This window comes from Paucilactobacillus oligofermentans DSM 15707 = LMG 22743 (genome assembly GCF_001434315.1).
Taxonomy (GTDB): domain Bacteria; phylum Bacillota; class Bacilli; order Lactobacillales; family Lactobacillaceae; genus Paucilactobacillus; species Paucilactobacillus oligofermentans.
The window spans coordinates 370,450-485,792 of sequence record NZ_AZFE01000031.1; the positions used below are offsets into that span (position 1 = coordinate 370,450).

The following is a 115,343-nucleotide window of genomic DNA, read 5'->3' on the forward strand; positions in this document are numbered from 1 at the left end:
TCCTGATCCAAAGAATGCAACTAATGGTAATACCAAGAGGTTAACCATAAAACTACCTAAATTAGAACCAACTAATCTCCATGAATTAAGTGTAATTCGTTCATCTGGATTAGAAGTTAATAAAGGCAACATCGTTGTAATTGGTGCGTTTATGCCTAAATAAAGTATTCCATAAATAATATATACAATGCCACAATACCAAATTTTACCAGTCATACTTAATGCTGGTGCCCAGAAGAGTAGCACGCCTGCGGCGGCATATGGGAAAGCCAGCCAAAGAAAATACGGTCTCGCTTTTCCCCACTTAGAATCCGTCATATCAATTAACGTACCCCAAACCGGTGCAGCAACAGCATCAACAACTCGAGCTATTAAAAGAATAGTTCCCGCAATTGCGGTGGGAATTAACGCAACATCTGTAAAAAAATATAATAAATATGCATTAACCACTTGCGCTACCAATTGACCTGCGAAATCAAGTTGCGCATAACTAAACTTTTCAAGAAAACCAACTTTTTGTTTCAAATATGATGTCTTATTCCCTACTTTATTTTCCATGAAATTTTCCACCTCATTATTTTTAAATAAAATAATCTAAAATGTTAAAACGATTGTCATTAGCAGCAATACGTGTCACTCGATTGAAACAATACATGTATTTGATTCAAAATAATTGTAAACGCTTGCAAAAAATAAATAAACCACTAAAATGAGCTAATAGGTATACAAATCAAATATGCTGTAGTGGGAGAAAATTATGTTTTTTAGACTTAATTTAGATAAACCTCTAGAATTCAGTACTTTTCATCGGTACACAAATGATGAATTTAGATTATGGATTCAGCAAACAACAGAACCCTTATCTATATTATTTATCGATCAAGGTAACTTATCTTTATTAATTAACGAAACCACTGAACACTTAAATAATATGAATTGGTTACTACTTCCAAAAGATTATGAAATTAAGATATCTAATATTGATAAAGATTTTACTTGCCAAATTATTTCTTTTAATAGTGAAAATAATATTATTACATCATTTTCTCCATTTTTAAACGAAAAAAGTAGGTATGGAATGACTATTCCACAAATAGGAAAAATAACTAACAAAGATAGTATTAATGGAATTTTAAAAAATATTTTTTCAACTAAGAATCAAAAAAATCAGCTTGAATTGAATATCAATTATTTAATTTCAAATTTACTTGTGACAGTTAGTACACAATTCATTCAAGTTATAAGTGATAATCAACAAAAACCGGTCCCTGCAAAATTTGATTGGATTCTAAATTGGATTACCACTCATATTGAAGATTCATTAAATGTTACAGATATTGCAGATAAATTCGATATTACTCCAGAATACTTAACCCACTTATTTAATAAATATCAAAATGTTTCCACTATAAAATTCATTAATCAGATGAAAATATCCAAAGCAAAAGACTTATTGATAACAACAAACCTATCAATTAAGCAAATTGCTCTTTATCTAAACTTTCAAAACATTAAATATTTTATGCGACTATTTAAACAAGAAACTAGCCTAACACCAACAAAATTTAGGAATATGTATTCAACACCTTTTATTAATTCACTTGACAACCAGAACCAAGAACTTTAATATTGTGCATATTAAAACGGTTACAATTATAATACGAATGCAGCGTCGTATTATGCAGTTATAGTGTGTTAATTTCAAATTAAATTTGGAGGATCTAACATGCTTATTGGAAGTATTGAAGCAGGTGGCACAAAATTTGTTTGTGCTATTGGTAACGATAATTATCAGATTCAAGATGTTACTTACATCCCAACAGGAAAACCTGAAGAAACTTTAGATAAGGTAATTGAATATTTTAAAAGATTCGATATTAAAGCACTTGGAATTGCATCTTTTGGACCATTAGAACTACGACATAATTCTAATAAATATGGGTTTATTACTACATCACCCAAGTTAGATTGGCGAAACATTGATTTTTTAGGATACTTAAAAAAAGAAATTGACGTTCCAACTTTTTGGACGACTGATGTTAACGGCTCCGCTTACGGAGAATTTGTAATGTCTCGGTTGTCTAATGCCAATATTAATTCGCTTGTTTATTACACTGTTGGTACCGGTGTAGGTGCCGGTATCATTTCTGATGGTAAATTCATTGGCGATATTGGGCATCCAGAAATGGGGCATGTATCTGTAAAACGGCACCCAGATGATCTTGATTTTGAAGGAGTTTGTCCCTATCATTCTGATTGTCTTGAAGGATTAGTATCTGGTCCTACATTTGAAGCTAGACTAGGAAAAAAAGGAAAAGATATTCCCCATAACCACCCAGTATGGAACATTATGGCCTATTACGTTGCTCAAGCATTAGTTCAAACAACCTTAATGTGTCGACCAGGAAAAATTGTAATTGGTGGTGGAGTTACTAATGAAGATTTTCTAATTAAAATAAGAAACCAATTTATTGATATTTTAAATGGCTATATTCCAGTCCCAAATATCAACGAATATATTACTTCTCCATCAATAAATGATAACGGATCAGCAACTATTGGAAATTTTGCACTTGCATTAAAAAAGTTAAATGAATAGCAACTTAAAAAGGATGACATAAATATGTCATCCTTTTTAGTGCTTAATTACTTATATTTTGCCAAACCTGCATTTGACCATTCTCCCGATTGGCCCACGCATAATATGGAATAAATTTTAGCTCTGTTTCCACACCTTTAATTTTATTATATTCACGATACAACGTTGTATCACTAATTGGATTTTTAATTGCAGTTGCAGTAATAGTTTCTACACCACCAAGTAATTTACGTTCAAATTGAGACGTTATACTTCCACTAGTATTTAGCTGATATGTCCAAATAGGTGACTCATTATCAGTTTCTTCTGTACAAAATACTACTGGTCCTTTTTGAACACTTACTTTTCCAAAATCGTATTTAACTAATGGATTAGCTTGCATTAACTTAACGTCCATGTTCAATTTTAATTCAATCTTAGTATTTATATCTGTTATGTCAACATATACAATTCCATCAACCAAATTTTTATTTTCAACACCATTTACATTAAGCGTAAATTTATCTTGCGACCAACCTGGAATTCTGATTCCAAATTTAAAATCAATATTTTTCTCATTTTCAACTTTATAGTTAATATCACCTGTCCAAGGAAAGTTATTTGACTGTTCTATCTTAATACCTTGGTTAAAAATAGTTTTATTAGCAATAAACTGATCCGATAAAATCGTATTATCCTTTACGTTATAGATATATTTATCTACAGACGCAATTAATCTTGCAACATTGCTTGGACAACACGCACAACCAAACCAATCCGCTCTTTGCGTAATTGCATGACTACGAGAAGGATTGTTCTTTGTAATATCTGGATCTGCCTCCAATGGATTAACATAAAAGAAGTGTTTTCCATCTAATGACATACCACTTAATGTTCCATTAAATAATTCCTTTTCCAGAACATCCCCATACTCGCCCTTAAACTCAATATCCTTCATATTCTGTGCAAAAAATGCCATTCCAACTGAAGCGCAAGTTTCACCATACATAGTATCGTTAGGTAAATCATAGTCATAGGTAAATGCTTCTCCAATATTAGTTGAACCGATTCCACCTGTAATATACATTCTTTTTTGAACAATATCATTCCAAAATCGATGACATGCTTCTAGAAGTTCCATATCATTCAACATTCTAGCAACGTTAGCCATTCCTGCACATAGGTAAACTACGCGGACTGCATGCCCATCTGCTGTTTTTTGATCAATAATCGGTTCAGCAGATTGATAATATTTAGGCTCAAAATATTTCATACCATCAATCAAATCATTTTCAATACCATCTACTATATTTTGTTGTTCAAAAAATTCTGGATTCTTTCCACGCTGATTTAAAAAATAGTGTGCTAACTTTAAATATTTTTCATTTTCAGTTTGTTCATATAATCTTGTTAAAGCTAATTCAATTTCAGGATGCCCATCATATCCATTAATTTGACCTTCATCAATTCCAAAGTTATGATCAATACAATCTGCCATTTTGATGGCAATATCTATCGATTTTTGATTACCTGTTGCTTGGTAATACGCAACACCCGCTTCTATATAATGTCCCATTGTATAGAGCTCATGTGACTGTTGTAATCGTTTAAATTTACGCTCTGGCGCATCAATCTGGAAAAATGTTGATAAATAACCATCATTATCTTGCGCATCTGCAATTAAATCAATTAAATTGTCTGTTATCTTTTTTAAATCATCATTAGGGTGGTATGAAAAACTATATGCAGCTGCCTCTAACCACTTATATACATCAGTATCTTGAAATGGATAGCCAAAGTGGTTTCCTTTTTTTATTCCAGCAGCTATTTTTAAATTTTCAATAGCATGACTATTTTTTGAATCTTGTGCATTACCACCTGGTTCATGTGCTATTTTAATGTCTGCTTCATCATTCATTACTGACCACTGATATGGTAACACTTCATTTACAACTAGTTCTCGATATCTTTTCCAAAAATCTGAAGTGATTTGTACTTTCATATTCTTTTTTAATTGATAGCTCATATCGCTAATCACCTACTTAATTTTTTATTATCTTGATTCTGCTGCAGCGTGACGTTCCGCTAGTTCTTCGTTCACGATAGGTTCATGTTTTTCCCATTTTCGATAAATAATCATCAAAATTAAGCTAAATGTATAAATGATAACGGGTAACCAAATGAACGTAAAACTGATTGCATTTAAGCTACCTGTACTTTGCACAGCTTTTGCCGCTGAGAATCCAAACGCTGCCATTATTTTAGCCGCAAAGAACGAACCGATTCCTGAACCCATTTGGATGCAGAACGATGCCCCCATAGCAGTTAAAAATCCATTAGCACGAATTCCATTTTTCCATTCACCAAAATCCACTGTGTCACCAACCATACCAAAGAACATCGTCATAGCTGATCCTGAACCGATACATGCTAAAATCCAACCAGCAAGTGCCAAAGTAATATTATCTCCAGCAATACCGATAATCACTTGTCCAACCATAGTTATGGCCAATGTCAAAACAGTTGTGCCCCATTTGTGTAAAAACTTTGCAAAAAATGGAACACTTGCCATACCAACAATTTGGATAATTGAGAATCCATTAAAAAATGAAATTAAACCTTTATCATCCAAATTATATTGGAAATAATATGGTAGTGCGGCATTACGAGCAGAATATGCAGTCCACAAAATTAAATTAGCACCTACAATTATTAACCAAGGCCAATTTCCTTTAGCTGCCTTAAAACTTTCTTTAATGGTGATAATTTCTTCTTGTTCAATATTCTTTTCTCGCATATCCAAAAAACCAATAATCAACAAGATAAAGCCAACAATACTATAAATTCCAACTGCCAAAGACCATCCCTTTTGATCATTACCGCCACCAAGTACTCCGGCTAAAGGAATAACAAACGTTACGGCAAGAAAATTTCCAACGTTTCCTAAAACCAAACGAATCGAGTTAGCTGACATTCGATCGTCAGAATCTGAAGTTAAATTGGGAAGCACTGAAGTGATAGGCGTGGACATCGCAGTATAGGTTAATTCGGCAAAGATATACATTGCTCCGGCCCAAATAATTTTACCTGTCATCCCAAATGAAGGTGTTGTAAATAGTAACCAAATAAAAATTGCGAATGGAAGTGACATCCAAAGGAACCATGGGCGACTCTTTCCATATTTACTGTGTGTATGATCGACTAAAACTCCCATGATTGGAGCACCAAATGCATCAATTACACGTCCTAACAACAGTAGTGAACCAGCAGTTCCAACACTCAATCCGAATACATTAGTAAAAAAGTAAAGCATATAAGAACCAACGATACAGTACAATAAATTTCCTGCCATATCTGTAAAGCCATATGTTATTTTTCTGTGAAAAGGAAGATGATCTTCTGCTAATAATGCCTGTGCTGTTTTTACATTATGATCAGTACTATCAAAATTTGAAGCCATAATAAAATCCTCCAATTAATATATTATTTATTTTTACTATCTCTAGACAAACTCAAATAGATAAGTAGCATTAACACTGCTGCTCCAACAATGGTTGACGTGTCATTTGGAATTCGATGATCAACAACCCTCCACGCTAAATAAATGAAGACTAATTGTAGACACCATGAAATGATTGACTGTCCAGCAAATCTTGTTGATAAAATTTTCATATCAAAATCTCCTCTAGTTACAATTATCTGTTACAATTTTTTTACTTTAATACATCAAATGCTTGTTTTAAACTAACTTTTGCGTCTTTTCGAATGTATAGTGGAATTTGTTCCAGAGGTGTTTCTACGTTAATTGTTTGTCCGCCATTAAATTCAGTTTCCCTATTAACATCAATCCAAGACGATCCTGATGGTAAGTAAACTGAACGACTAGATTCTGCTTCATGTAAAACCGGAGCAACTAAAATTGAATCACCAAACATAAATTGATCTTCAACATTCCATGCATTTTTATCTTGATTGAAATCATAAAACATTGGTCTGATAACAGGCGTTCCTTTTTCGTGGGCATTTCCCATTTGAACTTTAATGTAATCTTGAAGATTTTCACGTAATTGCATATACTTTTTCATTATTTGATAAACTTGTTCACCATATGCCCAAGGCTCTGTTTCGCCACCTGATGGCATCTTTCCTCCACCAACGTTGCTTAATGGCTGTGTGTGCGGTTCACGGTCACCATGCATTCTCATAACCGGACAAAAAGTAGCAAACTCAAACCAGCGTGTTACTAGTTCTCTGAAGCTTTCATCATCATCTACACCGCCATGAAAGCCTCCGATATCAGTGGTCCACCATGGTATACCTGCAATCCCCATGTTCAACCCAATAGCCAATTGATTACGTAACGATTGAAAACTCGAGTCTATATCGCCTGACCAAACTAGAGCACCATACTTCTGGCTTCCTGCCCAAGCACAACGAACAAGATTGATAATTTGAGTCTTTCCCTCACTTTTTTGACCATCATAAATCGATTTAGAATAGCCAACTGGATAAGTATTTCCAATTTGTAAATTACTTCCTTCATAATATCTATAATTATCAAAATCATAGACAGTATATTCAGGTTCTGCTTCATCAAGCCAAAATAGATCCACACCTTGATCCGAATAATTCTTCTTTAGTAATTTCCACAAATAGTTCTGTGCATTTGGATTGGTAAAATCTACGAATCCATTATTGCCTAAAAAGTTCATGGTAATAGGAGCTCCACGCTCTGTTTGTACCAAGTATCCCTTTTCTTGCATCTCTTTATAATGCGAACTATCTTCATCAACTGTTGGCCAAACCGAAACCATGAGTCTGATTCCCATATCGTGAAGTTCATCAATCATTTCTTGGGGATTTGGCCAATATTCTTTGTCAAATGTATATTCACCTGACTTTGGCCAATGAAAATAATCAATAACAATCACACTAATAGGAAGATCACGAGCTTTAAATTCTCGCGCTACTTTCAATAACTCATCTTGTGTTCGATACCGTAATTTGCACTGCCAATATCCCATTGCATAATCTGGCATCATCGGAACTTTTCCGGCAACATTTGCATATTGCTCTTCAATATCACTTGGCTTATCACCACATGTTATCCAATAGTCCATTTCCTTAGTCGATAATGCATGCCATTCGGTAACATTCTTTGCAAAGTCAACATCCCCAATCGCTGGATTGTTCCACAACATACCATATCCCTTGTTAGATATTAAAAATGGTACACTTGCTTGTGAATTACGATGCGCCAATTCTAATCTAGAATTTTTTAAATCAAGAAAGTCCTGTTGATATTGTCCCATTCCGAATAATTTTTCATCTTGTTGAGCTTCAAATCGAACTTTAAGTTCAAAATCACCACCCGGAATTGGTTTAAATTCTCTTGAATCAATGTTTAAAGCACTATTGAAGTGATTAACCTTTTCTGTATCAACGCCAGCTGACATATCGTCAATTCGATTACGCTGAAATCCTTGTAGCAATAAATCACCATTTGACTTATAAAAACTTAAATTCTTATAGACATCAATTTTTGCTATTAAATTACCATTCGTAATTTCACCAGTATGGTTTTGTTCATTAACAACAACCTGTGCTGTTGTATCGGATACATTCTCAGTCAATGCATTATCACGTCCAGTAAATTTGGGATACTTTGTACTCCGAACTCGAAAACTATTATCTCCCCAAGGTCTAACCTCTAGTAATTCATTTCCATTTCTTAAATAAAGACAATTATTATTTTCATAAATCATAATTTAGGTCTCCTTAACTTTGAAATTTATTAGGTATACAAAATCAACATAAAAAAATAATTAACCAAAAAATATTTACATTATATTTTTCGATAAATTAATAACTCGTTCAGTAGTAACAGTACAGTTATTGAAGTTAAATTTCCGACAAAGTAAACGTTTACATATATTATGATAGCGCTTTACTTTTCACCTTAAAACTAATAAAATTTAGACAATGGTACACAAATCAAAACAGGAGGTGCACTTTTATATGAATAAAGTATACAAATTTTTATTAACTCAACCACTGCAGTTTTATAAAGTAGGACAGTTTATTGCTCAACCTGGTTGGAAGCATAAAGATATAATTTTTGATGAGGGTGACTACGAAATTATAATAGTAGTTGAGGGCGACATATATATTCAGGTTGGTAGCGAACAAATTACACTAAATAAAAATGACTGTTTACTTATACCTCCACATGTTCGCCACTTTGGGTTCAAAGAATCTACAAATGGCAGTATTTATTATTGGATGCACTTTTTTCCAAACGGAGAAGTAACTAGTTCATACGCTTCCACTCTCGATACCAACCACTATGAAGTCAAAATTCCATTTTTATTTAATATTATAAATTTTGAACGTATTGCAATCTTAGTACGTGAATTACTTGATAGCGCCAATGAAGAACAACCGGTTCTATTAGCATCTAACTACTATATGTCTAGTATTTTAATTGAAATTTCCAATCAATATTGCAAATCGGTTACCAACCATTCCAAAAATTCCATGCGTTTTGAAATGATTAAAAATTGGATTCGAATTCATAGTCATGAAAAAATAAATGTAAAAAAAATTGCTAAAGAATTTCATATGACCCCAGTCTATTTAACTAAATTATTTCAGGAAAATGAGCAAATGACTACCGTACACTTTATTAATTTAGTAAAAGCAAAACAAGCTGAAGAACTATTACTAACAACAGATTTATCAATTAAAGAGATTGCTTACGAACTAAGTTTTAATAATGAAAAATACTTTCTTAGAGTTTTTAAACAAATTACATTCATCACGCCAACGCATTATCGAAATTCATATGCCAAAACTTATCTTAATAACGTTGAAGTTGACCCAACAATTCCAATCCCTGACAATTCTTAATCACTAACAAATTGGTACTCAAGTCTTGTTGGTAATGTATCTGATACCTATGGTAAATTAACTTCAACTTGAATTTCCGATAATATTAATCAAGACAGATACACGTTTTTAGTAAATGATTGTTATATTTTGTGCAAAATGTTTTATAGTTAACACAATTAATTAGGAGGATATCAAATGAAATATAGAAATTTAGGTAATTCAGGATTAAAAGTTAGTGCAATTGCTATTGGTAGCTGGATGACACAGCTAGATGATTCTGCAAAAATGGCAAAGGCAGAGGAAACAATCAAGCTTGCATATAATAACGGCATAAACTTTTTTGATTGTGCTGATGTATACAGTAATGGTGCAGCAGAAAAATTTCTAGGCAATGTACTCAAGCAGTTTCCTCGTGAAGAGTTAGTAATGTCTAGTAAAGTTTACTTTCCTGTTGGCAAAGGTCCGAATGATAAAGGACTATCTCGAAAGCATATTTTTGAACAAATTAATAAAAGTCTAACTAATCTTAAAACTAACTATCTTGATATGTATTTTTGCCACCGTTTCGATTTTGACACACCTCTAGAAGAAACATTGCAGGCGATGAGTGATTTAGTTGATACCGGAAAAATATTATATTACGGTGTTAGTGAATGGACTCCAGTTCAGATATTGGAAGCTGAGATGATTATTCAAAAAAATCATTTACATCGAATTTCTGTTGTCCAACCCCAATACAACATGTTTGACCGTTATATTGAGCATGAACTTATGGATGTTTGTTCAAAGTTTGGCATTGGAATTGTTCCTTTCTCGCCACTATCTCAAGGACTATTGACAGGTAAGTACCGTCTTAATCAAGAAATTCCAGCTGGATCACGAGCAACCTATCAAGACCAAATCCAAGCTTTATTAACGCAAAGCAATTTAGAAAAGGTTGAACAACTCATTAAGATGGCATCCAGATTGAATACTACTCTATCTGTCTTTGCACTTGCTTGGGCGCTTAGAAGACCAGAAATTTCTAGTTTAATCACAGGTGCCTCAAAAAAATCTCAACTAGAAACTAACTTAGCTGCGATTAACTTGAATATTCCTCAAGAAATGTTTACGGAAATTGACTCATTATTCCAATTTGAAAAATTCAATCGACAAATTGGTTAATTAACCAAAATATTTAATTTAATATTAAAGCAAAAACACGATTACCTATAACTGGTAATCGTGTTTTTATATTTATCGAATAATTTTAGTGTTTTGCATGATCCTTAGATTTTGCATTATTTTGACCATAATAAGCATTGGCACCATGTTTACGATAATAGTGCTTATCTAATAGATATTGTGGTACGTGGTTATCTGTATGTGGATTCAGCATTGAAGTGTGATAATTCATTTCAGCAACAACTTCCAAAACTTTTGCATTATGAACTGCATCATGCGCATCTTTTCCCCATGTAAATGGTCCATGTTGACTAACTAAAACAGCTGGTACTGCATCAGGATCAATGCCACGTTCCATAAAGGTACGAACAATAACTTCACCCGTATTTAATTCATATTCGCCTTCGATTTCACCTTGTGTTAAGGCATCAGCGGCTGGAACATCCCCGTAGAATGTATCTGCATGTGTTGTGCCAAATGCTTGAACATCTTTTTTAGCTTGAGCAAATGAAACTGCCCATGGTGAATGCGTATGAACAACCCCACCGATATTTGGAAAATGGTTATATAAATACATATGTGTTGGTGTGTCACTTGATGGATTCATATCTCCCTCAACAACTTCACCCTTTAAATTAACAACTACCATATCTTCTGGACGTAACTTATCGTAATCGACACCTGATGGTTTAATTACAAACAAACCTAATTCACGGTCAATTTGCGAGACATTTCCCCAGGTAAATGTTACTAAATCTAGCTTAGGTAATAGCATATTAGCATCATAAACTTTTTGTTTTAAATCTTCGAGCATTATAAAATCTCCTTTGTCACTAATTTTCATTGTTAGTATAGTTCAAATAAAAATTATTTGCTAATTTTCATTGTTTCAACGGCTTTTCCTTCAACTGGAAGAGTAGCTTTATAGTTATCAATGAACTTTTCATAACCACGAACACTGATAGGTTCTGGTTCAAGCGTTGAGCTTTCTTGTGAACTAAATACTTCTTCATCAAGATAATCTGCAAGTGATTGACCATCTTTATGACTATTAGCGTACAATGCTAACACGGCCATACCCCATGGTCCACCTTCGCCAGCATTACTCATAACGGTAATTGGTGTATCTAATGCATCTGCAAGTACTTGTTGAGCGACAACTGGCGTCTTAAATATTCCACCTTGAGCAATCAAAACGTCAGTCTTAATATGTTCTTCGCGAAGTAAAATATCCATCCCAATCTTTAATGGTGCAAACGCTGAATACAATTGAACTTTAAAGAAGTTGGCTAAATTAAAGTTTGAATCTGGTTTACGAACAAATAGTGGACGCCCTTCTGGCATCTTAGTAACGTTTTCACCTGAAAGATAGGCAAAGTTAACTAAACCACCACCATCTTGATCACCCTTTAATGAGTTATCAAATAATGCTTCATACAAATCATTTGGTTTTTGTGGAGCACCAATGATTTTAGCAAACTCTGAAAATAAACTTGTCCAGGCATTAATGTCTGATGAACTATTATTAGTATGAACCATGGCAACTGGTGCACCATCTGGTGTGGTAACCATATCAATATCACGATGAACTTTCTTCAATGGTTCATCTAAAACAACCATTGAAAAGGCTGATGTTCCAGCAGAGATGTTACCGGTACGCTTACGGACAGCATTAGTGGCAACCATACCAGTTCCAGCATCACCTTCTGAAGGTGCCATTGCAGCGCCACCTTGAAGTTGTCCACTAGGATCAAGTAATGCGGCCCCTGCATCAGTTAAAGTTCCGGCATTTTCACCAGCAACTTTAACTGTTGGTAAGATTTCTTTAATATCCCATGTATATTGTTTAACATTTTGCAATGAACGGAATTTTTCAATCATACCTGCGTCATAGTCATCTGTTGCTTCATCAACTGGGAAGATTCCTGAAGCATCCCCAATTCCAACCGTTTTTTCACCAGATAATTTATAGTGGACATAACCATCAAGCGTTGTAAGGAAATCAATATTCTTTACGTGTTCTTCTTTATTCAAAACAGCTTGATATAAATGAGCAACACTCCAACGTTCTGGAATATTAAAGTTAAATAATTCTGTTAATTCACTCGCTGCTTGGCCAGTGATGTTATTACGCCATGTACGGAAAGGTACAAGAATTTCGCCTTGTGCATCAAACGCCATGTAACCATGCATCATGGCACTAATTCCGATGGAACCAATTTTTTCAATATTAATGCCATACTTGTCCTTAGCTTCAGTAGCTAAATTAGCATAACTAGTTTGAATTCCAGCCCATACCTTTTCAATTGAGTATGTCCAAATTCCTTGATCCAATTCGTTTTCCCAAACAAAATCGCCAGATGCAACTGTTTGAAAGTTATCGGCAACAAGTACTGCTTTAATCCGTGTTGACCCTAGTTCAATTCCTAGTGACGTCTTACCATTTTCAATAGCACTTTTAATTTGATCTGTATTCATGGAAGTAACCTCCGATTTAATTATGTTATTTACTATGAAACATAAAATGTTATCCGCTTACATTGTATGATATTTGTCCGTATAAATCAATACACTTTCTAATTTATACGCAATATTACCGTATAAATCGGATTTTATCGTTACTCAGCTACAAACTTAGTCCATCAAAAAACAGATGATTCAAAATACGAATCATCTGTTTTTAGACAATGCTTAATCGCATGTCTTACTAAATATTATTTTTCGACGTTTTTACCATCAAATTCATCAATCATGATTTGTTTCAAATCAGCAATTAATGGTTCAACTGGATTAGCGGTGGTTGTTTGATCTTCATAAGCTAATTCAGCCATTTCATCAACACACTTGTCAAAGTCAGCTTTCTTAACGCCATTTGCTTTTAAGCTTAGTGGCATATCAACTGCATGAGCTAACTTGATAAATTTAGCAATAAATCCTTCAATTAATTCTTCATTCGTGCTTCCTTGAATTCCACAATAACGTGCTAAAGCAGCATAATCATCATTGGCACGATAGTATTCATACTTAGGCCATGGGTTAATTTTCTTAGGTTCTGATGCATTATAACGAACTACATGTGGGAACGTAATTGCAATACAACGACCATGAGCTAATCCAAATTCTCCACCCAACTTATGAGCAATCGCATGGTTAATACCTAGATAAGCATTACCAAAGGCCATTCCGGCAAGAGTTGAAGCATTATGCATATTAGCTTTAGCTTCTTTGTCGCCATTGTATGAAGCTTCAAGGTTGTCAAAGACCAACTTGGCAGCTTGTAATGACCATGGACGAGTATAGTCTGATGCTAATGCTGAAACAAATGATTCAGTAGCATGAGCTAAAACGTCCAATCCAGATTCGGCAATTGTTTTCTTTGGTACCGTTTCAACAAATTGAGGATCAACAATTGCAACATCAGGTGTCAAAGCATAATCAGCTAATGGGTACTTAACATGGGTTTTGCTATCAGTAATAACGGCAAATGGTGTAACTTCTGAACCAGTACCTGAAGTACTTGGAATAGCGACAAATTGAGCCTTCTTAGGTGTTCCCAATTTGTAAGTACGCTTACGAATATCCAAGAATTTTTGCTTAGCACCAAAGAAATCAGCTTCTGGATGCTCATAGAATAACCACATTCCTTTAGCAGCATCAAGTGGTGATCCACCACCAAGGGCAATAATGGTATCAGGTTCAAATTCACGAATTTGGTTCAATCCACGTTGAACTGTATCTGTCGATGGATCTGGTTCGATATCTGAGAAGATTTCATATTGAATCTTGTCACCATTAGGACGGCGCTTCAATTCGTTCACAACGATATCAGCATAACCATATTTAACCATGCTTGGTCCAGTAACTAACATTACCTTTTGTACGCCCGGCATATCTTCTAAATAACGGACTGATGTCTTTTCAAAATAAACCTTTGGAAGTTTAACCCATTGCATATTATTACGCCTCTTTGCGATAGTCTTAACGTTAATAAGGTCAAATGCTGAAACGTTATGAGAAATTGAGTTTTTACCCCATGAACCAGTTCCTAAGGTAAATGAAGGTACCATTTCATTGTATAAGTTACCAATTCCACCAAGAGCTGAAGGTGTATTAACAATCACACGACTAGCCTTAACCTTAACCCCAAACTTAGTAATCAATTCATCGTCTTCTGATTGAATGGCTGCCGTATGACCTAAGCCACCAAAATCAAGTAATGCTTCACAAGTTTCAATTGCTTCTTTTTGTGTTTTAGCATGATAAACCGACAGTACTGGACATAATTTTTCACGTGAAAGTGGTTCTTGTGGACCAACTTCAGTGACTTCTGTTAATAATACTTTAGTATCATCTGGAACTTTAATTCCAGCTAACTTAGCAATTGCGACTGCTGACATACCAGCGATTGGTCCTTTAATACCACCGCGTTTTTCATCAAACATTGCATCAGATAATTTTTTATGATCTTTTTTATCAATAATAACTGCTTTATGATCAGTCATTTCTTTCATAAATTTGTCATAAATCACATCATCAATTACAGCACTATTTTCAGTTGCACAAATCATTCCATTATCAAAAGTCTTTGAAAGTAAAATATCATTAACTGCACGTTTAATATGTGCTGTCTTTTCAACATAAACAGGTCCATTACCAGGTCCAACCCCTAAGGCTGGTTTACCAGATGAATAAGCAGCTTTAACCATGCCTGGGCCACCAGTAGCCAAAATACTAGCAATTCCATCATGATTAATAATGGCAGTAGTAGCTTCTAAGCTTGGTGTTTCAATCCATTGAATAATATCTTTTGGAGCTCCTGCATCAACGGCTGCGTCGCGTAAAATACGAGCTGCTTCAGCACTTGAATTTTGTGCTTGTGGATGGAAAGCAAAAATAATTGGATTCCGCGTTTTAACTGCGATCAATGATTTGAAGATGGTTGTTGATGTTGGATTAGTAACTGGTGTAATCCCAGCAATTACTCCCAAAGGTTCAGCAACTGTAATTAATTGACGTTCCCGATCGTCTTTGATAATTCCAACCGTACGTAAGTCTTTAATTGAATGCCAGATTTCTTCTGAAGCATACATATTTTTGATGGCTTTATCTTCCATCACACCACGACCTGTTTCTTGCCAAGCCATTTTGGCTAAATGCATATGTTGGTCTAAGGCAGTCATTGCCATATGATGTACAATATGATCAATTTTTTCTTGATCATAATCTTCCATTTTATCTAGGGCAACATGTCCTTTTGCAACGAGTTCATCGATCATTTTTGTTACATCGACTTCTTTGCTATTAGGTTCTTTAATCATTGTATTCCCTCCATGTCATATCTAAAAATCATTGTTACTTAATTCACAAGTATCATTATATTTTAGTTTTTTAAATTTGTAAAGCACTTTGTTCAAAGTTTCTCAATCGTCGCTCATCTCCCTATACAGTGAGTTTTCATCGTTTCACAAACCAAAATGGATTAAATCAATCAATTATCAAAAAGTTTGTGATTTAGTGTACAAATTGTAATCGCTTACATTGATAAAAACAAAATAAAAAGGCCCTAAATTTTTAGGCCTTCAATTTAATTTATTTAGTTTTCTTAATTTCTTGAGGTTGATTATTACGTTCCATCAACTTCAGTAATTCACGAGCTTTTAATGTTGTAATAATACTATCAACGGCAATAATCATTAATTTTTCTTCAATTGTTTTACCACCATCTGCATCCAATTCATGTGTCGACAATCGTTGGTTAAGTAGTTCTACAAAGTGATCATACGCTTGTTTAGGATACTTGTGCGAAGTAACTTGATTCATCCCCGAACGAATAACATCCAACGGATAGGTTGATTTCAGAAGCGTAATAATTAAGATATCAGCAATATGCATCACTTGATATTTTTTCTTAACAGGAGCTAACACAACATTTTTTTTGACATAATTATTAATCATTGAAGATGTAATTAAATCTAATCCTAGAGAACCAATAATTGAATTAACATAAGCAACTACTTGATCCATATATAGTTCTAATTTTGGTAGTTCATCCCAAATTGGAAAATTAATTGTTGCTAGTGACTTTTCCCATTTGTCATATTCTTCGATTTCAGCCATTATCTTCACCATCCCTTACAAGTTATCCTAACTTAATCATCTAGTTTTGTAAACTAGTTAACCTTAAATTTAGGCTTTTTAAGCTAACTTTTATTTCAAAAAAATATCTACCCTATTAATAGTATAAATCACTACTTTACAATGTAAAAATTAACTGACACCTTATAGCGATTGTGCTATAGTTCACATGAGTCAATATATTATCTTTCCTGACTAATAAAATCTGGAGGTTCTAAATTATGAGTAATCGATTAGATGGTAAAGTTGCGATAATTACTGGTGGTACATTAGGAATTGGTTGGGCAATTGCCCACCGGTTCGTCGAAGAGGGTGCTAAAGTTATTATTACAGGTCGTCATGCAGATGTTGGTGAAGATGCCGCAAAAAAGATTGGCAACACTGATGTAATTCGTTTTATTCAACATGATGCCGCAGATGAAGCTGGTTGGGTTGATTTATTTGATACCACAGAAAAAGCATTTGGCCCAGTTAGTACACTAGTTAATAATGCAGGGATTGGCTTAACAGGTTCAATTGAAGAAACTAGTACCGAAACATGGCGAAAAATTATGGATGTTAACTTGGATGGAGTTTTCTTCGGTACTCGTCTAGGTATAAAGCGCATGAAGAATAAAAATTTAGGTGCTTCTATTATTAATATGTCTTCCATCGAAGGATTTATTGGTGATCCTAATTTAGGTGCATATAACGCTACCAAGGGAGCTGTTCGAATTATGTCTAAATCAGCTGCCGTTGATGCTGCATTAAAAGACTATGATGTCCGAGTTAACACGGTACATCCTGGATATATTAAGACTCCGCTTGTAGATGGCATTGAAGGAGCTGAAGAAGGCATGTCTGACCGTTCTAAAACTCCAATGGGTCATATTGGCGAACCAGATGATATCGCTTGGATTTGTGTATATCTTGCATCAAATGAATCTAAATTTGCTACTGGATCCGAGTTTGTAGTTGATGGTGGTTATACTGCCCAATAATAAAATTTTAAACTGAACTATAATAGTCGTTGATTGCATACTTTGTAATCAACGATTATTTTATTTAATTCCAAAATGTTATCTTAATAAAATCTATTAATTGTTAGTAAAATATTTTTATGCTATCCTTACGACATTATCGCTGATAAAGTAATTATCTGTTAGGAGTAATCATGCTATATTCATCCACTTATAAATCACCATTTGGAAAATTATCAATTGTTTGCGACAACAATTCCTTGCATGGCATTTGGTTTGAAAACCAGAAATACTTTCAAGACTCACTAACTGAAATGCCCATCATTGACGAAATTCATCCATACTCACTTGTGGTTAAATCTTGGCTAAGTCATTATTTCAATGGTGAACGACCAGCTATTGATGAACTTATTTTGTCTCCTAATGTCACCAATTTTAGAAAACGAGTTTTAAACGTTTTACAGGAAATTCCTTATGGAGAAACTATTTCATATAAAGAAATCGGACAATCCATGGCTAATTCACCCATGTCTGCACAAGCAATTGGTGGCGCAGTCGGTCACAATCCAATTGCCATTGTAATTCCCTGTCATCGAGTCGTGGGTGCTAATGGTAATCTGACTGGTTATGCTGCTGGAATCAATACTAAAATTAAGTTATTAGCCCATGAACACGTTAATTTAGATAATTTATTTATTCCCAATCAAAAAGGACTATGAATTTACTTCACATAGTCCTTTTTAGTATCCTAAAATACTACTACTGGCGTTCCGACCGAAACTGCAGCATATAATTTTGCAATAAATTCAGGTGGATTGTTAACACACCCATGACTACCATGGCCCATGTACCAATCACCACCATATTTTGGTTGCCAAGATGAATCATGTAATCCGACACCTGTGTCATCAATTGGCATCCAATAATTAACTTTAGTAGCATAGTCGCTACCATTATCATTTTGCCCTCGAAGCGTTGCACCCGGTTGTTTACTCCAAATACTATACGTTCCGGTTGGAGTTTCATGATCAGTCGTTGGATCACCAGTAACAACTGCTGAATCCATTACTAAGACCCCATCTTTATAATAATATTCATGTTGATTTTGAATATCAACTTCAACATAAGTCCCACCAATATCAGAGCCACCGTCTTTACTGTAACCAGATCCCTTGGTAATAATCCAATGGTCAAAATTTTTACCAGCCATAATATCCGTGGTTAATTGCTTAATTTCTTCTGATTGATTAATCGTCCACCCATATAGGCCACCATTAACCGTCACAACACCACTGGCGGTTGATTTAAACTGTCGAGATGATCCATATGTTGCATATTGGTCATCTAATTTATTTAAATAATCAGCCATCTTAGTTTTATCTAACGTAACGTTACCATCAACAACTTTAACCCAGCCAGTAATTTCAGTTGATGAGATATCTACTTTAGTATCATTATAAATTTTTAAATCGCCGTTAACCTTAGCAATTTTATTCATTTTCGTCTTCAACTTGCCAAACTTAGAACTACTTTCAATTAACCCAGGCTTAGTATATGTTGATTTCAAATTAATACTCGTTTGATTGTTATCAACACTCTTTTTAATCGCCGCAACTAATTTATCCTCACTAATCAGGTTACCTTGAGTTTCTTTAGTAGTAACTACCTTACCGTTTTTAAACGCTAAATTAGCATCTGTGGACGCTTTACGATTAACATTTAGCTTAGTTACCGTTGAACTAGCAAACTGCTGTAAAGCCGTCTGATTAATCATTGCTTTACTGTTGGGTATTTTACTCGAAGTAACCCCTATCAAATGTGCAGGCCAAGCCCATGCATTTTGACTACGCATAATTTTCCTAAGTGTCACATTAAATTTATTTTGAATGCCAACTACTTCTTGTTTCTCAATAACAACATTTTTACCATTCTCTTTTAACGTGAATTTAGCAGTTTTGATTTTCTGACTAAGCAATTTATCAGCTTGTTCAACATTTTCACCAGCAATCTTTGAACCTAGTATCGTTGTTCTAGGCAAAAAATGCTGCTGATAATACATCGATCCACCGATATAAATCACCATGCATAAGCCCAAAATTAAACCTATTGTCATCAACGCTCTATTTTTTTTCATTATTACTCCCCACTAAAATTACATGCACTTAATAATAATATAAATGTTAACTAAAAGAAAGAAAAAGGCTACAGATAGATTAACATCTGTAGTCTTAATACTTTGATTACTCATAAACTTATTAACAATTAATGGCTCATAAATCCATGCTGGGCAAGATATCCTTTCCCCGCGGTCAAATCATATTGAACTAATTGATAGTCATGAAGTAATTGTTTTTGTTTTTTGTTAAGTTTTGAAACCAAATGTTGATTATCATCAACCATAATTGAGCTTCCATTAGCAGTGTTATTAGAAGCACCATCAAATGGGTTAAGCGACATTGCTGGCAGATCTTCATATACTTTGGTAAGCAATGCATAATATGGCGATACTTTGACACTCATTTGTTTCAATAACATGGCCGCAAAATCATTTGGGGATACAACTTGATGCTTAGCTAATTTAACATTATGAGCTGAACTAGCTTGATTCCCATAAATTAAATAATCAGTTGCATGTAGTTGCAAACCATATTGGTGCATACTATCACCATTATAAATTCCAGGCAAATGATCACCATACCAAACCACCGTAACGGGCTTTTTAACTTCATCAAGTTGTTGATTAAATTCTTTTAAAGCGTCATCCGTATAATGAATACCTTGAATATAATTTTCGATATTCTTTTTATGTTCAGCATCCAAATATGCGGTCCCAGAAACTGAATAGTCGGTTTTTTCATAATAATTATCAAATGGCATATGATTTTGCATCGTTACCAAGTTGATAAATTGACTACCCGAATGATCCGTAATTTCTTTAAGCGTCTGTGAATAAGCAGATGCATCAGAGATATATGGGCTATTTTGAATTTTAGCCGTATAGCTTAATTTATCACCATCTTGTAAATGATAGAACTTATCAAATCCCAGCTTACTGTAAACTTGTTTACGATTATAAAGATTAGCAGTAAATGGATGAATCGCTACTCGATAATCAAACATATCCGAAATTGCAAACGTTTGATCTTGATATGGTACAAGTTGAGAATATGGAGTTGGTAATGTCGGTGAAAAATTAGTCATCGATAGACTAGTTAAGGCCTGATACTCCATATTAGCAGTTCCACCACCATAGCCAGAACTAATCATTTTTCCTGAAGTTGTAGACTTTTCTAATTCATGAATATATGGAATTGGATCTCCATTGACTTTTAAATTTGGCACGTCAGCTGGATCAGCAAAACTTTCACTCAGTGCAAAGACTACGGTTTGATTTTTCATATCATCGTGCTGACGAGTTTTATTAATTTGCTGAGCTTGTCCTTGATATTTCTTCTGGAGATCAAGCATTGCTTTTTTAGAGTACCCAACCGGCTGCTTCATCACCGTTACATCAATATTATTAGCAAATTGCAACACAGTTCCGTTAAGTTTAGCTGCTCGTAATTGCGAATAAAAATATGGCTTATCTTTGGCTGCACTGAGTCCTTTAGCTACAATTGTATCAGGATGATTAGCAACCGAAAAAGACCCTAACAAGACAACCGATATCAATAACATAATGATCCGTTTAGTACGTCCCCATCTGATTACGTCATCAAAATGTTGCACTAATCCAGCAATCACAATCATGATGATCATAATGGCTACTGCACCACCAATGGCCATTGTCGAAACCAACTTCAACAAATCATTAATTGAAGATAACGAAGTCACCATGGAAGTATCAACGGGTAGCACGGGTTCATTTCGACTAGCAATTTTAACAACATTCACTAATAGCCAGATGGCGTAACTAGTTAAAGTTGCAATTGAAGCCCACCAATACCGATTAAAAATTGACATTAAAATGGCAAACACCAGATAAATCATGAGTACATTAATAAAGATAATTAACTCTCGATGCAGCACAACCCATTGAATCATGTTCAACTTCCAGCCCCACAGCTGCCACATTGAAATTACGGTCATTATCCATGCGATAACGATAAACAACCAGGTTCGCCAAAGTCCAATCGTTACTTTCTTGAACAATGCTAGCCATTGAGTTTTGGCCACTTTTTTAACTTTTACAAATTTAAGTAATAATTGAATTAAAGCAAACATAAGACTATTAAAAATAACCGTTAAAATTAGCAATACTCCAAATGTCACTATGGGGTTCCAATTGACGGCCGGCTTAATTAAAAATGACAATCCGGTCGCAAATACCTGCGGATACATCATCAATAAAAAATTAATCCCCAATAATCCTGTTGAAGCCGGACTAAGATCACGTGATTTTTTCGATAATCGTTGCACTAGTACCATTATCATAATACTAACTGCCACTAATAACGGTTGATTAAAACTAATACCATCAAGATAATGCACAGTTGTCGTCAAACCGTGATGCGGATCATATGCAACTACATTAGTATTCATCCAAGAGGCCACGATTGATATTAGCAACAATACTCCCGTACCCGGTGCTAAAATGGAATAACGTAATCGCTGAATTACCGGATCAACACTAATCCAAATTCCAATCAAAAATAGTCCCATTAATAAAATAATGGTTGGCCCATTGAAAACACCCATCCATTTTGTACCAAATGTTAAATAAGATACAAAATAGATAATTACCATTCCACCCGTAATTTTTCTCAACTTAACCAATCCTAATGAACGAAGGTATTGACTAATTATAGGTCCAAATAACATTAGTGCTAGATAAGATACTAATCCGGAACCAATATTTTTTATTAAGTAAAGGCTGCCTTGGGTCGTAAATATTTGTGTACTAAAGAGATTAACAATCATCATTATGATCCAAACTAGACTCAAAATGATTACTACAATTTTATTTTTACCTTTTAATGACTGACTGTGCATTCCTAACAAAATTGGGATTCCAAGACTTCCAATAACCGCACAATTTTTAATTATCCAAATTATCCAAAAAACAAAGCCTTTCATGTAAGGTTGTTGTTCAAACATTCCAAAAGTGACAATTAAAGTACTAAATACTACCAAAAAATTTATTAAAATGACAATTTTGTTCCACTGATGCATCCCGGTATGACGTTTCATTTTTCACCTTTTACTTTAGGTTAGTTTCAAATCCTACTCATTTGAACTACCTACTCCAATTAAAATAATATGAGTACCAGTATAAACAGATTTAAGAGCCGGGTAAAGATACAAAGTACAATATTTGTTCTTATTTAATAATTCGTTTTACATTATTAAATGATTGGCTTGCTTACTTTAAAAAGCAAAAAAAGCGTGAGCTCATTCGAGTTCACGCTTTAATCTGGATACTAGTATTTTAATTACTCTGGATCAGTAGCAACTAACCCACCAGCTAAATTACTTAAATCCGGATGATTAGCAGTCACAATTAATTGTTCATTAACAAAGGCATTCAAGCCAAGTTCATACATTTCACGACCATAACCTGAATTTTTAACTCCACCAAATGGTAAGTCTGGAAGTGACACCATAAAATTATTAACAAAAACCATTCCCGTTTCAATCTTCGACGCTACTTCTTCACCACGTTTTGGATCACCACTAAAGACAATGCCTCCCAAGCCAAGATCTGAATCATTAGCTAAATCAATGGCTTCTTGATCTGAACTAACCTTGTAAACCTGAGCGACTGGTCCAAACATTTCTTGTGAATAAGCGGGGTTACCCGGTTTAATATCCGTTAAAATAGTTGGCTGGAAAAATTGTCCTGGTAAATCAATGGCTTCATTACCATAAAATAATTTTGCACCACTGGTAATTGCATCATTTACTTGTTGTTGTAATTTATCTTTTGCTTTTTTAGAGTTCATTGGTGCTAATGATGTTTTTGGATCTAACGGATCACCTGGAATTACTTTGGCAAAATTATCACGTAATTTATCCAAAAATTGATCATACAGATTATCCGCTACAATAAATCGTTTTGACGAGGTACATACTTGTCCTGCATTATAAAGGCGTGTTCTCCATGCCACATCAGCCACTGTATCAATGTCAGTATCATCTAACACGATGAATGCATCAGTACCACCAAGTTCCATTGTATTTTTCTTTAAGTTGGCACCAGCTTCACGAGCTACACTTCGTCCACCACGTTCAGAACCAGTTAGCGCTACTCCTTGAACGCGACGATCGGCAACCACATCAGATACTTGATCATAATTCAAAAACAGGTTGGTCAGACTAGCATCTGGCAACGAAGAGTCTTTAATAATTTTTTCAAACGCAGCCGCAGACCCTGGAGTAATCGCTGCATGTTTTAAAATCATTGGGTTTCCGACCATAAAGTTTGGTGCAAAAACACGCATTATTTGATACATTGGAAAGTTCCATGGTTCCACCATTAATAACACACCTAATGGATGCTTTTTAATTTGTGCTTGACCCGTTGCAATTGTTTCAATCATTTTTGGTTGTAATAAGTCTGCACTATGATCCGCAAAGTAATCCGCAATCATTGCACATAATTCAACTTCACCTTGTGACTCACGCAAAAGTTTTCCCATGTCTTGCGTAATTGTTTTAGCTAATTTATCAATATTTTCACGCAGCAACGCCGCAACTTCATGTAATTGTACAGAACGCGTTTCAGGTCCTTCAAGTTCCCACTGTTTATATAGGGCTTGAGCACTATCCAGCGCCTCTTCAATTTCCGTTGGTGTTGCATTTGGATATTCTTTCACTACTTCATTGGTATATGGATTCACTGTTTTATAAGCCATTTTGTTCCTCCTAAATTTAAGTAATAATATTCACAATCCCCACAAACGAAATCATCGTTCACGGTAGCGGTTTCAGAATGACTATAGTTTAGCTTGTGAATTTCATTTGGTCAACTAAAAGTACCTATAAATTTATAGATACCAAAAATTTCACTCTTTGGTATACTTTAATTTGCACGTTAAATACGGGTGTTTCATACCCAAAATTAGTAAATTTAACGATATTTATTGGCGCGTTTTACAGCTGTAATTATGCTAGAATAACTATGATAGCTAAAAAGCGAGGAGTTTTAAAAATGAATAAGATTTTACAAGCACAATTTTTTGTTGATGACCTTTCAGATGATCAAAAAAACATGATTGCCAATATCAATGATTATATTAAACAAGGAATGAACACTGATTCTCATTCGGTAGCCATCATTCAAGGCGCTGCCGGAACCGGAAAATCTGTTGTATTAATGGAATTAGTCCGTCAATACATGACTGATAAGAAGTACAAAACTGCTCTAGTGGTTAACCACCCAGAATTATATAAGGCTTATCAAGACCTTGGTGAATCCATCCCCAATATGAATGTAAATTCAATTCGTCGTCCAACCGCTTTAATTAACGATGCTCAAAAAAACCACAAAAAGTTCGATGTGATTTTCGTTGATGAAGCCCACTTACTTTATTCCAAATCCGAACCATATGCACATTACCGTGGTGAAAACCAATTAACTGATTTAATGAATTTAGCCAAAGTTGTGGTGGTTGTGTATGACTTCGCCCAAGTCTTTCAGTCTAAAATGTACTGGGATAAGGAACTTTTATTTAAAACGATTGGTAATCATCCATACAAAATGTTTGATATGAACTTTCAATATCGAATGGTTGCCAGTGATGAACAAGTCGCTTGGATGGATAATTTAACTTCCCAAAAGCCATTAGCTGCCTTTCCTAAAAATGGACAGTTTGAATTTAAAATGTTTGATACCGCTGGAGACCTTTTTGAAAATATCAAAACAAGGAATAAAGAAGTCGGTATGAGCCGTGTTGTTGCAACCTCAGGCTTTCCACGTATTGACGGTCGACATAACGTGGAAATGGATACTTTTAGTTTGCCTTGGGACGAATGGGATCCTCAACGTACTCATTGGGCTAAACGTGAAGGTTCAATCACTCAAGTTGGAACGATTTATACTTTACAAGGATTTGACCTAAATTATGTAGGGATGATTATTGGGCCATCTTTTGGCTATGATAAAAAAACTGACACAATGACAATTATTCCAGAAAAATATTCACATAAAGAAATTTTCAAGAAAAGAAAAGATATCCAGTTTACTAAAGCCGAATACAAAGAATTTATTGCCAATGTCTTAAACGTTTTAATGAAGCGTGGTAAATATGGCTTGTATTTAACTGCTTATGACGACGCATTAAGAGAACGATTGATGGAATTATCTACTGAATAAAAAATGATTCTTAATTATTATATGTAGATTTAATAATTAGGAATCATTTTTATTTGTTAGCGTACCTTTTTAATCATAAGAATTAAACCAGCACCAACTAGACACATTATGCCTGCAGCTGGAAACATCATTCTATAACCAGAAAACCCAATAATTATTGAAGCTACTATTGGTCCCAGTACTTGTCCAAGTGAATTAGCTAAATTAACAATACCCAAATCTTTTGCAGCATTATTTGGGTTTGGAAGCACTGATACATTCAATGCCTGATCAACAGAATTATACATTCCCATTGCTGCACCACTTAATCCTGCATAAATAAACATTGTCCAAGGGGCCGGATCAATTGCTGGTATAACTACTCCAAGGCCCATAGCTATCGTAGATACAGCCACTAACAATTTTAAACTATGAAATTTATCAGCAAGCGGACCTCCCAAAATTGCAAACGAAACTCCTGTAATTAATAAAATAACAGACATAATCGATAAATTATGAGTAGCATTGGTTGATGACAATTTCATGTAATCAATAAAAATATATAATTGATAACCGGTAATGACAAATTGTGCTGAAACAAATAGCAGTTTACCAAAAACAGCTAGATAGAAGTCTCTAACATCGCCGTGTATTGGAAAGATAAAAGCTTCTAGCAATTCTGAACCACTTAATTTTTTTACTTTTTCACCTTTATTACTGCCATCTCCTATTAACAATAATCCTGTAATTGTAAAAATAACTTCTAGCCCCATAAAAATATAAATACCAATATTAATATTAGTTAGGTATTGTGAAGCAATTATGGTACCTACAGGAGTTCCTATATTCATACCTACACCATAAAAAGCGGAAATTGATCCTCTATATTTCTTTGGTGATTTATCTGCTATAAACGCCACGATGGGAGCGACCATCATGTTAAGAGCAATTTGAAATATTGACCAGTTAATAATAATACCCGTAATTGTTGTCACTTTTGTTAAAAAGAAAAAACAAATTAACGTACTAATCATACCAAATATAATCCACGGGTTCCGTTTGCCTAATCTACTAACAGTTCTATCAGAAAGTGCCCCTTCAACAATATTTGCAATTGTTGCAACTACCATTGCAATTGTTGCTAAAACAGCAATAATTTGAACTTTTTCATTTGGAGCAATCTGCTGAATTTTAGCAGGCAATAATGTTGAATTGACTCCTAAATAGGGGATTAACCATCCTAATAAACCAAATAATAGTCCAAATCCCAAACGATAAGGGAATTTACTTTTTACTATCACTTTACTTTCGTCCATATTTTCATCCTCCTCTAAAGTACTTAAATCTTGATTATAAATTATCTAAATGCTTTCACCATAATTTATTAGTAGTTACTTTGTAGGAGGTAAATGGACCTGGAATTGTGGATACACCTCTAAGATTACCAAAATAATCCTCATTAAAATTGATATCATCACCATTCGGCATCTCAAAACGTTGCTCCGGCTCAAACGCTGTTCCCAAATCATTTGTAGTAATAACATTGTCTCTAAAATCATCAATAAAATCATATAAATTCGTTTTAATTGATAATTGTTTATTAGTATCAATTAGTTCAAATTCTATTTTATCTTTATTATTAATTAAATTATTTGATTCTTTTTCCCAGGCTTTAGCATTATTAAAATATACATTTCCACTTGCCCATATTGGTAGATGAGCAAAGTGATTCTCTTTAAGTGATTCCATATCTTTTTCTTTAGCTATTTCACCTTCTAAATACTTAAATGGTTCATACCACTCTTCATATGTTGGATAATCATTAAATACGGCAGTTCCAACTTCCTCATTATCTTCAGGATTAGGGTTAATAGCCGGCCATTTTTGAATAAAAATATTATTATAAAAACGATCATCTCCATGTAGAATAGTCATAAATCCAGCAACTTCGGTACGATGTGGAATATGATATGGTGTGTAACGAGGCTGTGGTTCCCCACCTCCAGGACAATCGGTGCCAGTTCCAATGAATGTAAATGCTCCTAAAATTAAATTATTAACTACGGCAAGTCCTTGGGTCGGAATTTTTAATGATGATTTAGATAACAACAAATTATTATCAATCGTTGTTGGCCCATGACTAACTTCAACCCAAATATCTTGGCTAGCCATAGCACCATCTAAACGTGGGGCTGTCCCATCGGGAGCATAATTATGGTCGAATATATTTTGTGTAATTCTAGTTCCTTGAGCTTCCCAATCACACCAAAGCCCCATAGTATTATGGTCAAAGCGATTACGCCTGATAATAACATCAATTGCTGCATGTATTTTAATTCCAGCAATCTCGGCACCTGCTAATTCCTGCATATTATTAATATGATGAACATGATTATCTTCAATTAAACTAAATACGCCACCTTGCCTCCCAACGATACCATCTTGTTCACAATTATGAATATCGCAACGTCTAACGATATGATGTCCAATTGTTTCTTTTAACCATCCGTGGTACTGACCGCGGCATACTGCATCACGCTCCATCTGAGTCGGGCTTTTAATATGTTTATAAGTAAAATAGTGATCATTATCCGGATCTTTATATTTTCCAAGTGATATTCCTGCACACCTACTATAACTAATATCACAATCTTCAATTATCCATCCTTTGGACCAATGTGGACCGATTAATCCATCTTGATAAGCAGCTGGTGGTGCCCATGTAGTAGCGGCTTTATTTAAATTAAACCCACTAACAGTAATATAATTTATACCCGTTTCTTTTGGCCAAAATACTTCACGACGAACATTAATATCAATAGATTCTTCATTAGGATTTTTTTCATGAAAGTTAGCATAAATAATAGTTTCGTTTTTTTCTTCATTTTGCTTTGTATACCATTTATATATAGAATTATTACGATCCCAAGATCTTGCATATTCTTTTCCTTCAATGCAATCATCTAACGATGTTGTTTCATAAAATTGAATATCGTTCATGTACACAGCACCTGTATGTTTATTTACCGGTCCAAAATACCAATCACCAGCTACGTACGTTTTATATGGATTATATTTTCCAAAAACACTATTATTAATTTGTGTAACCCATACATCACCTTGATATTTTTCCCAATGATTAATAACTTCAGCTCCTGTGATAGTAGCTTTTAAAGGTTCCACACTTCTATACGATATTTTTTTATCTTCTGTACCAGAATAAACCGGGTTAACATTTTCTCGATACGTACCAGGCAAAACCAAAACTTCATCACCTGGAAGAGCCACTTGAGCAGCTTCATTAATAAATTTATAAGGGAATTTTTCTGTTCCATCCCCACTACGAAATGTATTCGAATTAACATATATTTTCAAAATAATTTCCTCCTTAAAATCAAACTAACTTATAAAAACTAAATAATTAATAGTAGTTACATGTAAGCGTTTACAAAAAGTAGTATAATACTGTTTGTTTATTTGAACTTGAACATATATCCTATTTTTTGAATGTTTTTAAAGGAGTTTAAGAATGATGACACTTGAACAAATGTATATGAGCTCATTAAGTAGCCCTTCAATTGAGCTACAAACTTGTAATAAAAAAATTAATATTAAATTTAAAAAAGGAACTATTCTTACTAATTCTTACATATCTATGTTAAAACTAATTCCGAAACATGATGGCTTTTTCGTTTTATGTCACAGTCAAACTTTATTTACCTTTTGTTTCAAAAAAAAAGACGTTACCTATTTAATTGGGCCTGAAATTATTAATAATAATCAAAAAAGTGAACATATAAATTTAAATTATAAAATAATTTATTTGTCAAAAATACTAAGCACCGTGATCTTAGATAAAATTCAATGTTATCAACAAATACGTTTCTTTGCAAAACTAATTAAATTAAATTTAGACAATGATGATATAGATATATCCTTTAATCATGCAATTACATCAACTCAATTAGACGATACTATAAATACAGTAAACATAAATAAAGATGGCGTCCATATAAGTTATGTTTATGAGCGCGCATTAAAATCCGCAGTTATGTTAGGTGATTCTTCAGCAATTCATTCTACCTTTATGCGATTAATTAATTCAGGAAGGATTGGAATCTTATCAAATAAAGGGGAAATCAGAAGTATTAAAAATTGGGGAATTATATGTGTATCAGTGACCTTACGAGCAGCTATTAATGCAGGTATGGACTACGATCAAGCATACTCACTAAATGATCAATATGTAATTACTATTGAATCACTTTCCGTATTCGATGATGTTATGCACAAAATAGAAGATATATTAAAAGACATGGCATTTCATGTTCAGAATCTTAAAAACTTTCATCTATCAAAAAATATTAGGCATATATATCAGTTAATTATTAACTCACCGGAAACAAATATAACAGTACCGGAATTAAGTAATCAATTAGGACTTTCTGAACATTATATATCTACTATTTTCAAACAAGAAGTTGGTATTTCCATTTCTCGTTTTAAGATAATTATAAAAATTAATCGTGCTGTACAATTAGTATCTACTACAAATTTGTCTGTTTCAGAAATTGCGGCAAAATTAAACTTTTCCGATCAGGCACATTTAAGTCGAACTTTTAAATCATTAGTTGGAACAACACCAAGTGCAGCTAGAAAAAAGCCGCACTTTATAGATGATTGGAATATATATGATTTTTTAAATATCAATGTAGGATAACAAAAAATAGCATTTATAAAAAGCCACCCAATCTATCGATTGGATGGCCTCAAATAATATATTTATGCTCATTACAGGATTTGAACCTGTGACCCCTTCATTACTAGTGAAGTGCTCTGCCAGCTGAGCTAAATGAGCAATAAAACTAACGTACTCTTAATATTCTGCCAGAAAGGCAAAAAAAGTGCAATAGTTTTTTTGAATTTATTATTATTTTTAAATTTACTTTCTAATTTGACCATGACCTCGAATTAAGTATTTCGTTGACGTTAATTCTTCGAGTCCCATTGGGCCTCGTGCATGAAGTTTCTGAGTGCTAATTCCAATTTCAGCACCAAATCCAAATTTGAACCCATCAGTAAACCGGGTTGATGCATTAACATAGACACATGCCGCATCGATTTGCTGTAAGAATTTTTCACTATTAGCATAATTATCCGTGATAATTGCTTCCGAGTGCTTAGTATTATATTTATTAATATGATTAATTGCATCATCAATCGAGTCGACAACTTTAATTGCCATAATATAATCGTTATATTCAGTTTGCCAATCTTCTTCTGTAGCTAGCTTAATATCAGGTAAGATTTTTCTTGCTTGTTCATCCCCGCGTAATTCTACATTAAATGGTTTTAATGCCTTAGCAATCATTGGTAAAATCTTTGTTGCTACCACCGAATGAATCACAATTTTTTCGGCTGCATTACACACAGATGGCCGTTGGGTTTTCGCATTAACAATAATATTAACTGCCATTTTAGCCTGTGCAAATTCGTCAACATAAATATGACAGTTTCCGGCGCCAGTTTGAATTACAGGTACTTTTGCATTTTCAACCACGGTTTTAATTAATCTTGCGCTTCCTCGAGGAATCAAGACATCAATATAATCCGTTAAAGACATCATTTTATTAGCCGTTTCATGTGCTGTATCATGTAAAACTTGTACAGCATGTTCATTAATATCATTATCACGAAGTACTTTTTTGATCACCGCGACCAATTTAATATTTGTCAATAATGATTCTTTCCCACCCCGTAAAATGACTGCATTTCCCGTTTTAAACGTTAATGCAAATGCATCAACCGTCACATTCGGGCGTGCTTCATAAATCATCCCAATCACCCCTAGTGGCACACGTTGCTTGGTAATTGCTAATTCATCTTCCGTTTTCCAACCTTTATTAATCTCACCAATTGGATCAGATAACGTAACTACTTGTTCTACCCCCGTCGCAATTTGTTCGATTCGCTTATCATCTAAGGTAAGACGATCGATAAAGCTATCTGTTAATCCAGTTACATTCACTAGATCTTGATTATTTTCTACAATAATTTCATTTTTAAATTGACGTAATGCCTGTGCCACTAATTTCAAGATTTTATTTTTACGCGCGGTACTTAACTGAGCTAACTGTCGTGACGCTTGTTGCGCTTGTTCGCCCATTCGAATTAAATCATCCATGAAAATTCACCCCTTCGTCTAACAATCAGCTGCAAATAATGTCCCAATTGACTTTCCAGCTAAAATATCAAAAATAATTTTTGGGTCTTCGCCGTTTGCTAAAACCATCTGATGACCAGCATTAATAACTCGTTTAGCTGCTTTCAACTTAGTCACCATTCCGCCAGTCCCGAATCTAGTTCCTGTTCCACCAGCTAAATTAACAACTGCTTCAGTAATTTCATCAATTAATGGAATGGTTTTAGCATTCGTACAAGTATGTGGATCAGCATCAAACAGTCCATCGATATCAGACAAGATGATTAACAAATCAGCATCAATTGCTGTTGCAACTAATGCTGATAATTGATCATTATCACCAAAAGTAGTTAAGTGGTCCATTTCATCAACTGAGACACTGTCATTTTCATTCACAACCGGAATAGCCCCCATTAATAACAGTTGTTCGAACGTATTTAACACATTTTTTTTACTAATTGGATAATCCATCACATCGTGAGTTAACAAAATCTGCCCAATTTGCTGACTATAACTGGCAAATCGTTGATTAAGAATTGCCATTAATTCATTTTGACCGATTGCTGCAATTGCTTGTTGCCTTGCAATCTCTACTGGCCGTTTAGTCAGATGCATTTGATCTAGGCCAACACCAATTGCCCCTGAAGTAACTAAAACTACCTCCAAGCCACGATTTTGTACCGCACTAAGCGTGAACGCCAACTCATCCATTGTTTTTAGATTTAACTGTCCATCAGGATAAATCAAACTGCTCGTCCCGATTTTAACGACTAACCTTTTGGGCATTTTAAATTGTGATCGAATACTCATTTTTTGTACCACCATTTTTATTTATCCTTCTGAAACCCCAATTGATTGATTTAAGTAATGATCTGTCAAACATGCTTCAACTACTACGTCAGCCAACTGGTGAAGACCAATTTGATTACCCTTAAATTGACTACCTTCATTAGAAATTTCTACCGCTGTTTCTTCATTCACCACGATTGGAATTCTCACAATTATATATGGCATTTCCAGTTCGTCAATCATTTTAATGGCATATTGAGAATCTAAAATTAAATTTTCAAAATCAGGTCCCCACAGTTTTTCTTGCTGATCAATCATGATTTCACCATTAACACCCGCAATCACAAGCATCACCATTTTTTTTAATTTCAAGTTTTGATCATCAATTACATCAATTAACTTAAATACTTGCGATTCAACATTTGACGAGTTTGATAACCATAACAAGATATCATCATTTTTTAATTTAGAAAAGACATTATCTAGGTCATAGTCTTCAAATTTATCAACCGTCATAGCAGCTAGATCATTATTCATTTGATTAACAACTAACACATGATTCATCAATTAAAACCTCATTAATTCTTCTTTTACACTAACATCACTAATTCTGATATCCTTAATCGTACTTTTTTCTAATAATGGTAATAGAGCTTGAATATTCCCACTAAAAATAAACTTAATTTCATCATCGGCTTCTTGAATAACAAAGCTTCCTAATTTTTCTGCCAATGAAACTGGAAAGCCACTACCTTTAACAGTTACTAAGCAATCAGTCGTATCGTGCGTTATTAATTTTTGAACATGTCTTGCTTTGCCATTTGCTAGATAAATAATTTCATCAGCAAAATACTGCATTTCAGCAACCGACGTACTACTAAAAATAATCGTTGCCTTGGTTTTTTTTGCAAAATCTCTTAGTAATTGCCAAATTTGCGTTCGTTGTAAGTCATTCATTGCGGTTGTCGGGTTATCCAATAGTAAAACTGCTTTTCCTTTGGCAATTTCAATCACAATTTGTAACTGTTGCAACTTACCAGGTTCCAAACCATCAACTGGTTCAATTAAATGAATATCTAATTGTTTTAAGATTGCGGTTACTTGATCCTTACTAATTCCACCATGGCTTTTTTTCATCACACCGTTAATAATTTCATCTATTGTTCCATGCAAAATATTGCGTTCATCAGCCATTAAATAACCAATTTGATAAGCCAATTTCTTTCGATTTGCATATGCTTTTTGACCATCAATTAAGGCATCACCATCATCTACTTTAGAGTGTCCAGCTAAAATATCAAATAATACCTTAACTGTGTCGTCGCTATCGCTAGCAATTGCTGATACGGTTTCACACTCAAACTGATGAGAAAAATCTTCTAATCCAATATTTTTCTTATCACTTTTTGACAATTTACTAATTTCAATTTTAGCCATTAATTACTCCTCCGAAATGTACTTTCTTTTATCATACAAAAAAATAAGCACAATTGCTATTACAGCATACAAAAAATCAGTATAACTCATTGAGTTATACTGATTTATATTAATTAATTTAATTATGCTTTATCAACTGCATGTCCACCAAAACCAGCACGCATTGCAGCAACAACTTTACCAGTAAAGTTAGTTTCTGGGTTACGCATTGAATCATAACGCATCATCAATGACATAGCAATAACTGGAGTTGGTACTTGCATTTCAAGAGCTTCTTGAAGTGTCCATTGACCTTCACCAGATGAATGCATACGTCCAAGCAATTCATCAAGATGTGGATCATTAGCAAAGGCTGCTTCAGTAAGTTCCATTAACCAGCTACGAACAACTGATCCATGGTTCCATAATTTAGCAACAGCTTCATTATCATAGTCATATTGGCTGTTTTCAAGAACATCAAAACCTTCACCAATAGCTTGCATCATACCATATTCGATACCATTATGAACCATCTTCAAGTAGTGACCTGAACCGGCTTTACCAGTATATAAGTAACCATCTTCTTCAGAGATAGGTTTGAAAATTGGATCAAGATACTTAGCAAAGATATCTGCATCGTCTCCACCAATCATAAAGTTACCACCATTACGTGCACCGCTTTGGCCACCTGATGTACCACAATCAAAGAAATACATACCAGCAGCAGTAACGATTTCATTATGACGCATTGAGTCCTTAAAGTTTGAGTTACCACCATCAACAACTAAATCACCTTTACCAAGTAGTGTTGTTAATTGTTCAATAGTAGCATCAGTTGGCTTACCAGCTGGTAATAATAACCAGGCAATTTTAGTGTCACCTAATTTAGAAACAAGATCTTCAAGACTTGTCGCTGCAATAGCACCTGCTTCTTCAGCAGCCTTTACATTTTCAGTTGTCAAATCAAATCCAACAACCTCAATTCCATTATCAAGCATATTCTTCGTTAAGTTAAGACCCATTTTACCAAGGCCGATCATTCCAACACGCATACTAAAAGTCCTTCTTTCGTTTTGTTTGTTTTTACTTACACGAGTCATTATATGCAAATAACTATCAAATTGCAAGTCAAAACTATGCAAACCATGCAAATGTTTTCACAATCTGGTATAATATATCTATCATCAATCAGGAGGATAAACATGTCACTTCAACTTTTCGATAGAATTTATTCTAAACGGCCTAGCCTCGGAGCTAGTAGTCGAAAAATAGCTGACTTTCTAATCAATAACTTGCAAAAAAGTAATCACAAATCAATCCAGGAATTAGCAGATTCCATTGATACTTCTGTCTCAACCATTTCTCGTTTTGCAAAGCGAATTGGTTACGATAATTATCCTGAATTGCAGCTAGCCATTAAACAACAGCTTGATAATCCAGATATTGCGGCCGTTGACATCGATAATCACGATCCTAATATTTTAGTTGCTGAAAAAGTTTTCCGATCCAATAGTTCATCACTGAACAAAACGTTTGATTTATTAACTGAAACATCTTTAAATAAAGCTGTTGATTTAATAAAAAATTGTCAAAAACTAACTTTTTTTGGATTAGGTGCATCAGAAGTTGTTGCACTAGATGGTTACCATAAATTTTTAAGGACTCAAGTCGAAGCAATTTTCAATTCTGATTATCATATGGCACTAATGCAAGCGGCTAAAATGGATGAAAATGACTGTGCAATTGTCATATCCCATTCAGGTCAAAATTTGGATACATTAAAAATGGCACGGATTCTCAAAGAAAATCGTGTGCCGATCATTGTAATTACCAGTTTTTCAGCGTCAACACTTGCTAAATTAGGAACTACAACCTTTTATTCTGTTTCCGATGATTCAAAATACCGTTCACAAGCATTGTCTTCATTAATTTCACAAATGAGTATTATCGATTGTCTTTATATGTCAGTAATGCGAGATGAATCTAAACATAATAGCCCTAAATTAGCTCGTATTAACTCTGTTATTAAACAAACTCGAGAATAATCATCTCATTATAAATATTTCGATCCTTCACGAACTGCCAATTTTGACAGTTCATTTTTTTCGATAAATTTACGAACCCAATCGGGATTGATTTTACTATAATCTCTCAGCGCCCATCCAATTGCTTTTTGAATAAAGAATTCATCAGTAGCCCTATCTGGTAAAATCATTTCTGTCAAAATTTTAGTATCGGTCTTTTCTTTAAATGAAAGTTGCATTGTAATCGCAACTCGTCGCATCCAAAAATCATCATTACCACTGAAAATATTAAAGATTTTAGCAGTGATTTCTGGATGTAATAACATATATTTGCCAAATGGAACCCTAAGCGTATCAACCGTTTCCCACCATGGCTTTTCTTGGAAATATTGAGCAATTACCACCATATTTTCAAAGGTAAATCGTTGATAATTAGCTTGAATTAAATCAATTGCCAAATATTTATATTCGCGTTCTCTTCTATAATAGAGTTCATTAATTGTTTCAATTAGCTCATCAACCGGAACTATTTTCGACTGCTTAATATAGCTCTTAGTTTGATTTACTCGTTCTGGCTTTGGCACCCCAACAAACGGAAATTGATTTCTCATATATTTTTCCATCCCCGTTTTGGATGCAGCATCCCCAATCAACACAATTTTATCCATCATTAACCACCTTAAATAATAATTTTGCTCCTAGTATACCGTAAAAATACATTCAACAAAAAAATCGCCTACTGAATGTAGACGATTTAGCTAATTTTTCTCATTTTAGTTACTTGTAATGACACAATCCCTAAACTTAAAGTAATCAATATCCCAGCTGACAAGAACAAACTTGAGTAACCTAAATGATCGATTACTAGCCCACCATATAGTGGGCCTAATGCCCGGCCAATTGAAATTGAAATGTTAACCATGCCTTGATATTTACCGGTATTTGATTGTTGTGTAAGCTCATCAACCCAGGCTGGAATACCTGGTAATCCTAACATTTCGCCAATTGTTAACACGACAAAATCTAGAACAAAGCCAATAAAAGAATGAATGAAGATTAACATTATAAATGAGATTGCAAAAATAATAATGCCGATTTCAATTTGTCGTTTCAACTTCATATACGGTGCTAACATGTTAACAAATGGCTGTCCGATTAAAATTAAAACGCCATTAATCGTCCATAAAAGACTATAAGCATAAAACGGAATGTGCATATTAGTTAGGTGAACCGCCATCACACTTTCCCACAACGTATAGCTTAAATACGTCGCAACAACTAATCCACAGATTAACAATACTAATTTTGATATTTGCTTGCTTTGAATACCTACATGTTCATCCAGTGGTTTAATTGAGGATTTCTCGATTGGCACATTAAACGTAAATACTGTCACCAAGAAAAATAATACATAAAACATCGTGGTTACACCAAACACAATTTGAATCCCCATTGGTAACAAGATACCAACTGCCAATGTCCCAATTACCACACCTAGATTCAATGCCATATATAAAATGTTAAAAACAAATCTAGATTGTTGTCGTTTAACTGAAGCAGCATAGGCGTTAACAACCGTGATATTAGCTCCATCTCCAAAACCAACAATCGTTAATAATAATGCAAAAATTGGCCAATCATTGAAAAAATCAATAAAAACACTGCCACCATTGCAATTGTAACTGACACGACCGCCGTTTTATATGGACTCCAATGATCAAATAACCAACCACCTAAATAGTTTCCCGCCACCATTGCTGATGCCATAAATAATAATACAATCCCAGCAGTAGACAAACTTTGATGCAAATAATTATGCATATAAACCGTCGTCAATGGCCACATCAGTGATGCACCAGCATTATTTAAAAAGCTTGCCACCACAATCCATTTTAATTTTAACGTCTTGGTCATTTTTTACCTCAAGTTTATTTTTTTAATATGATCTCAAATAAATTATAAGCACTGAATCTCCCATATACAACCCAAAGAAGACGCAGTGCTTATCGTTATTTATTTGATTCGACTCGGAACATCCAAGTAATTCCATATTTATCCACTAACTGACCTAAGCCACCACCAAAACTTTGTTCACTGATTGGAAAAATAACTCTTCCCGTTTGTGATTGTGCGACATGATCAAATAGTGCTTGGGCTTCATTACTATCATCTTGACTAAAATTCAATAAAATTGAAACGCGTGACGATGTCTGTGGTGCTGCCATAATTGCATCTGCACACATTATTTTAGCGCCAGCAATCGTAAAGCCGCCATGAATCGTGGTATCTTCAAGCTTATCTAGTGGTAATCCAAAGCCTTCAGCTTGGTCTTCTGAGATTTCTTGACGATATTGGTTTGTCGCAAAAAAGACCTCTGTATAGTACGCGATAGCATTTTTTGCACTTTCAAATGATAGATATGGGTATACCTGTGCTGACATTTATTTTCCTCCGACCGATTGGTTAGCTTTTCAATTATAGGGGTAATTACTAGCTACGTCAAACCGAGCAATGTCATTTTAGTGTAAAACTGTGATCAAAAATGATATCATGAAGTCACCTATTACACGATTGGAGGTTATTACATGGCTTTAAATAAACCAGACAAATATATACTATCAATTGACCAAGGGACTTTAACAACTCGGGCAATGTTATTCAACCACAAAGGTTTTAAAATTGCAGAAACTGAACGGCCACTGAAAAGTTTCACTCCTAAACCAGGCTGGATGGAACATGAGGCCAATGAAATTTGGAACGCTGTTCAACAAGTAATTGCCACAATTCTTATTAATACAAGCATTCAGCCACAAAATATTGCTGCCATCGGTATTACCAACCAACGTGAAACTACCGTTGTTTGGGATAAAAACACCGGTGAACCAATCTACCATGCAATTGGATGGCAATCACAACAATCTAGTCAAATTACTAACCACTTAATTGAAACCGGTTACGTCGATAAATTTCGCGATAAAACTGGGTTAAATATTAATACTTATTTTTCAGCAACCAAAATTCGTTGGATCCTCGATCACGTTGATGGCGCCCAAACAGCAGCCGAAAATGGCGATTTATTATTTGGAACCATTGATTCTTGGATTGCTTGGAAATTATCAGATAGCGCCACACATGTCACTGACTACTCTAATGCCAGTCGGACAATGTTATTCAATATTCATACCCTCGAATGGGATCAAGAATTATTAGACTTACTTAATATTCCAATTCAAATGATGCCTAAAGTTCGCTCTAGTTCAGAGATTTATGCAACGACTCAAACCCTACAATTTTACGGTGCTTCAGTTCCTATTTCAGGGATTGCTGGAGATCAACAGGCCGCATTATTTGGTCAAGCAGGCTTTGAAGTTGGCGATGTCAAAAACACCTATGGTCCAGGTTCATTTATTATCATGAACACTGGTGACAAACCACAACTATCAAATAGTAATCTAATTACCACGATTGCCTATGGAATTGATGGTAAAATCACTTATGGCCTTGAAGGTTCAATTTTCGTGGCTGGGCAAGCCGTTGATTGGCTCCAAGATAACCTCGGGATGATTAATAACGCTTTTGAATCACGTGAAGCGGCCTTAGCTTCTACCAACGATGATGAAGTTTATGTGGTTCCTGCCTTTAATGGTCTTGGTTCACCTTATTGGGATCCCGACGCTCGCGGATCAGTTTTTGGCCTCACTCGTGGATCTAATAAAAATGACTTTATTAAAGCAACTTTACAATCAATCGCTTATCAAACCAAAGATGTTATCGACACGATGGTTCAAGATACTAAATTAGACATCACCACCTTAAAAGCCGATGGCGGTGCATCTCGTAACACATATCTGATGCAATTTCAGGCGGATATTTTAAATATTGAAATTGATCGTGCGGCCGAAGAAGAAACTACCGCATTAGGAGCGGCCTTTTTAGCTGGATTAGCCGTCGGATATTGGGATAATACCAATGAACTTAAGCAAATTATTGCGGATGGAAAAATTTTCAAGCCCGTTATGCAATCCGATAAGCGACAGCTGTTATATCATGGCTGGAAAAACGCAGTTGCTGCAACTCAATTATTTAAGCCAGACATTCAACCTTAATATTTAACTTGCAAACGAATAGGAAGTGATTTTTTGTCAAAAACACATCGACAAGGATTTTTCTTTTTACTTGGTATTTTTCTATTAGGCGCTTGTATGCGGATGCCAATTACATCCATTCCATCAATTATTAATGAGATTGCTAAGACCATTGGTACGAACGCCAGCAATCTCGGTATTTTAACAACCCTCCCACTAATCTGCTTTGGTTTAATTTCAATTATCGTCCCCTTAATAAGCCAACGCTTAGGAAATGAAATTACCATTGCGATTGCCTTATTAATTTTATTTATTGGTTCCTACTTACGAATTATTAATATTCCCACACTCTTTATTGGCACAATCATGGTCGGGATGGGCATCACTTTTATTAATGTTTTATTACCCGCGATTGTTACCGAATTAGCTCCCAACAAAATTGGGATGATGACTAGTATCTACACCTTTTCACTCGCATTGTTTAGTTCCATCGGAGCCGGATTCAGCGCACCCTTAGCTAAAGCAACTAATTGGCAATTTGCAATTCAAGTTTTAAGTTTCTTGATATTAACCACTTTTATTTTATGGCTACCAAATTTACGAACTGCCAAAATTAATGCTAAAAAAACAACTAACGTTGAAAAAATAAATCCTTGGTGTAATCAAAGTGCCTGGTTAATCGCAATTTATTTTGGACTTTCTTCATTAGTTTTCTACACCTTGGTTGCCTGGTTACCAACAATCGCCATTGAGAGCGGAATTTCAGAAACTCATGCCAGCTTACTCGCTGGACTATTTCAACTCGTTTCAATTATCCCACCATTTATAGTTCCAACTTTAGCCGTTAAAATGACCAATCGAAGTCCCGTTATTATTATTAGTGCTGCAACAACTATCTTAGGCGTGGTTGCGCTATTATTTTCAATTAACTCAATTTCATATTTCATCGTTATCAACGCGCTCCTTGGAATTGCAACCTCGACGACATTTACCTTAACTATGACATTATTTGGTTTAAAAACTAAGACTACTACCCAAACCGCCAAATTGTCTGGCATGGTTCAAGCAATTGGTTATCTGCTCGCCGCCATTGGTCCAATCCTAACTGGTACCTTGAAAAATATAACTGGCTCTTGGTATGTTAGCGAAATTTTCATAATTTTAGTCATAATTATCTTCATGATGGCCGGAATTTTAGCTGAAAAAAATAAATTTATTTTTAATTCAAATAACTGAACAATATATACCAATTCAAGAACAATCAAGTAAAACTGTTTACCAAATACAATAATCGGTACAGTCCAATTGATTGTTTTGTTTTTTTGTGATATTTTCGGTGTAACCGGTTTATTTTTAAGCGTGCACATTGATTTAAGAGAGTATATAATTAGGATATTACGAAATTTGTCTATTGATTCAGGCATAAAATTGAAGGAGTGGCATTTTGACAAAAGAGAATATTGCAATTTTTACATTTTTCGGAGCAACAGGTGATCTTGCTAAAAGAAAACTTTATCCATCACTTTTCAAGTTATACCAAAAGGGATATTTAAAAGAACGTTTCGGTGTTCTTGGTACTTCACGTGCTGATTGGTCAACCGATCAATTCAAGGATGCAGTTAAAGAATCAATTAGCGGACTTGAAAACTCAGCAGCTGAAGCTGAAAAGTTTGCTAGCCATTTTGAATATGTCGCTCATGACGTTACTGACCAAGCCCATTATTCTGCTTTGAATGATGCAATTAAGGGACTTGATGAAAAATTTGAAGCCCAAGGTAATCGGGTCTTCTATCTTTCAATGGCACCTAACTTCTTTGGTGAAATTGCCTTAAACATCAAATCACAAGGTTTGATTTCTGATAACGGCTATAACCGCTTGGTCATTGAAAAACCATTTGGTCGTGATTATGAATCTGCCAAAAAACTTAATGATGAATTAACTTCAACCTTTAATGAAGATCAAATTTTCCGAATTGATCATTATCTTGGTAAAGAAATGATTCAAAATATCGAAGCCCTCCGCTTTGGTAACACAATTATTGAATCACTTTGGAATAATCGTTATATTGATAACGTTCAAATTACACTAAGCGAAAGCCTCGGTGTTGAAGAACGTGCTTCATACTACGATACTTCTGGTGCACTTCGTGATATGGTTCAAAATCATATTATGCAAATCATCAGTCAACTTGCTATGGAACAACCAGTTGCCTTTACAGACGCTGATGTCCGAGTTGAAAAGGTTAAGGCTCTTCGTAGCCTACGTGTATATTCAGCTGTTGAAGCCGCTAGCAATTTTGTTCGTGGCCAATATTCTGCTGGTGAAACAGGTAATGATTATCGTGATGAAGATGGCGTTCCAGAAGGTTCAAACAACGAAACCTTTGTTGCCGGTAAATTATTATTTGATAACTATCGTTGGTCTGGTGTTCCTTTCTACATCCGTACTGGTAAGAAATTAGCTGATAAATTCACTCGTATCGATGTTGTCTTCAAAAAGCCACTCATCGACATCTTCGCCTTCCCACAACAATCAGATGCTGCATTGTCTGCTAACGTATTAACTATTTATGTTGAACCTAAATCTGGTTTTGCTTTAACAGTTAATGCTAAAAGTGCGGGCCAAGGATTTGAAACCGAACCAGTTAATTTGGACTTCTTCCAAGATGCTGAATCTGAAAAAGAAGTTCCAGAACCATACGAACGTTTAATGCATGATGCCATGGAAGGTAATAGTACTAACTTTGCCTCATGGTCTGAAGTTGCTTATGCTTGGAAGTTCGTTGATGTTATTCGTCGTCTTTGGAACATTGAAGATCCTCAATTCCCTAACTACCGTCCTGGTACAATGGGACCTAAAGCTTCCGATGAATTACTTGAACGTGATGGTCGTTCATGGGTTTATAAATTAGAAAAATAATCATATAAATGAAATGGAGTATCGTCAAAATGACGATACTCCATTTTTATTTAAAACTTAATTTACAACTTGTTCATTAACATATTCTGCATATAACGGATGATTCTTAATCATTTCAAGATGCGTTCCATGTCCTGTTACCGTTCCATGTTCAATAAAGTAAATTTGGTCAGCATCGACAATTGTTGATAATCGATGAGCAATCACTAAAGTTGTTCGGTTCTTCATTAATTGATTTAATGCTTGTTGAACTTTTTCTTCTGACTGTGAATCTAAACTAGCAGTCGCTTCATCTAACATTAAAATTTTAGGATTACGTAGAAATGCTCTCGCAATTGCAATCCGCTGCTTTTGACCACCAGATAACTTAACTCCACGCTCACCAATTTCAGTTGCTAATCGTTCAGGAAAATCTGCAACAAATTGTTCTGCATAAGCTAACTTTAAACCCTGCCATAATTCATCATCACTTAATTCACGATCCAACCCATACTGTAAATTATCACGAATGGTGCCAGCAAAAACAGCACTGTCTTGAGATACAAATCCAATCTGGGAACGCCAACTCGCTAAATCAATTTGATCAACGTTATCATTTCCAATTTTAATTTCACCACCCATTGGCCGATAAAATCGCTCTAATAATGAAAAAATTGTTGATTTTCCGCCACCGCTAGGACCGGCAAACGCAATCACAGTGTTCGGTTTAGCTTCAAATGAAATTTCATGTAAAACCTGGTGTTCCTCATCATAACTAAACGACAACCTATCAGCAGTAATCGTTTTACCTGCAACATCATACTGTTGATCAGTATAAATCGTATCGGCCTCTACTTTGGTATCAAACATTTCTTGAATCCGTTCTGTCGCTCCCATTGCTTTGGTAACTTGTGAGAAGAACGTAGCAAAAGTGGTAACTGGTGTAATGATATTAAATAAGTAAATTAAAAATGCTACTAAATCACCACTAGTTAATGTCCCAGTTTGAACCCTAACTGCTCCATAACCAAGTACTCCGACGAATAATATCAACATTGCAGTTGTCATTGCCGGTTGAATTACCGCTTCAATCTTTGCATCTTTAATTCCTAATTTAAAAATATTACTGATTAAGTTACGACCACTATTCTGTTCAAATGCTTCGCCGTTACTTGATTTAATCAAGCGGATTTCCGATAATTTCTCACTAACATCGGCATTAAAGCTTGCTGTTGTTGCTTGTAATTGACGACCAATTTGCGACATCATCCGACCAACTGGTAGCATAATTAAAGCAAAAATAGGAACTGCACTAAACATAATGGTTGCCATTTTCCAATCCATTAAAAATAGGATTATCAGTGAGCCCATTAATTGAATGGCACCCGTAACAAAACTTGGAAATTGCGAAGTTACCAAGTCTTTAATCACACTTGTATCGTTCACGACTCGCGAACTACTTTCACCTGACTTATGATCATCAAAATAACCGACTGGTAATTCCAATAAATGCTTCCATAGTTTTTCTCTTAGCGTTTTAACCGCTGTTTCACCTACATATCGCAGTAAAAATCCGCCAACCGCACCAAATCCTAGCTGCGCAATAAAAGCGATAACTAAGATTGCAATCATCCTCGTATCCAGATGTGATAGTCCACTAGAATTAATTAATTTTTTCGTTAACTGTGGCACAATCAAACTTGCCCCACTAGTAACTAAACTAAACATTAATCCAATAATAAATAACCCCTTTTTAGGATTAACACTATTAATTAATTTTAAAAAATCTTTCAGTTTAAATGTTCCATTGGATTTTGGTAATTCTTCAAAACTTCCATTACGATCCATAACCCTGTCCTATGCACTAGTTTTAATTAACTAGATATTCTTTCCTTAATCTTTAAATCGACTCCAGGGATTCCATTTATCTAAATCATGATTATTTTGATGAAATTCTTCGAATCTTTTTTCAAATATTACTTGTAAATCATGACGTGACATCTTGCGATCAATACCACCCTTTTCAAGCCATTCTTCTCGCATTTGTTGCATAGCCTGTAATCTGTCCATTGGATCAATATACCGTGAAGAATGCGCTCTAAATTCAGGTGACCAACCAGCAATGATTTTTCCTAATGCATCTCTAAGTTCAACTTGTTGCTGATCATCTAATCCTGTCAAAAAAGTATCACTAGCATTACTTTTTTTCGATGATGCCAACTTAGATGTTTTACTTTTACCTTGAGTTGTTAATTGAATATGTTTAACTCGTTTGTCTTGGTCGTCTTCAATTCGAATAATGTCTCCACTATTTTCCATTTTTTTTAATAATTCTGCTAATGAGCTTGGTCTTAAATCTAAAATTTCGGCCAAATAACTTTGCGTTAAATTATTTTCTTTTGCTAATACAGCTAAAACTCGATCTTGCCCCGTTAACGTTTGTTGTTGCTGACTCATAAATGCTGAACTGGCACTACCGATAAAGCTCAATTGTTTCATTAGATCGTCTGAAACAAATGACATGAGATCACTTCCTTATTAATTTTAGTTCGGTACCGAACTTTATTACGGAAATCATTATAGTTCGGTACCGAACTATTTGTCAACAATTTTATCATTTATTTTTAAACCCGTTAATTTTAAAATCATTTAACCTAAAATTACTTTGAAAAACAATTCACTATCATTAACCTTATCCTGCTTTAACTTAATGAAAGTAAGGTTGTGACCAAGTTATTAATTTACTTATAACAGTAACGTTATAACCGCTAAAGAATACTGTTTATGATAAACATCATCGTAATCATCCTTAATCCTATATAACTAAATTTTCTTAATAATCAATTTGTGAATTTTTTAACTTTTTTCAATACTTTCAGTTTTAGTATTAGAACAATCGTGTTAATATATGTATGTAACCAGTTATTAATTTTTGAAGGAGAGTGTCTAATGTCTAATAAACAAGCACAAATTGGCGTTGTTGGTCTTGCCGTTATGGGTAAGAACCTTGCCTTAAATATTGAAAGTCGCGGTTTTACAGTTGGTGTTTATAACCGTTCTCGTTCAAAAACAGATGATATGATGAAAGATCATTCAGAAAAAAATCTTGTTCCAAGCTTTACTGTTCAAGAATTTGTTAATTCACTTGAAAAGCCACGTCGTATTTTGATGATGGTTAAAGCCGGCGGCCCTACTGATGCTGTTATTGATGAATTATTGCCACTTCTTGACGAACATGACGTCTTGATTGATGGTGGTAACACAAACTTCCACGATACGATTGCTCGTAACAAGAAGCTTGATGAATCCGGAATTAACTTTATCGGTATGGGAGTTTCTGGTGGTGAATTAGGTGCCCTCCAAGGCCCTTCACTAATGCCGGGTGGTCAAAAAGAAGCTTATGATTTGGTTGAACCAATTTTGACACAAATCGCTGCTAAAGCTAAAGATGGTAAACCATGTGTTAATTACATTGGCGCTAATGGTGCCGGTCACTACGTTAAAATGGTTCATAACGGAATTGAATATGGTGATGAACAATTAATTGACGAAAGTTTTGATATTCTTCGCCGTGTTGGTGGTGTTTCAGTTGATGAATTGGCTGACATCTTCAAAGAATGGAACGAAGGCGAACTTGAAAGTTATCTTGTTGAAATCACTGCTGACATCCTTACTCGTAAAGATGATCTTGGTGACGACAAGAACTTACCAATCGTTGATGCAATCTTAGATCGCGGTGCTAACAAAGGTACTGGTAAATGGTCTTCAGAAGATGCATTGGCAATTGGTGTCCCTCAATCAGTTATTACTGAATCAGTTTACGCTCGTTACATCTCAATGATGAAAGAAGAACGTGTTGCTGCAAGTAAAGAACTTGTTGGACCATCATCTAAACCTGAATTTGATAAAACTGAATTAATTGAAAAAGTTCGTCAAGCCCTCTTCTTTGGTAAAATCATGAGTTATGCTCAAGGTTTTGAACAATTAAGAATTGCTTCTGAAGAATACGGTTGGGATCTTAAGTTTGGTGAATTGGCTCAAATCTGGCGTGAAGGATGTATCATTCGTGCTCAATTCCTTCAAAGTATCACTGATGCCTTTGATAAAGACGCTAAATTAACTAACCTATTATTAGACGGATACTTCAAGGATATCGCCGCACGTTACCAAGACTCAATTCGTGACGTTGTTGCCCTTGCTGTTAAATCTGGTGTTCCCGTTCCTTCTCTTAGTGCAGCTGTTACTTATTACGATTCATATCGTTCAGAAGTGTTACCTGCTAACCTTCTACAAGCACAACGTGATTATTTTGGTGCTCACACATACGAACGTAATGATCGTCCTGGTAGCTTCCACTATTCATGGTATGAAGAACAATAAACATAATCATTTAAAAAGTAGCCCTTGGGTTACTTTTTTATTTCGCTTAAAATAGTGCATATTAAAAGGACCAACTAATCGATTAATGATTAATTGGTCCTTTATATTTTTTATCAGCTAATTTATACAAGCATCTCCGTATCACTATCAACTTGCATATGACGATACTGATGATCGCCAATCATAATTTTGCTTTCTTCCACAAATCCTAATCTTCGATATAATCTTTCAGCTTTTGGATTGGCTAAATCTACATTCAATCCCAATGTTTCGTATTCCAAATCATTGGCATGTGCAGCCATTTCATCAATTAACTTAGTCGCAACCCCATACCCACGATAATCTTCATCAACCGCTAATGAATCTAAATAGAATTCATCACTGACTGCTTCTTGATCGGTAAATAACTCAGCTGTATTAATTGATGGTATTTTTTGAGCAACATCTAAGAAAACTCGGTTAACCGCATCTTCATTAGTGTTTGGATAACCAAACGCTACTCCAATTACATTTCCATCTTCAACTGCTACTAATGTTGTGGCCACCATATCTAAAATCGATCGATGACTAAAAGATTGCTTAATTAGCCGCTGTGGGTCCGCTTCTGGAATTGATTCAAACTCTTCCAATTCCATTTCATCATAAATCATGGACAACAACGGCACAATCTGTTCAGCATCATCCGGTTCAGCATTTCTAATAAAAATAAATATCCCTCCTAATTTATATCCATTCTCACTGAACTGGACAAAAAAAGCAAGTAACTAGTTTGACACAGCGGCCAAATATTACTTGCTAAGATTATTTATTTAGTTTCTAATGGTGTTCTAACAACTAAAACATCAGCAGTTGCGTTCCGATTAACGAAGGATGTAACTGATCCCATCATTGCACGTTGTACAGCTGACAGTCCACTAGCACCCATAATAATCAAATCAACGGGATGGTCCTGTGGGAAATCATATGAAATAACCGTTTTAGGATTACCTAATCGAATATGGATATCAACATCTGTAAAACTATCCGTTGAACGTAAATGATCAGCTAATGCGCTTAAATATTCTTTAGACTCACCAACTAATTGATACGTAATGCTTCCATCTGACATTCCCGCATAATTATACGTAACTGAACGTGTATCAAGTACATTAAGCAAATGAATATGTGCGTGATTCCGTTTAGCAACTGATACAGCCTTTTCCAAGGCTAACTTCGCATTTTTGGAACCATCCATTGGAACTAAGATATTTTGATAAACTTGATTCATAATAACTCATCCCTTCTCAATTAACTTTAATAAGTTCATTATAACATTTTTGAAGCGATTACAATAATTATATCCTTGGATATCCTAAAAATTATTTATCGCATCATTAACAGCCTGATTACCAGTAATTACATTGAAAATTTTATGACCCATATGCTCATTAGCTAAGACTTCACTAATCACCGTTGCAACATCCGCTCGCGGAATTTTGCCTGCATCACCTTTACCAGTTGAAACTGCAATTTGATTGGTTGGTTCATCATTAGTCAATGAACCGGGACGAATAACTGTATAGTTCAATGACGTATTATTTTTCAACCATTCATCTGCATAATACTTGGCAACATAGTATGGTCGCATGCCATCTGACCACATTTCCGGGTTTTCAGCATATAATGCACTAACTAATACAAATCGCTTTACTCCAGCCATCTCTGCGGCTTTCATACTTTTAACAGCACCATCTAAATCAATCAAAATAGTTTTATCAGCACCAGTTTTACCACCTGAGCCTGCAGTGAAAACAACCGCATCCATACCAACCATTGCTTTAGCTAATGTTTCATATGAATCTTCTAAATTAAATGCAACTGGTGTAATTTGCTTAGTCTGTTCAAGTTGCTTAACGTCACGAACGGCAGCTAGAACTTCATTATCATTGGCTGCCAGTTGCTTAATTAACATTTGTCCAATTGCTCCGTGAGCACCGATTACTAAAATTTTCATCTCATTACCTCGAATTTAAGTTTAGCTTTTATTTTTTTTGTCGTTTATTCGGTCAGAAAAATATGTTTCTTCCTTCGAAATAACTTCTGTCGAAAAATCATCAATAAATTTCAAGACATCTGATAATTTGTTAGCTCCAAAAATTTTTAACCAATCATGAGCCCGTTCTAACCCTGCTTCTAATAATTTACCTTCAACGTTATTCCCTTCAGCGGTTAATTGTAAAATCTTCCGGCGACGGTCATTACTATCAATCTTTTGAATCACAAATCCACGATCCATCAAGCTGCTAATTTGACGTGAAATTGCCGAACGTGATACTCGATGTCGTGATGCAATTTCCATCAATGTTAAATCACCGGTAGCCTCTTTAATTTCATGTAAAATTAAATATTGATCAAATGATATTTTATAATCACTGGCGGGTGCTGAAATAAAATCTTGTAAATACTTTAATGAAAATAGATACGATTTAATAAACGCATCAAAATACTTTTTTTCTTCATTCATAATTCTTTCTCCTCAAAATAAAAAATTTATCTATCTCTATTTTGACTAAATTGCGTGCATTAATCAACCTTTTTGGTTATTTATTATTGCTAATAAGTGATATTTGTTTAAATTTCATCTTATATATATCAACTAATTAACACTTTTTATTCAAATAATTTATTTTTACTATTTACAACTTTAATTATATTCTGTATAGTTAAATGATAATTATTACTATTTAGAAATTGAAAGGATCTCTTCATGTCATCTCGTAAACTGACTTTCATCCCCATTATCGCTATTATTACCATGGTATTAACTTTAACCGGTTGTACTAATTCTAAAGAATCATCAACTAACAAAATATCAATTGTCACTAGTACTAATTTTTATGGTGAAGTTGCTAAAGCAGTCGTTGGTAACAAAGGAACTGTGACCTCAATCATCAAAAATTCAGCCACCGATCCTCACGATTATGAAGCCACGGCGGATACTGCCAAAAAAGTTAGCTCAGCAGATTTTATCATCGCTAACGGGCTGGGCTATGATTCATGGCTATCACAACTAGCTAAAAATTCTGATGGTACTTTGATTAGTGTTGGTGAAAATGTGATGCACTTAAAATCTGGTGCTAATCCCCACATCTGGTATAACCCAACAATGATGTCTAAATTAGCAAACCAATTAGCAACTGATCTTGGAAAAAAAAATCCTAAAAATAAAACTTACTTTAAAGCCAACGCCCAAAAATATATCAAATCTTTAGCCCCCGTACAAAATAAAATTGATTCACTAAAAGTAACTGGTAATAGCAATCATGATGTTTATGTTAGTGAACCGGTGTTCGATTATGCCCTCTCTGCATTAGGCTACAAAGTGGCTAATAAAAACTTTGAAAATGCGATTGAAAAGGATGCTGATCCTTCTCCAAAATCAATCAAAGCCATGCAGTCAGGCATTAAGAATCATTCGATTCAATTCTTTGTTGATAACAAGCAAGTTTCTAGTAATACCGTCACCAACATGACCAAACTTGCCAAACAAAATAACATTCCGGTCCTCAAAGTAACGGAAACTATTCCAAATGGGATGACTTACAAAGAATGGATGTTATCTCAATACACGCAGCTCGAAAAATTATTAAACCAAACTAATTAGCTTTAATTCACAATCTAAAAGGACGTCGACAAAATAATTTTGCCGGCGCCCTTTTTTCTATGCTAATAATGCTTCTATTTCATCAAGTCGTTGTTCAAATACCTTAAATGCACGTTCTAAATACTGACTATCTGTTGCATCTACGCCTGCTCGTTTCAAGGTTTCAATTGGATAATCTGAACCACCTGCACTCAAGAAATCATAATACCGTTCGAGTGCTCCATCCTCATGATTCCAAACTTGCGCTGATAAAGCGGTCGATGCAGCCATTGAGGTTGCATATTGATAAACATAATAATTCATATAAAAGTGAGGAACATATGCCCAACTTTGAGTTTTAGTTCCCGTTGGAGTAACACTTGGACCGTAATACTTATCAACCAAGTCACTACTCATGTTATCCAAATAATCAGCCGTTAAAGTGCCAACTTTGGCTTGGGTTTGATAAGCATTATGTTCAAATTCAGCAAATTGACTTTGCCGATAAATCGTTCCAATAAACCCATTAATATATTGTTCTAAAATAAAGATTTTAATTTGGCGATCATCCTGATATTTCTCTAGTAGGTAATCCGTCAAAATATTTTCATTAAAGGTGGAAGCAACTTCCGCTAAGAAAATTGGAGCTTCAAAATATTCTGAAGGCTGTGCTCGTTGTGAAAAATAGCTATGCATGGCGTGACCAGATTCATGCGCCAAGACGTACGTACTATATAATTTATCCGTCCAGTTTAATAAGATAAATGGATTAGCTTGATAAACACTAATTTGATAACCACCAGAACGTTTACCTTTATTTTCGGCCGCATCAATCCAACGATTATCGAACTCTTGATTAAGGCCTTCCATGTATTTTGGTCCCAAGACACTTAAGGCTTCACGAGTTAACTTTTTACCATCTTCAAAAGTTGTTTTTAATAAATCATTACCCGCAATTGGTACATTGATATCATATTTATAAAACTTATCGACGCCTAAAACTTTCTTTTTCAGCGCATACCAGCGATGAGCTAAGTCGAGATGACTATTCACACTGCTAATCAGCGTATCGTATACTTGCTCATCAATTTGGTTGCCACTCAAAGACGCTTCTCGGGCACTGGCATAATGACGAACATCGGCTTGCATGTTGTGCATCCCCATATAACTGTTCAAGGTTTGCGCAAAGGTATTTCGTAAGTCGTGATATGGCTTTTCATAGGCCAACACCGCCTCTTTACGTACTTCACGATTTTGTGATTCCGTAAATTGACTACGATTACCATGAGTTAATTGAACTTCATTACCGTCTTCATCATGAATCATACCAAAAGTAAGGTCAGCATCATTCAAAGTATTATAGATTTCATCAGGAGCATTTAAGGATTTTGACGCCCGACTTAATAATTGTTCTTCTAATTTAGAAAGTACATGGGCCTTCTCATTACGGATTTTAGTTAACATAAATTTAAATTCAGCTAATTTAGGCTCAACTGTTAAAAATTGATCAATCACACCGTCATCAATATCCACAACTTCTGGTTCCATAAAAGCCATCTGGGCACTAATTGTACTTAACTGACTCGAAATCATACCGTATAATTCAGTCGCCGTGGCATCAGTTGTATCACTATCACGTCGTAAAAATGCGTACACAAATTCTTTTTCTAATTCCTCATCAATTTGCTTGCCTAAGATCAGGGCAACTAATAAATTTTTTGCATCAACGGCTAACTTACCCTGTAATTTAGTAAATTGATCAACTACTTTTTTAGTTGCGTCAAAATCGGCCTTCATCTCTTCATCGGATTGATAAAGTAACTTTAAGTCCCACTTCAAAGCTGCTGGAACGTCATTTCGTGATAACAATTTTTCTTCTGCCATGTTAATTAATCCTTTCAGCTTTCAAAATCAGCTAAGTACTTTTTATTTTTTTCGACGTCAAATTCGCCTTCAGATTTACCAATTACAATCGTGGCCACTGAATTACCGACCACGTTAACTGCCGTCCGTGCCATATCAACAAAGCGATCAATTCCGGCAATAAAGGTTAACCCAGCCATTGGTACCCCAATTGTCGACACAGTGGCTAATAAGACAACGAATGAGGCTCCTGGAACGCCAGCCATCCCTTTGGAAGTAATCATTAACACCAAAAGCAACGTAATTTGGTGTGTTAAGGTCAAATGAATGCCATATGCCTGGGCCAAAAATAGTGCCGCTAATGATTGATAGATTGCAGAGCCATCCAAATTAAAGGTATAACCAGTTGGAATTACAAATGAGACAATTCCTTTACTAACCCCATAGTTTTCCATTTTAGAAACTAATCGAGGTAATGTAGCTTCTGAACTGGCGGTTGAAAAAGCAATTAAAAATTCATCTTTAATTACTCGCATTAATGACCAATACTTAATTTTAAACATCCGACAAACTAAGCCTAAAATTACGACAATAAAAAAGGCCATGGTTACATATGTGATTAGGACAAATAATCCTAACGGTGCCAAAGCACCAATCCCCATTTCAGCAATCGTCATTCCAATCAAGCCAAAAACTCCGATGGGAGCAAATTTCATCACCCAATTAGTTACTTTAAACATCACTTCTGACACAGCTTGTAAGAAATCAATAATAATTTTTCCACGTTCGCCAATGGCCGCTGTCCCGAGACCAAAGAAAACTGAGAAAAAGATAATTGGCATCATATCACCGGCCGATAAAGATGCAAAGAAATTGGTAGGAATAATTCCCATCAACGTATCCCATAATCCAGTATGTGATGCGGTTTTGGCGGTTGCGATATATTTAGAAATATCAGAACCATGGAGATCATGAATATTAATAAATGTTCCTGGATGGGTAATATTACCAACAACTAATCCTAAAGCAATTGCAATGGTTGTCATTACTTCAAAATAAATCAAAGTTTTTCCACCAACTCGACCTAATTTATGAATATCACCCATATTGGCAATTCCAACCGTCAAGCAGGAAACCACAATTGGAAGCACGATCATTTGAATTAAGCTAATAAAGATGGTTCCTAAATTTTGCATTGCGACAATGGCGACTTTATTATGGTAAAAAATTACCCCAAAAATAATCCCCATGATTAAGCCAATAATAATTTGCCATCCTAATGAAAGTCTAGGCATTCGATATTTCTTCATGATCTCTCTTCCTTCCTTAAAACCCGATTAAAATTAGTTTATCACAATTAAAAACTGGTTAGTTTAAACCACAAAAAATAATTTTATATATTTTCCTCAAAAAACACAATAAAGTTGCTCTGCTAAATCGTTCATACCCCTTACAAACATTGACGTTGCAATACTTGTGAAATGCGTTACAATTACCTTGTAATCGCTTTAATATTTTATATTTTTGGAGGAATTTATTATGGTACAACCTAATACAGATTTTATGATGCCCAATGTTAACTTTTTTGGCCCTAACGTGATTAAAGAAATTGGTCAACGTGCAAAATTACTCGGTATGAAAAAGCCTTTAATTGTCACTGATTCATTTTTACGTAACCTCGAAAACGGTCCAGTTAAACAAACCGAAGCCTCATTAGCTGCTGCTGGGGTTGACTATGCTTTCTATGATAATGTTGAACCTAACCCTAAAGTACGCAACGTTAATGAAGGTAAACAAACTTATCTAGATGCTAATTGTGATAGTATCATTTCCGTTGGTGGTGGATCTTCTCATGATTGTGCCAAGGGAATCGGAATTATTTTAACTAATGGTGATGATATTACTAAGTTAGCTGGAATTGATACCCTTGAAAATCCATTACCTCCACTATTGGCAGTTAACACAACTGCCGGTACTGCTAGCGAAATTACCCGCCATGCAGTTATTACCAATGAAGAAACTAAATTAAAATTCGTTGTTATTTCATGGCGTAACGTTCCACTAGTATCATTCAACGACCCAATGTTAATGCTTGATGTTCCAAAGGGATTAACTGCTGCAACTGGAATGGATGCTTTAACTCATTCCGTTGAATCATATGTTTCTGAACATCGCAATGACATCACAGATGCCCAAGCAATCCAAGCTATTAAACTAATCAGTAAATATTTGCCACAAGCCGTTGCGGATGGCCACAACATCGAAGCTCGTACTAAGATGGCTGAAGCCTCACTACTAGCTGGAATGGCCTTTAATAATGCTGATCTTGGTTATGTTCATGCCATGGCTCATCAACTTGGTGGTCAATATGATGCTCCTCATGGTGAATGTTGTGCAGCTTTAATGCCAACCGTTGAAAAGTGGAACATGATTGCTTCACCACAACGTTTTGCTGATATCGCTCGTTTCATGGGTGAAAATATCGACGGCCTTAATGTTTGGGAAGCCGGTCAAAAAGCCATTGATGCATTACAAAGAATGTCTGATTTAGTTGGTATCCGGACCGTTAAACAATTAGGTGCTAAACCTGAAGATTTCGAATTACTAGCTAAAAATGCACTCCTTGATGGTAATGCAGGCCCTAACCCTCGTAAGGGTAATGCCGCTGATATTGTTGAATTATTTAAAGAAGCTTATAACAAATAAATCGTAAATTATCGTAAAAGTCATGATTAAAAATCATGACTTTTTTAGTTTCATTAAATTCAAATTATTGAACCATAATCATCAAATTATTCAAACTAAATGTATTTAGCTTTCTATTATCTAATAATAAATGTAAAATAAAGTCATCTTAGAAGGGACGGTATTTTTTATGCGTCAGAATGGCTTGTCAGGAAGAATATTTTTCCTTTGTTTTTCAATTATTATCAATTCTTTTTTTAACGCTTTAACGGTTGCCACTAATATGGGGAGCGCAGTTTGGACCGCGTCAGCCACCAACCTCTCTGAATGGCTCCACTTTTCATTAGGAAATGTTCTAATGGTCATGGGTGTGATCGTTGCCGTCGCTAACTTACTGCTCATTCAAAAATTTGATTATCTCCGATTAATCCGAAATTTGTTATTCGTTTTCCCTTTTAGTTATCTTTTACAGTATTGGCGTGATTGGTTTGTTGCGATTGGTGTCCCAAACCTTCCAATCTACTGGCGGATTATTTTAGATGCCATTGCAATTGTCGGAATTGCTTTAGCCGTGTCACTTTATCAACGAGCAAATCTAATTATTCATCCAAATGATGACTTACCATATATTTTACGATTTAAATTCATGCATGGTAATTCAGTACTATCACAATGGACTAGTAATATCCCACCAATTTTAGTAATTATCATCTCCGTTATCGCAACCCATACCATAGTTGCCGTTAATATCGGAACCGTTTTAGCAATCGCCCTTCAAGGCTATTTAATCGGTTGGGGAGACAAGTACTTCTTCCCTGGTCTAAAACATCATTTAAATTTTTAATTATCAAAAAAATCCTTATGAACTCACTTAATTGTGAATTCATAAGGATTTTGTTTTAAAAAGTAGTTTTTCGTTTAATTAATTTAGTACCCAACACTAATTTTTTAGGGTAATCCCGATTAGTAGTCTGCTGTTCTTCCATTAATAAGACCGCATTTTCACCCATTTCTTCGGTTGGCACTTTAACTGAAGTAAGCCCTGGGAAAATATAATTAGCAATTGTTGTATCGTTAAAACTAATTACATTAACGCGTTCTGGAATTTTAACATTACGTTCTTGTAAAGCTTTAATGGCCCCAACTGACATTGGATCATTTGAAATATAAAACGCATGTGGTAACTGATCCCCTAACGAATCAATTGCCTTAATCATTTGGTCGTAACCTGATTGCGAACTATAGTCGCCTTTAAAAACCCAGTCTGATTTAAATAACTTTTTAACTTTCATTTCTCGTTCAAAGTAATGAAATCTTAAGTCCGGAATCTCTTCTTGATGATCACTTGTCGTTTCACTACCATAAATCATTCCAATATCAGCTAATTCAGTTTTTAAAAATTGACTAATGGCCAACTGAGTTCCATGTTCAAAATCAGCTGTGACACTATCACATTCACTAGGCAAACCATCATAATCAACAATCACTAACTTGCCTGAAATCTGTTTAAACCGCAGGATTTGTCGCTTACTAAATTTTCCCACCGCAATAATTCCATCAACTGCAGTTGGAATTTGATCTAGTTTACTTTCAAAAATCTGTACCACTTGAAAACCAATCCGTTCACACGCTCTTTCAATCCCAGTTCTAATTGATCGATAATATAAATCGTCTAGCTCTTGCTTTTGCGTATACCACTGAACAACCGCAATTTTGGCAAATTTATTTTTCACTTTAGTTCGCTGATGTTTCGTATAATTCAGCTCTTCTGCCGCTTGAAAAATTCTTTGTCGGGTGTCTTCGCCCACAGATAGTGAGCTATCACCATTTAACACACGCGAAACCGTTGCTAACGAAACGTTTGCTTTGGTTGCAATATCTTTTAATGTTGTTGCCATTTGTGGGCCACCTTTCTTTTATAGTTGATCAATAAATCGATTCCAAGCTTGTTTTCCTTGATCATCATCTTTGAAGACGCCTGCATTTTCAAGCACTTGTGCAAAGACGGTTGCTAGTTCTTGGTGTAATATCTCATCTACATTCTTAGCGGTAATGGTTTGTCGTGCCTGCACTTCCTTTGCCCAGGCCAGATGCATCTCTTCAATCTGGTTATCTTCATTCAGCCAAAAGCGTTTAACCTCTTGCATTTCAGTCAATAAACGTGCTGGTAAAATTGCCCGTCCCATAACTTCAATTAGCCCAATATTTTCTTTTTTAATATGGGCAACTTCATCATGCGGATGAAAAATACCATTTGGAAATTCCGCTGAAGTTCCGTTATCACGTAAAACTAAATCTAAAATAAATGTATCACCGTCGCGATGCATAATTGGGGTCACGGTATGATGGCTAGTTTCACCAGTGTACGCCTTAATTGATACTGTCTCGTCACTATATTGTTTCCAATTATTCATAATTTGTTCAGCCAAATCAACCAATTGGTCAGTATCATTACTTTCCAACCGAATATCACTCATTGGCCAATTAACAATCCCAGCTTGAACATGATCAAATTTGGGAAATTCAAGTTTTTGTTTCAAGTCAGCTTTCATCATTGGGAAAATATGTTTTCCACCTTGATAATGTTCATGGGCCAACATTGAGCCGCCAACAATTGGTAAATCAGCATTACTCCCAACAAAATATTCTGGAAATTGATTTTCAATATCAATTAAATTGGTAATCGTTTGACGATTAATTTTCATGGGTTCATGGACTGAATCTAAGAAAATACAGTGTTCATTAAAATAAGCATAGGGTGAATATTGCATTCCCCATTCTTCATCCCCAACCTTAATTCTAATCACCCGATGATTACTTCGAGCTGGATAGCCGAGTCGACCTAAATAGCCTTCATTTTCCATACACAACTGGCACATTGGATATTTAACATCCTTTGAATTTGAGTCCGCCGCAATCATCTTGGGATCTTTTTCAGGCTTTGAAAGATTAATCGTAATTTCTAAATCACCGTATTTAGTTTCATTACTAAATTCGACATTTTTCTTAATTGCCGCAACTTTAATATAGTCGTTAGCTTTACAAAATTCATAAAAGAAATTAGTTGCAGCTTGTGGTGATTCTGCATACTTTGCTTGAAATTGACGATTTAAGGCAGCTGGCGTTGGCGTAACTAAATCCATTAATTGATCATTCAAAATTTCTTTTGCGGTAACTGAATCGTCAATTTTTTGATTGCTGATAGCTAACGCAATTAATTGATCTTTCACTGATTGATCATTTCTTAATTGATCGTCATCCCCAACAAACCCACGAATTTTATTCGCTACATAGAATCGATCCATTTCTTCATAAGTACCAGATTCAATCACTTGATTAACAAACTGTTCAATAGCTTTCATGTTTACTGCTCCCTCTTATGCTCTTAAATAATTAAACATAGGGACTCTCGCATCATCGCCAGAATCCCTACTGAATTACGATATTATCTATTTTACAACTGATGTGGTCCATCGACAATTTCAGCATCATAAAAGTCAGCATCATAGCCAATCTTGTCGCGATAAACTTTACCAACGTTGGTTTTAAAAGCTTCAGCTTGGTCTTTTTTAACAATGGCAATCGCACTACCACCAAAACCGCCACCAATCATCCGAGCCCCTAGTACACCTGGTTGTTCCCAAGCAGTATGGGCTAAAGTATCCAATTCAATTCCTGAAACTTCATAATCATATTGAAGTGAAACGTGTGAAGCATTAATTAATTGGCCTAATTGAACTAGGTCACCATTTAATAATGCTTCCTTGGCATACAAGGTACGTTGATTTTCCAATACCGCATGGCGTGCACGACGAATCATCACATCGTCAGCAATTAAATAATCATAACGATCAAAAGTTTTTGCATCAATTTCGCCTAAGGTTTTAATATCTAACTTCTTTTGTAAACGGTGAACGGCTTCTTCACTTTCTGCCCGACGGTCATTATAACTTGAATCAGCCAATGAATGTTTTTTATTAGTATTCATAATGACAATAATATAGTCACCTAAGGCCAATGGATAATATTCATATTCCATGGTATTCGTATCAAGTAACATGGCGTTATCTTTTTTACCCATTCCAACCGCAAATTGATCCATGATTCCAGAATTTAAGCCAACAAATTCATTTTCAACTTTTTGTCCTAATTTAACTAAATCTAATTGTTCAACTTGAAGATTAAATTGGTCTTTCAAGATATAACCCATTAATAATTCAATTGAAGCTGATGATGATAATCCGGCTCCATATGGCAAGTTACCATGTACGAGTAAATTAAATCCGTGATCAAAAGTTTGACCAGCTTCAGTTAACTTAACTAACATCCCTTTAAAATAATTGATCCATTTACGTTCTGGAACAGTTTCGGGTTTCGTATCCCCAAGTTCAAAAGTAATGATTGCGGATTCATCCATATTAGCGGATGACAAGGCAACAGTATTATCATCACGATTACCATAAGCACCAAAAGTTCCTAAACTAATTGCAGCTGGAAAAACATGACCACCATTATAATCTGTATGTTCTCCAATTACATTAATTCGACCTGGTGAAAAGTAAACTGCTTCGGCTGGTTTAGCAAAGACATCTTGATATTCTTGTAATAAAGCTTCTTTTTTCATTAGGAATCTCCTGTTTTCAACGTGTTATAATTTTTGGTAAAATTTTACTAAATATATCGTAATCTTTAACTAACTAATTGTCAATCATTTTATTTAGATAAACGCTATTTTAACAGTAATGAAAACGGTTAATTACTTTTGATAAAATCAAGTAAAAAAGCACAGCGTTGAGCTGTACTTTCAGCAATATTTTTAAAGTAACGTCTGTACATAAGCAATTAATTCTTGAATCCAAAGCACCACTTTATTCCATATTTTTTGGAAAACATTACCGTATTTAGACATCAAAGCACGGCCATCGGCACTATTAGCAAAATCGCTCAGTTTTGACATTGCATCACCAGCACTATTTTTCAATGAATCAGCAATGCTTGATGCATTATCAATATACGATTTAGTGGTTGAAACCGGTGCTTTTTGTACTTGAATTAACGCATTAACAATCAACGTAATTGACGTTGACGATGTCTTATCCTCAATATTATATTTTTCCAGCGCCGTTTCTAATTGCGCTTTAACTTCCGATTGTGAAGAAGTTGTCCCATTATCTTGGCGATCTTTAGCTAAATCAGATGAAACTTCGCCCACCGCAGCCATCAGTTCACCTGAATATTTACTATCATCACTATTATCATCAATTGCCGTTTGGGTCGCATCTAACACGCTATTAGCAGCCGTCGTATTTTGGGTACTTAATTGAATCCCATCGGTTGCAAGAGCTTTATATACACCTGCTAAAGCAGCTTCACCCGTCACGGATTGATTAGCCGTTACCGTAATAATCACATCATTGACCCCAGCCATCGTGGCAACCATTGCGTATTGTTGGGCTGTCACTTTACTGATATTACTATTACCATCATATTTAACGATATTTACTTTAACTCCAGTTCCAGAGGCCGCTGGGGCAATTGCCACCGAACTAATCATTGCAGAGTCAGTCGTACCATCTGACGAAATATACGTTGCGTAGTCACTGGCAGTCGAAGTTAACGACGTATAACTGCTTGTTACTCCTAAGGCACTATCAACTTTTGATTGCGCACCGGAAGCCATTCCCGCTCCGTAAACAACGTATGATTTTGATAAAGCCGTTGTTTGAACCGCCGTTGTATCTGCGTGAACCGTTAATATTTCAGAGCCAATTGCTGCATACATGCTGATAATTAACATCACGGCAGCGATTGCGATTTGTTTAATAAGCTTCATAATGCACCTCCTGAGTACCCTACTATTTTATCATTTTCCATATACTTAGGTTTTTGATTGTCGTAAAATTAAGAAAATACTAATTTGTGTGGAGATTTTATGATGATTGACTTAACCCTTTTAACCACTGACATCTTAAATAATACAAATCTGGTTGGTCGTTGGACTATCAAACAAATTCATGGGATTGATACTATCTATTCGACTAACTTAGGTAGTTCACTAAAATTTGAAATCAACCATAGTCAATTCTTACGGTTAAATTGTTTCAACAATGGTAATTATCTTGGTAATCCACAAGAAGTCGCCATTCGCATTGATGGTTTAACTTGGACCCGGTTTCGCGTTAACGAACTAATTGAATTACCGTTGTCTGATAATCAACATCTTATCGAAATTATGTTTGCTGGTAACTCCGATGTTGACGAAATTTGGACCGGCAAACAAGGTCTGGCAATTAAATCAATCCAAACCAGCAAACCAGCAATTATCACACCATATATTAATCGGCATCACGTCACTTTTATTGGTGATTCAATTACGGCTGGATGCTGGGTAAATGGTAAAAAAACCTCTGCTGATTATTCACCCTATGCAAATTATGTCGGCATTTGTTCCGATATTTTACAACTTGATGCGACCTACATCGCTTACTCAGCGGCCGGATTAATTCGTCACGGATTAGGTGGCGTTCCCACCACCAATGAATATCTAACCAAATTAGACAGCGAAACATATTACCCTCTAAAGCGACCCGAACTAATTGTTATCAATCTTGGTACTAACGATATTATTCATTCCAATCAAGCTTTTAAATTAAAACTAACTGACTTCTATCAACAGCTAACTAAATTAGTTCCAGATAGTCATTACTTATTTATTATTCCATTTAATCAAAGTTTTCAAAGTGTTTTTCATGAAGTATTTGATCACGAACCTGTTATACTGGTGGAAACGAACGATTGGCAAATACCATACACCGATCAGGTTCATCCGAATCTTGCTGGTTCTAAAATAGCCGGTGAAAAACTAGCGGCTATCATTCAAACTCAGGTTTTTAAGTAGATGGAGGTACATATGAACTCAAATGAACGCTTATTATCAATCACGCACGGTAATAACTTCCGTGACTTAGGTGGTTATCAAACCACTAATGGTCAAACAATTAAATGGCAGAAATTAATTCGATCAGGTCATTTACATGAATTAGATCATGATGACTTAAACACATTGCAAAGCATGAACGTGGCTTTTGATATCGATTTTCGAGCGCCTAAGGAAGCCGAACTGCAACCAGATAAAGTACCTAGCAATGCTTCTTACCATCGCCTATCCGTCTTTGAAACAGATAAAACCGATGCTTCTCACAGCCAAGAAGAAATCCAACGTGAATATTCCGACGATCCCCATGCTGGCTTTAACCACATGGTTGCTATCTATCAAGAAATGGTTACGACTAATCAAGCAAAAGCAGCTTACCAAAACTTTTTTAAATTATTAATTAGTGCTGAAGGCAATCAATCTGTCCTTTATCATTGCACGGCTGGTAAAGATCGAACTGGCTTAGGTAGTGTCTTTTTACTATCTGCTTTGGGCGTTGACCAAAAAACCATTTTAAATGATTATTTATTAACCAACTCTGTTACCGCCGACTACGTTAATAATCGTGTCAGTTCCATTCTAAGTGCTGGGTTGCCACAGGCTTTTGCGGATAATACCCGTGCCCTTTCAACCGTTGCGCCCGAATATTTAAATCAATCAATGGAAACCATTAATACATCATTTGGTAGTATGTCGAACTATCTAAGTCAACATCTAGAATTAAGTAATTCAGATATTCAAACCCTTAAAAATAATTTTTTAAACTAATTAATGACTTTCAAATACTAAATGATGGTAAATCAATTGACCATGATTTAGTTTTTTTGATTGTAATTAAGTTTCATTAGGGTGATAATTAACAGTGGGAACTATTAACGTATGGATACTATTTAAAATTAATAATATTGTTGTGTATATTTTTGGTAATTACTGGCGTGATTTTAATTATACTTTGTCTTAAAGCTGAGTAAACATTTACAGTGGGGGATTTTCAAAATGGATAAACGAATCTTACGTTCTCGAGTATTGATTAACCAGGCCTTGTTGGATATTTTAAAGGTCAAAAACTTTCCCGATATTACAGTTAGCGAAATAGCTAAACGGGCTAATATCGATCGAAAAACTTTTTATGCACATTACAATTCAACAAATGATGTTATGAAAGTATTAGAAGATAAACTGAGTATTGAAATGACGAAAATATTTGTCCAGCCGGATACATTTAGCATCTCTATATTTATTGATGGTATGACCGACTTAATGTTTGATCAATTTGAAGTTTACGTTCACATTGCTAACAGTATAAATTATTCAGTCATCATAACTGATATCAAACGAATCTTAACGAATGTCTTAATTGATCAATTTGAAAGAAATCCCAAATACACTCAAGAAGAATTTAACATTGCGATGAATTTTGTCTCATCTGGTGTCATCGACCATTTTCAAGCTTGGCTCCAAACATCAGAGCATTCAAATGAAGTCTTACATGAATCTAACAAAATGATTAAAGAAATCGTCAATCATGAACTAGCTATTTATCGAAAATAATTAAGTACTGATAACTCATAATCTTTGTTATTAGTACTTTTTTGTTGCTCAAAAGGCTGTCATTCGCCCCTCATGTTAAAACAATGTATAATGGAACTATTACCAAGAGAGGGTGTGATGCTTATGCAAGTTTCATTACCAATCATTGATGGCTACCTACCAGATAAATATGGTAAATATGCTACCAATGACAATAAATACAATGGTCAACCATCATTGTCATTTCCAATTAAGCTTACCGATTTACCAATTGGTACGGTTACAACCGCTCTAGTGATGCTAGATTATGATGCAATTCCAGTCTCAGGGTTCACGTGGATTCATTGGACTGCGGCAAACATTCCTGCAACTATGTTAGAAATCCCGGAAGATGCTAGTCAAAATAACACCTTTAAAATGATTCAGGGCAGAAATAGCACTGCTGGTGGACTTGTTGGCGCTACCGATCCATTACAAACGCAGCGATACGCTGGGCCACAACCACCCAATAAAGATCATATGTATTCTTTATATGTTTATGCACTTGATACTGAACTACCCTTAAAAAACGGCTACTGGCTCAATGAATTTTATCAAGCCATTGACAGTCACCTATTAAATAAAGTTAGAATAGACTTCCTCAGCCGTAAATAATTTGAAAGAGAGTTGATTACTATGTCAGATCGTATATTTTTTAACCCCGGAGATTCAATTGCTAATATTAATGATTACCAAGAGGCTGTTCGCAAAGGGCAACTTTGGAAGAATGCCAAAGAAATTGATGATTTAGTAATTGCTAAAGGCGCAGACGACAAAGACTACGCCATCTTTTACGCAAAGGATGCACTACCAGAAAGTCACAAAAGTCATCCTAACGCTTATGAAGTAAAGAAAAAAATCTAACTAAATAAAGACGCCATACAATTAAATGTATGGCGCCTTTATTTTTAGAGCTTCATTCCGGTTAAAAAGGCTTGAATCCGTTCCGTTGGATGATTAAAGAATTCATCCTTGGTTCCTTCAAACTCAATTTGACCATTTTCAAGAAAAACAATTTTATCTGCCACCCGACGGGCAAACTCTAAATTATGGGTTACCACAATCATCGATTGTTTTTCTTTAGCTAATTTAAGCAACACTCGTAAGACTTGCGCTTCAATTTCTGGATCCAACGCGCTCGTTGGTTCATCAAATAACATATATTCTGGCTTCATGGCTAAGGCCCGACAAATTGAAATCCGTTGTTGTTGGCCACCGGATAATTGATTAGGAAAGCGATCTTTAGTTTCAACTAATCCAACTAATTCAAGTAAATGCATTGCATCTTTTTGTGCCGCAATTTTATCCTGTTTTAAAACGTGAATTGGTCCTTCGGTAATGTTTTGTAAAATCGTTAAATGCGGAAATAAGTTCCAGCTTTGAAACACCATTCCCGTTAGTTGGCGAATTTGTAATTTTTCTTTATTAGAAATATCTTTGCTAAAATCAATGGTATGATCACCAATTTTGTAGATACCCTTTTCAGGTTCTTCTAATAAGTTTAATGACCGTAATAAGGTTGATTTACCTGCCCCTGAAGGTCCAAGTAAAACTGTGGTTTCATGTTCTTTAAAGTCTAAATTAATATCATTTAAGGCATGATGATCTGCGTATGCTTTATCGACATGTTCTAATTTTAGCATCTAATTAGCCTCCATTCACAATGTAACGTGATGTGTATTTTTCAAGATAATATTGACCGATACTTAAAATTGAGCAGAAAACAGCATAATAAACCGCAACCATACAATACATCAACATTGGTTCATAATTTTTAGCCGCAATTTGTTGACTCACCGTAAACATTTCCAAAATCGTAATTGAGCTAGCTAACGAAGTATCTTTAACGAGACCAATAAATGAGTTCGACAATGGTGGAATCGCGACGCGCATCGCTTGAGGAAAAATAATTCGAAATAATACTTGTGGGTAAGACATGCCAATTGCATATGCCGCTTCCCATTGGCTTTTAGGAATTGAAATAATTGCTCCTCGAACTGATTCAGAACAGTATGCTCCCGTGTTTAAGGAGAAAGTAATAATCCCGGCTGTAAAAGCATCTAATTGAATTCCAACACTTGGAAGTCCAAAAAAGACAATAAACAATTGAACTAATAGTGGTGTTGAACGAAATAGCCAAATATAAAAGCTAATAATCCAGCGCAAAACTTTGAAACAGGATTTAGCAACTCCACTACCTTTGGGTTCAGTAGTTCGTGCTAATGCAGTTGCCACAGCAATCACCATCGCAATTACGAACGAAATTAGAGCCAAAGGAATACTATATTTAATACCGGCCCCAACAATTTCAGGCGTAGATTTAACAATGGTTTCCCACATGATTTGATTTCCCCTCTAAACTTTTTATTCTGCTTAAATGATACAGTTATTATAAACTAAAAACGCCTTATTCCGTAGTCAAAACGGAATAATGACGAATTAGCTTAACTACTGATTATTTTTCAGTGATATCAGCGGTAAAGTACTTCACTGATAACTTCTTCAAAGTGCCATCTGCTTTTAATTCCTTTAAAGCCTTATTAATTTTTTTCGTCAAAGCTGGATTTTGCTTATTGACTAAGCCAGCAATCTTAGCTGATTTAACTTTGTTAGTTGGAATAACTGTGTACTTAAATTCATTAGCAGCAGATGGATTATCCTTTAAATAACTTAAATATGCTTCACGCGCATTCAAATTACCATCAGCACGGCCTTCTTTAACTAAATTCAATGCACTGGTAAATTCACTTGATGAAACAACTTTGGCACCAAATTTTTGGGCCACGGTTTCGTTATTAGTTCCTACCCCAGCAACAATCTTCTTACCTTTAATATCATCAATATTGTTAATAGTTGTGTTATCTTTTTGAGTAATCAAAACTTCACGTGAGTAAATGTAAGGATCGGTAAATGAAAACTTCTTAGCGCGAGCGTTAGTAATTGTCACGTTGTTAAAGACAACATCAAACTTTTTGCTACCCAATCCAGCAATTAAGCTGTCCCATTTAGTTGGGACAAACTTAACTTTATAGCCCATTTTTTTAGCAACATCTTGGGCTAGTTCAACTTCAAATCCTTTTAGCTTACCATTTTCACGATAAGAATATGGTGAATAAGTTCCTTCTAGTCCAACGGTTAGGGTGCCTTTAGTTTTCAACTGAACGGAATCGCTTGAGCTACTTTTCCCACAAGCAGAGAGCGTAACCATTAACAATAAACTGAGCGCAGTAATTCCTGTAATCTTAAGCCATTTCTTCATATCAACTAAATCCTCCAATTAAATGCTTACAAAATGTTAGTAACTATTATTATACATAAAATACATTGATAATGGTAGATTTAGGCCCTATCTATCTAGAATTTATTCAATATATCCTGATTGCTAAAATTCCAAGACCAAGTTATACCAAATTTCACCACCATGAGTGGAATTCGAAAGTCCTTCATTGGCAAAGCCATTTAATTCATAAAAAGGTACTAATCGCTCTAAGCAAGTTAAGGTAATCCCAATCCGTTGGGCTTTTTTTGCATCCTTGATTAATTGTTTTAGTAGTTTTGAGCCAATTTGTTGGTGCTGAGCTTCTGGGGAAACTGCCAAACTCAAGACACTTTGAAACCCACCCATCATCTCATTCGTGGTTACTTGATCAAATAAATCATCCGTTAAATAACGCTGCTTTACAACTGGACCCACAATAAAGCCTTGCACATTCCCGGTTTCATCATTAGCCACTAAGAAAGTATCTGCAATCACTTGAATCCGCTCCGCCATTGAAACTTCAGTTGCGGCTTCCTCCGGGGTAAAACCACTGGTTTCAATACGCATCAATGCCGGTAAATCAGCCACTTTAGCATGTCTAATTTTCATCTTATATCATCCTCGTGTAATTTTAGTTGCGACCGCTTCAAGTCGAAACATCAGACCAAGAGCATCTTTCCGAAAATCTTCAATAAAATTAACTCCTGTGGGTTTAATTTGTCCCATTTGGTCGCCCATAATATCAATATCAATTAATTTTTCGCCATCCCATTTAATCGTGTCATAATGGCCTTCCGCTGCTTCATCAACAAATGCCTGCAAAGATTCTATCACCGCCGTTTTAATCACTTCATCTTCACTAATGATGCGACCAACTTGTTGTTCACGGGCGATATTCATCACGACTTCATCCATATTTTGTGGAATTTCAATACTCATTTTCATTGGCTCCTATCTATCCGCGGAATAATTTATTATTTTAATTGTATCACGTTTGTCATTTGAGTTTAATCCACTGACTAGTATATAATGGCAACTGACAAATAGAAATGAGGACAAACTTATGAAAACTGCCATTGTAACTGATAGTGCAGCTTATTTACCACCAAAATTAATTGAAGAATACAACATCACCGTCGTTCCAATCACTGTTATTTTTGATAATCAAGCTTACTTAGAGAACATTGATATGGATAGTCCCACTTTCTTTGAAAGAATGCGTAATGACAATGAACTACCCACAACTTCCCAGATCACCTTGGGACAAATGGAAGCTACCTATGACGCACTAGCTGATCAAGGATTTGATGAAATTATTTCAATCCACTTATCTGCTGGAATCAGCAGCTTTTTTAACAACTTATTAGTGTTCGTTAAAGACTACAAACGGGTAAAAGTTTATCCATTTGACTCTAAAGTTGCGAGCGCTGGTGAAGCTAACTTAGCCCTACTTGCGGCCTATATGGTTAATAACGGTCATTCGGCTAGTGAAATCATGCCAAAGCTCGAAGAACTCAGGGATAGTACCCACACTTTATTCATTGTTGATGACTTGAAACATTTATTGCGAACTGGTCGAATCTCGAATAGTTCTGCCTTCGTTGGTAACTTACTACGGATCAAACCAATTCTAACCTTTAATGATGAAGGTCAAATCATTGCCATTAGTAAAGAACGAACCATGAAAAAAGCCTTTAACAAGTTATTTGCCGATTTTAAAGAAACCACCAAAAGCACTGATTATCCAATTCGAGCTGCGGTTCTGGATGCTAATAATCTCGAGTCAAGCGATGCTTGGCGGGCAGAATTTAGAAAAGAATTTCCTGGCGTCCCAGTTAATACTAGTCACTTAGGTCCCGTTGTATGTGTCCATACTGGTGAAAACACGATGGGATTAATTTGGTCAAAAGACTGGCGTGAATTAGCTAATAAATAATTATTGGGGGCTGATTAATGATTAACGAACACAAAAATGGACTTAATCCTAGTAAAATTAAAGCTGATGTAAAAGATATCGTTAACATTATTACACCTGAACAAATTGGTGATTTGACCAACTTATTTCAACTTTATCATTCCGGGATGAATGAATTTGGTACAAAACTAGAAAATCTGGATGCTGAATTTCATACTCGTTTGGATTACAATCCCATTCATCACATGGAATCACGAATGAAAGACGTGACTAGTTTATATAATAAGATGAACAAAAAGGACATTTCTTTTACAACTGATGCGATTAAAAAAAATATTTTTGATTTAGCTGGTATTCGGGTGGTTACTAATTATATCGATGATATTGAAGCGATTGAAAGTAGCTTATTAAAGCAAGATGATGTTACTTTAATTAGACGAAAAGATTATGTAAATAACCCCAAAGAAAGTGGTTATCGTAGTTTACATCTAATTTTGACGGTTCCTGTCTTTCAATCTGATGGACCTTATGAAATTCCCGTTGAAATTCAAATTAGAACAGTCGGCATGGATATGTGGGCAAGCTTAGAACATAAATTAAAATATAAAACTAATTCGAATCCTGAATTGGTTAAGCAGTATAGTAATGACTTAATTGGTTATGCTGAAGAATTAACACAAATTGAACAAAACATGCAAATTATTCATAAAAATATCCGCTAAAAAAAACGACACTCAACTGAGTGTCGTTTTTTGCATCTATTTTAAATTTTTAATCGATAAATTTAACAGCCGTTCCATAGGCAGCGACTGATTGCATATCATTACTAATATCACCGGAATCAAAACGCATCATGACCACGGCATCGGCACCCATTTCTCGTGCATTAGTTCGTAGTCGATCAATTGAAATATCGCGGGCTTCAATTAACATCTTGGTATAATCTTTGATTTCGCCACCCACAATGTTCTTAAGACCGGCACCAATGTTACTCATAATATTTTTTGACTGGGTCGTTAAGCCAAAGACTTCCCCAATCACTTCATATTGGCGGCCAGGAATATTTTCAGTAGTTACAACTAAGATGTCGTTTGTCATAGTAGGTCTCCTATCTAATTTACCATTATTATAACTAATTTATTTATAAACACCTATCAATAACTATTTCACCATTAAAAGTGAGTTTGTACTTTTTTAGGTTCGGTTTCAACTAATACTTTACCTTTGCGAATTGAATACAATACTTCAGCATGATCATTCAAAACATCATAGAAATTCTTTTGATTCATTAACAAACAGTTTGCGTCCTTACCAACTTCGATTCCATAACGATCCGAAATGTGTAAAGTTTTAGCCGCGTTGTTAGTTACGAATTGATAAGCATTTTGAATATCTTGATGACCCATTAATTGCCCGGCTAAAATTCCAATTTGAACTTGATCCAACATATTACCATTACCCATTGGATACCATGGATCTTTAATATCATCTTCCCCAAAGGAAACGTTAATCCCAGCTTCAGATAATTCTTTAATTCGGGTCATACTGCGACGCTTGGGATAAGTATCAAAACGACCACCTAAATGTAAATTAACTTCCGGGTTGCAGACAAAGTTAACGTTCGACATTTCTAACAAGCGGAATAATTTATAACAATAAGCATCATCATATGAACCCATGGCGGTCGTGTGGCTAGCAGTTACCTTATCACCGAGACCAGTTTCATAAGCCAAAGTTGCCAAAACTTCTAGATTACGTGAATTTGGATCATCAATTTCATCACAGTGAACATCAATTAAACGATCATATTTTTCGGCTAAGCCGACAATGAATTTTAAGGACTCCACCCCATAATCACGAGTGAATTCAAAATGAGGAATCCCACCAATAACATCAACCCCCATTTTGACAGCTTGTTCCATTAGTTCTTTCCCATGTGGAAATGATAAAATACCAGACTGTGGAAAGGCCACTAATTGTAATTCAGCATAATCAGCCACTTCTTGTTTTACTTCTAATAAGGCTTCAAGCGCCGTTAAATTAGGATCAGTCACATCAACATGACTCCGCACAACTTGAATACCGTTCGTTACTTGTTCACGAATCGTTTCAATTGCCCGTCTTTTAACGTCTTCTTTGGTCAACGATTTCCGTCTTTCCGTCCAAATCCGAATTCCATCAAACAAAGTACCAGTTTCATTCCATTCTGGATCACCAGCGGTTCTAGTGGCATCCAAATGAACATGTGAGTCGATAAATGGTGACAGTAAGAGGTTTTCATGACCTTCAATTACTTCTTCATTATCATGGCGGTCTAAGTTAGCTGCAATTTCAGTAAATTTACCATTAATAATTCGAATATCCTGGGTATCTTCTTCTGATTCAATATGAACGTTTTTAATTAACATCGTCGTTGCTCCTTATCAGTATTGTTATCTATACAATACAAGTTAGCGTTTTCAAGTGCAATCAAAACGACAAAAAAAATTAGACCGGCCCGGGTAAGCCGATCTAATTATAGGAGTAGGATGTAGCTGCTCTCCAGCTACTGTCTTCATTACTTTGGAGGAGTTATGAAGTAGGTTTAATTGGTATGTAACTAATATAACCTGTTGATATGAAGAAAATATGAAGGATTCTTCATAAAACTTTGAAATATTTTATAAAACCATTAAGAAAATTATTTTGACTGTTTTTGAAATATTTTCATCAATAAATAATAGACAATTCCAATCAATAACATGTTTGGATAAGCCGCCCCCACACTAGCTTGCATCCAATCAACTTTTTGCATCCCAAGATACGTGAACACACCCAATAGCCAACTGACATAAGCAATCCAACTCACACCATGGTGATACCAGAATTTACCACCGGCTGCGGCCAAGTCTTTAACAGAATAATTACCACGATTAATAATAAAGAAATCAACCACCATGATGGCAATCCAAGGTCCTAAAATCATCCCCAGCACATCCAAGAACGTCACAAAGGTATCTAGGAAGCTACCAACAACCATTGGCACCATCGTCACAAAGGTCGCCAAAATGGTCACAATCCAAAGTGATGGCTTTAATTTAATTTTCGGAAACATATTATTCAAGGCTGATCCAGCCGCTTGTAAATTAACCGCATTGGCCGTCATACTGGTTAAAATAATAACAATCATCGCAATCGCACCAAGCCCTAATTTAGAAGCAATCGTGCTAGGATCAGAATTATTGGCATCATAGACCCCACTGCTAATGGCAATTGCAATCGTGGCAAAAATCCCCACAAAGGCAAACCAAAAGACGCCCAGCATCGCTCCTAAAAATGGAGCGGTCGTTGCCGTCGATTTTTTATTTGTAAAACGAGTAAAGTCGGCCCCAGCAGTTACCCAAGCCAAGTTAAAGGCCGCTAAAGTATCTAACGCGGTCCCAAACGACATCTTTGATTTAGCTGGCACCTGCCAATGGGCAATATCAGTAAATGATACTTGTTTGAAGACCACAATTGTTTCCCAGATGACAAAAACAAACACAATAATCATGCCGATTCGTTCAATCAACTGGATTGATTTTTGACCGGCTGACACACTAATCAAATGCAAAACACTCATGACCCCGATTCCAAATAACAAGCCCCATTGACCACCCGGTTTACCATAAACCGGCCAACCAAATATTTCATTACATAAATATGATACCGAAGTGGCCGCAATAAAGGTATTCACTGCTGTCCAACCAATAAATTGAATTAGATTAACAATTGAGGGTCCAACGCTGCCACGAATACCAAATGCGGCTCGTGAAATTACCGTGGTTGAGACCCCCGTTTTATAACCCATATAACCAACTAAGGCGAGGAAAACATACGCAACTGCTGAACCCATAATTAAGGCTTCAACACCACCAATTAATCCACAGGCGGCAATCACACCACCAATAAACCAGGTACCATTATTGGCATTAGCACCCACCCAGGTCGCAAACATATCCCAGTAATTCATGCGTCGGTTTTGACGATCAATACTATCTAAATGATACTGTTTTTGTTGTGCCATAATTGTCCCCATTCATATTTTTTCTTTTAACATCATATCCTAAATGTTACATTAAATGTAGTTTTATATTTTTTTAAAATCATCACTAAACTAGTAGGGCGTTTTATTTCCGCCGAAAATTTAAACTGGTATACTGAGCATGATAACTTGATGAAAGAAGGTTACTTAGAATGCAAGATAAAGAAAAATATCCAGATACCAAAGCTTACGATTACGTGGTCGATGAATTAGCGAAAAAAGGGATTACCCCTCGCTCAATTGCCGAAATCACCTATGAATTGCAACATGGATTTTTACCCGATATTACGATTGAAACATTTGAAGAAGTTACGATTAACGTGATGCACAAACGTGAATTATTAAATAACGTCATGGTTGGTCTTTACTTAGATAAAATGGCGAATGAAGGCAAATTAGACGAACCACTCCAAACGATTGTTGCCCATGACATGGGTGTATTTGGGGTCGATGAAACGCTGGCACTTCAAATCGCTAACATGTATGGAGCCATCGGAATCACTAACTTTGGTTATGTTGATCGCATTAAACCAGGTATCATTGGTAAACTTGATACGTCACCGACTGATGTAAATACCTTCGTCGATGATATTGTTGGTGCGATTGCCGCGGCTGTCGCTGGTAAGTTGGCTCACGAATATAGTTAAAATAAGATAACGTTAGGAACCCGAATAACCATGAAAAAATACAAAAATGATGATATCCATACCGTTGCGATTGGCGTGTCATTAATCTCAGCTGCATTAATTATCGGTCCGATTATCCGAGTTTTTTACGGCTATAAACTATCTTTTTATTTCTTTGATTTATTACATGGCTGGTGGGCATTAGCTGGTTGCATTGCGATTCTAGCAGTCGGTATCTATTTCACTTTGATTACCGAAAAAATAACCCCCAAAAGTCATGGCAAAAAATAAGACATTCTTCCCAATTGGGTTGAATGTCTTTTCTTTAATTAAAATGCACGGACAATTAGTAAGATACCAAATAAAAATAGGTAACCGGCTAGCATATAAGCAATAAATACCGAACCAATTAGTGGATTAAACAACATAATCAGGCCTAAAATAATACCGAGGACTCCTAAAAACGCATTAAATACTGAAAATCTACTGATCCCCGATAACATTAGGGCATTAAACGAATCGAAAATAAACCAAAATGCTAACATATAACCTAAAAATAGCATGCTAATATCTAAATTAGTAAATAAAATAACTGATAAAATAATATCTAGTAATGCTGAAACCAATACAAACCACGTGCTTTGACCGACAATTTTACGTAATTCAAAGTAACCATTTAAAGAAAATAACCCTTTTAATAACATAATCGCAGCAATCACCCACATGATTCCAATTACAGCGCGACCGGGACGCATAAAGGCTGCAATACTAACAAATAAAAATGCTAATCCTAATATAAATGATGGTACTTTAAACTTTTTTCGTGCTGGTTCAAAATTATTCATCATAATCTCCTCCTCTTTTTAGTAAGTATAGCTGAGCATGCCACTGGACTCAATTAATAAGATGTTCGCAAATTCTTCTAATTTTATCATTCTATTTTAATGTATAATAAATAGAAACGATAATTAATTAGGAGGTACTACCTTGACCAAAAAAACAGCACGGATCTGGTTAATCGCCAATGTGGTCTTAGTATTAGCCTGTTACTGGACCTACTATCTGTTCCCAAGCGCATCACTAACCGCAACCTTAGCCGGATATTTATCATATGGAATTTATGCCCTCTCTGCATTACTATGGTTTACTTCGGCTTTAGTCGGACGACAAGCGGGCCTTACTAGCGGAATTGGAATTAGTTTAATTCTAACCGGAATCTTATGGCAATTAATGGCAAGCTCGGTGCTCTACCAAATGCCCGTAATCTACTTTATCGATTTCTATCTACCAATGATTATTCAAGCCCTTGGAATTGTTTGGTTCGCTGCTGATCTTTGGCGTTCACGACAAGCTAACGGTAAAATTGATTGGCAAATTAAATCAATGTGGTATGAACTGGTCTTAGTAATCCTTGTTCCATTCGCAATCTTCATGTTGGGACAAGTCCCACGTTTGGTTGCTGCTTACTCACAATATGGGATTACCTTTAATATTTGGGCATCATATAACCTTTACTACATTACCATTCCGGCCTTATTGATTTGGGCATTGACCATTTTCTACTTAATTCGTGGAATACTTAAAAAAGTCTCAACTTCACAAATCGTTGGTGCTGGCTTCGCATTCTTCGGAATGACCGTCTTTTGCGTAATCTATCTATCAATTCCGACTTATTTTATGTTTGAACCCAGTCCCTTCGCTTTAATGTTATTAATTGTCGGCACCACCATGTTATTACCACAAGCCAAAACCAAATAATTTTCCACTACTATCTTCAGTTATTTTGGAGATAGTATTTTTTTGACCTTTATTAACTTTTAAAATAAAATAATGCTACAAACGTATATTTCAATTGATATTTTTATAAATCATAATGTTTGACCTTTCTTGACCAATGAGTTATTATAATATTCGAAGAGGTACAGAGATACCTCTTCAACAATCAAAATTAAATTAAAAATAGGTCAGAGCGAGAAGCATAGTTTCTCAAGATGAAGTAATCAACTTCCGCTCAATAAAGGAGGAATTTATTATGGCAAACTCAATGTTTGGTAATGACCCATTCTTCACAAATAATGGTATCGATGATATTTTCAACGAAATGATGCGTGGTATGAATGGCGTCAACTCAGAACAACGTTATTTAGTTAATGGTAAAGAGGTTTCCGCTGAAGAATTGGCTCAAATGCGCCAAGCGGCAGCAAAACAATCACAACAAGCACCTCAAGGATCAGGATCACATGGTTCACAAAAAGATGACAGTATTTTGAATAAGCTCGGACGTGATCTAACCAAAGCCGCTCAAAACAAAGAGCTGGATCCTGTAATTGGTCGGAATGACGAAATTCAAAAAACGGCTGAGATTCTTAGTCGTCGAATTAAGAATAATCCGGTCTTAGTTGGAGATGCTGGAGTTGGTAAAACTGCAGTAGTTGAAGGCTTAGCCCAAGCAATTGTGGCAGGAAATGTCCCAGCGGCAATCAAGGATAAAAAGATTATTAGTATTGATTTATCAAACCTTGAAGCTGGTACTCAATACCGTGGTAGCTTTGAAGAAAACATCAAGAACCTTGTGGATGAAGTCAAAGCTGATGGCAACGTAATCTTATTCTTTGATGAAATTCATCAAATTCTAGGAACTGGCGCTATGGGTGGTGAGTCAGGATCGAAAGGACTCGCTGACATGATTAAGCCAGCCCTTAGTCGTGGTGATATCACTGTCATTGGTGCTACAACGCAAGATGAGTATCGTAATACGATTTTGAAGAATGCTGCTTTAGCCCGTCGTTTTAACGAAGTAACGGTGAATGCACCTGATGCTGATGATACTTTCAAAATTCTTCAAGGAATTAGTAAGTTATATGAACAACATCACCATGTTAAATTACCAGATGATGTTTTAAAAGCCGCCGTTGATTTTTCAATTCAGTACATTCCACAACGGTCATTACCGGATAAGGCAATTGACTTAATTGATATGACGGCTGCTCACCTTTCCGCTCAGCATCCAGTCACAGATAAAGTTGAATTAGAAAAGCAACTGGCACAAGCTACTAAAGAACAACAAGATGCAGTCGCTAGTGAAGACTATGCTGCAGCTGGAAAAGCTAAGCAACAAGTTAAAAAACTAGAAGCACAATTAAAAAGTGCTGATAGCGATCAAACGGAAGCTGTCGTTGCAACCGTTAATGACATCGCCAAAGCAACCGAACGTCTAACTGGAATTCCAGTTGCCAAGATGGGTACTTCAGATATCGAACGTTTGAAAGAAATTGGATCTCGTTTAAAGGGCAAAGTGATTGGCCAAGACGAAGCCGTTTCAATGGTTGCCAAAGCAATCCGTCGTAACCGCGCCGGATTTGATGAAGGTAACCGACCAATCGGTAGTTTCTTATTTGTCGGCCCAACTGGGGTTGGTAAAACTGAATTAGCTAAACAATTAGCATTGGACATGTTTGGTAGCAAAGAAAGTATTATTCGCTTAGATATGTCTGAATATGCTGATTTAACGGCAGTTTCTAAATTAATTGGAACTACCGCGGGTTATGTTGGTTACGAAGATAACAGCAACACGTTAACTGAAAAAGTTCGTCGTAACCCATATTCAATCATTCTTTTAGATGAAATTGAAAAAGCTAACCCACAAGTATTAACTTTATTATTACAATTAATGGACGACGGTCGTTTAACTGACGGTCAAGGAAATGTCGTCAACTTTAAGAACACGGTTGTGATTGCCACATCAAATGCTGGCTTTGGTCACACTGATGATAAAGAGACGAAATTAATGGATCGATTATCACCATTCTTCCGTCCTGAATTCTTGAACCGCTTTAACGGTATCGTAGAATTTAGTCATCTAAGTAAAGATGATTTAGCTAAAATCGTTGATTTAATGTTAGATGAAGTTAATGACACCTTAAGTAAAAAAGGCATTACCTTATCGGTAACTGATGATGCTAAATCGTGGTTAATCGATCAAGGTTATGACGAAGCCATGGGTGCTCGTCCACTCCGTCGGGTAATTGAACAACAAATTCGTGATAACGTAACTGATTTCTACTTGGATCACTTGGATGCTAAGAAGTTACAAGCTACCTTAGTTAATGACCAAATTGAAATCTCTGAAATTAAATAACGATACGAAAAGGGGTCGAAAATTAGGCCCCTTTTTTGTTACATATAATATTATTGATTTGCATCATTTGTAACGGATTCCGCTACTGATTGTGACTTTGCTTTCAGTGAAGAAGCTTCCGATTGAGCTTGAGCTAAATCTTGATTAGTACTTTCCTTCGCCGAAGTAGCTGATGAAGCTGTTGATTGAGCCTCGGCTAATTGTTGTTTCAATGATGAAACTTGTGAGTTTAGATTATCATATCGTTGTTGTAAGTTATCAATTTCGGTTTGTTTCGCAGCAACTTTTTGGTTTCCATCGTTGATAGCAGTTTGGACTTCTTGCATTTTAGTTTGAATTTGGGCTTGTAAACTTGCAGTATCATTATTATATTGAGTTTGTAAACTCGCCAACTGCTGGGTTAATTGGCTCACATTTGCTTGTGCGTTAGCTAAATCTGATTTAGCCGTTGCCAAGTCTGTTTTAGCAGTCGCTAACTTTTCTTTTTTAACATTATAAGCTGAAACCACGGCATCAATATTATTAGCAGTTTGAGCTAAATCATTGTGCCCTGACCAAAAATCGTCAGCCGCACCTTTAATTGCAACCCCACTAACCACCAAACTGGTTGAAGCTAACGCTGTGATAATTAATTTTTTGATGTTCATTTGCATATTTCTTACGTCCTTTTGTATTATTACTCCAATTACTTATTATATGAACACCATCAGTATAAATATAGTCTTGAAATAATACAAAGAAAATGCTTATCAAAGTCAATGGTACCAACACTTCACGGGGTTAATTACCGATTGAAATGGAACTTTTTATAGTACCATCATTTAACCTTAATGATGGCTTTTAATTAAATTTAGTTTCACTTATCGGTTAATTAAAACCTATTTAATTATCGTAAAATTAATACATAGCGCTACGATGCCAATCTCTAAAATAATTATTTTATAACTAACTCAATTATGCTAATGATTTAGCAATATATTTAACAAAAAAGGCCCACTTAGAGTAAGTATGCTTATCATTTGATTAAGTATCCACACTAGCTCTTTATCAGTGACACAACTTTAAATAATAAATTAATTTTTTTTGCTTTATCTTCTAATTTACAGATATTTTCCGCTACTAGCTATTTTTTAACACTTCTTTAATTTTATTTATTAACCGCTACTTTAATCCTGACTTGTCCGTCAGGAAGATATTCTTCATAATCAAAATCATAAACTCGATTGATTAATTGATTTTTTTCATCATCCCAAATCTGATTCCAGGTTTTAACAACTCCAAGTTCATCTTGAGTATCAACCGGATAAGTTTTCGATTGATATAATGCAGTATCAAAATCTGTACTATTATCGCTTTGAATCCCTAATGACACTGAATAATCACCAGTATAATCTGATTCGTAATCATGATAAATACAAGCGACAACCATTGATTGCTTCAATGCCTCTTCTACAAAGTCACTATTTTCCTGCCATAAGCTCATAATTTTATTTTGACATTCTGCATCTTTAAAATTATTAGTTCTTTTAGAGTTCACTATTTTTAATTTCATTACTTGGCTCCTAATTGGGATGTGTTTTTATATATTGCCAAGTTTTAAATAACTAATATTTTGACATAAAAACAAAAAAAGGGGATTCAAAATTAATTGAATCCCCGAGCCTAAAGCTCACGTATATTAAGACCACTAATGTGGTCCGCACTAAATGTCTGTAACCACATTATTACACACAAGGATTCATTGTTCAAATAAAATCATTTAATCTATCTTTCATTTTTTCCATATTTAAGATCCAAGAGTTGTACAAGTCCAATAACATCAAAACCTTTATTAATTGCTTCGTCACCCATATATGTATGACCCTCATAAGTAACAGGACCGCCTTTAACTAAATCTCCAGCGAAGTCCAATAGCCATTTTCTTATATCAATAGTTTTCATCAAATCAACCTCCAATTATAAAAGAACTGTTCCATCATTTTTTAATTCGTTGTTGTCTGTAATTCGAAAGGGGCTTAAAAAGCTCTTAATTACAGCATTCTTATTTTTTTAAATTTCATCATTTATCTCCTCCTTAGAATCCATTCGTTCCCAACCTGCTCCTGAGCGAAAGTATGTATTGCTTACAATCGCATTAGTAACTATAATTCGATACACTTTAATATCACGCACCGCATTAATAAAGTTACCGTAAACTAATTCGCTACCTTTATCGTCAAAATATTCATATGTCATTATTAAATAGCCTCCCAAAATACACGAACACACATTCGCATATTAACATAAAAACAGTTTCCACTTCAACCAAGTTTCTAAAATTAACTATTTCATGTATAATAAATTCAACAAATAATTAACCATTATATGGATAAACAAGAATTATTAGGTTTACATACACAGAATCAATTACCTGACGCTGCTGAAATTAGAATTATAAAAAGAGCTCAGAAATCAAGAATTTAAATACCTGGTCTTGATTAGATGCTGGAACGACTGATGAGCAAAAATAGCAATTAACATTCAAAACATTAAAGTACTTTACTAAAAAATAATGAATTAAAAATTGTTAATAATTATTTAGATCTTGACGAAAAACTAAGAATAATTTTAGAGGTTACCATGGATACAAAAGCTAAAGAAGCGCAAAAAAGACGTATGCATGAACCTGTTATTAATTTAGAAGAAGCCATTAAGGAATATAAAAAGCATCCAGATAAAGAACTTGATAATTTTACTAAGGGGTGCAATCAAAGAATTTGAAAAAAATAGAAAAAATGATGATCTTAATGAGTAATAATGATGAAAAGGCGCATCTAACTTTTGTTAGGTGCGCCTTTTAAATATTAAATTTTATCCCTAATTACCTAGATATACTTAATTCTAATGCTTCACGTTGTCGAACTCATTGATTTGATACTCTTCTAAAACAACCATCTTCGTGCTTTTCTTCTTTATTAAGGTCTCGAACTCATTGATTTGATACTCTTCTAAAACTCAATGAACAACCAAAAATAAACTAAGGTAGGTCTCGAACTCATTGATTTGATACTATTCTAAAACACCATCAAGATTAGCAATCTTGGCGTTAGTGGTCTCGAACTCATTGATTTGATACTATTCTAAAACGTTCGTTTGGCCTGTTCATTTTTAATCTTTGGTCTCGAACTCATTGATTTGATACTCTTCTAAAACGGATGCACAAAACGAGTACTATTTGCTTATGGTCTCGAACTCATTGATTTGATACTCTTCTAAAACCTATCAACAACCAAACTGTCTGTTCCGACTGGTCTCGAACTCATTGATTTGATACTCTTCTAAAACATGCACTAGTAGTTGCTTGAACAGCGTTGGGGTCTCGAACTCATTGATTTGATACTCTTCTAAAACGGCGGAGCAACATGGTTAGGATTATAACTAGGTCTCGAACTCATTGATTTGATACTCTTCTAAAACTGTTTAGAAAACCAGACTCGTTCTTCAAAAGGTCTCGAACTCATTGATTTGATACTCTTCTAAAACTGTATCCGTTCATACTTACCATGTTCGGCTGGTCTCGAACTCATTGATTTGATACTCTTCTAAAACAATAACAGTTGCCACTGCATTAAATGCGGTAGGTCTCGAACTCATTGATTTGATACTCTTCTAAAACTCATCAATGCCGTATTCTTTAATTTGTTCAGGTCTCGAACTCATTGATTTGATACTCTTCTAAAACTGAAATGTAATAGGTAATATCTGATCCAGCGGTCTCGAACTCATTGATTTGATACTCTTCTAAAACGAGTTTAGCTAAAAAGATGAATTTTTTACAGGTCTCGAACTCATTGATTTGATACTCTTCTAAAACAGTTACCAACAGCGCTAATTGCGCCTAGAAGGTCTCGAACTCATTGATTTGATACTCTTCTAAAACATACCATTACCTTCAATTTCTTCATCAAATGGTCTCAAACTCATTGATTTGATACTCTTCTAAAACCCATCAGATGCCTTTCCACACGATTATTCAGGTCTCGAACTCATTGATTTGATACTCTTCTAAAACAATCTTCTGACGTTTCGTAAACATCACGAAGGTCTCGAACTCATTGATTTGATACTCTTCTAAAACTACATAATATTAGGAGGTGTTTTTATATGCGGTCTCGAACTCATTGATTTGATACTCTTCTAAAACTGCCAAGCTTGAAATTCAATGCAGAAGTTGGGTCTCGAACTCATTGATTTGATACTCTTCTAAAACGACATTGTTATGGAAGAAGCCACCGAATTTGGTCTCGAACTCATTGATTTGATACTCTTCTAAAACGGCGAAGGAATACACGCTATCTTTAAGGGCGGTCTCGAACTCATTGATTTGATACTCTTCTAAAACTTAATGCGATGCGGCTCAGTTCTAGGTTCGGGTCTCGAACTCATTGATTTGATACTCTTCTAAAACCACCTTCACGTTCCATTGCTGCAATCACTTGGTCTCGAACTCATTGATTTGATACTCTTCTAAAACACGTGAACAGTCGAATTTTAGCAACAAAAAGGTCTCGAACTCATTGATTTGATACTCTTCTAAAACAATAAACGCGCGATAAAATTTATTCATAATGGTCTCGAACTCATTGATTTGATACTCTTCTAAAACAATGATGAAGCACGAAATAAAACCGTAACAGGTCTCGAACTCATTGATTTGATACTCTTCTAAAACCACCAGAAACAAGTGACGACAAAAAAACATGGTCTCGAACTCATTGATTTGATACTCTTCTAAAACATAAAAGGAGGTGTTAATATTGTCAGAGAGGGTCTCGAACTCATTGATTTGATACTCTTCTAAAACATATTGATATTAGTTGATGCCATATCGACTGGTCTCGAACTCATTGATTTGATACTCTTCTAAAACCGTCTATTACTAATTATCCTTTAATCTTGTTAGAAACGATAATCAACAAAATCATTATCAATATAATAATACCGGCATTCATCATACTTCTCAGACCTCTGAATTTCTGAAAATTTAATGAGAAGAACTTTCAAATCTAATGTCCTAACTAGCTGAATCAAATCTTTAAAATCAGACTCTCTCAAATAGTCAGAAACGTTCATCATCCCTATAATTTTTGTTTCATTTAATTCACTTAATGTTTTTAGAATTACCTCAATTATATCATATGGTCCCGCAGTCATTATAGAATTGTATTCAATTTCTGCAAATTTTATTATCTTTAAAAGATCAATCTCAGGATTTACTTCTAGCGGTAAATCAATCATATAAGTTACATCAGTCACGGTATTCTTAATTTTTCTAGCTAGTTCAATTAATGCTTGTTGTGAACTATCTGGCATAATTTCAAACACCCGTTTATATATTTTCGCTTGAAACTGTTTATTCAGATTATCGGCGAACATTTGATCACCAATCCAATTTAAGGCTTTAATCGTTTCCATCAATTTATAGTCGTCATCGCTAAAATTAATATCATCTTCAAGATCCTTAAAATTCATAATCATTTTTCGATATACATCATAATTACCGGTTTCAATTACCGTAATTTTTCCTTTTGTTATTTCAAATGGCTTAAATGGTGAATATGTTAACTTCATAATATCACTGTCCTATCTGAAGTATTCCGTACATCTTGTTTAAACTCTCCCGCAATAAAGTTCATGTCATTATATTGCTTTTCGGTAACCATCATCGTTTGAATCAAACCATTTTCAGGTGCAAATTCGGCAATTCGCTTTTCCATATAGCCAGCTGATTGTTTACTTACACATACGCGAACATACACTGAGTATTGGATCATCAAAAAGCCTTCATTGATCAGCTCTTTTCGAAACTTTCGATAACTTCTTTTTTGCTCATTCGTTTGAACTGGTAAATCAAACATGACCATTAATCGCATTATTCGGTACCTCATTAGATATCTCCACCTTAATGTCTACGTTGTCGTTGTTTCCACTCAAATAATTCAAGCAATTCATAACGTGCTTAGATAATGCATTTCTCAAAATAGTTGTTTCGCCATTATATTTAAGTTCAAAGTTCAGTAAATCAACCAGTGCAAACTTTATATCCGGCGTTAATTCATTAAATTTTTGATTTGCAATCCAATAATCAATAATCGGTCTAAACGGTTCCATTAAATCAGATCCTAAATTAAAATCATTAGCTTCACTATGATGATGAATCCCAAATTGTGTCAGATAGCCATTAACAACAATTTCTCGATTGACTGCAGATAATAAAATCGAATAACCGTAATTTAATGCAGCATTAATTGGATCATATTCTCGCCTAGTAAAATCGTTATTAAATAATATCGTAAAATACTTTCTGGCTGCCACAGCTTCGCGATTGGTCGCATCCCCAACTTCGAGCTTATCTAACTCATCGATTAATTCAGTCGTGACATTCCCCGTTAATTCACAAACCTTAATTTGCATATTAATTTTATTACTAATAATTTTTGTCCATAATTTTTCTTTAAGTGCATCATTCCAATTAAATTGATCAATTAAAATTCCAACGTCACGATTATTAGGGTAATAACCAACCGTTTCACAACTTGGTTCACCTTTTTCACCTGTAAATACAATTTTAGTACCTGATTGCACTAATTTATTAATCGCAGCAGTTGTAATAACGACATTATTTGACGCAATCAATAATATTTGAATATCATCAATTGGAATTTGATTGGTCCCATCCCGCGTTTGCACCACTAATTGCCGACTCGAATAAGAAACTTTACCATGTTGCGAAATAACCACACTTCGCCAACTCATAAAAGCACCCCTTTAAAAAAAATTATTATGTGGTATACTAACTTTGTTGACTGATACTCAACACATCGAATTCATTGATTTGATACTCTGAGTTAAAATCAAGCAAGGCGCAAGCCAAGTTTAATCTTCTGAGTCCTGTATGGGACCATACATAAAGAGCGTTATTGATTTCATTATCAATAACGCTCTATTTTATTGTCTATAAATCCTTTAGGGCAACCTTCCTTTCAAATAACCCAGTTGAAGATTGGAACAAAACAACTGTATCTTTGGTTAATTTAATACCACTTGCTTGTTGCATAAACCCAAATGGTGTAGTTATTCCAATATTTTTCAAATCAGTTCTTGCAGCATTTGCATGCAAACCAATAAACATGCGATCAATAATAGTAGACTTACCTACTTGTACTAATTTGTTGTTTTCGTACTCATCTTTATCAGGTAAATCAATAAACTTAGATCTTCCTTCAATAACCTTTTCTCTAAATTTATTAGTATCATAAAGTGGAAAATACTTATTCATGGCCTCCATAATTTCATCATAAGCATCTAAGTACGACTTATTTGATTCTTTACCTGCAATTTTTTTAACACTATCTTTAGTTAAGACTAGCTCTCTTAAATTATGTGGGTATGTTGATGATCCCAGCATAAATGGCTGCCCACCATCAAATACCGCCTGTCCAAATAGCACTTTAGGCAATACCAACTCAAACCACTCAACTTTACGAGTAATTTCACCAGTTTTTTTATTTAAATTTTCTTTGGTAAATTTAGTTTCAATAAACTGTGTTAGTGCTTCAACATCAACTTCTTTGCCATGTTGAACTGAATCGGCAATCCGAACAGGGATTCCGATAACTTTATAATAAACTTCATCCTTCTTTTTCAAACGAACGATCGACATAAAGGCATCTTTTGAGCCGGTATAGCCACCATACAATGCAGTTGGCATATCATCTTTTTTCGGAATTAGTTGTTTAGCGCCTTTTCGACCAAGTGACTTATCTAGTTTAGCGGGATAAAGGGTTTGATCATACATCGCACCACTATTTTCATGTACTTCATGTGTCACCAATACTTTTTTGAAGTCATAAATTTTATTCATATTGGTAATTACTGCTAATTTATCAGCGATTATTTCACCGGTATCTTTATCGACAACTTTATCGGTGTGTTTTAAATCTCGTAAGAAATCAAAACTAGTCATGTTTTTAAGTTTATCCATTTTTTTAAATTCACCATAGACAAAATATGGTTGTAATTTCGGATAACGCTTATATAAATAAGTACCAACAAACGCTGATAAATAAGCATCAAACGCATGATGATAGTTATTAACATTTCGATTTTTAGGAAAATCAAAGAATACCCGCATATCATGGGTCAAATTAGCTTTAACCGACACAATTTTAGTATCATCACCCAATTTATCATTTAAAATTTGGGCAACTAATTTAATAATCTGGCGAGTTTCAACTAATTGACGATTAATAAAGCCCTCTGCCTTAAATTTATCAACATTATCAGGGTTCAAGGTCAAATTTTTAAACTTAGCTTTTGACATTATCCCAGTGTCAACCATTCGTTTCCAAGTTGGGTACATTTTGGCACCAAATAATTCCATCGGAACGTTGTCATTTTTAACTCGATTACCTTTAGCATTAACCAAAACTTTATTATTAATTGAATCATCTTTAATAAATGATTGTGGCAAAACATGGTCAACATCATAACTCGAAATATTATCAATATTAATTGTTTTTCCACTATATAAATCAATTCCACCTTGAAGGAAATACAAGAATAGCTTTTCTTTATTAAGAGAACCCTTATTGGCTTCTAATTCACCACGAACTGTTTTATTTATAACATCATCTGTGACCTTACTATACATTTCACGGATTTGGCTATAGCGAGAATTAGTCCGACGACCATTCACTTCATCTTCACGAGCAAATTCAATAAATATCTTTTGTGGTGCCACGCCACCCATTGCATTTTGAATATCTTGAACTACTAATAATACTTGGCGAATTGCTTTTTTATTTTGAGGTGACGTATAAAAATTATCAATCATTTCAAACATATCTTTTTTACTATTGGTCTCAGTTAAATTAGCATTTTCATCAAAAATTGCTTGTTTAAACTCAGGACGATTAACAATCATCATAAAATTATCGCTACTATCACGTAAAATATCGATAATCCGTTGACCATTTTCATCAACCAAGCATGCCAATAACCGTTTCGATAAACTACCCCAACCACGATACCGTTTGTTAGCTAATTTGTTCCTTTGTTCATCAGTTAGCCAATCAATTTCTTTTAATTTAGTTTTAAAAATAGCCGCATCTTCAAAAATGGTTGACCATTCAATGATTTGTTCGATATCTTCGCGATACTTCACGTCATTAATTTGATCTGGAATAATTTTTTGATAGTCAAATTGAGTTGATAAACTACTCATTAATTTCTTTTCATCAGCCAAACCTTCGACTTTTAAATTATCACGGACATACATTAACTCACTAACCAGAAAATCTTTCAATTGTTTAATAGACACACTTGCATGCTTCGTAAATAGTTCATCATGAATTAATTGCTTTTGTTCGGCAGTAAATTTTTCTCCATTAACTCTAATATTGTTTAGTTCGTTATAAACTTCAAAATCCTGTGTTAATAAACTACACTTAGGCAAAACATCTTCATTAAGTAGATATTTATCCTTGGTCGTCATGCGCTTAATAAAGTTTTCAGCCGATGCATTCTTATCCACGATATCTTCAAAATTCCATGGGGTGATTGCTTCAGTCGATTCTGGATTTTTACGAACCATCCAAGCAAATCTAGTCTCATCTTTTTTCTCTTTACTTGCAGTATCAACCAATGGTCCAACGTAGTATGGAACCCGGAATGAAACTAACTTATCAAGCTTATATTCATTTCCAACTTTTTCGCCTAACCAATCATAATATTTCGATTGATTTTCGATAATTACATCTAATTCATGTTGATGTAATTGATGCGGAATGGCACCATTTTCCTTCGTCCGTTGTTTAGGCATGAATTGGTCCAGCTCAATTAACTGATTAATCTCGGCAACTTCATCCCCGGCCACCCCTTTAATTTCACTTTGGACTGCTTTATAAAAATCTTCTTTAATGAACTGCTTGCTGTCTTTACCATTGATATATTGGTCATAGGCTACTTCCAATTTATCCGCAGCCTTTTTATCAACTAACTTTTCAACGGCTTTCAACAATTGTAAGTGTGCTTTATGTGCTTCGTATTTTTCAACCATTGATTCAGATAAGCCTTGGCCTTCAGGAACAATCCCAGCCAAAGTGATTGAAGAATGAATCTCATTTACCAATTCCACCACATGAATAGCCGGATCATCGAGTTGAGCAATGATCTCATCTAATGCATCATCAGAGCTTTCTGAATCCAGTGAAAATTTCCACATTGAATCATCACTCTCAGTATTTGTCAGAACATCAAATCTAGTATTCAAGCCTAAAATACCACTCAAAAATTGCTTTACAATCTTATTTTGCAATTTTTCAATAGTTTTAACTTCTGAGACCGTATAAATTAACTTCACTGCTTCACCTTGTCGATCAAATCGTGATTTAGTGCTATCTAGTAGTATTTTTTTGATTTCATCAATCTGATCAAGATTAAACTGTAATTCTAAGTCAGGATAAACACTTTTAAATTCTTCATTTAGTTCATTAAATTTAATTGCTAAATCTAAATTGCCACTTTTAAAAGTTTTTACGGGAGCATTGTTTAAAAAGTGACCGCGATACTTAACGATATGGTGAATTGCTAGATAAACTTCACGAATATCAAATTGCCGGTTTTCCGTCATTAGTGCCTGTCGTAAATGATAAATCGTCGGATATTCTGTGTAAAAATCTTTATCTGAAGTATCATCAAATAAGACACTCTCCGGATACTGTTTTTTAGTATCTTGAGGGACTAAATTAGATTGCTTTTGCCGAATAAAAAAAGCCTCGTCTTGCGGTAAAATATATGGTTCAAAGAAATCCTGGAGTAATCGCAAACGCCACTTCCGTCGATTCAAGCGCCGTCGGGTTGTCCGAAAGCCACGCCGGTCAGCCGCCGTTTGCCCTTCACTATAAATCCGCGTTCCATATCCATACTTACCCTTTGCGTGCATTAATTGATAATTATCATCCACTATCGCCCAGCCAATTGAACTCGTCCCAATATCCAAACCTATATTATAGTTTTTCGCAGCCATAATTTTCCTCCAAATTTATATCATAATGTAATTATAATACTTATGTTATCGGGGTTAAACGCTTTCATAAAAATATTTAATTTTACCTTTATGTCCCCATTTCCTGTACAATGAGCATAACTTAACAAGGAGTATCAAAATGGAACCTTACTTTAATAAAATGACCCCCACTGGTTATGCTGAAATTGAAGCCGAAATCGAGCAACTTAAGCTAGTCCGTCCAGAAAAAATTCAAATTTTAGCGGCTGCACGGGCACTAGGTGACCTGTCAGAAAATGCTGAATATAGTTCCGCCAAACGAGATTTGCGTCGTTTAGAAGGCCGCTTGCGCTTTTTAAACAAGCAGCTTCAGTATGCCCAAGTCGTGACCCCATCCAATAATGACCTAGTTGAAATTGGTAAAACTATTACGGTTGAATTCTTAGATGATCACGAAACGGACACTTACTTAGTTGTCGGTAAACAAGAGGCTAATATTACCGCAGGAAAAATGTCATTCAATTCGCCATTGGGATCAGCCGTCATTAACCACCAGGTGGGTGACACCGTAAGTATTACTTCACCGGATTCAGAATATACCGTTAAAATTATTGCCGTTACATTTTAGATTAGGAGATTGAATTTTGCTAACCACCATTATTAGTGCCCTCGTGATTTATTTTTCGACTGCTCTGGACTTAATCGTTATTTTGATGATGCTGTTCAATAAGTACCCATCAAAGGCGGACCATCGCCAAATCTTTATTGGTCAATTCGTCGGCTCCGGATTATTAGTCTTGATTAGTTTGTTTTTTGCTTATGTACTGCACATGGTCCCTGACCAATGGATCTTAGGGATTTTAGGGATTATTCCCATTTACTTCGGTATCAAAGCTCTCATTTCAGATGAAGAAGAAGTCGAGACCGTTGAAACTAAATTAACTGGTAAATCGCTCAACAACTTAATTATTCCGGTAATTTTAATTACGTTTGCATCTTGTGGAGCGGATAATATTGGGTTATTTATTCCTTATTTCGTTACCCTGACGCTACCACAAACTAGCCTTGCCCTTGTTATTTTCATGCTCGGAATCCTTACAACTGGGTTACTCGGAAATAAACTTGCTAAAATCAAGTTGGTTGAAAACTTTCTGGATAAATTTGGTGACTGGATTATTGCCATCATCTATATCGGCCTTGGAATCATGATTATTTGGGAAAGTGGCACCATTCAACATTTTATTTAAATCAAAAAGGCAATTCCAAGTTTAATTAACTTAGAATTGCCTTTTTAAATTATTTAATAATTGTAATTCGTTTGTAGCTCACAACCATCTTTGAATGATATTCATCCTTAATAGCTCGTGATAAATCTTCATTTTCCGCAAAATCAACTAAACAAGAGTTAGTATATTTGCGTGTAATTACGGCAGCAGCAGGTTCTTTCACTGCTTCGCTCGTAAACGTTACTTGTTGTCCTAAGTCAAATTGAGCATTCACTTCATTTTCTTCATACAAAGATAAACGACTTGATTTGTCCCTTGGCTTTACTTTAGTTTCAGTAGCGGTCTTAGTTTCTACTGCTGGTTCTACTTTTGCTACTGGTTCTGCTGCTTTTTTATCTTCTGCCATCATTTGACCTCCAGGATCATCTAAAAGGGTTAACTAGAATATTATACAGCAAATCGCAGACTTGTGCTAACTTATTAATTAACAACGCATTGTCTAATCAACTTAATCCATTTAATTTTCTCAAATAAAATTGATTGGTTATTTTAATAATCAAGCGGCCTTCACAGTAATCTGTGATGAAGTTAGGTTCCAAGTAATTGTACTACCAAAACGTTGCCCTGCCATTAATTTAGCTTGATGATTGGCATTCAATATTAATTGTCCCGTGGTCACCCATGTTCCAGCATTTCCATCCTTTGAATCTAACAGATTATAACTTGTATTATTATCGGAAATCACCAACGAACGATTTCCCATAATATTGTTCATCTGTATCATCGACTCTGATGTCAGTTCCGCTTTTTCATTATCAATAAACTTGGTCATCTTGGCCGATAAACTCCAATCATCACTATCAACCCGTGAGTCCGTAATTGCTAAAATTGATCTAGCTTCCGGTTTTGTTTGCTTCATTCCAATCGTTCCATTATAAATATCGGCTGCCGTTACATCACCAAAGTTAAAAGTTGGTACTTTATCTAGACTTAGATGCCCAACGGGTGCAGTAACTGAAAGTTGTGCCTTATTTGAATTAATTGTGATATCTTGTGTATCTCCATTACCGGTTGGAATTGATGCCGTTAATACCGCCCGCATTACATACGGAGTACCTGCCTTCGTAGCGGCAGCTGCTTGTTTAATAAAACCACTCTTTTTAGTAAAAGTTAGTACATTATCCGCAGCAGTTAAATCAGTAACCTGCTGAATACTTCCCTGATAGTTACTAACGCCTTCACTATTTTTATTATTCAGATTGGTAAACGTATTACCATTATTATTACTATATTGCCACTGATACTTCCAGGAAACATTACTACCATCTTCTGGTGTTGTCACGTCACCTAAATCTGAAAGTCCTTGTGCATCAAGCGACCATGTACCACCATCATTAGTAGCCATTTCTTTCGCTACTAAGCCTCCCGCATATATATCTTTATAATCAACTAAATTCCCGGAAGTAGCGGTCTCAGTATTGGTGATTTGAGCTGAAATTTGTTTTTTAATTCCCGGGTTCGTTGTACTCGTATTGATATCCATTGGTTGTGTCATAACATAGCTAGCATTTCGACCCTTTTTTTGATCCCACATAATTTTGTCAGCTAATGAACTATTCCATTCAATTAAACCAGTAGCATCATTGGGCGTTGTCATCGCTGTTCCGGTATAAGTAGCATTCTCAAAAACCACTTTGGGGGCAGTCATCGTGATTGAGGTTGCATCAATCGGACTAGGAACAACCACTACTTTAACCAATTTTGAAGTTTTATGTTTTGTTCCCAGGCCCAACAGTCCATGAACTGTCACATCATATTGAAAATAATAAGTTCCAACCGCTAAGTTAGTTGGTAGTTCCATTTTTGGATTTGTATTAGTCCAAAAGTGATCGCTAACTGTTGAATCAGTCGTTTTTATCCAGGTTTTATGATCACCTTGTAACGTCCATCTGGTTGGAGTTACTACCACATTACTCCCTAATACTAATAGTAACCAAGTTGATACTTTGAGTGATAAGTCAGCGACCGCCATCTTACTTCTTGAATCAGCCACTAAATATTGTTCTGATTGCGGTTGTACAATAATCCCAGGTATAATTGGCAAAATAATATGTAAGCCACTCCAGCTTGGGTTTTGAACTCCATCTGCCGCAGTCGGTGCCAATGGGTTCGTATCATTTGCTTGTGTCATTTCCGTTGTGTCAGCCCTAGTTTGAACTTCATTCGAGCTTGCATCACTAATAGCAGTATCATTAACACTTGATTCTGTTTTTGTAGTACTGCTATCACTATTAACTACTGATGAACTTTGACTGCTTACACTAGAATCACTAGTTTCTACTGCCAGCGTTCGACTTGGTACACTTGTAATGCTACTAAAGGTAAATAATCCGACCAATCCTAAACAAATCACTTTTTTTAGCTTCATAACATCTCTTTTCCATATATTTTTTGATAGTAATGTCCATTAAAGCATTCCCACATCGTTAATCTAATTCCAATATCATTCATAATTGAATCCTACGAAAATCCGATAATAATTAGTTATCCATGATTATTATGAACACTATTTGTATAATTAATTATCAACCAATAGCATTAGCTAATACCAATTTAATACAAATATTATTTATTAGAATATATTCACATGGAATTAATTATATTTTTTATTAACGCTGACAGTTAAGTACCTTAACCTCTCTTACAATTCAAATTGTACATGGATTGTTAGTGAAATTACATAGCATAATTGTTTGCCATACACTTCTGTTAACTTTAATAAGTTTACAAAAAAGCCAGACTATTATTAGTGGTTTTATTAAATTTAATTATCACATGATTAATATAATCATTATGATTAAAGTTATCATTTATATTGCTTTTGTTGATAAGTAAATTCATTTTTTGATTAAACATGGCTATACAAAAACTCCCACAATTGAATAAATTCAATTGTGGGAGTTTTATTTAAAATTACAATCTCAGTTCAATAACTCTATTCAGCTGTTTTAGTTGTCGGTGTATCACCAGTTAGCGTCCAAGTAATCGTACTACTAAAATGTTCACCATCAGTTAACTGTGTTTTGTGATTAGCATTTACAAATAATGCCCCCGTTATGGGCGTGGTTAATGACCCACCTTTATCTCTAGTTAATGCCAGATTATCTTTATTATCATCGGTGACCTTCACAGGCGTTTCTCCACTAACCGAATTTAATATGCTAACTTTATTTTCAAGTTGGGTTCCACGATCAGACGTCATTTTAGTCATTTTTGCTGATAAGCTCCAAGATTGATCGACACGGGTATCAGTCACTGCCAAACTAGATGTCTTCGCGGTTTTATTATCTTGAGTTCCATTATAAATATCAGAGGATGTGATATTGTCGAAACTGTAAGAAGGTACTTGATCCAAGGTCAAACGACTAACAATCGGTGTGGCCTGCAATTCAGCTTTATTTGAAACGATCGTAATTTTAGTTTTAGCATTAGCTGGATCAATTTGGGTCGACATTGTTAACTGAGCTTGATAACTTTTTCCTGAATTAGTAGCTACAGCAGCTTTAGTCATAAATGAGCTATTTTTAGTAAACGTCAATGGTGATTGTGTATTTAAATTAGCAATGTTATCCACATCACCTTCAACGTTAGTGACTCCGTCAGCTGATCCTGGCGTAGTAATTTCTTTACCACTGCCATCCGTAAACTTCCAAGCGTAATGCCACTTATTTGGCGAAGCCGTGGCAGTATCCAAATCAGATAACCCACCAACTGCCCAAGTTCCACCAGCATCAGCTGCTGCATTGTAAGCTGGCAAGCCACCAACATATAAAGATTTAGTCTTGGCTGCTAAGGTTCCAACCAGGACTTTATAATTAGCTTTAATTCCCGGAACTTTGGGATCAGTATTAACTTTTCCGGTATAATAACTATCTGGTGTATTCCCACTAGCTGTAGACGTTCCATTTCCTGCCCTAATTTTGGTTGCACGTGCACTAGACGGTGTAAACGTTAGTTTATCATTAGAACTACTAGCCGACCAAACAGGCATATCCGTTGAGTTATTAGGTGTCAAAATTGCATTCGCTGCATAATCAACATCCGAATAAATAACTTTCGGCGTTCCATCACTATTATCAGTATTTGTGTCAACGTCTGTCGCTGAAACTGGCTTCGGCGTTACCACAACTTTAGCTAGATTAGAGTAATAACTAGTCCCAGCTTCTGTAAACATAAATTGGTAATAATAAGCTCCTTCTGTGAGTGATGAAATACTGTAATCATTCACATCTAAAAAGCCAAACAGGCCTAACAAACCAGAGGCTCTAACAGTCGGCTGGTTGCCATCTTTTACCCAAGTGTTTAATTTAGCATCCCAATGCCACCGTGCAACACTTAAAGTCTGATACAAGGGATGAATTCCAGTCTCAATTCGCATACCAGAAAATTTTGCTTTTGAAATATTAGCGACAGGAATATATTGTTCCGAAGGTGGTTGAATACTAAAACCCTTTCTAAAAATCGTCAATAAAAAGCTCCATGAATCCTTAGATGGTGTATTCGCACCAGATGGAGTTCCAACAGGATCCGAATCAGCTTGCGAGCCTACAGTTGCAGCTCTAGATTGCGCAGTCACAGAATTATCAGCGGTTTTTGAATCACTAATTGCACTCGAAGAAATTGAACTAGTAGTACTTGAATCTGAATCACTACTCGTTTGGTTAGACACAGATGAACTTTGACTGCCAGAACTTGAACTAGCAGTTTCGGCTGCTAAAATTGGCATTGATAAACTAGTAAAACTCCCCAAAGTTAATATAGCTATTAAGACCAAATAAACCATTTTTTTTAATTTCATAATTCTCCTCCCCCCGTTTTAAATCGTAATACATATTTTTATCTATCATTCATTCAATAATTAATCACATAATAAGTTATATCCAGTTAAATTATACTATGATGCTATTTTTTTAAGCAAACTAACTGCCTACACTATATTCCATTATAAAAACTACTACTAAAAATTTTTAAGCCCTCATGTAATATAAATTATACAGGTAAAGCTCTTAAAGCTAAACAATATAAGTGTTTACTTACTAAGAATAGGTAAAACCGTGAGTATAATAGTATATTAAATTCACTTAGGTATCCGCAATACTTATTTTAAATTATTAATTAACGATATTTTATCTAATATTATTTTAAGCATAAAACCCGATTAATTAGAAAAATCTAATTAATCGGGTTTTATTAAACCATTTTTTATTTAGCGGCTGTTGCGTTTGGCGTACCAGCAGTTAAATTCCAAGTAATTGTACTACTAAAATTATCCCCATTATTCAACTCCACGTTAGGATTAGCATTTAAAAGCAATTGGCCGGTTGTTTCCCACGAGCCTGCATCACCTTGTTTAGAACTTAATACTTCAGTAGAAACATCATTATCAGTAAGAATTGCCGATACATCATCCATCAAATTATTCATCTGTAACATTGTATTAGTATCTAAGCCTGTAGAGTTACCGTTCTCAAACTTGGTCATTTTAGCAGTTAATGTCCAATCATTACTATCAACACGTGTGTCACTAACCGTTAAAGTTGATTTTGCTTCTGGTTTTGTTTGACTAGCGACAATCGTACCATTATAAATATTCGAAGCTGATACATCACCAAAATTAAATGATGGAACTTCCTCGAGACTGAGCTTTCCAGTAGCACCAGTTACAGTTAAACCGGCTGCGTTAGAATCAATTTCAATATTCGTAACCTTTTTACTTTCGTCAGTTACTGTAGCAGTTAACTTTTCACGTACTACATAGTCCGTTCCACTCGTTGTGGCTGTTGCGGCACCATTTACCCAGCTACTATTTTTACTAAAGGTTAGAACATTTGAGGTATTTGACAACTCTGTAGCACTAGAAACATTTCCAGATATATTGGTTACACCATCAGCAGCCGCGGGAATATTCTTAAATGAACTGTCTTTACCAGTACCATCCGTACTATATTGCCATTGATAATTCCAGGTAACATTCGTACCCGAAGCCGGATTAACTGAAGCTTCTAAATCTTTCAAACCAGCTGCATCTAGCGACCACGTTCCGCCTTCATCAGCAGCCATTTTCTTAGCTACCAAACCACCGACATAGGTTGTTTTCGTATCATTAGCAGTTCCACTTGCACCAGTGGCGTTATCTATGTTAGCAGCTATTAAAATTGGTGTTCCCGGATCAGTTGTACTTGTATTAATCGTTGTTGGTTGCTTATCATTATCTACGGTAAAGTTTGAATTTCGTCCAGTTTGTTGATCCCAAGTTATTTCATTCCAATCTCCAGAAGGTGAACTACCAGTCCAAGAAATTTTACCAGTAGCATCGACCGGATCTGTAACTGCATTACCTTCATATGCAGCATTAGCAAAAATAACGTTTGGTACAGTTATTGAAATTGACTTTGCTTGTACAGCTGCAGGAACAACAACTACTTTAACTAACTTCGATATTTTACTATCTTTATTCCCTAAAGCACCACGAAACGCACCATCAATTTGGTAATAGTACGTTCCAACTGACAACAATGGTTTATAAGATATTTTCGGATTACCCGTTAGTAAAAAGCTTGCCGTTTGAGTTTTAATAACCGTTTTATCCCATTTACCCGTACTATCATTCCACTTCCACTGCGTTGGTGTATAGTCTAAATACGATCCCAAAACTGGAAAAAAGAAAAAAGCTGCTTTAAAGCCTAAATCAACCGTAGCATTCCCTGATGAATCAGCCACAACGTATTGTTCTGATTGAGGTTGAACTTGAAAGCCAGTAATAATTGGAATGATGAAATACGATGCAGTCCAATCAGCTTCTTGTACTCCATCATCTGCAGTTGGTGCAGCTGGATCAGTTTGAGGTGCCACTACACTTTTGGCGTTTGCTGATTTATCAGAAGATGAACTAGCGGCACTTGAACTAGCGGCACTTGAACTAGCGGCACTTGAACTAGCGGCACTTTGGCTGCTACTGGTTTCACTACTATCAAAAGAAGAACTTTGACTACTAATAGAACTAGTTTCATTAGTATCTACCGCAGATACTGACGATGTAATAATCATCGCACCACTAAAAGTCACTAACATTAGTAAACTCAAATAAATTATTCGTTTAATCTGCATTCAATTAATCCCCCATATTTTGGTAGTACTTGTAAAAATGAATTTAACAATCGCTCCCAAAGCTAAATCATTAATTTTATTAAATAAAAATAGTTAAGCCTGTTACGTATTTTGAATTATACAGATTAATTCACTTTAATCAAACATTTGAATTGTATGCCATACGCTTTATTCATTTACTTATTTTGAATAAGTGATACACGATATAGTTATGTAACTATAAACTAAAATTAATCCGCAATAATTTTTCCCAAACAAAAAGCTTTGGTTAGGAATAATCCCTAACCAAAGCTTTTAAAATTATTAACCTAAAAACATATCTACTTCAACGCAGTCGCAGTTGGCGTCGTTGAAGTTAAATTCCAAGTAATTGTACTACTAAAATGGTCATCATTAGTTAACTGCATTTTATGATCAGCAATTAGATAAAGTGCACCACTAACTGCTTTATTCAAAGTACCACCAGTAGCAGAAGACGTCGAAGTAACTGATTTATCAGTATCCGTTACTTGTAATCCAGTATCACCTATACTTGTATCTGATATCGTAATATTATTAGCAAGTTTGTTACCAGCATCATCGGTCATTCTCGTCATTTTTGTTGATAGTGACCAATTTTTATTAGCAGCTACTCTTGTATCAGTAACCGTTAAGTTAGACTTGTCAGATGATTTAGTTCCACTTACTCCATTATAAATATCTGTTGCAGTTATATTGGAGAAGTTGAAATCAGGGACACTATCTAAACTTAAACTACCAACTACCGGATTCACTGTTAAACTAGCAGCGTTAGAATCTATTTCAATAGTTGTAACCTTTCCAGTATCTTGATCGGTAGCATTAGCAGTCAGCACTTCCCTTAATACATAGTCAGTCCCTTTAACCGTTGCAGATGCGGCATTAGTAACAAACCCACTAGTTTTGCTAAAAGCTAAAGTATTAGCTGAACTAGCCAAATCACTAGCATGAGAAGTTGTTCCTTTAAAATTAGAAACTCCATCATCACTAGAAGTTATATCTTTAAAACTTCCGGATTTACCACCAGTTGTACTATATTGCCACTGATAGCTCCAAGAAACATTATCCCCACCATCAGGATTAAGTGAAGTTTCTAAACCATTCAATCCTGAAGAATCCAGTGACCAAGTTCCACCTTCATCAGCATCCATCACTTTCGCTGCCAGCCCACCAATAAATGAATTAGCAGTCCCAGCATGTTGGGCTCCAGTTGCATTACCAGAATTATCCAAATCAGTAATTGTTGACGTGAAAGCTATAGGAAGACCTGGGTTAGTAGTACTTCTATTAACATCCGTTGATTGTTTATCATTATCTACAGTAAAGTTCGAACTACGTCCAGTTTGTTGATCCCAAGTAACACCACTTAAATCACTAGTCCAGTTAATCACTCCAGTTGCATTAACTGGAGTCGTTGTGGCAGTTCCATCATAAGAAGCCCCTGCAAAGAGTACATCAGGTACAACTGGAGTAATTGCAGTAGCCTTAATCGGAGCATCAACTATATCAATCTTCGATATTTTTGATATCTTATTATCAGGACCGATCCAGCCAGGAAATGATCCAGTATATTGAACATAATATTTTCCAATCGGTAAAGTTCTTGTATTATCAAAATGAGCACTACCAAGCAAATAAAATGAGTTTGATTTAGTATAATTTTTAAGCGTTCTTTGCCAATGGGCAGAACCCGTGGCACTAGATTCAGCCGGAATCCATGTCCATAGAGTTTCAGTTACTGTGACCTTCGCCCAACTAAGCGGATTTAAAGATCCCACAAAAGCAGCTTTGAATCCCAAATCAGCAACTCCAGTATGATCTGATTGATTCGCAACTACATACTGTTCAGATTGTGGTTGCGTTTGAAATCCTGTAATAATCGGAACACCTATACCACCTATACCGAAGAACGAACCATTCCAATCAGCCTTTTCAACTCCATCCCCTTCTATCGTGGGAGCTGGCGGCTCAGTATCATCTTGAGTAGCAACTACACTTTTTGCAGTTTCTTGACTAGCAGCCAAACTATCAGCATTAGCACTTGAGCTAGATGATGATGGAACACTACTAGTTAACGAAGAACTACCTGTAGATGAGCTTTGACTACTACTTGAACTAGTATCAGTTCCCGCTGCCAGCACTGTCATTGGTGCAGCAAAACTACTTAAAGTTAATAAGGTCGCTAATCCTAAATAAACTACCCGTTTAATTTTCATCCCATTAATCCCCCATAGCTTTCAATAAAACTTTTATACAGCAATTCTAATGATGACCAAACTCATTAAAATCACAGCTCCCATTAATTAACACCACTACTATATACCTTAATTATACCTACATTTTTGCTACAATAACACACGATAATTGTCTGCCCTACACTCAAAATATTTACATATTGAAGTAAAAATACCAGATTTTTTGTATAAAAAAGGATATAACCTCCTATGATACAATCTGAGCGTCTAAACCAAACCGAAAAGAAAAAATACAAAGGCAAAAAACATATTAAAATTGTCAGTGAGGAGCCTTACGTATAAGCATATAATCAATGAAATATAGCTATTACAGCTTTAAAGAAGAATAAAAATAGTATCTTTAACCGCTGTAAATTTTAATTTTCAAATTGAGAAATTAATAGAAAATAAAAAGAACACCCAAAGGATGTTCCTAATATTAGAATTCATCAATACTATTGACGAAGATAAATTAAATACTAAACTTATTTTTCATCTACTTATGCTGGATCAATCGGTGGTGTTCCTCCACTTAAATCCCAAGTAATGGTACTACTATACTTTTCATTATCCATTATCTGTAATTTATGGTTAGATGACATTTGTAATTTACCATTAACTTTCGAACTATAAGATCCACCACCATAACTATTACTAACAGCATTCATGACACCATTATCGACTAATACAAGTCCTACTCCAATATCAGCTCCAGTATCAGATATTTTTACATTATTTTCAAGTTGATTACCTTGATCACTAGTAAATCTCGACATTTTTGCTGATAGGCTCCAAGTTTTACCACCTGAAGTATCAGTTACCGCTAACTGTGACTCTTTGGCAGCTAATTTATCATTAGTTCCATTATAGATATCAGTAGCTGTAATATCACCAAAATCAAAACTAGGAACTTCATCAAGACTTAACCTTGGTAAAACAGGAGTTGATTGTAATTCTGCTTTATTCGAGACAACACTTATTGGTTGAGTTGTTCCATCATCATCCACAAGATTGGTAGTAAAGGTTACTTGAGCACGATAACTTTTGCTAGCAGCGGTTGCAATAGCAGCATTCTTCATAAATGAACTATCTTTTGTAAAAGTTAGCGGTGCAGCAGAATTTAAGTTCGTAATGTTATCAACATCACCTTCAACATTAGTTACCCCATCAGCGGTTCCAGGAGTAGCAATTGCTTTACCACTACTATCAGTGAACTTCCAAGTATAATGCCATTTAGTATTTGCTTGTGAGGCTGTCTGTAAATCAGATAATCCGCCTACCAACCATGTACCACCGGCATCAGACTCAGCATTATAAGCTGGCAATCCACCTACATATAGTTTCTTTGCCTTTTGCGCTAAAGTTCCGACAGCAATTTTATAGTTTGCCAAAATCCCAGGTGCCTTAGGATCCGTATTAACTTTACCAGTATAATAACTATCTGGTATATACTTACTAGTTAATTGGTTTGTATGCCCATCCCCTGCCATAATTTTAGTAGATCTTGTATCAGAAGGAGAAAACGTTAACTTATCATTGCTACTACCAACTAACCACTCAGTATCATCCGTTGAATTATTAGGCGTTAAAATTGCATTAGCTTCATAATCAACATCTGAGTATATAACTTTTGGCGTTCCGTCACTATTATCTGTATCCGTATCAGCTGATGTTGCAGGAATTGGTTCAGGCGTAACAACAACTTTTGATAGATTAGAAAAGAATTCATGCTTAGTAAAAAGCACATTATAAGAATAATGATATTGGTAATAGTAAGTTCCTACAGTAAGGTCAGACAGCTTATAGTTATTAGTAGTTAAGAAGCCCAAAATTTCTGAAAATAAAAATCCTTCTGCTTTAACACTTTTTGCAGCATCCCTAACCCACTTTTTATTCGTTTCATCCCAATGCCAACGATAAATATCAACATCATATTTTTGAGCTGGAAAATTTAAAGGAGTTAAAATTTTAACACCAGAAATTTTTGCCTTAGCAATATTTTGAATCGCAATATATTGATCTGGTAGTTTAGAATTAAATCCCTTTCTCAAAACAGTTAAAATAAAGCTCCAGCCACTTTTAGATGCAGCGGTTGCATCGGATGGCGTTCCTACAGGATCAGTAGAATCTTGCAAAGCTACTTTTGTTATTTTAGTATCTTGACTAGCAGACGAACTATCAACACTAGCACTTGAGCTAGATGAAGATGGCACACTACTCGTTGATGAAGAACTGCTAGTAGACGAAGATTGGCTACTGCTTGAACTTGTATCAGTTCCAGCTGCCAAGACTGTCATTGGTGCAGAAAGACTACTTAAAGCCAATAAGGTCGCCAATCCTAAATAGATTGCTTTCCTTGTTTTCATGCGACCCCTTCTCTCTTATTTTGAGAGCGTCGATACAAGAAAATCAGCATGAATAACAAACCAATTCCAATTATACTAACAGTTAATCCTTGTACTGCACCCGTTTGTGGTAATAGACCTTTATTACTTTGACCATTACCGTAATGTATTACTTGTCCATTATTTGGAATGTTTGGTTGAGCAGTGGTTCCACCGTTACCATTATTGGTGTTTCCATTGCCATTAGTATCACCGCCGTTATTGTTACCACCGGTATTACCATCGCCACCATCACCAGGCAAGCCTGGGTTTCCTCCATCATAATCGACCGTAAAGCTAATTGTACTTTGATTAGTACTATCAATTGTCTCAGCATTCACTGTTTGCGAGAAGGTCATTACCATTCCCACAATCAGCCCCAATAATGCTAAGTACAATTTATTGCGATGCAATAAATTATGCTTCATGATCTCCTGCACTCCTTTTTTTGCCTATAAAATAGGCCAATAAAGCAATTCCCAAAATAACTAATACTGCGACTGGTCCCCAAATCCACCAGTTGATTGACTTATCAGGGTTAATCAGCGACTTATTAACATTTTGGCGTGTTGCTTGGTCAACAGTGAAGTTGTGTTTCAAATTAAACGTCTTTTCACCAGATTTCATCTTTACATAGTATGTGTATTTTCCAGCTGGTAAAAGCTTGTTATTAGTATCAATTGCGTATTCAAACGTTGAACGAGGTGCCATAGCCAACTTCGTAGCACTCTTTTGATAAAGCTTCTTCGTTTGACCTTGCTTAGTAATCCAAGCATGCATCTTGATTTGACCAAACATCGTTGGCGAACTATTTTCAATACGTCCAACTACTTGCGGTGCACCAGTACCAGACTTCATTTTCGCCATCGTTAATGATAGTTTAGGCTTAACCTTCTGGTCAAAATTTTGTGCCAAAATAACTGGCATCGTCATCGCAAATTGATTGTTAATACCTACGCCACTTTTCTGAGTCGTTTCAGAAGATGCTCGTTTAACATAAACACTTCCTAAAATCGTCCCTTTAAAGCCCTCCTTTGGAACTTTAACATTAAATGTAATGTCCTTAGAAGCACCTGGTTCAAGGGTAAAGGTTTGTTTACGATCCGACTTAGTAGCAGCAAGGTCAGGTAATAGCGGCGCCTTACTCTTAGTCATCAATTGGTTGTTTGGTGTATAGTCAATCGAACCACTATTCGTCGTTGAGGCGGCTACCAGTTTCGCCGTAAAGGTATGTTCTGTTTTTGTACTTAAGTTTTGAACGTTAACCGTCAATGGATACGTTTGGTCATCGTCAGCTTTGATAGAAAAATACCCTACACTACCATCAGTCTGTCCTGCACCAAATTGTGGAGTAATTGTAAATTCTGCCCCTTCAGCGTGGACTTTCGGCATAAAGCTTCCAATTCCAACCAATAGACCTAAGATCCCTAACATGACAACTAATTTTCTCTTTTTAGCCAACTTTGTAGCCTCCTATAAAATAAGGGCGGACAAATCGCTTTGTCTGCCCTTTTTAAAACTTATTTGTTTATATTGTAATTATTAAGGTGTAACTACTGGTGCAGTTGGGCCATCTGAAGATAAAGTCCAAGTGATATCAGCAGAATATGCAGCCTTGTCAGCCAAAGCTGCATCTGCATTAGCACCTAATGTAAGTGTCGAAGCAGCTGGAGCCATCGTGAAGACGTTAACACCATGCAATGTACCAATGCCCTCAGCAACAATTGTACCAGCGCCCTCATCAGTAATAGTTGCACCAGCAAAGTTTGCACCAATAGGACTAGTCGTTGCACCTAATGTTAAGGCTGCACCTGACAATGTTGATGAACCAGCAGCAAATGGACTCATTGAAGCAGTCAATTGCCAATTATCAGAACCAGTACGAGTATCACTAACTTTGATATCACCAGCAGTTGTAGCGGCTTTATCATTAAAACCAGAATAAATATCTGATGCCTTAACTTCACCATAGTTAAATGAAGGTACTGCTTGCAATACTAACTTACCATTTGGATCAGTGGGATCAGTAGGATCAGTTTTTGTGCTAACAGTAAAGTCAGCTGTTGATGTACCGTCCAATCCTGTTAAGTCAGCAGCTGAGGCTTGTCCTGCTGATACTAACATTGTACCTGATAAGGCAGCTAAAAGTAGTGCTGAAGTAAATGTTGCTTTCATAATAATCCCCGCCAGGCGTTTGATTTCAATCATTCACACAGTATTGGTTTTATTTATTTACAAAAATTGAAAAATAGTGATTAATCACGCTTAAACAAGATATTTATACGCTTGTTTACCAGCTTGACGGCCAAAAATAACGGTTTCGGCAATCGAGTTACCGCCAATTCGATTATGGCCATGTAGTCCACCGGCAATTTCGCCAGCCGCAAATAATCCTTTGATGACTTGTCCCGTTGTATCGAGGACTTGTGTTTTATCGTTAATTGTCACCCCGCCCATCGTGTAATGAACCGCTGGGGCAATATGAACAGCATAATATGGCGCATGATTTAATTCATGATGCATCCCCGTTGTCCGCTGATACTTACTATCACCATGACTATTAACCGCTACATTCCATTCGGTCATCGTCCATGCTAGTTTATCGGCAGGAATTTCCATATTTTCTGCCAACCCAGCAATCGTGTCCCCGTGGATGACGAGTCCAATACTATCATAGAATTTCATCGCCATGACTCGATCGTAAACGGCTTGGTCTAAGACCAAAAAGGCACTTTTCTCTGGTAGTTCCTCGATTGCGGCAGTTACCTTATCTCGCGTTGCCAATTCATTCGTAAAGCGTTCACCCTGGTTATTCACCAAGATGGCCCCTTCACCACGAACGGCTTCACCAATTAAATACGCGTGATCAGTATCTTGCTGCACGGTTGGGTGGACCTGGACTTGATCCATATCGGTCAACATAGCGCCCGCCTGTTTCGCCAACTGAATTCCATCACCAGTTGCCCCTTCTTGATTAGTTGTCCGATAGTCGGCGAGGTCTGGTCGTACTTCACTAATCATTTTGGCATTAGCGCCAAAGCCACCAGTTGCAAGCACAACCACTGACGTATTAATTTGCATTGAATTGCCCGAGATAGTTACGTTAACTCCCGTGATTTTACCATCACGCATTATTTCGGTGACTTGTGCATCCACTACGACTGGAATTTTTGCTTTTTCAATTTGTTTTAGTAATTCCGTGACTAAGTAGCCACCCACTGGTGCACCATCATGTGGTCGATGAGTCCGTGCCTTGGTCATGCCACCCATCAAAGTTAAATCATTTAACACAATATTATGTTGCGTTAACCAATTAATTGCGAGCGCACTATGTGTTACAAAATACTTTAATAAACTCTCATTATTCGCCCGGCCACCACCAATGTAAGTTTCATCATAAAACGCCTGCATATCATCAATCACTTTATGTTCAACTTGCACTTCAGTTTCAGCCGCATTCATTCCGGATGAGGCCCGCATTGTATTACCACCAAGTCGTGGCATTTTTTCCAGGATTAATGGTTTCAATCCCAATTCAGCTGCTTGCAGGGCACTCGTTAAGCCTGCTCCCCCCGAACCAATCACGATCAAGTCATAGTTATCTTGTAATTTTGAAGCATCAGTTGGTTTAAATGTATATTTTGCCAATTTTATTCCCTGCTTTCATCAATTTTTTAGCTTACTCTCTGTTGTAGTTCGTGGCAGCGCTTATTTCTTGCCTTTACTCTATCACTGATTACTCAAATTATTAAGCGATATCCTCTCATTGATTGCTAATAAAAAGAGCCTCAAATTAATGAGACTCTCTGACTGGATTTCGTTTCAAAATTTTGTTTAAGACCACTAATAAAACAAAGGTTAACAAGGCATAGCCAAAGGCAATAAAACTGATATTTTGCAAACCAATGATCCCTAATAATGCCGCAGCGGTTGCTGAACCCAACGAAATTCCAAAGTTAAAGAAAATCGAGCTTAACGACGAAGCCAGCACTAATGATTGAGGGTAATCTTTTTCCGCAACTCCTAAAAAATGAACTTGCATCGGTGCACCTAATAATGACGTCACCACACCGACTACCAACAACACAATTAGCCCGGTACTTTTTAGGTTCAGCGCAAATGGCATTATCAATAGTAGAAACATTTCAAAAATAAAAATTTGGGGCATCTTCGTGATTCCACTTTTATCCGCAATTCGACCTGATAATTGGTTTCCGATAATACTCGTAATTCCCAAGGCAAATAGCAGAATATTTAACATGCCTAAACTAAAACCAAGTGTGTCAGTAAGGATTGGTCGAATATAAGTGTAGTAACCATAAATTGCGGCCGCTGAACCCAGGATCGCAAACACACCTACGTAAATTCTTGAATCCTTTAATAAAGTTAACTGACCTAATAAAGTACTCTTCACCTGTTTTGTATCCCGTGGCAAGATAAAGATGAGGGCAATAAAAGTCATGATGGCTACGACTGATACTAACCAAAACGCATTTCGCCAGCCATAATTTGTACTAATCGTCGTTCCAATTGGAATTCCGATAATTGAAGCAATACTAAAGCCAGAATACAGCCATGAAATTAATCCAGCCCGTTTGTTCATTGGTGCAATTGTCGTTGCAAACGTCATAATTAATGAAATGATTGAACCGGCAACCATCGCCGTCATTACTCGTGAAACAATCAAAATTGCATAATTAGAAGCCAATGCTCCTAAAGTATTCCCAATAATAAAAACGACCATCAATGTTAGCAACACTTTAAACCGATTGTATTGACTGGTAAAAATAGTAATAAATGGCGTGCTAACTGCGTATACCAGTGCAAATGCCGTCACCAAATAACCAACAATCGCAATCGACATATCAAACGACTTGGCGATATCGGAAATCACCCCGACGACCATAAATTCATTACATCCCAACATAAAAGCCGTTAGTACAAAGACGACGACTTGTAACCTATATTTTGTCACGATTAACCTTCTCCTTTTATACGTCAAACATTGTGAAAATTACACATTGTTCATGATTTAACCAATTTTGAGCAAAAAAACAACTAGACTGCTATAATGAAAACGGATACAGTTTAGTTACTACCGAAATAATTTATCAACTTAGTTTTCTCTCTTCATATTACTACGATACAGCATTTTAACGGCAAATCAACCATTTGTTTTAAACCTTTTCCGCTACTGTTTTTTTACAATTGAGGTGTAATTATGGAAAAATTTGTATCAATTCCAGCCATTGAATCCAGCTTACATATTTTCGGTGGCCATATGCGAACCGTTCCTGGCGGTTGGTCTTTTTTTGAGCAAAAACACCAAGCATTTGAATTAATGTGTATGGTCGAAGGACATCAAACTACTACCATTGGTAACACTGAGATTACTTATGGACCCGGTGATGCGCTCTTTATCTCGCCAGGAACGTTACACACTAACTACAATACGAGTAAATCAGAAAAAATGACGTATATCTGCTTTCACTTTAATATTGAAAGTCTACAATTAAAATCAGAAATCATTAGCATTATCGCTAACGACGTCGTACATGCGAATAATGAAATCGCACAAATTGCAATTAAAGCGGCGAAAGCAATCATTGTTATCAGTGATTCAAATGACATTTCACTCGTCGAAAAAAAACTTTTAATCCAAATTGAATTTCTCAAATTTCTCCATAGCTTATTGCTGATACTACCTAAATATAAAAATCAAAGCCATGCCAAATATAGTGAACGTGAAGCCCAAGTAGCACGATCAATTGCAATGTCGATTGAAACTGCCATCGAAAACACTAACCCAGAAGGGCTCAACTTTGGATTAATTTGTAAATCACATAATATCAGTTCTGGGTATGGCCATCGAGTCTTTAAAAAGGTCTATGGAATCACACCGTTACACTTTATTGAAGAGCAAAAATATCGCAAAGCTAAATTATTATTAGGTACACCTGAATATTCAATTGAGCAAATTTCCTACATGATTGGTGCCCCTGACCAATCTAGTTTTAGTAAACAATTCAAAAAATGGTCTGGATTAACACCTAGTAAATATCAACAACAAATTAATCACAAACGTAAGGTAAGTTCCCTAAAAGAGAGTGGTTATTTCGAATAATTTTATTAAAAACCGATTTCTACATGAAATCGGTTTTTGGTTATAATTTGACAAATTCCTGTTATCAAATACTCTATTTTATATCCTGAAAGCGGATACAATTAAGAAGTACTGTTTTGTTGGTTCAATATACCAACTAATTGTTATCTATTTCACATTTTTCATATTCAGAAAGGAGTAACTATTATGGCCTCAAATCCTCAAAGTTCATCCACAAATGAATTTGCCAAGCTATCTTGGCGTGAGCGAATTAGTTACGGAGCCGGAGATCTGGCTCAAAATTTAATTTTCGGTACGATTGGTTCCATGCTTTTATTCTATCTAACAACTGTCTACGGTATTTCAGCCGCAGCTGGTGCAACAATTTTCCTTGTTGTTCGTTGGATTAATGTCTTCTGGGATCCATGGGTTGGTGCAGTAATTGATAAGCACGAATTCAAAAGTGGTAAATATCGTCCATACCTTGTGTACGCCGGTATTCCATTAACTATTTTCTCAGCAATGCTTTTCTTACCAATTGATGCAGTTCGCGGAAATATCATGTATGCATTTATCGCATACCTTGTAACTGCCTTAACTTATTCACTTGTTAATATTCCTTATGGTGCATTAAACGCATCATTAACTCGTGATAATGATGAAGTTTCAACCTTAACTACAGTTCGTATGACTGAGGCAAACATTGGTAACTTACTTGTTTACACCTTTTTGCCATTATTCGTTCAATTAGCATCACCAGACAAACAATCTAAAGACATTGGTCTATTCGGACTTCACATGAATTTAGGTGACTATACTTCTCCTAAGGCTGGTACAGCATACTTTACTGTCATGGCCATTTACATGGTAATTGGATTTATTATGTTGATGTGTACTTACGGCGGAATTAAAGAACGTGTGCTTCCTACTAAGGCAGAATCTGATAACGTTAAATATTCTGATTTATTCGCTGAATTAAAACGAAATCGTCCACTCTTAGTATTAGGACTCTTCTTCCTAATCGGATTCACATTCATGTTCTTCGGAAATACTGTATGGCCATTCTACATGCAATATACAGTCGGTCATTCAGAATGGATTTCATCAATTAACTTGATTGGATCAATTCCGGGTATTTTCTTAGTTTTCTTATGGCCAATCGTGCGTAAACGTATTGGTAAGAAACAATTCTTCTATATTTTCTTAACACTCTTTATTATTGGGACATTGATTCTTTATGCATGGTCATTACCAGCCTTTAGAGACAGTGTTGCACTTGGTTATATCGGTCGTTTCTTACAACAATGGGGAATTACCGCTGCTACTGGTTACATGTGGTCATTGGTACCTGAAGTTGTTTCTTATGGTGAATACAAATCTAAGAAACGAGTTGCCGGAATTATTAACGCCTTAATGGGACTCTTCTTCAAGATTGGTCTTGCATTAGGTGGTATCATTCCTGGATACATCAATGCCTTCACTCACTTTGATGGTACTGCTAAAACACAAAGTGCCTCAGCCTTGATGGGTATCGAAATTTCAATGATTTGGGTTCCAGTTGTCCTTGCAGTCGTTGCAATGTTCATTATGAGTAAGTACCCACTAAGCGACAATGATGTTAAAAAGATCAATATTGAAATTGACGAACGTAAAAAAGAAGGTCAATTGTAAAATAACTAATCGGAAAGGAAATTTACTATGAAAATTACTAATCCTGTTCTCCCTGGATTTAACGCTGACCCAAGTATGATCCGCGTTGATGACACTTATTATATTGCTAATTCAACTTTTGAATGGTTCCCTGGAGTTCGTTTACATGAATCAAAAGATATGGTGCATTGGAATTTACTTCCATCACCATTATCAACTACCACTTTATTAGATATGAAAGGTAATCCATCGTCTGGCGGCATTTGGGCTCCTGACTTGTCTTATGCTGACGGTAAATTTTGGCTCATCTATACCGATGTTAAAATTACTGAAGGTGCCTTCAAGGATATGACCAACTATTTAACTACCGCTACTGATATTCGTGGCCCATGGTCAGACCCTATCAAAGTTAACGGTGTTGGCTTCGATGCTTCATTGTTCCATGATAACGATGGTAAAAAATATTTAGTTCAACAAACTTGGGATCACCGTGAATATAACCATCCATTCGACGGTATTACCTTAACTGAATTTGATACTTCTACGATGAAGTTAATGCCTCATACCGCTCGCACTATTTACGACGGTACCGCTGTAAAACTAGTTGAAGGTCCACATTTGTATAATATTAAGGGACAATATTACTTGTTTGCTGCTGAAGGCGGAACCGTCTTTACTCATCAAGAAGTTGTCGCTCGTTCGAAGACTCTTGATCCACATTCATTTGAAAGTGAACCAGACGGCCCATTTATTACTAACTTTGACACACCAGACTTTTACTTACAAAAACAAGGTCACGGTGCCTTGGTTGATACACCAAGTGGCGAATGGTACTATGCTTCACTTGTTTCACGCCCTTGGAATCATAAAAACGAATCATCTACTGACCCTCGTGGTTGGAGCACGCTTGGTCGTGAAACTTCAATCCAAAAAGTTGAATGGGATGACCAAGACTGGCCTCGTGTCGTTGGTGGTCATGGTGGTCAAGTTGAAGTTGAAGCACCCAAAGATGCTATCTTGACTGATGCCCCTAGCAATCACTCACGTCATGATGAATTCGACAAACCAGCTCTTGATATCGATTGGAACACCCTTCGAATTCCATTCACTGATACCATGGGTTCATATGGCAATGGCGAATTAAAACTAATCGGTCGTGGATCATTAGCTGGAACTTTCGATACTTCAATGATCGCTTCACGCTGGCAAGCTTTTAACTTTGATGCTGAAACCAAAGTTAAATTCAACCCATATTCTTATCAACAAATGGCTGGTTTAACTAACTTTTATAACGATAAACATTGGTCATGGATTTTCATTACTTGGAACGAAAAAAATGGCGCTGTGATTGAAGTCGCTCAAAATGACAACAATAATTACACATCATACCTTAAGGATGACGCCATTAAGATTCCTGATGGAACTGAATATGTTTGGTTCAAGACTAAAGTTCGCAAACAATCATATACTTATGAGTATTCATTTGATGGTTCAACTTGGCATGAAATACCAGTTGAATTAGATGCTGCCATTCTCTCTGATGATTATGTATTGCAAAACTACGGTGGTTTCTTCACCGGTGCATTCGTTGGCTTGGCAGCCGTTGATTACGCTGGCTACGAAGAACCAGCTACCTTTAATTACTTTGATTACAAAGAAATAGACGATTAAACAACAACAGATATAAACCCTAAAACCAACTTACAGAAAAATGGCTCTGACAAATCAAACTTTGTCGAAGCCATTTTTTAGCGCCAATTTTTAAACCACAATGTTTGCCGACTATGTTTCCTTACTTTACAATTAGATAACTAATTGGTTTCTTTTTCAATTTTAATTATTAAAAAGTTATAATAGAAGACAGCTTGTAAGAGAAAAGAGGTTTCTTGGTATGAGTTCATCTTACTCTGTACGTCGCTCAGTAATATTAGCCCTGATGATTGCCATCACGGTGGTCGTTTCCAGGATATTTCTAATTCCAATCCCCATGACGCATGGTAACGTCAACCTATGTGATGCTGGAATCATTATTGCAGCCATTATGTTTGGTAAGCGCGACGGCTTTATCGTTGGCGCTTTAAGTGGCTTTTTATTAGATTTAATTTCGGGATATGCCCAATATATGTTTTTTTCACTGCTAATTCATGGGCTAGAAGGTTTAATTGTCGGTTGGTTAGGCTATCAACATCGTCGGAAAACTCAAGTATTAGCCATTATTATCGGTATATTCATCATGGTACTTGGCTATTTCATCACTGACGCCATCTTATATAAACCCGTCGCAGGGCTAGCCGGCATTCCAGCCAACGCCATTCAAGGAATCATTGGTTCCATCGTTGGTTACCCAATTGCTTTAAAGTTAAAACAAATCTTAAAAGTTTAATTTCCTTTAGGAAGGACCATTCCCCATGCAAAAATTACAACTAGAACACCCCTTTTTAGTTGCGCAAGACTTATCTGCCATTGGTAGTCTCTCACTAAATGTTGCTAATCCCATTCTAGCAGCTTTCGGACTACCACTCGCAATCTTACCAACCAGCCTCCTCTCAACCCAAACTGAAGGCTTCGAAACCCCAGCTAAGTTACTCACTGATGGATGGCTAGATTCAACTTTTAAACATTGGCAACAACAAAACATTCAATTTTCGGGTGCCTTAATTGGTTATCTCGGAACCGAAGAATTAGTCACTCAAATGAGCAACTATCTGTCTGGCCAGCATTCACCATTAGTCATTCTCGATCCAGTAATGGCTGATCAAAGTGAAGCTTATCCTGGAATCCCCAAACGGTATTCAGTCGCCATGAAGACAATGTTGCAAAACGCTGATATCATTGTGCCTAATACTACTGAAGCTCAACTGCTAACCGGAATTACAATCGGCGAAAAGCCATCCGAAAATGAACAAATGATGTTGCTCAAATCATTAGAGCAATTAATGCCTAAAGATGCGCATGCAATTATTACTGACGTTCGTGATGATAAACAAACCGGTTGTGTTTGGTTGGAAGCTGGTAAGCTCAAATATTATCGTTGTCCAATTATTGATGGTCACTTTTTTGGTAGTGGTGATGTTTTCGCGGCTTTATTAGCCGGTTTCATTTTACATGAAGAAACACTTGGCAGTGCGATTACAATGGCAGTTGACGGAACCTATGAAACGTTAAAATATACTGCTGATGCTGAAACTGAACTGCGATTCGGACTCAATATTAGTACTTTGTTAGGTGAAATTAGTCACTACGCTCAAACTGGCCAATTCAAATAGTTACCTTTAACATTTATTCATCAAGTTTTAATTTGCGAGCGTTTACATTATCATTTTTCCGTTAAACGCTTGAAACCACTCAGTACCAGTGTTAATATTTCACTACTAAATTAAAAAGCAATTGCCTATATAATGCCGTAATATGGTCGGCGAGTCTCTACCCGAAGCCTTAAACTTCGGACTATACGCATGAATTAAGTTGTTCTATAAACCGGTCTACACTTGAGTAGTAACGATAGGTTATCGAAGCAGTTCACTGCTAGATAATCTAAGTTACACGGAAAGTGTTGGTTTATAGACCACAATTCAAATAATCCGACATACAAATCGGTTCGTATATAGAGATTGAGGCCTTCGCCTCAGTCTCTTTTTATTTTTTAGACTAATTATTACGGGCAATTAGCACAGGAGGATTATTTTGAAGGAAGCAACTACACTACAAACACCAGAACCATCAGCTAACGTTTCCAATTGGAAAGCTGCTATTTTAGGGATTCAACATTTATTAGCCATGTATTCAGGCGACATTTTAGTCCCCATTTTAATTGGTTCGATGCTTCACTTCAACACAGCCGAAATGACTTATTTAGTTTCAGCCGATATTTTCATGTGCGGCATCGCAACTTTACTCCAGTTGCGTACAACCCCATTAACTGGAATTGGGTTACCGGTTGTACTTGGTTGTGCAGTGCAGGCTGTAGCTCCGTTAGCTTCAATTGGTGGTAAATTAGGGATTACCTATATGTACGGTGCCATTATCGCTGCCGGAATTTTCGTTTTCTTAATTGCCGGATTATTCGCCCGACTTAAGTATCTTTTTCCCCCAGTAGTTACCGGATCTTTAATTACCATTATCGGATTCACCTTAGTACCAGTCGGTTTTCAAAACTGGGGCGGTGGTGATTTAACCGCGAAATCATTTGGTAGTACTAACAACCTAATGATTGGATTAGTGACGATGATTATTATTCTAGGAATTAGTGCCTTTGCGAAAGGGTTCATCAAAGCAATCGCAATTTTAATTGGAATTTTGGTTGGTTCCCTTTTGGCTGGCGCGATGGGTGTGATTTCTTTAGCTCCTGTTGCCGAAGCTTCTTGGTTCCACTTACCTCAATTCTTTTACTTTGGTATGCCAAAATTCAACGCTTCTTCAATGGTTACCATGATGTTGGTTTCCTTAACTACCATGATTGAATCAACCGGGGTTTTCTTTGCCCTTAGTGATGTGACTGGTCAAAAAATCAGTACCAAAGATTTAAAGAAAGGTTATCGTGCCGAAGGGATTGCTGCTATCCTAGGTGGACTTTTCAACACCTTCCCTTACTCAACTTTCTCGCAAAACGTGGGTGTTTTGAAATTATCTGGTGTTAAAACACGAAAACCAGTTTACTTTGCTGCTTTCTTCCTAATCGTTCTTGGACTGCTTCCTAAAATCGGTGCTTTAGCAACCATTATTCCAAGTGCCGTTTTAGGTGGTGCCATGATCGTCATGTTTGGAATGGTTGGGGTTCAAGGAATCCAAATCTTACACAAAGTCGACTTTTCTAAAAACAGTAACTTATTAATTGCATCAATGTCGATTGGGCTTGGCATTGGAGTTAATACTTACCCACAAATTTTCCAACATCTCAGCACGGAATTACAAATCATGCTTAGCAATGGCGTTGTAGTTGGTAGTGTTACCGCCGTTATTTTAAACTTAATTTTGAATCGAAAAGAATTAAAAGATCAAGAATTTTAGATAACAAAAAAATGCATG

Annotated in this window: 97 protein-coding genes, 1 tRNA gene, 1 pseudogene, 1 CRISPR repeat array and 1 riboswitch; of the genes and pseudogenes, 36 read left to right on the plus strand and 63 right to left on the minus strand. The window is 35.6% G+C overall.

The window, feature by feature from the left end; all coding sequences use genetic code 11:
* Positions 1 to 558 (minus strand): MFS transporter (locus FC70_RS09490; protein ID WP_235804078.1); only part of this gene is annotated, 558 nt, incomplete at its 3' end.
* A 199-nt stretch (positions 559 to 757) separates the two neighbouring features.
* Here FC70_RS09490 and FC70_RS05440 point away from each other — a divergent pair.
* Together FC70_RS05440 and scrK are read left to right on the plus strand one after the other, a co-directional pair.
* Positions 758 to 1,627, plus strand: coding sequence for a helix-turn-helix domain-containing protein (locus FC70_RS05440; RefSeq protein WP_057889984.1), 870 nt, complete (start codon positions 758 to 760; stop codon positions 1,625 to 1,627).
* Positions 1,628 to 1,726: 99 nt separating this feature from the next.
* A complete protein-coding gene (scrK, locus tag FC70_RS05445) occupies positions 1,727 to 2,599 on the plus strand; it encodes a fructokinase ScrK (protein WP_057889985.1) in 873 nt (290 codons plus the stop codon).
* A 43-nt stretch (positions 2,600 to 2,642) separates the two neighbouring features.
* Here the strand turns inward: scrK and FC70_RS05450 are convergent, their stop codons facing one another.
* Genes FC70_RS05450 through FC70_RS05465 form a run of 4 tightly spaced genes read right to left on the minus strand, consistent with a single transcriptional unit; the run spans position 2,643 to position 8,343 of the window.
* Positions 2,643 to 4,604 carry a glycoside hydrolase family 127 protein gene (locus FC70_RS05450; protein WP_057889986.1) on the minus strand — a complete coding sequence of 654 codons (1,962 nt, stop codon included), beginning with the start codon at positions 4,602 to 4,604 and terminating at the stop codon, positions 2,643 to 2,645.
* Between the two features lie 27 nt (positions 4,605 to 4,631).
* Positions 4,632 to 6,038, minus strand: coding sequence for an MFS transporter (locus FC70_RS05455; protein ID WP_057889987.1), 1,407 nt, complete (start codon positions 6,036 to 6,038; stop codon positions 4,632 to 4,634).
* A 23-nt stretch (positions 6,039 to 6,061) separates the two neighbouring features.
* Entirely contained in the window at positions 6,062 to 6,250 is a 189-nt protein-coding gene (locus FC70_RS05460) for a hypothetical protein (protein WP_057889988.1), read from the minus strand.
* A gap of 41 nt (positions 6,251 to 6,291) precedes the next feature.
* Positions 6,292 to 8,343 carry a glycoside hydrolase family 31 protein gene (locus FC70_RS05465; protein WP_057889989.1) on the minus strand — a complete coding sequence of 684 codons (2,052 nt, stop codon included), beginning with the start codon at positions 8,341 to 8,343 and terminating at the stop codon, positions 6,292 to 6,294.
* Between the two features lie 253 nt (positions 8,344 to 8,596).
* Between FC70_RS05465 and FC70_RS05470 the strand changes: the two genes are divergently transcribed.
* Together FC70_RS05470 and FC70_RS05475 are read left to right on the plus strand one after the other, a co-directional pair.
* Entirely contained in the window at positions 8,597 to 9,487 is an 891-nt protein-coding gene (locus FC70_RS05470) for a helix-turn-helix domain-containing protein (protein WP_057889990.1), read from the plus strand.
* Positions 9,488 to 9,664: 177 nt separating this feature from the next.
* A complete protein-coding gene (locus FC70_RS05475; RefSeq protein WP_057889991.1) occupies positions 9,665 to 10,633 on the plus strand; it encodes an aldo/keto reductase family protein in 969 nt (322 codons plus the stop codon).
* Positions 10,634 to 10,718: 85 nt separating this feature from the next.
* Here FC70_RS05475 and FC70_RS05480 read toward each other — a convergent pair whose 3' ends face one another.
* From FC70_RS05480 to FC70_RS05495, 4 genes are all read right to left on the minus strand, one after another.
* Complete coding sequence (locus tag FC70_RS05480; RefSeq protein WP_057889992.1) at positions 10,719 to 11,447, minus strand: L-ribulose-5-phosphate 4-epimerase; 729 nt, start codon at positions 11,445 to 11,447, stop codon at positions 10,719 to 10,721.
* A gap of 53 nt (positions 11,448 to 11,500) precedes the next feature.
* The gene (locus FC70_RS05485; protein ID WP_057889993.1) at positions 11,501 to 13,111 is read right to left on the minus strand and encodes a xylulokinase; all 1,611 of its coding nucleotides are present in this window, start codon (positions 13,109 to 13,111) and stop codon (positions 11,501 to 11,503) included.
* Positions 13,112 to 13,347: 236 nt separating this feature from the next.
* Positions 13,348 to 15,951: a bifunctional acetaldehyde-CoA/alcohol dehydrogenase gene (adhE, locus tag FC70_RS05490; protein WP_057889994.1), complete on the minus strand. Its 2,604-nt coding sequence runs from the start codon at positions 15,949 to 15,951 to the stop codon at positions 13,348 to 13,350.
* 271 nt (positions 15,952 to 16,222) lie between these two features.
* Positions 16,223 to 16,750 (minus strand): DUF1836 domain-containing protein, encoded by a 528-nt coding sequence (locus FC70_RS05495; protein ID WP_057889995.1) that lies wholly within the window; start codon positions 16,748 to 16,750, stop codon positions 16,223 to 16,225.
* 239 nt (positions 16,751 to 16,989) lie between these two features.
* On the opposite strand from FC70_RS05495, the gene FC70_RS05500 reads away from it, so the two are divergent.
* Positions 16,990 to 17,748 carry an NADP-dependent (R)-specific alcohol dehydrogenase gene (locus tag FC70_RS05500; protein ID WP_057889996.1) on the plus strand — a complete coding sequence of 253 codons (759 nt, stop codon included), beginning with the start codon at positions 16,990 to 16,992 and terminating at the stop codon, positions 17,746 to 17,748.
* A gap of 173 nt (positions 17,749 to 17,921) precedes the next feature.
* Entirely contained in the window at positions 17,922 to 18,446 is a 525-nt protein-coding gene (locus FC70_RS05505; protein WP_057889997.1) for a methylated-DNA--[protein]-cysteine S-methyltransferase, read from the plus strand.
* 29 nt (positions 18,447 to 18,475) lie between these two features.
* On the opposite strand, the gene FC70_RS05510 is transcribed toward FC70_RS05505, so the two are convergent.
* From FC70_RS05510 to FC70_RS05520, 3 genes are all read right to left on the minus strand, one after another.
* Positions 18,476 to 19,861, minus strand: coding sequence for a L,D-transpeptidase family protein (locus tag FC70_RS05510; RefSeq protein ID WP_057889998.1), 1,386 nt, complete (start codon positions 19,859 to 19,861; stop codon positions 18,476 to 18,478).
* Between the two features lie 128 nt (positions 19,862 to 19,989).
* The gene (locus FC70_RS05515; protein WP_162253443.1) at positions 19,990 to 22,860 is read right to left on the minus strand and encodes a sulfatase-like hydrolase/transferase; all 2,871 of its coding nucleotides are present in this window, start codon (positions 22,858 to 22,860) and stop codon (positions 19,990 to 19,992) included.
* Between the two features lie 299 nt (positions 22,861 to 23,159).
* On the minus strand, positions 23,160 to 24,581 hold the full coding sequence (locus FC70_RS05520; RefSeq protein WP_057890000.1) for an NAD-dependent succinate-semialdehyde dehydrogenase: 1,422 nt from the start codon (positions 24,579 to 24,581) through the stop codon (positions 23,160 to 23,162).
* A 296-nt stretch (positions 24,582 to 24,877) separates the two neighbouring features.
* On the opposite strand from FC70_RS05520, the gene FC70_RS05525 reads away from it, so the two are divergent.
* The gene (locus FC70_RS05525; protein WP_057890001.1) at positions 24,878 to 26,041 is read left to right on the plus strand and encodes a DUF2075 domain-containing protein; all 1,164 of its coding nucleotides are present in this window, start codon (positions 24,878 to 24,880) and stop codon (positions 26,039 to 26,041) included.
* A 56-nt stretch (positions 26,042 to 26,097) separates the two neighbouring features.
* Here the strand turns inward: FC70_RS05525 and FC70_RS05530 are convergent, their stop codons facing one another.
* Together FC70_RS05530 and FC70_RS05535 are read right to left on the minus strand one after the other, a co-directional pair.
* Positions 26,098 to 27,336, minus strand: a complete 1,239-nt coding sequence (locus FC70_RS05530) for an MFS transporter (protein ID WP_057890002.1) — start codon at positions 27,334 to 27,336, stop codon at positions 26,098 to 26,100.
* A 55-nt stretch (positions 27,337 to 27,391) separates the two neighbouring features.
* Positions 27,392 to 29,395 carry a right-handed parallel beta-helix repeat-containing protein gene (locus tag FC70_RS05535; RefSeq protein WP_057890003.1) on the minus strand — a complete coding sequence of 668 codons (2,004 nt, stop codon included), beginning with the start codon at positions 29,393 to 29,395 and terminating at the stop codon, positions 27,392 to 27,394.
* Between the two features lie 157 nt (positions 29,396 to 29,552).
* Between FC70_RS05535 and FC70_RS05540 the strand changes: the two genes are divergently transcribed.
* The gene (locus tag FC70_RS05540) at positions 29,553 to 30,740 is read left to right on the plus strand and encodes a helix-turn-helix domain-containing protein (protein WP_057890291.1); all 1,188 of its coding nucleotides are present in this window, start codon (positions 29,553 to 29,555) and stop codon (positions 30,738 to 30,740) included.
* 65 nt (positions 30,741 to 30,805) lie between these two features.
* Here FC70_RS05540 and FC70_RS05545 read toward each other — a convergent pair.
* From FC70_RS05545 to gnd, 6 genes are all read right to left on the minus strand, one after another.
* Positions 30,806 to 30,878: transfer RNA gene (locus tag FC70_RS05545), tRNA-Thr, on the minus strand.
* Positions 30,879 to 30,962: 84 nt separating this feature from the next.
* Positions 30,963 to 32,204: a glutamate-5-semialdehyde dehydrogenase gene (locus FC70_RS05550; protein ID WP_057890004.1), complete on the minus strand. Its 1,242-nt coding sequence runs from the start codon at positions 32,202 to 32,204 to the stop codon at positions 30,963 to 30,965.
* Positions 32,205 to 32,222: 18 nt separating this feature from the next.
* Complete coding sequence (gene proB / locus FC70_RS05555) at positions 32,223 to 33,032, minus strand: glutamate 5-kinase (protein WP_057890292.1); 810 nt, start codon at positions 33,030 to 33,032, stop codon at positions 32,223 to 32,225.
* 21 nt (positions 33,033 to 33,053) lie between these two features.
* Positions 33,054 to 33,575 (minus strand): NAD(P)H-binding protein, encoded by a 522-nt coding sequence (locus tag FC70_RS05560; RefSeq protein ID WP_112278643.1) that lies wholly within the window; start codon positions 33,573 to 33,575, stop codon positions 33,054 to 33,056.
* 3 nt (positions 33,576 to 33,578) lie between these two features.
* On the minus strand, positions 33,579 to 34,448 hold the full coding sequence (locus FC70_RS05565) for an ATP-binding cassette domain-containing protein (protein WP_057890006.1): 870 nt from the start codon (positions 34,446 to 34,448) through the stop codon (positions 33,579 to 33,581).
* Between the two features lie 122 nt (positions 34,449 to 34,570).
* Positions 34,571 to 35,479 carry a phosphogluconate dehydrogenase (NAD(+)-dependent, decarboxylating) gene (gnd, locus tag FC70_RS05570; RefSeq protein ID WP_057890007.1) on the minus strand — a complete coding sequence of 303 codons (909 nt, stop codon included), beginning with the start codon at positions 35,477 to 35,479 and terminating at the stop codon, positions 34,571 to 34,573.
* A gap of 150 nt (positions 35,480 to 35,629) precedes the next feature.
* Between gnd and FC70_RS05575 the strand changes: the two genes are divergently transcribed.
* Positions 35,630 to 36,472, plus strand: a complete 843-nt coding sequence (locus tag FC70_RS05575) for a MurR/RpiR family transcriptional regulator (protein WP_057890008.1) — start codon at positions 35,630 to 35,632, stop codon at positions 36,470 to 36,472.
* 8 nt (positions 36,473 to 36,480) lie between these two features.
* Here FC70_RS05575 and FC70_RS05580 read toward each other — a convergent pair whose 3' ends face one another.
* The 3 genes and pseudogenes from FC70_RS05580 to FC70_RS05590 all read right to left on the minus strand — a co-directional run bounded on the left by FC70_RS05580 (position 36,481) and on the right by FC70_RS05590 (position 38,892).
* Positions 36,481 to 37,119, minus strand: a complete 639-nt coding sequence (locus FC70_RS05580; protein ID WP_057890009.1) for a DNA alkylation repair protein — start codon at positions 37,117 to 37,119, stop codon at positions 36,481 to 36,483.
* Positions 37,120 to 37,205: 86 nt separating this feature from the next.
* Positions 37,206 to 38,365, minus strand: a pseudogene (locus FC70_RS05585) (MDR family MFS transporter).
* Between the two features lie 95 nt (positions 38,366 to 38,460).
* Positions 38,461 to 38,892 carry a VOC family protein gene (locus FC70_RS05590; RefSeq protein ID WP_057890010.1) on the minus strand — a complete coding sequence of 144 codons (432 nt, stop codon included), beginning with the start codon at positions 38,890 to 38,892 and terminating at the stop codon, positions 38,461 to 38,463.
* Positions 38,893 to 39,036: 144 nt separating this feature from the next.
* Between FC70_RS05590 and glpK the strand changes: the two genes are divergently transcribed.
* The 3 genes from glpK to zwf all read left to right on the plus strand — a co-directional run bounded on the left by glpK (position 39,037) and on the right by zwf (position 43,456).
* Positions 39,037 to 40,557 carry a glycerol kinase GlpK gene (gene glpK, locus FC70_RS05595; protein WP_057890011.1) on the plus strand — a complete coding sequence of 507 codons (1,521 nt, stop codon included), beginning with the start codon at positions 39,037 to 39,039 and terminating at the stop codon, positions 40,555 to 40,557.
* Between the two features lie 33 nt (positions 40,558 to 40,590).
* On the plus strand, positions 40,591 to 41,772 hold the full coding sequence (locus FC70_RS05600) for an MFS transporter (RefSeq protein WP_057890012.1): 1,182 nt from the start codon (positions 40,591 to 40,593) through the stop codon (positions 41,770 to 41,772).
* Positions 41,773 to 41,980: 208 nt separating this feature from the next.
* On the plus strand, positions 41,981 to 43,456 hold the full coding sequence (gene zwf / locus FC70_RS05605) for a glucose-6-phosphate dehydrogenase (RefSeq protein WP_057890013.1): 1,476 nt from the start codon (positions 41,981 to 41,983) through the stop codon (positions 43,454 to 43,456).
* A gap of 57 nt (positions 43,457 to 43,513) precedes the next feature.
* On the opposite strand, the gene FC70_RS05610 is transcribed toward zwf, so the two are convergent.
* A complete protein-coding gene (locus tag FC70_RS05610; RefSeq protein ID WP_057890014.1) occupies positions 43,514 to 45,283 on the minus strand; it encodes an ABC transporter ATP-binding protein in 1,770 nt (589 codons plus the stop codon).
* Positions 45,284 to 45,328: 45 nt separating this feature from the next.
* Positions 45,329 to 45,958 (minus strand): MarR family winged helix-turn-helix transcriptional regulator, encoded by a 630-nt coding sequence (locus FC70_RS05615; protein WP_057890015.1) that lies wholly within the window; start codon positions 45,956 to 45,958, stop codon positions 45,329 to 45,331.
* Between the two features lie 426 nt (positions 45,959 to 46,384).
* Here FC70_RS05615 and gndA point away from each other — a divergent pair, with 426 nt between their 5' ends.
* Positions 46,385 to 47,815 (plus strand): NADP-dependent phosphogluconate dehydrogenase, encoded by a 1,431-nt coding sequence (gene gndA, locus FC70_RS05620; RefSeq protein ID WP_057890016.1) that lies wholly within the window; start codon positions 46,385 to 46,387, stop codon positions 47,813 to 47,815.
* 122 nt (positions 47,816 to 47,937) lie between these two features.
* Here the strand turns inward: gndA and FC70_RS05625 are convergent, their stop codons facing one another.
* The 4 genes from FC70_RS05625 to FC70_RS05640 all read right to left on the minus strand — a co-directional run bounded on the left by FC70_RS05625 (position 47,938) and on the right by FC70_RS05640 (position 50,318).
* Positions 47,938 to 48,465 carry a GNAT family N-acetyltransferase gene (locus FC70_RS05625; RefSeq protein WP_235804079.1) on the minus strand — a complete coding sequence of 176 codons (528 nt, stop codon included), beginning with the start codon at positions 48,463 to 48,465 and terminating at the stop codon, positions 47,938 to 47,940.
* Positions 48,466 to 48,620: 155 nt separating this feature from the next.
* Positions 48,621 to 49,082, minus strand: coding sequence for a universal stress protein (locus tag FC70_RS05630; protein WP_057890018.1), 462 nt, complete (start codon positions 49,080 to 49,082; stop codon positions 48,621 to 48,623).
* A gap of 84 nt (positions 49,083 to 49,166) precedes the next feature.
* A complete protein-coding gene (locus FC70_RS05635) occupies positions 49,167 to 49,808 on the minus strand; it encodes an SDR family oxidoreductase (RefSeq protein ID WP_057890019.1) in 642 nt (213 codons plus the stop codon).
* Between the two features lie 21 nt (positions 49,809 to 49,829).
* Complete coding sequence (locus FC70_RS05640; RefSeq protein WP_057890020.1) at positions 49,830 to 50,318, minus strand: MarR family winged helix-turn-helix transcriptional regulator; 489 nt, start codon at positions 50,316 to 50,318, stop codon at positions 49,830 to 49,832.
* Positions 50,319 to 50,561: 243 nt separating this feature from the next.
* Between FC70_RS05640 and FC70_RS05645 the strand changes: the two genes are divergently transcribed.
* Positions 50,562 to 51,458, plus strand: a complete 897-nt coding sequence (locus FC70_RS05645; RefSeq protein ID WP_057890021.1) for a metal ABC transporter solute-binding protein — start codon at positions 50,562 to 50,564, stop codon at positions 51,456 to 51,458.
* Between the two features lie 57 nt (positions 51,459 to 51,515).
* On the opposite strand, the gene pepF is transcribed toward FC70_RS05645, so the two are convergent.
* Together pepF and FC70_RS05655 are read right to left on the minus strand one after the other, a co-directional pair.
* A complete protein-coding gene (gene pepF / locus FC70_RS05650) occupies positions 51,516 to 53,321 on the minus strand; it encodes an oligoendopeptidase F (protein ID WP_057890022.1) in 1,806 nt (601 codons plus the stop codon).
* Between the two features lie 14 nt (positions 53,322 to 53,335).
* On the minus strand, positions 53,336 to 54,610 hold the full coding sequence (locus tag FC70_RS05655) for a dicarboxylate/amino acid:cation symporter (protein WP_057890023.1): 1,275 nt from the start codon (positions 54,608 to 54,610) through the stop codon (positions 53,336 to 53,338).
* 229 nt (positions 54,611 to 54,839) lie between these two features.
* Between FC70_RS05655 and FC70_RS05660 the strand changes: the two genes are divergently transcribed.
* Positions 54,840 to 56,006: an iron-containing alcohol dehydrogenase gene (locus tag FC70_RS05660; RefSeq protein ID WP_057890024.1), complete on the plus strand. Its 1,167-nt coding sequence runs from the start codon at positions 54,840 to 54,842 to the stop codon at positions 56,004 to 56,006.
* A gap of 169 nt (positions 56,007 to 56,175) precedes the next feature.
* Positions 56,176 to 56,829 (plus strand): YczE/YyaS/YitT family protein, encoded by a 654-nt coding sequence (locus FC70_RS05665; protein WP_057890025.1) that lies wholly within the window; start codon positions 56,176 to 56,178, stop codon positions 56,827 to 56,829.
* Positions 56,830 to 56,884: 55 nt separating this feature from the next.
* On the opposite strand, the gene FC70_RS05670 is transcribed toward FC70_RS05665, so the two are convergent.
* The 4 genes from FC70_RS05670 to FC70_RS05685 form a co-directional block, all read right to left on the minus strand.
* Complete coding sequence (locus FC70_RS05670) at positions 56,885 to 57,883, minus strand: LacI family DNA-binding transcriptional regulator (RefSeq protein WP_057890026.1); 999 nt, start codon at positions 57,881 to 57,883, stop codon at positions 56,885 to 56,887.
* Between the two features lie 18 nt (positions 57,884 to 57,901).
* Positions 57,902 to 59,347: a UDP-glucose--hexose-1-phosphate uridylyltransferase gene (locus FC70_RS05675; RefSeq protein ID WP_057890027.1), complete on the minus strand. Its 1,446-nt coding sequence runs from the start codon at positions 59,345 to 59,347 to the stop codon at positions 57,902 to 57,904.
* A gap of 92 nt (positions 59,348 to 59,439) precedes the next feature.
* A complete protein-coding gene (locus FC70_RS05680) occupies positions 59,440 to 60,609 on the minus strand; it encodes a galactokinase (RefSeq protein ID WP_057890028.1) in 1,170 nt (389 codons plus the stop codon).
* A gap of 192 nt (positions 60,610 to 60,801) precedes the next feature.
* Positions 60,802 to 61,818, minus strand: a complete 1,017-nt coding sequence (locus FC70_RS05685; protein ID WP_057890029.1) for a DUF1002 domain-containing protein — start codon at positions 61,816 to 61,818, stop codon at positions 60,802 to 60,804.
* Between the two features lie 102 nt (positions 61,819 to 61,920).
* Between FC70_RS05685 and FC70_RS05690 the strand changes: the two genes are divergently transcribed.
* From FC70_RS05690 to FC70_RS05710, 5 genes are all read left to right on the plus strand, one after another.
* Entirely contained in the window at positions 61,921 to 62,883 is a 963-nt protein-coding gene (locus FC70_RS05690) for a GDSL-type esterase/lipase family protein (protein ID WP_057890030.1), read from the plus strand.
* A 12-nt stretch (positions 62,884 to 62,895) separates the two neighbouring features.
* Positions 62,896 to 63,687, plus strand: a complete 792-nt coding sequence (locus FC70_RS05695) for a tyrosine-protein phosphatase (RefSeq protein WP_057890031.1) — start codon at positions 62,896 to 62,898, stop codon at positions 63,685 to 63,687.
* Between the two features lie 228 nt (positions 63,688 to 63,915).
* Positions 63,916 to 64,470, plus strand: a complete 555-nt coding sequence (locus FC70_RS05700; protein ID WP_057890032.1) for a TetR/AcrR family transcriptional regulator — start codon at positions 63,916 to 63,918, stop codon at positions 64,468 to 64,470.
* Positions 64,471 to 64,593: 123 nt separating this feature from the next.
* Entirely contained in the window at positions 64,594 to 65,103 is a 510-nt protein-coding gene (locus FC70_RS05705; protein WP_057890293.1) for a YbhB/YbcL family Raf kinase inhibitor-like protein, read from the plus strand.
* A gap of 21 nt (positions 65,104 to 65,124) precedes the next feature.
* Positions 65,125 to 65,352, plus strand: a complete 228-nt coding sequence (locus FC70_RS05710; protein ID WP_057890033.1) for a hypothetical protein — start codon at positions 65,125 to 65,127, stop codon at positions 65,350 to 65,352.
* A gap of 44 nt (positions 65,353 to 65,396) precedes the next feature.
* Here FC70_RS05710 and FC70_RS05715 read toward each other — a convergent pair whose 3' ends face one another.
* From FC70_RS05715 to FC70_RS05735, 5 genes are all read right to left on the minus strand, one after another.
* Positions 65,397 to 66,131, minus strand: coding sequence for an amino acid ABC transporter ATP-binding protein (locus FC70_RS05715; RefSeq protein ID WP_057890034.1), 735 nt, complete (start codon positions 66,129 to 66,131; stop codon positions 65,397 to 65,399).
* 4 nt (positions 66,132 to 66,135) lie between these two features.
* Positions 66,136 to 66,828, minus strand: a complete 693-nt coding sequence (locus tag FC70_RS05720) for an amino acid ABC transporter permease (RefSeq protein ID WP_057890035.1) — start codon at positions 66,826 to 66,828, stop codon at positions 66,136 to 66,138.
* A gap of 115 nt (positions 66,829 to 66,943) precedes the next feature.
* Positions 66,944 to 67,747: a transporter substrate-binding domain-containing protein gene (locus FC70_RS05725; RefSeq protein ID WP_057890036.1), complete on the minus strand. Its 804-nt coding sequence runs from the start codon at positions 67,745 to 67,747 to the stop codon at positions 66,944 to 66,946.
* Between the two features lie 123 nt (positions 67,748 to 67,870).
* Positions 67,871 to 68,356: a GNAT family N-acetyltransferase gene (locus tag FC70_RS05730; protein WP_057890037.1), complete on the minus strand. Its 486-nt coding sequence runs from the start codon at positions 68,354 to 68,356 to the stop codon at positions 67,871 to 67,873.
* A 6-nt stretch (positions 68,357 to 68,362) separates the two neighbouring features.
* Complete coding sequence (locus tag FC70_RS05735) at positions 68,363 to 68,686, minus strand: hypothetical protein (RefSeq protein ID WP_057890038.1); 324 nt, start codon at positions 68,684 to 68,686, stop codon at positions 68,363 to 68,365.
* Positions 68,687 to 68,810: 124 nt separating this feature from the next.
* Between FC70_RS05735 and FC70_RS05740 the strand changes: the two genes are divergently transcribed.
* Together FC70_RS05740 and FC70_RS05745 are read left to right on the plus strand one after the other, a co-directional pair.
* Positions 68,811 to 69,683, plus strand: a complete 873-nt coding sequence (locus FC70_RS05740) for a DegV family protein (RefSeq protein WP_057890039.1) — start codon at positions 68,811 to 68,813, stop codon at positions 69,681 to 69,683.
* Positions 69,684 to 69,700: 17 nt separating this feature from the next.
* On the plus strand, positions 69,701 to 70,384 hold the full coding sequence (locus tag FC70_RS05745) for a GTP pyrophosphokinase (RefSeq protein WP_057890040.1): 684 nt from the start codon (positions 69,701 to 69,703) through the stop codon (positions 70,382 to 70,384).
* Between the two features lie 49 nt (positions 70,385 to 70,433).
* Here the strand turns inward: FC70_RS05745 and FC70_RS05750 are convergent, their stop codons facing one another.
* From FC70_RS05750 to FC70_RS05760, 3 genes are all read right to left on the minus strand, one after another.
* Positions 70,434 to 70,760 (minus strand): heavy metal-binding domain-containing protein, encoded by a 327-nt coding sequence (locus FC70_RS05750; protein WP_057890041.1) that lies wholly within the window; start codon positions 70,758 to 70,760, stop codon positions 70,434 to 70,436.
* A gap of 74 nt (positions 70,761 to 70,834) precedes the next feature.
* The gene (codA, locus tag FC70_RS05755) at positions 70,835 to 72,070 is read right to left on the minus strand and encodes a cytosine deaminase (protein WP_057890042.1); all 1,236 of its coding nucleotides are present in this window, start codon (positions 72,068 to 72,070) and stop codon (positions 70,835 to 70,837) included.
* Between the two features lie 272 nt (positions 72,071 to 72,342).
* Positions 72,343 to 73,707, minus strand: a complete 1,365-nt coding sequence (locus tag FC70_RS05760; RefSeq protein WP_057890043.1) for a cytosine permease — start codon at positions 73,705 to 73,707, stop codon at positions 72,343 to 72,345.
* A 170-nt stretch (positions 73,708 to 73,877) separates the two neighbouring features.
* On the opposite strand from FC70_RS05760, the gene FC70_RS05765 reads away from it, so the two are divergent.
* Together FC70_RS05765 and FC70_RS05770 are read left to right on the plus strand one after the other, a co-directional pair.
* Positions 73,878 to 74,372, plus strand: a complete 495-nt coding sequence (locus tag FC70_RS05765; RefSeq protein WP_057890044.1) for a phosphatidylglycerophosphatase A family protein — start codon at positions 73,878 to 73,880, stop codon at positions 74,370 to 74,372.
* A gap of 30 nt (positions 74,373 to 74,402) precedes the next feature.
* The gene (locus tag FC70_RS05770) at positions 74,403 to 74,642 is read left to right on the plus strand and encodes a hypothetical protein (RefSeq protein ID WP_057890045.1); all 240 of its coding nucleotides are present in this window, start codon (positions 74,403 to 74,405) and stop codon (positions 74,640 to 74,642) included.
* 38 nt (positions 74,643 to 74,680) lie between these two features.
* Here FC70_RS05770 and FC70_RS05775 read toward each other — a convergent pair whose 3' ends face one another.
* Complete coding sequence (locus FC70_RS05775; RefSeq protein ID WP_057890046.1) at positions 74,681 to 75,196, minus strand: HdeD family acid-resistance protein; 516 nt, start codon at positions 75,194 to 75,196, stop codon at positions 74,681 to 74,683.
* A 142-nt stretch (positions 75,197 to 75,338) separates the two neighbouring features.
* Here FC70_RS05775 and FC70_RS05780 point away from each other — a divergent pair, with 142 nt between their 5' ends.
* Both FC70_RS05780 and FC70_RS05785 read left to right on the plus strand, forming a co-directional pair.
* Complete coding sequence (locus FC70_RS05780; protein ID WP_057890047.1) at positions 75,339 to 76,109, plus strand: hypothetical protein; 771 nt, start codon at positions 75,339 to 75,341, stop codon at positions 76,107 to 76,109.
* 274 nt (positions 76,110 to 76,383) lie between these two features.
* Entirely contained in the window at positions 76,384 to 78,489 is a 2,106-nt protein-coding gene (locus tag FC70_RS05785; RefSeq protein ID WP_057890048.1) for an AAA family ATPase, read from the plus strand.
* Positions 78,490 to 78,539: 50 nt separating this feature from the next.
* Here the strand turns inward: FC70_RS05785 and FC70_RS05790 are convergent, their stop codons facing one another.
* The 4 genes from FC70_RS05790 to FC70_RS05800 all read right to left on the minus strand — a co-directional run bounded on the left by FC70_RS05790 (position 78,540) and on the right by FC70_RS05800 (position 80,724).
* Positions 78,540 to 79,142 (minus strand): hypothetical protein, encoded by a 603-nt coding sequence (locus tag FC70_RS05790; RefSeq protein ID WP_057890049.1) that lies wholly within the window; start codon positions 79,140 to 79,142, stop codon positions 78,540 to 78,542.
* 494 nt (positions 79,143 to 79,636) lie between these two features.
* Positions 79,637 to 80,041, minus strand: a complete 405-nt coding sequence (locus tag FC70_RS05795; RefSeq protein ID WP_057890050.1) for a transcriptional regulator — start codon at positions 80,039 to 80,041, stop codon at positions 79,637 to 79,639.
* 212 nt (positions 80,042 to 80,253) lie between these two features.
* Positions 80,254 to 80,430: a hypothetical protein gene (locus FC70_RS09250; RefSeq protein ID WP_157045249.1), complete on the minus strand. Its 177-nt coding sequence runs from the start codon at positions 80,428 to 80,430 to the stop codon at positions 80,254 to 80,256.
* A gap of 108 nt (positions 80,431 to 80,538) precedes the next feature.
* Positions 80,539 to 80,724: a hypothetical protein gene (locus tag FC70_RS05800; protein WP_057890051.1), complete on the minus strand. Its 186-nt coding sequence runs from the start codon at positions 80,722 to 80,724 to the stop codon at positions 80,539 to 80,541.
* 384 nt (positions 80,725 to 81,108) lie between these two features.
* Between FC70_RS05800 and FC70_RS09255 the strand changes: the two genes are divergently transcribed.
* Entirely contained in the window at positions 81,109 to 81,249 is a 141-nt protein-coding gene (locus FC70_RS09255) for a hypothetical protein (RefSeq protein ID WP_157045250.1), read from the plus strand.
* Positions 81,250 to 81,381: 132 nt separating this feature from the next.
* A CRISPR array of direct repeats spans positions 81,382 to 83,398; the repeat unit is 36 nt; unit sequence GGTCTCGAACTCATTGATTTGATACTCTTCTAAAAC.
* Positions 83,399 to 83,427: 29 nt separating this feature from the next.
* On the opposite strand, the gene csn2 is transcribed toward FC70_RS09255, so the two are convergent.
* From csn2 to cas9, 4 genes are all read right to left on the minus strand, one after another.
* A complete protein-coding gene (gene csn2 / locus FC70_RS05805) occupies positions 83,428 to 84,099 on the minus strand; it encodes a type II-A CRISPR-associated protein Csn2 (RefSeq protein ID WP_057890052.1) in 672 nt (223 codons plus the stop codon).
* The gene (gene cas2 / locus FC70_RS05810) at positions 84,096 to 84,401 is read right to left on the minus strand and encodes a CRISPR-associated endonuclease Cas2 (protein ID WP_057890053.1); all 306 of its coding nucleotides are present in this window, start codon (positions 84,399 to 84,401) and stop codon (positions 84,096 to 84,098) included. Before cas2 ends, csn2 begins: the two co-directional genes overlap by 4 nt.
* Positions 84,379 to 85,284: a type II CRISPR-associated endonuclease Cas1 gene (gene cas1, locus FC70_RS05815; RefSeq protein ID WP_057890054.1), complete on the minus strand. Its 906-nt coding sequence runs from the start codon at positions 85,282 to 85,284 to the stop codon at positions 84,379 to 84,381. The genes cas2 and cas1 overlap by 23 nt, the downstream gene beginning before the upstream one ends.
* A gap of 199 nt (positions 85,285 to 85,483) precedes the next feature.
* Positions 85,484 to 89,557 (minus strand): type II CRISPR RNA-guided endonuclease Cas9, encoded by a 4,074-nt coding sequence (gene cas9 / locus FC70_RS05820; protein ID WP_057890055.1) that lies wholly within the window; start codon positions 89,555 to 89,557, stop codon positions 85,484 to 85,486.
* Between the two features lie 139 nt (positions 89,558 to 89,696).
* Here cas9 and greA point away from each other — a divergent pair, with 139 nt between their 5' ends.
* Both greA and FC70_RS05830 read left to right on the plus strand, forming a co-directional pair.
* On the plus strand, positions 89,697 to 90,164 hold the full coding sequence (gene greA / locus FC70_RS05825; RefSeq protein ID WP_057890056.1) for a transcription elongation factor GreA: 468 nt from the start codon (positions 89,697 to 89,699) through the stop codon (positions 90,162 to 90,164).
* Between the two features lie 16 nt (positions 90,165 to 90,180).
* The gene (locus FC70_RS05830) at positions 90,181 to 90,783 is read left to right on the plus strand and encodes a cadmium resistance transporter (protein ID WP_057890057.1); all 603 of its coding nucleotides are present in this window, start codon (positions 90,181 to 90,183) and stop codon (positions 90,781 to 90,783) included.
* 49 nt (positions 90,784 to 90,832) lie between these two features.
* Here the strand turns inward: FC70_RS05830 and FC70_RS05835 are convergent, their stop codons facing one another.
* From FC70_RS05835 to FC70_RS05885, 11 genes are all read right to left on the minus strand, one after another.
* The gene (locus tag FC70_RS05835) at positions 90,833 to 91,168 is read right to left on the minus strand and encodes a hypothetical protein (RefSeq protein WP_057890058.1); all 336 of its coding nucleotides are present in this window, start codon (positions 91,166 to 91,168) and stop codon (positions 90,833 to 90,835) included.
* Positions 91,169 to 91,318: 150 nt separating this feature from the next.
* On the minus strand, positions 91,319 to 93,190 hold the full coding sequence (locus FC70_RS05840; RefSeq protein WP_057890059.1) for a WxL domain-containing protein: 1,872 nt from the start codon (positions 93,188 to 93,190) through the stop codon (positions 91,319 to 91,321).
* Between the two features lie 567 nt (positions 93,191 to 93,757).
* The gene (locus tag FC70_RS05845) at positions 93,758 to 95,620 is read right to left on the minus strand and encodes a hypothetical protein (RefSeq protein ID WP_057890060.1); all 1,863 of its coding nucleotides are present in this window, start codon (positions 95,618 to 95,620) and stop codon (positions 93,758 to 93,760) included.
* 404 nt (positions 95,621 to 96,024) lie between these two features.
* Positions 96,025 to 97,929 carry a WxL domain-containing protein gene (locus FC70_RS05850; protein WP_057890061.1) on the minus strand — a complete coding sequence of 635 codons (1,905 nt, stop codon included), beginning with the start codon at positions 97,927 to 97,929 and terminating at the stop codon, positions 96,025 to 96,027.
* Between the two features lie 320 nt (positions 97,930 to 98,249).
* Positions 98,250 to 100,163 (minus strand): autotransporter outer membrane beta-barrel domain-containing protein, encoded by a 1,914-nt coding sequence (locus FC70_RS05855; RefSeq protein WP_057890062.1) that lies wholly within the window; start codon positions 100,161 to 100,163, stop codon positions 98,250 to 98,252.
* Between the two features lie 518 nt (positions 100,164 to 100,681).
* Entirely contained in the window at positions 100,682 to 102,547 is a 1,866-nt protein-coding gene (locus tag FC70_RS05860) for a WxL domain-containing protein (RefSeq protein WP_057890063.1), read from the minus strand.
* On the minus strand, positions 102,544 to 102,993 hold the full coding sequence (locus FC70_RS05865; RefSeq protein WP_057890064.1) for an LPXTG cell wall anchor domain-containing protein: 450 nt from the start codon (positions 102,991 to 102,993) through the stop codon (positions 102,544 to 102,546). Before FC70_RS05865 ends, FC70_RS05860 begins: the two co-directional genes overlap by 4 nt.
* Positions 102,983 to 104,026 carry a WxLIP family cell surface protein gene (locus FC70_RS05870; RefSeq protein WP_057890065.1) on the minus strand — a complete coding sequence of 348 codons (1,044 nt, stop codon included), beginning with the start codon at positions 104,024 to 104,026 and terminating at the stop codon, positions 102,983 to 102,985. The genes FC70_RS05865 and FC70_RS05870 overlap by 11 nt, the downstream gene beginning before the upstream one ends.
* Positions 104,027 to 104,107: 81 nt before the next feature.
* On the minus strand, positions 104,108 to 104,773 hold the full coding sequence (locus FC70_RS05875; RefSeq protein WP_083478655.1) for a WxL domain-containing protein: 666 nt from the start codon (positions 104,771 to 104,773) through the stop codon (positions 104,108 to 104,110).
* 57 nt (positions 104,774 to 104,830) lie between these two features.
* Positions 104,831 to 106,213: a flavocytochrome c gene (locus FC70_RS05880; protein WP_057890067.1), complete on the minus strand. Its 1,383-nt coding sequence runs from the start codon at positions 106,211 to 106,213 to the stop codon at positions 104,831 to 104,833.
* 145 nt (positions 106,214 to 106,358) lie between these two features.
* Positions 106,359 to 107,540 carry an MFS transporter gene (locus FC70_RS05885; RefSeq protein ID WP_057890068.1) on the minus strand — a complete coding sequence of 394 codons (1,182 nt, stop codon included), beginning with the start codon at positions 107,538 to 107,540 and terminating at the stop codon, positions 106,359 to 106,361.
* A gap of 246 nt (positions 107,541 to 107,786) precedes the next feature.
* Between FC70_RS05885 and FC70_RS05890 the strand changes: the two genes are divergently transcribed.
* The 6 genes from FC70_RS05890 (at position 107,787) to FC70_RS05915 (ending at position 115,325) form a co-directional block, all read left to right on the plus strand.
* Positions 107,787 to 108,689 carry a helix-turn-helix domain-containing protein gene (locus FC70_RS05890; RefSeq protein WP_057890069.1) on the plus strand — a complete coding sequence of 301 codons (903 nt, stop codon included), beginning with the start codon at positions 107,787 to 107,789 and terminating at the stop codon, positions 108,687 to 108,689.
* Positions 108,690 to 108,875: 186 nt separating this feature from the next.
* Positions 108,876 to 110,339: an MFS transporter gene (locus FC70_RS05895; protein WP_057890070.1), complete on the plus strand. Its 1,464-nt coding sequence runs from the start codon at positions 108,876 to 108,878 to the stop codon at positions 110,337 to 110,339.
* Between the two features lie 27 nt (positions 110,340 to 110,366).
* The gene (locus FC70_RS05900; RefSeq protein WP_057890071.1) at positions 110,367 to 111,989 is read left to right on the plus strand and encodes a glycoside hydrolase family 43 protein; all 1,623 of its coding nucleotides are present in this window, start codon (positions 110,367 to 110,369) and stop codon (positions 111,987 to 111,989) included.
* A 220-nt stretch (positions 111,990 to 112,209) separates the two neighbouring features.
* A complete protein-coding gene (locus tag FC70_RS05905; protein ID WP_057890072.1) occupies positions 112,210 to 112,701 on the plus strand; it encodes an ECF transporter S component in 492 nt (163 codons plus the stop codon).
* A 25-nt stretch (positions 112,702 to 112,726) separates the two neighbouring features.
* Positions 112,727 to 113,584, plus strand: coding sequence for a PfkB family carbohydrate kinase (locus tag FC70_RS05910; protein WP_057890073.1), 858 nt, complete (start codon positions 112,727 to 112,729; stop codon positions 113,582 to 113,584).
* Positions 113,585 to 113,689: 105 nt separating this feature from the next.
* A riboswitch (purine riboswitch) is annotated at positions 113,690 to 113,788 on the plus strand.
* A 280-nt stretch (positions 113,789 to 114,068) separates the two neighbouring features.
* Positions 114,069 to 115,325: a nucleobase:cation symporter-2 family protein gene (locus FC70_RS05915; RefSeq protein ID WP_268871765.1), complete on the plus strand. Its 1,257-nt coding sequence runs from the start codon at positions 114,069 to 114,071 to the stop codon at positions 115,323 to 115,325.
* Positions 115,326 to 115,343: the final 18 nt, after the last annotated feature.

Coding starts and splice junctions, on each gene's coding strand:
- FC70_RS05760 (WP_057890043.1), bottom strand. CDS start 73,707: ATGGCACAACAAAAACAGTATCATTTAGATAGTATTGATCGTCAAAAC.
- glpK (WP_057890011.1), top strand. CDS start 39,037: ATGGCTTTAAATAAACCAGACAAATATATACTATCAATTGACCAAGGG.
- FC70_RS05905 (WP_057890072.1), top strand. CDS start 112,210: ATGAGTTCATCTTACTCTGTACGTCGCTCAGTAATATTAGCCCTGATG.
- FC70_RS05455 (WP_057889987.1), bottom strand. CDS start 6,038: ATGGCTTCAAATTTTGATAGTACTGATCATAATGTAAAAACAGCACAG.
- FC70_RS05505 (WP_057889997.1), top strand. CDS start 17,922: ATGCTATATTCATCCACTTATAAATCACCATTTGGAAAATTATCAATT.
- FC70_RS05910 (WP_057890073.1), top strand. CDS start 112,727: ATGCAAAAATTACAACTAGAACACCCCTTTTTAGTTGCGCAAGACTTA.
- FC70_RS05500 (WP_057889996.1), top strand. CDS start 16,990: ATGAGTAATCGATTAGATGGTAAAGTTGCGATAATTACTGGTGGTACA.
- csn2 (WP_057890052.1), bottom strand. CDS start 84,099: ATGAAGTTAACATATTCACCATTTAAGCCATTTGAAATAACAAAAGGA.
- FC70_RS05525 (WP_057890001.1), top strand. CDS start 24,878: ATGAATAAGATTTTACAAGCACAATTTTTTGTTGATGACCTTTCAGAT.
- FC70_RS05695 (WP_057890031.1), top strand. CDS start 62,896: ATGAACTCAAATGAACGCTTATTATCAATCACGCACGGTAATAACTTC.
- FC70_RS05795 (WP_057890050.1), bottom strand. CDS start 80,041: ATGAAATTAAAAATAGTGAACTCTAAAAGAACTAATAATTTTAAAGAT.
- FC70_RS05720 (WP_057890035.1), bottom strand. CDS start 66,828: ATGTGGGAAACCATTGTTAAATCTACGCCTGAAATTGTTGGGGCCGGT.
- FC70_RS05680 (WP_057890028.1), bottom strand. CDS start 60,609: ATGAAAAAAGAAGCTTTATTACAAGAATATCAAGATGTCTTTGCTAAA.
- FC70_RS09255 (WP_157045250.1), top strand. CDS start 81,109: ATGGATACAAAAGCTAAAGAAGCGCAAAAAAGACGTATGCATGAACCT.
- FC70_RS05850 (WP_057890061.1), bottom strand. CDS start 97,929: ATGCAGATTAAACGAATAATTTATTTGAGTTTACTAATGTTAGTGACT.
- FC70_RS05900 (WP_057890071.1), top strand. CDS start 110,367: ATGAAAATTACTAATCCTGTTCTCCCTGGATTTAACGCTGACCCAAGT.
- FC70_RS05690 (WP_057890030.1), top strand. CDS start 61,921: ATGATTGACTTAACCCTTTTAACCACTGACATCTTAAATAATACAAAT.
- FC70_RS05710 (WP_057890033.1), top strand. CDS start 65,125: ATGTCAGATCGTATATTTTTTAACCCCGGAGATTCAATTGCTAATATT.
- FC70_RS05530 (WP_057890002.1), bottom strand. CDS start 27,336: ATGGACGAAAGTAAAGTGATAGTAAAAAGTAAATTCCCTTATCGTTTG.
- FC70_RS05860 (WP_057890063.1), bottom strand. CDS start 102,547: ATGAAAACAAGGAAAGCAATCTATTTAGGATTGGCGACCTTATTGGCT.
- FC70_RS05800 (WP_057890051.1), bottom strand. CDS start 80,724: ATGACATATGAATATTTTGACGATAAAGGTAGCGAATTAGTTTACGGT.
- FC70_RS05610 (WP_057890014.1), bottom strand. CDS start 45,283: ATGGATCGTAATGGAAGTTTTGAAGAATTACCAAAATCCAATGGAACA.
- FC70_RS05890 (WP_057890069.1), top strand. CDS start 107,787: ATGGAAAAATTTGTATCAATTCCAGCCATTGAATCCAGCTTACATATT.
- FC70_RS05485 (WP_057889993.1), bottom strand. CDS start 13,111: ATGAATACAGATCAAATTAAAAGTGCTATTGAAAATGGTAAGACGTCA.
- scrK (WP_057889985.1), top strand. CDS start 1,727: ATGCTTATTGGAAGTATTGAAGCAGGTGGCACAAAATTTGTTTGTGCT.
- FC70_RS05840 (WP_057890059.1), bottom strand. CDS start 93,190: ATGAAGCTAAAAAAAGTGATTTGTTTAGGATTGGTCGGATTATTTACC.
- adhE (WP_057889994.1), bottom strand. CDS start 15,951: ATGATTAAAGAACCTAATAGCAAAGAAGTCGATGTAACAAAAATGATC.
- FC70_RS05480 (WP_057889992.1), bottom strand. CDS start 11,447: ATGCTCGAAGATTTAAAACAAAAAGTTTATGATGCTAATATGCTATTA.
- FC70_RS05580 (WP_057890009.1), bottom strand. CDS start 37,119: ATGGATAAAATTGTGTTGATTGGGGATGCTGCATCCAAAACGGGGATG.
- FC70_RS05785 (WP_057890048.1), top strand. CDS start 76,384: ATGGCAAACTCAATGTTTGGTAATGACCCATTCTTCACAAATAATGGT.
- FC70_RS05790 (WP_057890049.1), bottom strand. CDS start 79,142: ATGCAAATGAACATCAAAAAATTAATTATCACAGCGTTAGCTTCAACC.
- FC70_RS05700 (WP_057890032.1), top strand. CDS start 63,916: ATGGATAAACGAATCTTACGTTCTCGAGTATTGATTAACCAGGCCTTG.
- gnd (WP_057890007.1), bottom strand. CDS start 35,479: ATGCGTGTTGGAATGATCGGCCTTGGTAAAATGGGTCTTAACTTAACG.
- FC70_RS05520 (WP_057890000.1), bottom strand. CDS start 24,581: ATGGCTTATAAAACAGTGAATCCATATACCAATGAAGTAGTGAAAGAA.
- FC70_RS05765 (WP_057890044.1), top strand. CDS start 73,878: ATGCAAGATAAAGAAAAATATCCAGATACCAAAGCTTACGATTACGTG.
- FC70_RS05770 (WP_057890045.1), top strand. CDS start 74,403: ATGAAAAAATACAAAAATGATGATATCCATACCGTTGCGATTGGCGTG.
- FC70_RS05495 (WP_057889995.1), bottom strand. CDS start 16,750: ATGGCTGAAATCGAAGAATATGACAAATGGGAAAAGTCACTAGCAACA.
- FC70_RS05715 (WP_057890034.1), bottom strand. CDS start 66,131: ATGCTAAAATTAGAACATGTCGATAAAGCATACGCAGATCATCATGCC.
- FC70_RS05590 (WP_057890010.1), bottom strand. CDS start 38,892: ATGTCAGCACAGGTATACCCATATCTATCATTTGAAAGTGCAAAAAAT.
- FC70_RS05615 (WP_057890015.1), bottom strand. CDS start 45,958: ATGTCATTTGTTTCAGACGATCTAATGAAACAATTGAGCTTTATCGGT.
- FC70_RS05875 (WP_083478655.1), bottom strand. CDS start 104,773: ATGATTGAAATCAAACGCCTGGCGGGGATTATTATGAAAGCAACATTT.
- FC70_RS05450 (WP_057889986.1), bottom strand. CDS start 4,604: ATGAGCTATCAATTAAAAAAGAATATGAAAGTACAAATCACTTCAGAT.
- cas1 (WP_057890054.1), bottom strand. CDS start 85,284: ATGAGTTGGCGAAGTGTGGTTATTTCGCAACATGGTAAAGTTTCTTAT.
- FC70_RS05865 (WP_057890064.1), bottom strand. CDS start 102,993: ATGAAGCATAATTTATTGCATCGCAATAAATTGTACTTAGCATTATTG.
- pepF (WP_057890022.1), bottom strand. CDS start 53,321: ATGGCAGAAGAAAAATTGTTATCACGAAATGACGTTCCAGCAGCTTTG.
- FC70_RS05835 (WP_057890058.1), bottom strand. CDS start 91,168: ATGGCAGAAGATAAAAAAGCAGCAGAACCAGTAGCAAAAGTAGAACCA.
- FC70_RS05550 (WP_057890004.1), bottom strand. CDS start 32,204: ATGGATGATTTAATTCGAATGGGCGAACAAGCGCAACAAGCGTCACGA.
- cas9 (WP_057890055.1), bottom strand. CDS start 89,557: ATGGCTGCGAAAAACTATAATATAGGTTTGGATATTGGGACGAGTTCA.
- FC70_RS05895 (WP_057890070.1), top strand. CDS start 108,876: ATGGCCTCAAATCCTCAAAGTTCATCCACAAATGAATTTGCCAAGCTA.
- FC70_RS05635 (WP_057890019.1), bottom strand. CDS start 49,808: ATGAAAATTTTAGTAATCGGTGCTCACGGAGCAATTGGACAAATGTTA.
- FC70_RS05730 (WP_057890037.1), bottom strand. CDS start 68,356: ATGAAAATTAGACATGCTAAAGTGGCTGATTTACCGGCATTGATGCGT.
- FC70_RS05745 (WP_057890040.1), top strand. CDS start 69,701: ATGATTAACGAACACAAAAATGGACTTAATCCTAGTAAAATTAAAGCT.
- gndA (WP_057890016.1), top strand. CDS start 46,385: ATGTCTAATAAACAAGCACAAATTGGCGTTGTTGGTCTTGCCGTTATG.
- FC70_RS05705 (WP_057890293.1), top strand. CDS start 64,594: ATGCAAGTTTCATTACCAATCATTGATGGCTACCTACCAGATAAATAT.
- codA (WP_057890042.1), bottom strand. CDS start 72,070: ATGTTAATTAAAAACGTTCATATTGAATCAGAAGAAGATACCCAGGAT.
- FC70_RS05560 (WP_112278643.1), bottom strand. CDS start 33,575: ATGAATCATGTGTTAGTTGTTAATCAAATGAATAATGATCTAGCTGCT.
- FC70_RS05740 (WP_057890039.1), top strand. CDS start 68,811: ATGAAAACTGCCATTGTAACTGATAGTGCAGCTTATTTACCACCAAAA.
- FC70_RS05470 (WP_057889990.1), top strand. CDS start 8,597: ATGAATAAAGTATACAAATTTTTATTAACTCAACCACTGCAGTTTTAT.
- FC70_RS05725 (WP_057890036.1), bottom strand. CDS start 67,747: ATGAAGAAATGGCTTAAGATTACAGGAATTACTGCGCTCAGTTTATTG.
- FC70_RS05510 (WP_057889998.1), bottom strand. CDS start 19,861: ATGAAAAAAAATAGAGCGTTGATGACAATAGGTTTAATTTTGGGCTTA.
- FC70_RS05640 (WP_057890020.1), bottom strand. CDS start 50,318: ATGAATGAAGAAAAAAAGTATTTTGATGCGTTTATTAAATCGTATCTA.
- FC70_RS05645 (WP_057890021.1), top strand. CDS start 50,562: ATGTCATCTCGTAAACTGACTTTCATCCCCATTATCGCTATTATTACC.
- FC70_RS05735 (WP_057890038.1), bottom strand. CDS start 68,686: ATGAGTATTGAAATTCCACAAAATATGGATGAAGTCGTGATGAATATC.
- FC70_RS05685 (WP_057890029.1), bottom strand. CDS start 61,818: ATGAAGCTTATTAAACAAATCGCAATCGCTGCCGTGATGTTAATTATC.
- FC70_RS05565 (WP_057890006.1), bottom strand. CDS start 34,448: ATGGCTAAAATTGAAATTAGTAAATTGTCAAAAAGTGATAAGAAAAAT.
- FC70_RS05630 (WP_057890018.1), bottom strand. CDS start 49,082: ATGAATCAAGTTTATCAAAATATCTTAGTTCCAATGGATGGTTCCAAA.
- FC70_RS05440 (WP_057889984.1), top strand. CDS start 758: ATGTTTTTTAGACTTAATTTAGATAAACCTCTAGAATTCAGTACTTTT.
- proB (WP_057890292.1), bottom strand. CDS start 33,032: ATGAGTATTCGATCACAATTTAAAATGCCCAAAAGGTTAGTCGTTAAA.
- FC70_RS05660 (WP_057890024.1), top strand. CDS start 54,840: ATGGTACAACCTAATACAGATTTTATGATGCCCAATGTTAACTTTTTT.
- FC70_RS05460 (WP_057889988.1), bottom strand. CDS start 6,250: ATGAAAATTTTATCAACAAGATTTGCTGGACAGTCAATCATTTCATGG.
- FC70_RS05465 (WP_057889989.1), bottom strand. CDS start 8,343: ATGATTTATGAAAATAATAATTGTCTTTATTTAAGAAATGGAAATGAA.
- FC70_RS09250 (WP_157045249.1), bottom strand. CDS start 80,430: ATGAAAACTATTGATATAAGAAAATGGCTATTGGACTTCGCTGGAGAT.
- FC70_RS05845 (WP_057890060.1), bottom strand. CDS start 95,620: ATGAAATTAAAAAAAATGGTTTATTTGGTCTTAATAGCTATATTAACT.
- FC70_RS05855 (WP_057890062.1), bottom strand. CDS start 100,163: ATGAAAATTAAACGGGTAGTTTATTTAGGATTAGCGACCTTATTAACT.
- FC70_RS05775 (WP_057890046.1), bottom strand. CDS start 75,196: ATGAATAATTTTGAACCAGCACGAAAAAAGTTTAAAGTACCATCATTT.
- FC70_RS05670 (WP_057890026.1), bottom strand. CDS start 57,883: ATGGCAACAACATTAAAAGATATTGCAACCAAAGCAAACGTTTCGTTA.
- FC70_RS05665 (WP_057890025.1), top strand. CDS start 56,176: ATGCGTCAGAATGGCTTGTCAGGAAGAATATTTTTCCTTTGTTTTTCA.
- FC70_RS05655 (WP_057890023.1), bottom strand. CDS start 54,610: ATGAAGAAATATCGAATGCCTAGACTTTCATTAGGATGGCAAATTATT.
- FC70_RS05625 (WP_235804079.1), bottom strand. CDS start 48,465: ATGATTTATGATGAAATGGAATTGGAAGAGTTTGAATCAATTCCAGAA.
- FC70_RS05575 (WP_057890008.1), top strand. CDS start 35,630: ATGTCACTTCAACTTTTCGATAGAATTTATTCTAAACGGCCTAGCCTC.
- FC70_RS05475 (WP_057889991.1), top strand. CDS start 9,665: ATGAAATATAGAAATTTAGGTAATTCAGGATTAAAAGTTAGTGCAATT.
- FC70_RS05675 (WP_057890027.1), bottom strand. CDS start 59,347: ATGAAAGCTATTGAACAGTTTGTTAATCAAGTGATTGAATCTGGTACT.
- FC70_RS05750 (WP_057890041.1), bottom strand. CDS start 70,760: ATGACAAACGACATCTTAGTTGTAACTACTGAAAATATTCCTGGCCGC.
- FC70_RS05540 (WP_057890291.1), top strand. CDS start 29,553: ATGACACTTGAACAAATGTATATGAGCTCATTAAGTAGCCCTTCAATT.
- cas2 (WP_057890053.1), bottom strand. CDS start 84,401: ATGCGATTAATGGTCATGTTTGATTTACCAGTTCAAACGAATGAGCAA.
- greA (WP_057890056.1), top strand. CDS start 89,697: ATGGAACCTTACTTTAATAAAATGACCCCCACTGGTTATGCTGAAATT.